A 111,987-nucleotide genomic window follows, 5' to 3' on the forward strand; every position below is an offset into this window, starting at 1 on the left:
CCCCCCCCCCCCCCCCCCCCCCCCCCCCCCCCCCCCCCCCCCCCCCCCCCCCCCCCCCCCCCCCGGCCAGGTGCGGGTGCGCGCGGGTGTCAGGACGCCCGGCGCTGCGGGTCCTCGTGTATCTCCACGCCGCCGGAGTCGCCGAAGGTCAGCCGGCAGGTGTCCGCGCGGTACGTGGCGACGGAGAGAGCCGCGGTGCGGCCCTCGGCGATGTAGCGGGTCGTCACGACGAGGACGGGCGCCCCGGGGAGCCGGTCCAGCGCCTTGGCGTCGTCCGCGCGGGCCGAGCCCAGCTCGACGGCGCTGTCCTGGCCCTCCAGCTCCAGCCGGTGCAGCTCGCGCAGCACGGCACGCGCGCGTGCCGCCCCGGACGGGGCGTCGATGCCGGAGAGGTCGGGCACCGACGTCTGGGGGATGTACAGCAGCTCGGCGGCGACGGGCTGACCGTGCGTCACGCGTGAGCGGCGCACGGTGTGCACGGGCTCGTCCCGGCCGCTCTCCAGGGCGTCGGCCACCGAAGCGGCCGGCACGGCAAGCTCGCAGTCCGTGGTCTGCCAGACGTCGCCGGCCGCGCCCGGCCAGGCGTGCTGCTCGGTGCCGACGGCCACGCCCACGCGCGGCGGCGCGACGGTCGTACCGACACCGCGGCGGCGCTGGAGCCTGCCTTCCAGTTCGAGCTGTTCGAGAGCCTGGCGGAGCGTGGCCCGGGCGACGCCGAAGCGGGCCGCCAGGTCGCGTTCGTTGGGCAGGATCTCGCCCACGGAGAACTCCGAGTCCAGTGCCTCGCTGAGCACGGTCCTCAGATGCCAGTACTTCGGTTCCGGCACCGATTCCAGTTGCGTGGTCCCCACCCTGTCCTCCGCAATCGCCGTTGCCCGGCGGCGTTTTAGCGCCCTTGTTTATTAAAGGTTGTTGCACTTATCTGCGACCATAGGGCGGGCCTCACCCTTGGTCAATACCAATCCTCCATCCCATGTCCGCCTGTGCGCGGGACGCCCGGGAACGTTCACGGCACGTTCGCGCAGCACGGCATTGGTTACATGTCGGCAAAGCCCCCGTGGTCTAACCGGCGGCCAGCCACCGCAGCTTGTCGGGGTTGCGCATGATGTAGACGGCCTGGACACGGCCGTCCACGACGTCCAGTTGAAAGACCGAGTCGGGCTTGCCGCCGGACAGGGCCAGCACCGCGATGCCGCCGTTGATCTCCAGGAAGCGCCAGGACAGTTCGTCGACGCCCTTGCGTGCGGCGCCCACGATGAAGCGGCCCACGTGGTCGGCCGTCTCCAGGACCCGCAGCGGCGCCTTGGCCTTGCCGCCGCTGTCGCCGACCAGCCGCACGTCCGGGGCCAGCAGCGCCATGAGCCCCTCCAGGTCGCCCTCCGCGGCGGCGGCGAGGAAACGCTCGGTCAGGTCGCGTCGCTGGGTGGGGTCGACGCGGTAGCGGGGGCGCCGTTCGTCGACGTGTTTGCGGGCACGTCCGGCCAGTTGACGTACCGCCGCCTCGCCGCGGTCGAGCATGACGGCGATCTCACCGTACGGGTAGCCGAAGGCCTCCCTGAGCACGAACACCGCACGCTCCAGCGGCGACAGCGACTCCAGGACGACCAGGACGGCGAGCGAGACGGAGTCGGCGAGGACGGCGCGCTCGGCGGTGTCCGGGACGGTGTCCCCGAAGTCGGTGACATACGGCTCCGGCAGCCAGGGGCCGGTGTAGGTCTCACCGCGCGCCTTGACCTGGCGCAGCCGGTCGATGGCCAGGCGGGTGGTGATGCGCACCAGATAGGCGCGCGGCTCGCGCACCTCGGACCGGTCGGCCGCCGACCAGCGCAGCCATGCCTCCTGCACGACGTCCTCGGCGTCGGCGACGCGGCCGAGCATGCGGTAGGCGACGCCCAGCAGGACGGGACGGTGCGCTTCGAAGACGTCGGTCTCGGTTCCGGTGGTCACGGCACCATCCCAGCCCACCCGCCGGGCCCTGTCCAGGCGAAATCGCCGTCGCGGGCCGGGCTCTCCGCCAGGGTCTACCCGTCGGTAGCAATTGCTGACAGGCTGTCTACACGACGCCCAGTCCGTTCGCCCCGACGAGGAGCAGCATGTCCGCCACCGTCTCCTTCAAAGTCCCGACCTCGCACGGCCCGCAGAGCATGACCGTCTCGTACGAGCGTGCGGGCACCGGCGAACCGCTGCTCCTGCTGCACGGCATCGGCCATCACCGTCAGGTGTGGGACCCGGTGATACCCGTCCTGGAGGGCGAGCGTGACGTGATTGCCGTGGATCTGCCGGGGTGCGGTGAGTCCCCGGCGCTGCCGGACGGGCTGGGGCACGACCTGGCGTCGATGAGCGTCGTGCTCGGAGCGCTGTGCGAGGCCCTGGAGCTGGAGCGGCCGCATGTCGCGGGCAACTCGCTGGGCGGACTGCTGGCCCTGGACCTGGGCCGCGCGAACCTCGCGCGCTCGGTGACGGCCCTGTCCCCGGCCGGGTTCTGGTCGCAGCTGGAGCGGCAGTACGCCTTCACCGTCCTGACCGGGATGCGGCGGACCGCCGAGCGCATGCCGCTGCCCCTCGTCGAGTGGCTGTCCCGCTCGGCGGCCGGCCGTGCCACCCTGACGAGCACCATCTACGCCCGCCCCGGCCGCCGCTCGCCCGAGTCCGTGGTCGCCGAGACGGTCGGACTGGCCCGCGCGGAGGGCTTCTTCGAGACCCTCCACTCCGGCCGGGAGGTGCAGTTCACCGATGACGTGTCGGGGATCCCGGTCACCGTGGCGTGGGGCAGCAAGGACCGACTGCTGATACCCCGGCAGGGCGTCCGGGCGAAGCGGATCATCCCCCGGGCCCGGCTGGTGCGCCTGCCCGGCTGCGGCCATGTGCCGATGAGCGACGATCCGGCACTGGTCGCCCGGGTGTTGCTGGACGGCAGCCGCTGAGCGAGCCGTACGGTCACTCGGCCAGGGCTTCGAGGACCGCCTTCAGCACGGTCGGGTTGTAGGGCATGGCGACGTGCGCGGTGCGGTCCTCGGGGTCGAGGTCCTGAAGGACGACGTTCCTGACGTGGCTGCCCTCGGCCCCGGCGAGCGCGCACGAGGTGTACGGCGTGACGACGTCGTCGTGGCTCGTCGCGATCACCGTGTGCCGGACGCCCTGCGCGGTCTCGCCCAGGTCGGCGAGTTCCTGCTGGAAGGGGTGGTCGTGCTGGAGCTGCGGCCAGGCCGGGACGACGGTGCCCACGGCACCCTGCTCGACGAGTTCCCTGGCGCCCGGGATCTGACGCGCGAGGTTCATCAGGCCCTGGGCGGTCACACCGTGGTTGCTCGGGGCGATGCCGACGAAGTGGTGCACCCTGGGGGCGCCGCCGAGGGCGTTGAGGTAATAGCGGGGCATCATGCCGCCCTGCGAGAACCCGACGAGGTCCACCTGCGCCGCGCCGGTGCGGCGCAGCACCTCCTCGACGTATTCGGCGAGTTGCCGTGCCGAGGCCCTGATGTCGCCGAGTCCGAAGAGCACCGGGTGCAGATGCCGGCCGTAGTCGAGGCGGAAGACACGGTGGCCCGCGCGCCGCAGCAGCGGGGTGGCGTCGGTCCAGGTGTAGCCGCGGTTGCCGAACGTGCCGTGCACGAGCACCACCGGGCGCGGATGCTCCTCGCTCAGCGGCAGGTCCCAGTCGTCCTCTCCCGCCTCCACGTCGACGGTGGCGACGACTCCGGCGACGGCGGCCCGGCCGAGACCGGCCGCCCGGTGCGGTGCCTCGGTGAGGTCGGTGGTGACGTCGTCCGTGTTGATGCCGGGGATCTTGGGCTGCGGGAGACTCACGGCGGTCCGTCCTTCCTGCGCGCGGCCATCGTTCTCCCGGTCTTACGGTCCCCGACCCGGCGCCCCTGATCCGCGTCGGCCGGCCGGCCGGGGCATCAGGCGGGCGCTCGCGGCGCGCAGCAGGCTGACGTACCGACCCCACTGCGCCGGGCACGCCACCTGGCCGGTCAGCGAGCGCTCGGCGCAGTCCAGGCTGTGCCGGAAGGCCGCGTCGTGCAGCGGCCGGAAGAACAGCAGCCAGCCAAGCCAGCGCAGGCCGCGCGGACGCACGACGAGAGTGTTGCGCAGCACCGTGCGCCCGTCGCCCAGTGGTTCGACGCTGAACTCGTGGAAGCCGTCGAAGCCGCGCGGTCCGGTGAACCGGAAGCGCACCCAGTGGCCCGGCACATAGTGGCTCACCACATAGCGCACCGGGCCGTGACCGCCGGCCACCCCGACGGCGAGCGGCCCGTCGAAGCGCACCGGTGGCCAGTCGGGCGGCCAGAGCCGGTCCTCCGCGCCGCCCAGGCGGTCGATCAGGGCGCCGACGGCCTCCGGCGGCGCGGGGAGGCAGCGCTCGTGAACGTTCAGAACCGTGATCACGGTGTCTGGCTGCCCGGTCCCCGCGCGCGGCAACTGCGCCGAACGGGGCACCGGAGAGCACGCCCGGCGCGCGGTCCCCCCGTCTCGCGCCGGGTCAGTCGTCCAGGAGCCGCAGCAGTGGTCCCGTCATGGCGGTGGTGGCGAGAGCCATGACGACGAGCATGACGAACAGGGCGGGCGAGAGCAGTCCGGCCGCGAGTCCCGTGTTGAGGATGATGAGTTCGGTCAGGCCCCGGCAGTTCATCATCGCGCCGAGCTGCGCCGACTCCCGCCAGGAGAAGCGCAGCAGGCGGGCGGGCACCACGGTGGCGACGAACTTGGACGCCGCCGCGGCAGCCAGAACGGCCAGGCAGACGATCCAGCCGAGCGCGCCGGGCACCGCGCCGAGCCGGGTGCTCAGGCCGACGGCCATGAAGAACGACGGCAGCAGCATCCAGCTGGTGAGCCCCTCCACCCGCCAGGCGATCTGCTCCACCGCCTCCGTACGCGGCATGGCGAGGCCGGCGGCCACGGCCCCGAACAGCGCGTGCACCCCGATCTGTTCGGTGGCCAGCGCGCACAGCAGGACGGTCACCAGGACGATGGCGGCCGTGCGGGCCGCGGCCATCGGGCCCTCGGGGCGCTGCGCAGCGAGCAGGCGCACGAGCAGCGGGCGTACCACGCACCACACGACGAGGCCGAACAGGACGACCCAGCCGACCGTCACGGCCGCGGCCGCCGGTGAGCCGCCGCTCGCGATCGCCAGGACGAGGGCCAGCAGGCACCAGGCCGTGACGTCGGCGACGCTCGCCGAGGCCATCGCAAGGGTGCCGAGCCTGGTGTTGAGCCTGCCCTCGTCGGCGAGCAGCCGGGCCAGTACGGGTACGGCCGTGATGCTCAGGGCCAGCCCGATGAAGAGCACGAACGGCACGGCGCCCACCCCGTCGGGCCGGTAGGTGTCCGGCAGGGCCAGGGCGACGAGCACACCGGTCAGAAACGGGAGGGCGATGCCGGAATGGCCGATAAGTGTCGATGCGGACAGACCGTCACGGCGCAGCGCGGTCATCGACAGTTCGCGTCCCACGGTGAACATGAAGAGGGTGACGCCGAGTTGGCCCAGCGTGTCGAGGAACGGGAACACCTCGGGAGGCAGCACCCGGCGCTGCACCTCCGGCAGGAGCGCGCCGAACACCGAGGGCCCCAGCAGCAGCGCGACGGCGATCTCCCCGACCACCCTCGGCTGCCCCAGCCGTCGGGCCGTCGCGCCGGCCCAGGCGGCGCAGCCGGTGACCAGGGCCAGGGCACCGAGGATCCGGTACAGGGGTACGGCGCCGGAGTCGGCGGGCGCGTGGCCTGCGGGGCCCGGGTAGCCGACCGAGGCGAGGATCAGCGCCGTCACGCCGACGGGAATCCCGACGAACGCGCCGTAGCCCAGGAGCATCCGGCGCGGGGCGAGGGTGGCTGCGGGTTCGAAGGGGTGGGCGGTACTGGCCTTCACGGGCGGCTCCCTGTCGAGCGCGGTGGCGGCTGGTCAGTGCGGGGATCTCTGCCCCCCGTTCGCCGGGTTCGCGCCCGCCGTATCCGCGTTCGAGGGCACGAGGGCGAAGATCGGCCAAGGTCCGGGCGATGGCGGGACCGGGGCAGGGGGATGCGGGATCCGGGCGTAAAGAGAGGAGACAGGCGCAACCGGCACATCGCACATGCGAGAGGAGTTCGTCATGTCCGCCGACCCGCACGGCATTTCCGGGCATCCGCACGACATGTCCGCGCGTCCGCACGACGTGCGGGGCACCGGTCCGGACGAGGGCGGTACGGCCGCCTCCGCGCCGCGGGCGTGGCGTCCGCTGCTCGCCGAGCCGTCGGTGTCGGGGCTGCTCGGCGACCGGCTCGTGGCGGCGGCGCTGCGCGAACTGGACCGCCTCGTACCACCGCGCACGGCGCTGCACTCGCTGCGTACGTTCCTGCTGGCCGACGCCTACGCGCGCACCCGTGGGATCCACTACGACCGGGCGGGGCTGTTCGTCGCCGCGGCGTTCCACGACTCCGGGCTGTCCCGCGGCGGCGCACCGCAGCGGGGCGGATTCCCGGGCCGTTCGGCCGCGCTGCTCGACGACTTCCTGGCTGGGTACGGGGTGGACGACGCGCGGCGTGCGGCGCTGACCCGGGCGGTCCGTGAGCACATGCGGCCCCGGCCGGCGCGGCAGGCGGGGCCGGAGGCGCGGCTGCTGCACTTCGGGGCCTGGCTCGACGTCACCGGGCGCGGCGACCGCCGACTGCCGGGCGAGCGGGGGCGGTTGGCCGCGCTCGCGCCCACTCCCTGGTTCGCCCTGTCGTTCTCCGCCCGGGTGGCCGCCTGCGGGCTGCGCCGGGCACTGCCGGGCCGGCCGGCGGTCTGACGGCCGTCGACCACCGGCCCGGCACAGCGCATTTCCCGTCGCGAAAGGACGAAGACGTGCAAGACGACCAGCGTGTTTTCGATGTCGCCATCGTCGGAGGCGGCATCGGAGGGACGATGCTGGCGGCGATCCTCGCCCGCCACGGCGTGCGGGTGCTGCTTCTGGAGGGAAGCGGTCACCCCCGGTTCGCCATCGGAGAGTCCACCGTCCCCGAGACCACCTTCGGCCTGCGGGTCCTGGCCCGCCGTTACGACGTCCCGGAGATCGAGCACCTCGCGACCAACGGGGCCCTGCGCCGCCACGTGTCGTCGAACTGCGGGGTCAAGCGCAACTTCAGCTTCGTCTACCACCGCGAGGGGGAGCCCACCCGGGCCGAGGAGTGCACCCAGTACCCCACCTGGGGGCCGCCGCTGGGACCCGACTCGCACTATCTGCGGCAGGACGTCGACGCGTACATGTTCCACGTCGCCGTCTCGTACGGCGCGACCGCCCACACCCACACCGTCGTGGACGACGTGAAGTTCGACGAGGACGGCGTCACGCTCGTCACCCGGGAGAAGGGCACCTTCCAGGCGTCGTACGTCGTCGACGCCGGCGGCATGCGCGCGCTGCTGCCGGAGCGGCTCGGGCTGCGGCAGGAGCCGCCGTACCGGACGCGCTCGCGCACCCTCTTCACGCACATGGTGAACGTGCGCCCCTTCGACACCGTCGCGCCGCCGCGCGAACAGCACGGGATGCCCAGCCCGTTCAGCCAGGGCACGCTGCACCACCTCTTCCGGGGCGGCTGGTTCTGGGTCATCCCGTTCGACAACCACAGCGCCGGCACGAGCGAGTTGTGCAGCGTCGGCGTCAATCTCGATCTGGACCGCCATCCGCGTCCCGAGGGGATGTCGGCGGAGGAGGAGTTCTGGCGCTATGTGCACAAGTTCCCCAGTGTGGCGCGGCAGTTCGAGGGGGCGCGGGCGGTGCGGCCGTATGTGTCGACCGACCGGACGCAGTTCTCGTCGCGGACGGTGGTCGGCGACCGGTGGTGTCTGCTGCCGCACGCCAGCGACTTCATCGACCCGCTGTTCTCCAGCGGGCTCGCGGTGACGGTGATGGCGCTCAACGCGCTGAGCCACCGGATCATCGACGCGGTGCGGGAGGACGATTTCGGCACCGCCCGGTTCGGGTATCTGGAGCAGTGGATCAAGCGCATGTTCCGGTTCTACGACGACCTGGTCTCGTGCAGTTATGTCTCGTTCGACGACTTCGAGTTGTGGAACGCGTGGAACCGGGTGTGGACCATCACGACGCTGTACGGGACGAACGCGCAGAACCAGGCGGCGGTGGCGTTCGAGAAGACGGGTGATCCGGCGTCTTTCACCGCATTGGAGACGGCGCCCTATCGAGGTCTTCAGGGCGTCGACAATCCCTGGGTCCGGCAGCTCTTCGAGGAGGCACGGGACGTCGTACTCGCTTACGGAACGGGCGATCTGACGAAAAATCAGACCGTGACGCGCATCTTCGACCTGCTGCGGGAGAGCGGGCTGTGCCCGGCGGTGTGGGGCACGCTCGACCCCGAGGACCGCTGCCCGTCCGGGGTGTTCACCCTGTGGCCGCTGATGCGGATCCTGCTGTGGGGCAGGTTCCGCTCACCCCGGCACGTGCGGGGGACGTACTTCACGGGAGGCGCGCGGCTCGTCGGCAAGGAGGCGGTCCAGGCCCTCACCACCGACGTGCGGCGCGGCTCCTCGCTGGTGCAGCAGACCGTGCGGGACATGTGGGTCAACTGGAACCGCGACTGGACGCGCCGGGAGATTCCCTCCCGAAAATAAGAGCGTATGCGCACGGAAAGCCATTCCCGCGTATTCCGCAAGAAAGATTTACGGTTTGCCGCCCCGACACCTCGGGTAGGAAAAAATTGGGGCCCACAAATCTGATTCGGGCCACCATTCCCCCTGCTCGAACGAGAGACTACGGGCTGCATTCCATATGGCACGAAATCCCTCCTGCCCTTCGCCCGCCCAATGCTCCTGGGACGACATATCCCAGCACCGGGACCGCCTGATGCGGCTGGTCCGACGACGACTCCCGAGCCATCAGGACGCCGAGGACTGCGTGCAGGAGACGCTGGCACGGGCGGCCGCCCACTCCGCCCTGGACGGCAGCCGGCTGGGCCCCTTCCTCACCTCCGTGGCGTTGCGCCTGTGCACGGATTTCTATCGTGACCTGGAACGCCGCAGACGTCTCTTACAACGGACGGCCTTCTTGGACGCCCCCGGGACGACCGAGGAGGACATCTGCGACGAGGAGTTCGGCAAGTGGCTGCTCAACCAGGTCCAGCAACTGAGGGGGCGTGAACAGGAAGTAATACTCGCCCGGTCCAAGGGAATTTCCACAGCGGAATTCGCCCGAATGCACAACATCTCCCTCAAGGCGGCGGAGGCCGCTTTCACCAGAGGGCGGGCACGCCTCAGAACGGCCTGCCTGAAGGCCATGGAAGACGCCACGGGATAACCAACCGGGATAACCAACCGAAGGGAAAACCGATCATGTCCAACAAAAACATGCAGGACATCCTCAAGGACCTCATGGGCAATATGGCGGACAGCGGAAAGGAGGCCTTCGACGACATTCTCAACCGGCCCGAGAAGTCATCGTCCGCCACCGGTTCCGTCGAGGCCCTGGCCGGCATCCCGGTGAACGCCCTGGCGGCTCTGGCCGGCGCCGCCAACCCCGCCGCACTGCTCGCGGGCGCCGCGAATCCGCTGGCGACGCTCGCGGGCTCGGCAGGCAACCCGCTGGCCGCGCTGACCGGAGCGGCGGGCGCGACCGGGGCCGGCAATCCGCTGGCCGCGCTCGCCGGCGCCGCCGGTGCGGGCGCCGCCAACCCGCTCGCCGCCCTCGCCGGCGCGGCGGGCGGCGGCGCGGGGGCCGCGAGTCCCCTCGCCGCGCTGAGCGGACTCGCGGGCGCCGCGGGCGCGGCCAACCCCCTGGCCGCGGTCGGCGGTGCCGCGAACGCGCTCGGCGGGATCGGGCAACTGGCGGGCGGCGTCGGCCAGTTGGCGGGCGGCGTCGGGCACGCCGCCGAGGGCGTGGGCGATCTGCTCGCGCTGCCGGCCCAGCTCGCCCAGCTCCTCGAACTGATCCCGAAGCTCATCCAGGCACTTCAGGCACCGGCGGGCAAGGCAGCCAACGCCTGACGGCGCCCACGTCCGCACGGCTCGCGGTGACCGGCTCGGCACGTACATCCGCTGGGCCGGTCACCGTACCGGTCCTGCGACCCGCTCTACCTGAGGAGATCACGCACGATGGCGTCTGTCGTCGGGGATCGGCTGCGGCTGGTGGTCAAGGTGCTGGGGAGCCTCGTCGCCGACGAGGTCGGGCAGGCCACGCGGCTGCGCAGACGTACGAGACAGGGGCAGGCGGGTGACGCGGCCGAGGCCGGCGCGGGCTCCGCGGGGGCCGACGAACGGCGGGCCAAGGCCGTGCGGCACGCCCTGGAGAGCCTCGGCCCGTTCTACGTGAAGCTCGGTCAGATCCTGTCCACCCGGCCCGACATGGTGCCGCAGTCCATCCGGGACGAGCTCCAGAACCTGCACGACCAGGTGGACGTCCAGCCCTTCTCGGTGTTCGAGCCCGTGCTGGCCGGCGATCTGGGCCCCGACTGGAAGCTGCGGTTCGACGACATCGACACCGTCACCCCGCTCGGCGCCGCCTCCCTCGCCCAGGTCTACCGGGTGACGCTGCCCGGCGGCCGCCCGGCCGTGGTCAAGGTCCAGCGCCCCGGGATCCGTGAGGGCGTGCTCGCGGACATGGCCCTGATGCGCCGGGCCTCCCGGATCGTGGCCCGTCTCGCGCCCCGCTTCAACGAGGTCATCGACGTCGAGGCGATGCTCGGCTCCGTCTTCGACGCGATGGAACCGGAGCTGGACTTCACCGGTGAGGCCCGCAACATGGACGAGGCCCGGCAGTACGTGCGGTCCTTCCGCACGCTGGAGGTGCCCAGGGTGCTGCACGCGAGTCCCCGGGTCCTGGTCCAGTCGCTGGCGCCGGGCAAGTCGGTGCGGCACATCGACCGCGCCCACTTCGGCGACGACGAGCGCATCGAGATCGGCAAGGACCTGCTGCGCTTCATGTACCACGGGTACTTCGTGCACCGCGTCTTCCACGCCGACCCGCACGCGGGCAACGTCTTCGCCGTGCCGGGGGGACCCGCGACGCTCATCGACTGGGGCATGGTCGGCCGCCTGGACCGCCGTACGAGTCTGCAACTGCTGCCGTTGTTCATGACGTTGGCGCAGAACGACGGCGCCGGGCTCGCGCGCCACTGGGCCGAGATGGGCCGGGTGACGTCGTGGTCCAACATGCCCGCGTTCACCGCCGACATGGCGGCCTTCGTGCCCAAGGTCTCCCATCTGTCCCTGGAGGACCTGAACTTCGGGGTGTCCCTGACGACCGTGCTCGCGAAGGCGACCAAGCGGGGCATCGGCTCACCGCCGGCGGTCTCGCTGCTCGGCAAGTCCTTCGCGAACCTCGACGGGTCGGTGCGCTGCCTCGCCCCCGAGATCACACTGCCGGAGGTGTTCCAGGGCGAGGTGGCGAAGATCCTCCTCGCGCTGGGCCGCGAGTTCCTGGGGCGGCACCAGTTCGCGCGCAACTCCATGGAACTGCTGCTCGCCGCCGTCACCAGCCCCGAGCAGATGCGCGGGGTGCTCGGCGACATCGCCAACCGTCAGTTCGCGTTGCAGGTCCACGAGCCGCGTACCACCGCCGCGATGGGCGGTCAGCGCCCGACGCGCCCCTCCGGCGGCCTCGTCGCCCTGGGCGCGCTGGCGTATCTGCTCGCCCGCCGCCGCTCCCGCTGACGACCCGTTCGAGCCCACAGCAGTCACCGAAACCCGCAGACCACACGGAGGTTCCCCTTGCCCGAGACCGCACGCCCGCAGCCCGGCCCGGCGCCGGACGGCACCCTTGCCGAGGACGTCTCACCGTCGTACGGCCTCTCGCGCGTGGCGCTCTGGACGGCCGCCGCGCATGCCGCCGAATGCGGCCGGGACTCGCCGTACGTCCTCGATCCCTGGGCCGCGGACTTCCTGCACGCGGCCCGGTTCGCCGGCGGGCCGCCCGGTGACGGGCCGCTGCAACGCCTGTTGCCCGACTGGGCCGTGGTGCGCACCCGCTACTTCGACGAGCACCTGGTCACCGCCTCCCTTTCGGGCTGCCGCCAGGTGGTGCTGCTCGGCGCCGGCCTGGACACCCGTGCCTTCCGGCTGCACTGGCCGGCCGGTGTGCACGTCTTCGAGATCGAGGCGCCCGCCGTACTGGAGTTCAAGGACCGCGTGCTGGACGGGACCCGCCCCACCTGCGGCCGGCGCAGCACGATCGGCGTCGACCCGAGCGGGCCCTGGGCCGAGGCCCTGCTCGCGGCGGACTTCGATCCGCGCCGGCCCACGGCGTGGCTGGCCGAGACGCTGCTGTACCACCTCCGGCCGGACGCCGTGCTGTCCGTGGTCGGCGCGATGACACAACTCTCCGCGCCCGGCAGCACGTTCGGCGCGGAGTGCGTGAACGCCGAGGCCGCCTCGACCGCGTTCGTGGCGCCCTTCCTGGAGGCCCTGTCCACGACCGGCGTCGCCTGGCACTGGCAGCTCGCCGACCCCGAGGGCTGGTGGGCGGAGCAGGGCTGGGAGGCCGGCGTCGCCGATCTCTTCACGCTGCCGTACGTCATCCAGCGGCTCGCCCCCTGTCTGCCGCTGCTCACCGAGGCCGCCGCCAAGTGCGCGTTCCTGACGACGGGCACGCTGACGAAGTGACCGGCACGAAGGAGGAGCCCCGGGTTGTGCGGCCCGGGGCTCCTGTGGCGTGCATCCGTACGGCGGCTACGCGCGCTCCAGTTCCAGCAGCGCCGCCAGCCACAGGTCCGGGAGTTCACCGGCGGTGGCCAGGGCGGCGTCGTGCACGACCGTGAGGCAGGAGGTGTCGTGCTGGCTCGTCAGGGTGGTCAGGCAGCGGATGCCGGCCGCGACGCCCGCGAAGACCGCGGCGCTGCGGGACGCGGCCCCCTGGTGGACGAGGGCGGTTCCGAAGTCGACGCTGCTGGCCGGTGCGGCGACGACGTCGCCGTTGACCATGCGTGTGCCGACGCGGGCACCCAGGGCCCGGGGGGTTGCGGCCAGCAGCAGGCGGACGGCGTCGCGGCGGCGGCTCGCACGCAGTACGGCCGTCGCCGCGATCACCCGGGCGAGGGCCTGCCGCGGTGACGGCTCGTCACAGGGCAGCAGGAGCCGGGCGGTGACCATCCGGTTGCCCGGAGCGCATTCCTCCCCCGGCGGCCGGACCGACATGGGGACCGCGACGGGCAGCGGCGGATGGGGGGTTCCGGTCGCCTTCATGTGCCAGGAGTGCACGGCGTGGGAGAGGGCGGCGAGGTAGACGTCGTTGACGGTGCCGCCGTGTGCGCGGCCGATGGCGCGCAGCCCGGCCAGCGGGGTCTGCGCCCGGCACAGCGTGGTGCGGCCGCTGCTCGGCCCGTCGAAGGCCGGTTTGGGGGTGGGTGCGCGCAGGCCGCCCACTGCGTCGCCGAGGGCGTCGGCCAGACCCCGGCGGGTCGGCCACGAGGCATGGTGGGCCGCGGGGCCGCCCTGGGGGTGGTCGTCGAGGAGGTCCCGGGCGGTGTGGGCGGCGCCGACGCCGTCCTGCGCGGCGTGGTCGGAGCGATAGCACAGGCTGTAACCGCCGCTCGGGCCGTGGACCAGCCACACGTCCCACGGCGGCCGGGTGCCCGTGTTCATGGGCCGGGTCAGCATCAGCCGCGCGGCCTCCGCCTCGTCGGCGTCCTCGGGCAGCCACACCTCGTGCACATGGCGCTCCACGGCGATCGCGTCGACGCGCCGGAACACGGGGCGGTGCCGTTCGATGCGGTAGCGCAACGACGGGATGCGGTGGGCACGTTCGGCCACCCGCGCGCGTACCGCGTCCAGGGTCGGTGCCCGGCCGCCGAAGCCGAACACGAAGGCCACAGGCAGCGGTCTGCCGCGCATGGCCAGGTGGTAGGCGACGTCCGCGGTGCCCATCCGGAGCGTCGGCGGCAGGCAGCCGTCGCTGCCGAGGGGGCGTCGGGTCATGGCGGGACCTCCGTGTCGGTGGAACGTGTCGGCGGGCGGGATGTCAGCAGGTGCGCCGCGTGGAGCGGCCGAGGGCGTCCAGGTAGGTCCGAAGGAGCGGGCGGGCGGGGCCGTGCACGGGCATGCGCGGGGCGGCGGAACGGTGCCAGGGCAGCGGGTACCCGGCGTCCCGCTCGCCCAGGAGGGCCGCGGCGACATGGGCTCCGTGGGCGACGGACATCGCCAGGCCGTGGCCGCAGCAGCCGCCGATGTACCAGACGCCGGGCAGACCGTGGACGGGGCCGACCACCGGCAGGCCGTCGCCGGTCATGCCGACGCGGCCGGACCAGCGGTGGGTGACCTGCAGCTGGGCCAGCTCGGGGTGCAGGGACCGCACCCAGCGGCCGAGCCACGCCCAGGCCCGCTCCCGGGCGGCGCGCAGCCGGGGGGCGCCGAGTCCGGCGGGCAGGGTGACCGTGCCGCCGCCGGCCACGAGACCGCCGTCGGGCAGGGGCCGGAAGTACGGGGCCATCGGCAGCGCGTCGACGACGGCGTACCCGTCGTACCCGCCGAGTTGTTCGTACGCCGCGTCGCTCACGGGCGCGGTGGCGACGGCGTACACCTCCAGCGGCAGGATCGTGCCGACCGGCAGACCGAGGGACGGCGCCGCGGAGTTGACGGCGAGGACCGCCCGACGGGCGCGGAGCCGGCCGTGCGGGAAGTCCAGCTCGCAGCCGCCGCGCTCCCCCGCGCGCACCGCCAGCAGCGGGCTGCGCCCGTGGAACCGTACGCCCTTGGCGGCGCAGGCACGGGCGAGGGCGCCGGTGAGGGCGGCCGGGTCGAGGGTCGCGGAGGTGCGGTGCAGCAGGCCCGCGGTGTAGGGGACGCCCACGCGCGCGCGTACCTGCGCGCCGGACAGCTCCGGGACGTCCAGGCCCAGCGCACGGTAGGCCCCGGCCTGCCGGCCGAGCGACGCCAGGCCGGCCGGGGCGCGCGTCGCCATGATCTGCGCGCCGGGGCGCAGCCCGCACGGCACGTCGAGCCGCCCGCACAGGTCGAGGACCTCCGTCACGGCCCGTACGCTCGCCAGATGCATCCGGCGTGCGGCCCAGGGCCCGTGACGGCGTACGGCACGGTCGATCGCGGGTCCCGCGCGCGGCCCCAGCAGACCCGTGCCCCGGCCGCTGGCACCGGCGGCGGGTCCCTCGGCGTCGATCACCACGATCTCGCGGTCCGGGGCGCGTTCGGCCAGGTGGTAGGCGCAGGCCAGGCCTGCCAGGCCGGCCCCCACCACCGCCACGTCCGCCGTGCAGGTGCCGTGCAGCGGGGGCTGGGCGGGCAGGTCCGGCGGCTCCCAGGCGGGGGTGCCGGACGCCGGTGGCGTCATCCGGTGCCCTCCGGCGCAAGGTCGCGCAGCGAGCGGAACCGGCGGTCGTGCCACAGCAGCGGGCGCCCGCCGCCCACGTGCACGGCGGCGGCCTGTCCGACGACCAGATGATGGTCGCCGTACCGGCGTACGTCCGCCACCAGGCACACCGACCAGGCCAGCGCGTCCGCGATCACCGGGACGCCGAGGACCTCCCGCAGGTCCGTGCCGGCGAACCGTTGCGCGGCGGGGGCCGTCGGATTCGCGAACCGGCCGGCCAGTTCGTGCTGTTCCTCGCGCAGCAGGTGCACCGCGAACACGCCGTGGGCCCGGACGGCGGCGAGGGTGCGGGAGCCGTCGCGCAGGCAGGCCAGGAGCAGCGGCGGCCGGGCCGACAGGGAGGTCACGGCGGACACCGTCATCCCGAGCGGCCCGTCCCCGCCGCGCGCGGTCACGACGGCGACGCCGGCGGCCAGCTTGGCGTAGAGACCGAGGCAGCGGGCGGCGCCGGGGCCGGGGTCGTCGTGCAGGGGGTCGCGGTACGTGGCGTACTCAGCCGTGAGCGGTGGCGGCGCACTCATCGATCACCTCCGCGCCCACCAGGCCCGCCAGGATGCGGGCGATGTTGGTCCGCAGGGTGGACTCGGCGACCGGGTCGAGGATCTCCGCGAGGGTCGGGATGCCGAGGTCGAAGGAGGCGGTGAACACGACGAGCGTGCCGCCGTCGCGGGGCTCGCAGCGCCAACTCCCCTCAAAGGTCTGGAAGTCGCCGCTGAGCTGCTCGAAGGTGAGTGTGAGCGTGTCCGGGGCGAAGGTGTCGCGTTCTCGCCAGCGCATCAGCCCGCCGCGGAAGGAGACGGTCCAGTCCGACACCACCGATCCGTCGGGCAGCGCGTCCACCCGGACCTCGCGCACGGTGTCGGTGAGTTCGGGGTAGCGGCGGAAGTCGGTGATGCGGTGGTAGACGGCGGCCGGTTCCGAGCCGTCGGCGATCGCGTGCAGGACCACTTGACGCATGGGGGGTTCGGTTCCTTTCCGGGTGAGGTTCCCTGATCAACCGGCCAGACGGGCAGCCGTGGTGTGCAGGGCCTCGGCGAGGGTCGTGAGGAACAGGTCGAGCGCGTCGTCCGCCACCACGGCGGGCGGCGTCAGGCGCAGCACGCGCGTGGAGTTGAGGGAGTGGTTGACGAGCACGCCGCGCATGATGAGTTCCAGCAGGAGTTCGCCGACGGCCCGTTCCTCGGCGAACTCGATCCCGATCAGCAGCCCGCGTCCGCGCACGTCCCGGACGAGGATCTCCCGGTACGGCGCGCAGGCGTCCCGTACCCCGGCGAGGATGCGCGCGCCGAGGGACGCCGCGCGGGCCACGGTGTCCTCGCGCTCCATGGTCTCGACGGCGGCGAGGGCGGCGGCGCAGGCGATCGGGGAGGCGCCGAAGGTGGAGGTGTGCAGATAGGGGTCGCGGCTGAAGGGGGCGTATGCCTCGGCGGTGGCGACCATCGCGGCGACCGGTACGACACCGCCGCTGAGCCCCTTGCCCGCCAGCAGCATGTCCGGGCGGACGCCCTCCGCGTCCACGCCCCACCAGGTGCCCAGCCGGCCCATGCCGGTCTGGATCTCGTCCACGACGAGCAGCGCCCCGAACTCCCGGCACAGCGCGGCGACTTCGGTGAGGTAGCCCGGCTCCGGGATGTGCACGCCGCCCTCGCCCTGCACCGGCTCGACGATGACGCACGCCCGGTCGCGGCGGGCGGCCAGCGCCTGCTTCAGCTCGGCGGCGTCCCCGTAGGGGACCTGGGTGGTGTCGGGCAGCAGCGGTTGGAACGGCGTCTGGTAGGTGGCGTTGGCGGTGACGCTGAGGGCGCCGAGCGTCTTGCCGTGGAAGCCCTTACGGGTGGTGACGACGGCGTTGCGGCCGTGCGCGCGGGCCAGTTTGAGGGCGGCTTCCGTGGCCTCGGCGCCGGAGTTGACGAAGTGGACGTAGTCCATGCCGGGCGGCGTGTGGGCGGCCAGCGCCTGCGCGGCGCGCGCGGCGACCGGTTCCAGGAAGACCCGGCTGGCCAGTGGGTGGGCGTCGATCTGCCGGTGCACCGCCGCCACGACGGCCGGGTGCCGGTGGCCGAGGATGAAGACCCCGTAGCCGCCGAAGTCGAGGAGCCTGCGGCCGTCGTCGGTGTGGATCCAGGGGCCTTCGGACCGCACCTCGGCCATGCCTCCGAGGACCCGGCCCATGACGGCGCGGCCGGAGCCGATGTGGCGGAGGTACAGGTCGAGGAGGTCGACGGGGTCGGACGGGTGGGTTGCCTGGGCCGGCACGGCCGCCGTCGGCGGCGTGCCCTCTCGTGTCGTTGCGGCCTCCTGCGCCCGTACGGCCGTGGTGTCCGGGGAGCGTGTCATGAGGCCACCTCGGTCGGGGTCGTGACGGTTCGGGCGGTGCGGTGGCGGGTGAGGACGGCGGGGTGGTCGTCGGCCCAGCTCTCCAGGTTGCGCACGAGCGCGGCGCGGATGTCGGCGCGGCTGAGGCGGGTGCCGCAGTGCGGTCGGCCGAGCGAGGTGTCGAAGGGGAGTTCGCGCTGGAACACCAGCAGCAACTCGGCGTAGTGCTGGAACCTGCGGCGCGTGGCCTCGGGCAGGGCGGTGCCCTCCAGCATGGGCAGCAGCAGCCGGTGCACCGCCTCCACGGGGATGAGCCGGGGCCGCTGCGGTGCGGGCAGTCCGCGGCGGACGGCGAACTCCGCGCAGATGTCGGCGATCTCGCCGAGCCGGGGCGCCTCCTTGCCCGCGGTGAGCCAGAACTCGCCGCTGCTCACCCCGCCGCGGACGAGGTCACCGACGGCTCGGGTGACGTAGTCCTGCGGCACCATGTCGACGCGGGCGTCCGGCGCGCCCGGCAGCACCGGCACCTGCCCCAGGACCATCGAGCCGAGCGTCTTGGTGAGTCCCTGCCGGCCGGCGATCCGACCGCTGGAGGAGTCGCCCATGACGACGGACGGGCGCACGATCGCGCCGGGCAGGTCGGCCTTGCGGACCAGTTGCTCGGCCAGGGTCTTGGAGGCGAGGTAGGCGGCGGCTCCCGGGAAGCGCCGCGCGTCCTCCTCGCTCGGGGCGCTGGCCACGAACGCGGTGCCGACCAGGTACAGGGGCGCGTCGGCGCGGGCGGCCAGGTCGAGCACGACCTCGGTGCCGTGGATGTTGGTCCGCTCGATGTCGGCGGGCCGCGTACGCCAGTTGGTCTCGGCGGCGGAGTGCAGAACGACGTCGACCTCAAGGGCGAGTTCGTGCCAGGCGAGCGGGTTCAGGCCGAGGCGGGGGGCGAGGAGGTCGCCCCGCAGCTCACGCACCCGCGGGTCGCCCAGGGGTCGGTTGCGGACCAGGCAGAGCAGGTCGTGATCGGCGGCCAGCTCGTCGATCAGGGCCCGCCCGAGTACGCCGCTGCCTCCGGTGAGCAGCAGGGTCGGGCGGTCGCGTGCGCTGGTCCTCGGGGATGGCAGGGCGGTGGGGCGCGGGAGGTGTCGCGGCATGGGTGGGCTCGGCATGGGTGGGCTCCCCCAACAGGTCTCGGCCGGCACTGGGTCGGTGGGTGGCGGTGCCGGGGTCAGGCGATCGTGAGCGGCCGGTCGGCCAGGTAGTCGGCGAACGGGCCGGTCATCGCGGCCCGGGACGGCGGGTGCAGGGAGAGGCCGTTGGAGCAGGCGGCGAGGTGGCCGACCTCGTCGGACGTCATGAAGCTGAGTCCGCCGAGCAGTTCGACCGCGCGCGGGGCGACGCGGGCGATGACGTCCTGGACCGCGTAACGGACGCAGAGTGCCTGGGCGAGCGCGGACTCGCCGAGGTCGCCGTCGTCGACGCTGCGGGCGAGGCCCTCGGCCGCGGCGGCCGCCGCCTCGGTCTCGACGAAGAGCCGTACTCGTTCGGGCTCGGGGATGCGGTCGTTCAGCAGAACCCGTTCGACCAGGGCGGAGGCCGCGCCGAGGTAGCTGCCCGTCATCAGCAGCTGGAACCAGATCAGCCCGGCTGTCTGGAGCTCGTCGATGCCGCCCTGGGCGGTGGCCGCGGTCCGTAGCAGCAACTCCGGTGGCACGACCACGTCGTCGAGCGTGACCTGGTCGCTCTCCGCGCCGGCCAGGAAGGCGCTGGACCAGAAGCCGCTGACGGTGATGCCCTCGCTCTCGGCGGGCACCAGGGCGACCGCGAGTTCCTCGCCCTGCCCGTCCTCGCGGGGCACCAGGACGCTCGCGGTGAGCACGTCCATGGAACGGGCCAGGCTGCACGGCCGTTTGACGCCGCTGATGCGTACGCCGTCCTCGGTGACCTCGGCGGTCATCGTCGGTTCCAGGATGCCCGCGCCGCGGCGGCCCTCGGCGAAACCGGAGGCGATGATGCGGTTGTCGGCCGCCACGCCCTCGATCAGCAGCCATTCCAGTCCCTGTCCCTCGCCCCGGTCGCCGAGACCGACGAGCGTGGCCATGGAGAAGTGGTGCATCGTCGTCGCCACGGCCAGCGACGGCGATCGGCTGCCGATGGCCCGCTGTACGCGCACCGCGTCCAACGCCGTGGCGCCCCGGCCCTGATGGCTCTCCGGGACCAGCAGCCCCGGCCCGCCGCTGTCCCGGAAGTACCGGATGCCGGGGCTGCCCGGTCGCTCCAGCTCCATGAGCGGCGTCTCGCGCAGGGCGGTGTCCAGGTCGGGCAGCAGCTTGGCCAGGATCGTGCGTTCACGCTCCAGGAATCTCATGCGGATGCGGTCCTCCGGGGTGGGGGTGTCGGGCTTGCGGAGACATGAATCGGTACTCGGGCTTGCGGCGACATGAATCGGTTCTCGCGCTTGCGGCGACATGAGTCGGTTCTCGCTTACGGCGACATGAGTCGGTTCTCGCTTACGGCGTCACGGGTGGGGCGAGCTGTCGGACGGGGTCCGTGCTCGCAGGCCCGGACGGCGTCAGACGGCGTTGGTGGCGCGCAGGAGTTGCCACACGGCGGGCAGGCGCGGTCTGCCCAGGAAGGCGATGTACTCCGGAAGGACCGCGTGCGGGGCCCACTTCTCCTTGTATTCGAGCTGGGACACAGCGGGATAGATCGCCTTGCCGCGCTCGGCGAGCAGTCGGGCGAACCGTGCGAACATCCGGCTGTGACCGGGCACTTCGTGCTCGTGATCCAGCCCGGTGAACGGGGTGAAGCCGAAGTGCAGCCAGGCCGCGCCGTCGGCGACGAGCTGTTCCATGACGGTGGCGTTGAGCGCCTCCATCACCCCGGGCGGGGCGTCGGGCCTGCGCCGGCTGAGGTCGTGCAGCCAGCCGGGGCGGCTGCCGTAGACGGGCGAGTAGTTGATGTAGCCGACCGCTTCACCGCCGACGCGACCGACGAAGAGCCGGCGGTGGCGTTGCAGCGGCCCGGTCCGCTGGCCGACGAGGAATTGCAGTTCCTTGACGTGCCGGCCCTTCTCCCGCAGCCAGGGTTCGTCCACCCGGTCCAGTTCAGCGCAGTCGTCGCCGGGGCGGACCTCGGCCACTTCGAGGCCCGCGCGCCTCGCCCGCGAGATCTTGTTCCGCAGCCGTACGAACCTTGAGCCGCGCAGGGTGAACCGGGCCAGGTCGACCGCGTACGACGCCCCGATCTGGTTCACCGTGAAGCCGTGTCCGGCGTACAGCTCGGCGTCCTCGCGCTGGAGCTGCACGGCTACCAGACGCGTGCCGGCGTGCGTCACGAAGGAGTCGAGCAGCCGCGCCCGGTGTTCCGGGGCGGTGAACGGGCCGCCGAATTGCAGGACATGGCGTCCGGAACGGCGGTAGGCACACACGCCGTCGATCGGCCCGTCCCGGAAGTATTCGTTGCCGCTGTTCAGGGCGAGAAAGGAACTGGGGTTGTCGCTGTGTTCGGTGAGGGTGTCAAGCACGGACGGCATGCGCGCCCTCCTCCTGACGCCGGGCCTCTTCGGCGGCGGCGGTCCGGTACTGCTGCTCGAAGAGGCGATAGGCGGGATGGATTTCCGGTTCGAAGGCGACACCGAAGGGTTTGAACGAGTTCCCGAACAGTGCCCGGTCCCCCAGGAGATGGATGGGCAGCGCGAGCAGGGCCCATTCCGGCCCGGCGAACAAGGTCCAGACACCGGCGATGACACCTGCCGTGACCAGGCTGTGCATCACGTTGTAGGCCATGTAGTAGCCGCGGGCGATGCGCTTGTCCGGGCTGCGCCGGTAGGCGATCGCGCCGGGAATGTATCCGATGACGTCGATCACCGCGAAGAGGGCCACGAACACGCCCCAGCGGATCTCCGAAAGGTGCCGGAAGGCGAGCACGAGGGAAACAAACAGAAAGGCCAGCCATTCCATTCGGGAGAATGCGAAGGTGGTCTTCGTCTCGAATCGGTTCTTGGCGTCCACGGGGCTCCAGGAATGCGCGTGCGATACGAGGTGCGGACTTCTTCCGGCTCCTTCCCTGCGGGCTTTCATACCTGTTTACGCACCGGCCGAGGCGACCCCTCGTATCGCGGAGGCAAGGGGCGCGTACGGCATCCCAGGGCGACTCCGGCGCCGACCAGCGCACTGCCCACCGCTTGCGGAACGCCGTAGGAGCCGGTGCCGACGAGGGGCGCGGTGCAGGCGGCGGCGACGGGGATGAGCCCGGAGAACAGCGTGGCCCGTTCGGCACCGATCCGCTGCATGCCCATGTACCAGCACACGAAGCCGACGACGGTGACGATCGCCGCCTGCCACAGCAGGGCCGCGGTCTCGGTGGCGTCCGGTCGGCGCAGCCAGGCGCCGCCGTCGAGCACCGCCCCGGCCACCGCGGACTCGACGGCCGCGACGCCGCACACGGTGGCGGACAGCAGACTCGGGCCCAGCGGCCGCAGCACGGGCACGGCGAGCACCGCGAAACCCACCTCGCCGGCCAGCGCGCACACCGAGAAGGCGATGCCGGCACCGTCCGTGCGTCCCCAGCCCTGGACCGTGCAGGCACCCGAGACGACGAGCAACGCGCCCCTCAGGACGACGCGTTGGGGCCTGCGTCCTTCCAGCAGGGGCACGAGCACGGCCACGACGACGGGTGCGCAGCCGACGAAGACGCCGGGCACGGCAGGTTCGGCGGTACGTTCGGCGGCGAGGACGGCGAGGTTGAACCCGACCATGCCGAGGGCCGCGAGAAGCGCGAGGCGGACCCACTGGCGGGGTGTGAGAGCGCGGACGCGGGCCCCGGCACCCGGTCCGACGACGGTCAGGAGCAGCAGGCACGCGAGCCCGTAGCGCAGGAACTGCCCGCCCGCGTAGGGGTAGTCGCCGAGCAGGCTGTTGGCGGTGAAGGACCCTCCGACGAGGACGCAGGCGAGCGCGGCGAGCAGGGCTCCGCGCGTGGTGGTGGCGTTCATGGCAGCGACGCTAGGAAGCGCCGCGGTCCGCATTAAGGTCCAGTTCCATGACGGCATCGGAGACCAATCCGGACCGGGACGCCAGGTCCCCCGCGAGCGCATCGGAGACCAACCAGGACCTTGACCTTGACGCCAGGCCCCCCGCGAACGCATCGGAGACCAACCAGGACCTTGACCTTGACGCCAGGCCCCCCGCGAACGCATCGGAGACCAACCAGGACCTTGACCTTGACGCCAGGCCCCCCGCGAACGCATCGGAGACCAATCCTGACCTGGAGGACGCCGGGTCCCCCGCCTGGGAGTTGCTGCTGCCGGCCGCCTCGGCGCCGGCACGCGCGCGTGGGCGTTCGCTCCAGGCGGCGCTGCGGGAGGCGGTGCGCTCGGGGCGGCTGGTGCCGGGGACGCGGCTGCCGTCGAGCCGGGATCTGGCCGCCGACCTCGGAGTGTCGCGCGGGCTGATCACCGAGGCGTACGAGCAGCTGGCGGCGGAGGGCTATCTGCGCAGCGGACGGGGTGCCGGGACGTGGGTGGGCGACGCGGTACGGGCCGCCCGGCCACGCGCGCGTGACCTCGCGCCGCGCTCCACGGGCTCCCGCGCGGACTTCGTCCCCGGGACGCCGGACGTGTCGCTGTTCCCGCGTGCCGCGTGGGCGGCGGCGCAGCGCGGGGTGCTGGCCGAACTGCCGCACCACGAGCTCGGCTATCCCGACCCGCGCGGGCTGCCCCGGCTGCGCACGGCGCTCGCCGAGCTGCTGGCCCGCCGCCGGGGCGTGGTCGCGGACCCCGAGCGCATCGTGATCGTCTCGGGGGTGTCGCAGGCGACGACGGTACTCGGTTTCGTGCTGCACGCGCGCGGGATGCGGGAGGTCGGTGTGGAGAACCCGGGCAGCCCGCAGCACGACGCCCTGTACGCCGCGGCGGGCGTCGCGACCGTGCCGTTGCCCATGGACGACGAGGGGCTGGCCGTCGGCCCGCTGCGGGAGTCGGGCGTACGGTCGGTCGTCACGACGCCGGCCCACCAGTTCCCCACCGGCATCGCCTACTCCGCCCGTCGCCGCACCGCACTCCTCGACTGGGCACGGTCCGTCGACGGGTTCGTCCTGGAGGACGACTACGACGGCGACTTCCGCTACGACCGCGCTCCCGTGGGCGCGCTCCAGGGACTCGACCCGGAGCGCGTGGCGTACGCGGGGTCGGTCAGCAAGTCCCTCGCGCCGGGGCTTCGGCTCGGCTGGCTGCTCGTACCGGAGGCGCTTGCCGAGGACGTCGTCGAGCGCAAGCGGACCATGGACCTCGGTCATCCCACCCTGGACCAGGCGCTGTTCGCCCGGTTCGTGGAGCGCGGCGACTACGACCGTCAGCTGCGCCGCTGCCAGCGCGCGTACCGGGAGCGCCGCGACACCCTCGTCGCCGCGCTGCAGGAGCACTTCCCGGGCTCGGAGGTCACCGGCATCGCCGCGGGGCTGCACGTCATCGCCGCGCTGCCGGAGCGGTACGGCCCCGAGGAGCGGTTCCTCACGCGCGCGGCGGCGGCCGGGGTGGCGGTGCGGCCGCTGACGGACTACGCACACGCGCGTGCCGGGCGCGGCGGCGAGCAGCCGGGCGTGCGGCTGGTGCTGGGGTACGCCCGGCTGTCGCCCGCGCGGATCCGGGACGGCGTACGGCTGATGGCCCGCGCGATCGCGGCGGGGCGGGACTGACGCGGCCGGTTCGCAGGGGCTGACAACGGCCGCCGGGTCGGTTCCCCTGCCCGTGCGGTCAGTTGTTCACTTGTGATTTCCGTGTGCGCTGCGGCGCACCAGTAGTTGTGGCTCTGCACACCGGCCGGATCCCGCCACTGGAGGCCTCCATGTCACACCGTCCGTTCCCGGGCCGCCGCAGCGTCCTGCGCGGCTCGCTCGCCGCGTCGGCGGCCCTGACCCTGCCCACGGCACTCGGCTCGGCACCGGTGTTCGCCCTCTCGGGCCGCCCCAAGGCGGGCTGGGGCGTACAGACGGGCGACGTGACCTGCGACTCGGGTCTGGTGTGGGTGCGCTCGGACCGCCCCGCGCGGATGATCGTCGAGACGTCCGCGACCGAGTCCTTCCGTAAAACGCGCAGATGGCACGGCCCGCTGCTCGGCGCGGACACCGACTTCACCGGCACGACCCGGCTGCGCGGCCTGCCGTCCGGCGAGCAGATCCACTACCGCGTGCTGCTGGCCGACCCGGACGACCCGCGCCGCACCGGCGAGCCGGTCACCGGCACGTTCCGCACCGCCTCGGCACGGCGCCGCGACGGCATCAGGTTCGTCTGGTCGGGCGATCTGGCCGGCCAGGGCTGGGGCATCAACCCCGACTTCGGCGGCTACACCATCTACAACGCGATGGGCGCGCTGGATCCGGACTTCTTCCTGTGCAGCGGGGACAACATCTACGCAGACGGGCCGATCACTTCCTCCGTCGCGCTGCCCGACGGCAGCACCTGGCGCAACATCACCACCCAGGAGAAGTCCAAGGTCGCCGAGACCCTGGCCGAGTTCCGCGGCAACTTCCGCTACAACCTGCTCGACGACAACCTGAAGCGGTTCAACGCCCAGGTCCCCTCGATCGTCCAGTGGGACGACCACGAGGTGACCAACAACTGGTACCCCGGCGAGATCCTCGGCGACGCCCGCTACACGGAGAAGAGCGCCGACGTCCTCGCCTCGCGCGCCCGGCAGGCGTTCTCGGAGTACTTCCCCATCTCGACGCTGCGCCGCCCCGACGGCCGGGTCTACCGCACGGTCCGCCACGGCCCGCTGCTGGACGTGTTCGTGCTGGACATGCGGACGTACCGCAACGCCAACTCCACGGACGACCAGACCAGCGACGCGCAGGGCATCCTCGGCGCCGAGCAGCTGAAGTGGCTCAAGGGCGAGCTGTCCCGGTCCCGGGCGGTGTGGAAGGTGATCGCCGCGGACATGCCGCTGGGCCTGGTCGTGCCGGACACCGGCGACGGCAGGCCGAACATCGAGGCCGTCGCGCAGGGCGACCCGGGCGCCCCGCTCGGCCGTGAACTCCAGATCGCCGAGCTGCTGCGGTTCATCAAGCACCGGCGGATCACCGGCACGGTGTGGCTGACGGCGGACGTCCACCACACGTCCGCCCAGCACTACCAGCCGTCGCGGGCGGCCTTCACGGACTTCGAGCCGTTCTGGGAGTTCGTTTCGGGCCCGCTCAACGCGGGTGCGTTCCCGGCCAGCGCCCTCGACGACACCTTCGGCCCGGAGCGGGTGTTCGTGAAGGCGCCGACCGCCGCGAACGTCTCCCCCGCCGGTGGCTACCAGTTCTTCGGCGAGGTCGACATCGACGGACACAGCGGCGAGCTGACGGTGCGGCTGCGTGAGCAGGACGGCACGGTGCTGTTCACCCAGGTGCTCCAGCCGGGGCGCGTCGGCCAGTAGCTCCCGTACGCTCGTGACAGTGCCGCGCACCTGTGTCATCCCCTGGTGCGCGGCATTCGCATGTCGGGAACCGGGTGCCCCAACCGGCCCGCCGGACAGGCGTTTTCGCAGGTCAAGGCCGATTGTCAGTGGCCGCCTCTACGGTTTTTCCATGACGCGATCTTTGCAGGCCGTGGCCTATCGGCGACCTTCCGTGCTGGAGTCCGCAGCGGGCGGACAACTGCTCGGTCTTGAGACCTCCCGGGGTGCGACACCCACGGGAGTGAAGGACCATCCGCAGTTCTTCGCAGGCTTTCTGACATCCCCTCAGGTGGCTTCGGCGGCGCTGCTGGCGGTGGCCGACGTGGCGGCGGCCCGGTACTACCAGCAGCAGCTGCGGGCCTCCCTCGACCCGGTGGTGACGGGCAACGGCGACCGGCTGCGCTTCGAGTCGTTCTCCGGGTGCTGCGGGGTGTATGCCCGTCTGGACGTGCTGGAGCCGGGCCTGGACGGCGGCGCGGTGGGGCACGGCACGACGAACGTCGACGTCAACAACCCGCTGCGCGAGGCCCTGTCCAGGATCGGCTCGGACGATCCGCTGCATCTGCGGGTGGGCCCCGAGGAGCTGGCGGTGACCACACTGGACGGGCCCGTCGTGGAGAAGAAGGTGCCGCTCCCGGACCGCTGGCTGCGGGGCTTCGCCGAGGCGCAGGTGACATCGGCCGGCTTCGATCTGCGGGCCGAGCTGCCGGCGGCCGACGCGGTGCGGTTCCTGCGGGCGCTGCCGCGGGGCGGGGCGCGCGCCGCCTCGGCCGGCCCGCGGTGGGTGGTGCCGTCGGGGAAGGCGCTGCGGCCGACGACGCGGGCGGTGCCCGGCGCGGTGTGCCTGCCGGGCCCGGAGCGGCTGGTCGCGCTCCAGCGGGTGCTGCGGCATGCCACGGCCCTGCGGGTGTACGGTCCCGCGGTCGCCGGCGGCGCGGCCGCCACCGCGAGTGCGTGGGAGGTGGTCCTGCCCGGCATGCGGCTGACGCTGACGCTGTCCCCCGACGCCTCGCGCGGCTTCTCCGGTGAGGGCGGCGTCCTCGACGCGCTCGCCACCGACGAGGCCGCCGAGGACGCGGAGCTGATCTCGGTGCTCCTCGCGTGGGAGCCCCGCGTCGACGTCGCCGACCTGGCGTCGGCCTCGGGGCTCACGCCCGAGCGGGTCCGGGCGGCGCTGGTCCGTCTCGGCACGTCGGGCCGGGTCGGGTACGACACGGCGGAGGCGGCCTACTTCCACCGGGAGCTGCCGTACGACGCCGAGCGGGTGGAGCGCCACAACCCCCGGCTGCGCTCGGCGCGGGCGCTGGTGGCGGCGGGCGCGGTCGCGCTGGACGGCGCGCTGGGGACGGTGACGGCCGAGGACGGTCATGTGCACCGGGTGCGTGACGAGGCGGGGGTGCTCAGCTGCAGCTGTCTGTGGTGGGCGAAGTACCGGGGCGGGCGCGGGCCGTGCAAGCACGCGCTGGCGGTACGGATGGTGCGGCGGGGCGACGTCGCGACGGAGCGGGACCTGGCACGAGTCGAGGCGGATGCACGATGACTTCACTGATGGACGCGGTGCGGGCGGGGCGTACAGCCGAGGTGGTGAGCCTCCTGGACGGGATGACGGACGCCGAACGGCGGGCGTTCTTCCCGGAGTTGAGGGCTCTGCGCAAGGAGCTGAGGGCGGACCAGTGGACCTCCGAGGCCCGCCGCGCCTACCCCGCGCTGCATGCCGCGGGGGCCGCCTGCCAGACCGGCGCGGCCGGTGTGGCGAGCTGGCTGGCCGCGGCCGACATGAGCTGGTGGCCGGCGTCGCCGGGTGTGCTGATCGACGTCCTGGGCGACCGGGCGCCGGCCTGGCTCGGCGACGTGGCGCACCGGATCGCGCAGCGCCCGCCGACCGCGCGGGTGCCGTACGAGCTGATGGCGGGGCTGGTCCGGCTCTCCGGCTGCCCGGTTCCGACGACGGAGGCCTACGTCCACGGCTGGGTGGAGTACATCGGCCATGTCCGGCAGCGCGGCGACACGGTCCTGGCCAGGCTGCGCAAGGACCCGCACCTCACCCGGCTCGCGGCGGCGCTCTTCGAGACGAACGACATCGGCGGCCGTCTGGCCTGGACCGCCGGCGAGGGCCCGAACAGCTGGAACGAGGCGATCGCCCGGCTCACCGCCGAGGGCGTGCTGGACCGGAAGGCGACCGTGGACGCGTGTCTGGCCCGGCTGCTGCGAGGCGGTCCGGCCGCCGACCACCGGGTGTTCCTGCGCATGCTCCAGGCACTCGACCTGACCCGCGAGGAGCAGCGTGAGCACATCGCCGACTGGCTGGCGCTGGCCGCCGACGCCGCCTCCGTCGTGGCGGCGCACGCGCAGTCGGTGCTCGCGTCGCTGGCCTTGGACGGTGAGGTGGCGGCGCGTCCGCTGGCCGAGGTGTCGGGCGCCGTGCTGTTCCGCACCGAGAAGAAGCTCGTGCGCGCCCAGCTGGTTCTGCTCGGCAAGGTGATCACCCGCGATCCGGGCACCGCCGGGGAACTGCTGCCCGCCGTGGCCCAGGCCTTCGGGCACCAGGACTCGGAGGTGCAGGAGCGGGCGCTCAAGCTCGTGGAGCGGCACGTCAAGAAGGCCGGCACCGCCGAGGTGCGGGAGGAACTCGCGCTCGCCGCACACCAGTTGATCCCCACGCTCCGCAAGCGGGCGGCCCAGAGCCTGGGTGGCTCCCCCATGCTCCTGGAGCCGGTGGCCTACGAGGAGGTGCTGCCGCCCGCGCCGGAGCCGGTGTGGCTGGCGCCCGCGCCCGAGTCGGCGGCGGAAGTCGCAGAGGAGGTCGGGGCGTTGCTGGTCTCCGGTGGCGACGTCGCGGCGTTCGAGCGGGCGCTGGACGGGCTGGTGCGTCATGCGTACGGCGCCCCGGACGCGCTGCTGGAGGCCCTGGAGCCCGTCATCGCACAGCGCTGGTGGGCGGAGCCGGAACCGCGGAACGCGTCGACGGCGGACGACTACTTCACCCGGTACCACGGTCTGGTCAACCCGGGCCAGGGCCTTGAGCTCCTGCTGGCGACCCTGCGGGGGAAGGTGCGCACCGACACCCTCCAGCACGCCCTCCAGCACGGGACCGCCACCGGCGAGTGCGGTCACAGCCCGCTCACCCGCGCCTTCGAGACCCGCCTCTGGGAGGTGGCGTACCGGATCCGCACCGAGCCGTTGCCTTTCCTGCTGTCCACGCCCACGTGGGGCACGGGACTGCTGGCGCCGGACGAGCTGGTGGCACGTCTCGCCGAGTACCGGCGGCTCGGGGCGCGGGTGTCGGCGGCCGACTTCGCGCAGTCGCTGCTGCGGGTGCGGTGCGCCGAGCGTGTGGAGGCCGAGGCGGCGGCGGAGCGTGCCGCGGCGCTCGGCACGGCCGAGGGGACGCGTCTCGCCGAGTGGCTGCGCGCCGGGGGTTGCGGGGCGCCGGTGTTCCGGCGGCGGACATCGGGCAACCGCATACTCGTCGAGGCCGGCGAGATCGCCGGGCTCCAGGCGGACCTCCCGCCCGGGATGCGCCCGTTGGGGCAGGCCGTGAGCGTCTTCGCGAACCGCTGGCACTGCTACCACTGGAGCGAGGGCATGCGGCCGCACTGGCTCGCCGTGCTGCCGGAACAGCGCGAGCTGGTGGCGGTCAGGATGGTGGACGATCTCTCGACGGTCGCCATCGACGACTCACGGGGCGAGGCGGCGATACTTCCCCAGCTCGCCGAGTCGGACGGCGCCGCGGGTGAGGCGGTGCACCTGTGCGTGGCGTACGGGCTCGGCGCCCGGCATCCGGAGGACCGGCTGGCCGCCGTGGACGCGCTGTTGGTGCTGGCGGCGCGGGGGCAGCTCGACGCGGACCGGCTGGGCGCGGATCTGGGGCAGTTGGTGCGGCGGGGCGCGGTGAAGCCGTCGCGGCTGGTGGAGTCGGTGCGGACGGCGGCTGCCACGGGCGCGAGCGCCACCGTGTGGTCGGTGCTCCGGCACACGCTGCCGATCCTGCTCGCGGACCTCGCGACCGCTGAGACGGCCGCTCCGGCACGCGGGCTGGCGGATCTCCTGTCCGTTGCCGCTGAATGCGCGGAGCGGACAGGGGCACGCGAAGAACTCCCGCATCTGGCGGGGACGGCGGAGCGCCGTGGTTCGTCGCGGCTCGTGGCTCAGGCCCGGCGGCTGCACAGCGCGCTGGCCGAGGGCATGGCCGCCTGACAGGGCGGGCCGTCGTGGGGACCGTCGCATCCCGCACAGTTGAATAAGCCACAAAACCGTCATAGCGGCTCTTTACCGCCCGGTCACAATACGTTCGTGATCACGCAACACCGTTCCTTCACAGTGGGTGTATGAGTCGAGACATATCTGATGTGACACGTGCGAAACACGGACGTCCGGTGCACCACTGGCGGCGGAACGCCGTCGAACTCGCCGCCGTCCTGACGGCGGTGGCGGTGGCCGAGGCAGCCGCGAACCGCGACGGTTTCGGACCCGACGGACCGGTGCTGCTCGCCGCGGCGGCCCTGCTGGTCGCCGGCGCGGGCCTGCGCGCATGGCGGTCACACCGCCACGGTCACGCACCCCCGCCGAGCGATACCGATGCCCGGCCGAGCTCCGAGGAGCGGGCCGGGCCGCCGGAACAGGCGCGGGAGACGGCCGCGCCGGTGGCCCGGGAAGGGGCGCTGTGGCGGATGCGGACCACGGTGAAGGACGAACCGGGTTCGCTGGCCGCACTGTGCGCGGCGCTCGCCGGACTGCGGGTCGACATCCTCAGCCTCCAGACGCATCCGCTGGCCGAGGGCACGGTGGACGAGTTCCTGCTCCGCGCGCCCGGCCCCCTCGCCGCGGACGAGATCAGCGACGCGGTCTCGACGGCCGGCGGTACCGGCACGTGGATCGAGCGGGCCGACGCCCACGACCTGGTGGACGCGCCGACCCGGGTGCTGGGCCTGGCCACGCGCACCGCCCTGGACGCGGCGGAACTGCCGCTGGCGTTGCGGCAGCTGCTGGGCCGGTGCACGATCCGGTCGCTGCCCGCGGTGCCCGCCGTGGGCAGTCGGCGACCGGAGCCGGTACCGGTGGAAGGGGCTCTGGAGGACACCGTGATGCGCCTGCGGGCGCCGGAAGGCGGAGTGATCACTGTGGAGCGGCCGTATCTGCCGTTCACGCCGACCGAGTTCGCGCGGGCGCGGGCACTGGTGGAACTGGACGCCCGGCTCGGTCCGCGCGTGCCGCGCAGCCAGGACGTGCTGACGCTGCCCAAGGGCAGCGACATCACCGTGCGCCGGGCGGACACCGGTGATCTGGAGGCCGCGAAGGAGATGCACGAGCGGTGCTCGGCGCGCACGCTCGGGATGCGGTACCACGGCCCCATAGGGAATGCGGACCGCTATCTGAACCACCTGCTGAGCCCCCGCTTCGGCCGCACCCTTGCCGTGGGGACGGTGTCGGGGCGCATCGTCGGCCTCGGCCACCTGCTGTGGGACGGTGACGAGACGGAGGTCGCGCTGCTCGTCGAGGACGCGTGGCAGCGGTGCGGCATCGGCACGGAGCTGCTCCGCAGGTTGGTCTCGATGGCGATCGAGGCCGGGTGCGCGAGCATGTACGCGGTGACGCAGGCCTCCAACACCGGGATGGTCGCCGCGATGCGCGGCCTGGGCCTCCCCCTCGACTATCAGATCGAGGAGGGGACCCTGGTCATCACGGCTCGGCTGGACGGCCCCCGGGAGGAGCCGGTCGCGGAGCGGCTCACGAGCGGGGGTGAGTGGGGGAAGGCCTGAGCCCCTTGAGGGTCAGTGTCCGACGGCGGCTGCGGGCGCGCCGTGGCCGGCCGTGGCCCCGTGGGCCCGCTCCAGCGCGGCGTCCAGGTCCGCCCACAGGTCCTCCACGTCCTCCAGGCCCACCGACATCCGCAGCAACCGGTCGCTGACCCCGGCGCCACGGCGGTCGTCGGCGTCCACGATGCGGTGACTGATGGACGCCGGGTGCTGGATGAGGGTGTCGACGCTGCCGAGGCTGACGGCGGGGGTGATCAGACCGACGCCGGCGATGACCTCGTGCGGGTCGCCGTGCACCTCGAAGGCGATCATGGCGCCGCCGATGCGCGGATAGTGGACCCTGGCCACCCGCGGGTCGGCGGCGAGGCGGCCGGCGAGTTCGGCGGCGGTCGCCGACGCGGCCCGCACCCGGACGGGGAGCGTCGACAGGCCGCGCAGCAGCAGATAGCCGGCCAGCGGATGCAGGACGCCGCCCGTGGCGAACCGCACCTGCCGCAGCCGGCCTGCGAACTCCTCGTCGCAGGCCACCACGCCCGCCATCACGTCGCCGTGCCCGCCGAGGTACTTGGTGGCGCTGTGCAGCACGAGCCGGGCGCCCTGTTCGGCGGGGCGCTGGAGCACAGGAGTGGCGAAGGTGTTGTCCGCGAGCAGCGGCACGGAGCCACAGGCGTGGGCCACGGCCCGCAGGTCCAGCTCGGCGAGCGTCGGGTTCGCCGGCGACTCCACCATCACCAGGCCGGTGTCCGGGCGCAGCGCCTCCTCGATGCCGGCCGGGTCGGTCCAGGTCACCTCGGAGCCCAGCAGCCCGGCGGTGAGCAGATGGTCGCTGCACCCGTACAGCGGGCGTACGGCGACGACATGGCGCAGGCCCATCGAGGCCCGTACGAGAAGCACCGCGCTCAGCGCCGCCATCCCGCTGGCGAAGGCGACCGCGGCCTCGGTGCCCTCCAGCCGGGCCAGGGCGGTCTCGAAGCGGGCGACGGTCGGGTTGCCCAGGCGGCCGTAGACGGGCGGTCCGTCCGGTTCGGCGCCGGTGGTGGCGAAGGCGTCGATGCGGGCGGCCTCGCCACGGCTGTCGTACGAGGGGTAGGTGGTCGACAGGTCGATCGGCGGGGCGTGCAGGCCCTGCCGGGCGAGGTCGTCACGGCCGGCGTGCACGGCCTCGGTGGCGAGTGCTCTCGGTGCGATGCGTGCTTCGTCGTACCCGGGCATGCGGTCGTACGCCTCCCTGATCGCTGGGTCCATGGCCGGAAGAGTGAACACTGACCGGGATCAGGTGTGCGAATCCCGTGTTACGTTCGGCCAATGGCCGAATCTGTCGTACTGGATCCGGTCGATCTGCACCTGTTGCGGCTGTTGCAGAACGACGCCCGGACCACCTATCGCGATCTCGCCGCCCAGGTCGGGGTCGCGCCGTCGACGTGTCTGGACCGGGTGACGCGGCTGCGCCGCTCCGGCGTGATTCTCGGCCACCGGCTCAGGCTGGACCCGGCCAAGCTGGGCCGGGGGCTTCAGGCGCTGCTGTCGGTGCAGGTCAGACCGCATCGGCGGGAGCTGGTGGGGCCGTTCGTGGAGAGGATCCGGGCACTGCCGGAGTCGTTGACCGTCTTCCATCTCACCGGGCCGGACGACTATCTGGTCCACGTCGCGGTGGCGGACATGGCCGATCTTCAGCGGTTGGTGCTGGACGAGTTCACCTCCCGGCGGGAGGTGGCGCGCGTCGAGACGCGGCTGATCTTCCAGGAGTGGGACTGCGGGCCCCTGCTGCCGACCGACGCGCCGGGAAACACGCCCTCAGCGAAATCGGGCTGACTCGGTGCAAGGGCCGGTGAAACCGGGCTGACGCGGCAGCGGTCGCCGTATGAGGATGGACCGCATGTCTGAGACCAGCAGCCCGCTTCCCCGCGAGGTCGCCGACGCGTATGTCGACGAACTCATCGCCCTCGACCCGGTCACCGGTACGTATCTCGGCGTGAAGGAGAGCTCGGGAAAGCTCCCCGATCTCTCACCCGCGGGCCAGGAGGCGCTCGCGCAGCTCGGGCGGGACACGCTCGCCCGGCTCGACGAGGCCGAACGCCGGCCCGGGGCGGACAGTGACATCGAGCGCCGGTGCGCACGCCTGCTGCGCGAGCGGCTGACCGCCGAACTGGCCGTGCACGACGCCGAGGAGGGCCTGCGCGCGGTCGGCAACATGGCGACGCCCGCGCACTCGGTGCGGGAGATCTTCACGGTCACGCCCACCGGGACCGACGAGGACTGGGCGGCGATCGCCGAGCGGCTGCGCGCGGTGCCGACCGCGTACGCGGGCTACCGCGAGGCCCTCGAACTGGGCCTGGAGCGCAAGCTGTACGCGGCTCCGCGCCCGACCGCCACCTTCGTCGAGCAGCTCGCCGAGTGGTCGGACACGGGTGAGGGGCGCGGCTGGTTCGAGGACTTCGCCTCGGCCGGTCCCGAGGCCCTGCGCGCCGAGCTGGACGAGGCCGCCCGCACCGCCACGGCGGCCGTGGTGGAGCTGCGCGACTGGATGCGCGACGTGTACACGCCGGCGATCGAGGGTGCCGCGAACACGGTGGGCCGGGAGCGCTACGCCCGCTGGGCGCGCTACTTCAACGGCATCGACCTGGACCTGGACGAGGCGTACGCGTACGGCTGGGCCGAGTACCACCGTCTGCTCGGCGAGATGAAGAAGGAGGCCGAGAAGGTTCTCCCGGGTGCCGCGACGCCGTGGGTGGCACTGGCGCACCTCGACGAGCACGGCAAGCACATCGAGGGTGTCGACGAGGTCCGTGACTGGCTCCAGGGCCTGATGGACGAGGCGATCGAGAAGCTGGACGGCACGCACTTCGAGCTCGCCGAGCCGGTGCGGAAGGTGGAGTCGTGCATCGCGCCGCCCGGCGGCGCGGCGGCCCCGTACTACACCGCCCCCTCGGAGGACTTCTCGCGCCCCGGCCGCACCTGGCTGCCGACGATGGGCCAGACCCGGTTCCCGGTCTACGACCTGGTCTCGACCTGGTACCACGAGGGTGTGCCGGGCCATCACCTCCAGCTCGCGCAGTGGACGTACGTCGCCAGGAACCTCTCCCGCTACCAGGCCACCATCGGCGGGGTCAGCGCCAACGCCGAGGGCTGGGCCCTGTACGCGGAGCGGCTCATGGACGAGCTCGGCTTCCTGACCGACCCGGAGCACCGGCTCGGTTACCTCGACGCGCAGATGATGCGGGCGGCCCGGGTCATCGTCGACATCGGCATGCACCTGGAGCTGGAGATCCCGGCGGACTCCCCCTTCCACCCGGGCGAGCGCTGGACTCCGGAGCTGGCGCAGGAGTTCTTCGGGTCGCACAGCAGCCGTCCGGCGGACTTCGTGGAGAGCGAGCTGACCCGCTATCTGACGATCCCGGGCCAGGCCATCGGCTACAAGCTCGGCGAGCGGGCCTGGCTGCTGGGCCGGGAGAAGGCGCGCGAGCGGCACGGCGACGCCTTCGACCTCAAGGCGTGGCACATGGCGGCCCTGTCGCAGGGGTCGCTGGGTCTGGACGACCTGGTGGACGAGCTGTCCGCGCTCTGAGGGACCGACGGGGCGCGGTCCGGCTCGTCGTGCTCCGCGCTCCGGTCAGCGCCGGAATCCGCCTTCGGAGTCGATGACCTGACCGGTGATCCAGCCCGCCTCGTCCGTCGTCAGCCAGGCGATGAGGCGGGCGGGGTCGTCGGGCATGCCCCAGCGGCCGGAGGGGAACCGCGCCGCCACGGCCTCGTACGCCTCGCCGGTCAGGTAGTCCGTGTCCACGGGCCCGGGGTTGACGGTGTTCACGGTGATGCCCTGCTCGACGAGCGTGCTCGAGAAGGAACGCGTGACGGAGGCGAGGGCGCCCTTCTGGAGGGCGTAGGCGATCTCGCCGGGCATACCGCCGGCGATGTCCTGGCCGGAGGTCATCATCACCACGCGGCCGCCGGGCCCGGCCGGCCTCAGCCGGGCATGGGCCTGCACCAGCAGCAGCACGGCCCGTGTGTCGACCGCCCAGTGCGTGTCGAGCATGGCGGCGTCGATCTCGTCGAGGGTGCCGTCGGAGCCGCTGACCGCGTGGTTGGCGATCAGGATGTCGAGCCGTCCGCCCAGCGCCGCGGTCGCCGTGGCGATCAGCGCGGCGGGCGCGGCCGGGTCGGAGAGGTCACCGGGCCCTGCGAGGACCTGCGCCTCGGGGTCGCCGAGCGCCTCGCGCACGGAGGCGACGACCTCCCCGGGCCGGTCGGCTCCCCACGGCATGGCGTCGTCGTGCGGCACGTGGTGATGCAGATAGACGCTCGCGCCGTACGCGGCGAGCCGCCGGGCCACGGCATGGCCGATGCCGGCGCGTCTGCTTGCCCCCGTGACCAGAGCGGTCCGGCCACGCAGGGGCAGGGGGGCGCGGCGCAGGGCTTCGGGTGCGGGGTGCGGCAATCGCGGCATGGCAGATCATGATGGTGAACGGCCGGTTCCGGCGCACCCGGTTATCGCGACCGCGCCGCCGCCCCGCGGGTCAGTTCGGCAGCCGGCGGAGCTGGACGAGCCCGAGCCAGGTCTCGGGGCCGGGCTGCACCTGGGCGGCACGGACCGCGTACGCGCCCGGCTCCAGGGCCACCCGCAGATGCTCGGTGCGTTCCGTGTCCCGTCCCGGCCAGGCCGAGTCGAACAGCACCACCGTCCCGGGGACCTTCCAGCGCACCTCGTGGCCCCAGTCGGCGATGGCCAGCGCTGCCGGGACCCGGGCGAGCAGCTCCGCCTCCGAGTCGGCCGCGCACCACCGTACGAAGGTGCCGTGGTCGGGCAGATAGGAGGTCGAGGCGGGCTCGTCACCGAAGACCAGCGCCGCGCTGTCGCCCACGGGCAGCAGTCCGACGAACCCGTCGACCTCGCAGGCCCGGTCGTAGTCCGAGGCCGTCTCGTCGCCGTCGGCACCCGCCCAGAACGGCAGCACCGTCTCCGGTACGGCTATCAGGGGGCCGCCGCCCGACTCGATCCACTCCACCGTGCCCGGCTCCGCGTATCTCACCATGGCAGCAGAACCTACACGCACAGCGGCCCCACCAGTCCACAGTATCCAACTGGCGTCTCAGCAGCCGCAGTTGTCCGCGTCGACCGGCGCCGTCAACGGGTCGGGCACACGGCTCTCGCATCCCTGCCACGTCTCGAACTCGAAGCCCTCACGCGCCCAGTACTCGAACCCGCCGAGCATCTCCTTGACCCGGTAGCCGAGTTCCGCGAGGGCGAGGGCGGCCCGGGTCGCGCCGTTGCAGCCGGGGCCCCAGCAGTACGTCACCACGGGCACGGACTTGTCGAGGAGCTGTTCGGCCCGCTCCGGGATGAGGGCGGTCGGCAGGTGGATCGCGCCCGGGATGTGGCCCTGGTCCCACGACTCGGTGGACCGTGAGTCCACGACGACGAACCCGGGATCACCGGCCGCGAGCGCGGCGGCGACGTCGGACACGTCGGTGTGGAAGGCGAGGCTCGCCCGGAAGTGAGCGGCGGCCTCGGCGGGCGAGGCGGGCGCGACACGCAGGACGGGGTCGGCGGCAGTGGCGGTGGGGTTCGTCATGCCCACAAAACTATGGCCGATGGCCGCGCCCCTGAAGTGGAAATCCCCCGCCCTCCCCTTGATCCGCCGGTGATTCCCCTGCAGTCTCTCACCCATGACCGCGTTTACCCCGGACGCCACCGACTGGCGCATCCTCGACGTCCTCCAGCGCGAGGGCCGCGCCAGCTTCGCCGAGCTGGCCCGTGCCGTGTCCATGTCCCCGAGTGCGGTGACGGAGCGAGTACGGCGGCTGGAGGAGGCGGGCGTCATCCAGGGCTACGCCGCCGTGGTCGACCCCGACCGGCTCGGCCTGCCGATCCTGGCCTTCGTGCGCCTGCGCTACCCGAACGGCAACTACAAGCCCTTTCACGACCTGGTCGCCACCACGCCCGAGATCCTCGAGGCCCACCATGTCACGGGCGACGACTGCTTCGTCATCAAGGTCGCGGCCCGCTCGATGCGCCACCTGGAGGAGATCTCCGGCAAGATCGGCACCCTGGGCTCGGTCACGACGAGCGTCGTGTACTCCTCACCACTGCCCCGCCGCCCGCTCGGTCAGTGACCTCGCTGCCGCAGCACCGACCCCGATCTCCCCTTCACGACCTCCAGCTGCGCGTGGATCCGCCGCCGCAGATCGGCGACATGGCTGACGATCCCGACGCTGCGGTCGCGCTCGCGCAGTGAGTCGAGGACGTCGAGGACCTCGTCGAGGGTCTGGTCGTCGAGGCTGCCGAAGCCCTCGTCGATGAAGAGGGTGTCGAGGCGGACGCCGCCGGCCTCGTCGGTGACGACATCCGCGAGGCCGAGGGCGAGGGCGAGGGAGGCGAAGAAGGTCTCGCCGCCGGACAGGGTCGCCGTGTCGCGCTCGCGGCCGGTCCAGGAGTCGACGACGTGCAGCCCGAGGCCGCTGCGGCCGCGGCCGGTGCGGCCGTCGGAGTGGACGAGGGTGTAGCGGCCGGACGACATGCGTTGCAACCGTACGCTCGCGGCGGCGGCGACCTGCTCCAGGCGGGCCGCCAGCACGTACGACTCCAGGCGCATCTTGCGTTCGTTGTCCGCCGAGGTGCCCGCGGTGAGCGCGGAGAGTCGGGCCACCCGGTCGTACTCCGTGCGCAGCGGGGCGAGTTGGCGTACGGCGGTGGCCGCGCGGGCGGAGAGCCGGTCGAGGTCGGCGCAGCGGCGGGCGGCCTCGTCGCGCCGGGAGGCGGCGTCGCGGGTGCGCCGGACGCCGGCCGAGGCGGCGTTCTCGGCGGTCATGAGGTCGGCGGGCGGCTGCCGGGCGGCGTTCGCCGTGTCGGCCTCGGCGAGCACCGCGCGTACGGCTGCGTCCTCGGACTGCCAGGCGTCCAGGCGTCGTTGCAGGTCGCGGTGAGCGGCGTCGTCGAGGAGCGCGGCGGCCGCGGCCTGCGGGGTGTCGAAGCCCGCGCGGAAGGCGGCGTCGGCGAGGCGGGCGTCGGCGGCCTTGAGGCGCTGGGCGGTGTCCTCGGCGGCGCGCGCGGTGTCGGCAGCCTCGGTGAGCAGGGCGACCTGGCGCTCCAGTTGCGTGGCGCGCGCGGCGACGCTGTCGGCGCTACCGCGCGCTTCGGCCAACTCCGTTTCCAGGGCGGCCTTCTCGCGGTCCAGCCGCTCGCGGTGGCCGACCCGGGCGGCGGCCCGGACCTCCGCCTGCCGGTGGGCTGCGGTGCGCCGCTCGTGTTCCGCCTCGGCCCGCCGCAGCTCCTCGTGGGCGGAGTGCAGCACGGAGGCGTCCCTGCGGGCCTTCGTGTACTGCTGCTCCAACGCGTCGGCCTCTTGAGCGAGTCGACTTGTCGGCATGTCGCCGGCCTCCGCGGTGGCCGCGGCCAGGGCTTCCCGTACGACGCCCAGGCGCCGTTCGGCCTCCGCGTGCCGTTCCTCCGCCTGCTGGTGGGCGGCCTGTGCGCGCTCCTCCGCCTCCCGGTCGACGTGGCCGGCGTCCTTGCGGGCCGGTGCGGGGTGGTCGACGGCCCCGCAGACGGCGCAGGGTTCGCCGTCCTGGAGCTGCGCGGCGAGTTCGGCGGCGATGCCGTTCAGGCGCTGTTCCTTGATGTCCAGCCAGTGCGCCTTGGCCGTGAGCGCCTGCTCCTGGGTGTCGGCCGCGTCCCGGGCGGCCGTGTCCGTGTCCGCGGCCAGCTGGTCGCGCATCCGCGCGGCGGCGAGCCGCTGCCGCGCGGGCTCGCGCCGGACGGCCAGCTGGTCGGCGCGGTTCGCGGCGTCCTGCGCGGACTCGATGCGCGTCTGAAGCCCGCCCCGGGTCTCCTCCCACCCGGCGAGCCAGGACTCCGCGTCCAGCCGTACGTCGTCGTCGGCCCGCTCCTGGCGGTCCAACTGCGTGCGCTCGTCGATGAGTTCGCCCAGCCGGCGTTCGCCGCGGCGGGCCGATTCGAGTCCGCCCAGCTCCTCGGCGACTCGGCGCGCGGCGGCGGCGAGCCCGGCGGCACCGGCTTCGGCCGGCGAGCCTGCCTCTGCGCCACCGCCCGGCAGAACGTCTCCGAAGGTTCCCGGCAGCAGCGCCCGCGCGCGTGAGTGTGCCGTGGCCGCCTGACGGTGCTCAGCGTCGGCCGCCTCCCGCAGCTCCAGTGCGGGTGCCACCGTCTCGGCCTTGCGGGACCGCTCCATGCGCGCCTGCGCCTCGTGGTACGCGTCGGCCCGCTCGTCGAGCAGCCGGGCCCGCTCCCGCGCCTCGGCGAACCTGCGCTGCAACCGGGCCACTTCGCGTGCGTCACCCAGGGCGCGGTCGGCGGCGGCCTGGGCGGACTCGGCGGCCAGGAGACCGCAGTGGGCGACGGTGAGCTGCTCACGGGCGGTGCTGCGGGCGACGGCGGCCGCTGCCAGCACGGCCTCGGCGAGGCCCGGTTCGCCGGGCGTGAGGTCGGGCAGCCGCATCGCGTCTCCGGCCGCCTGCTGCATGCGGTGCGCGTCGGCCAGCAGTGCCGCGTCGCCCTCGCGGACCTGCGCCTCGGCGGCCCGCCGGCGCTCGGCGAGGCGCTTTTCGACCTCGGCGAAGCGGTGCGTGTCGAAGAGGCGGCCGAGCAGCTTGCCGCGGGCCTCGGCGTCGGCGCGCAGGAAGCGGGCGAAGTCGCCCTGGGGCAGCAGCACGACCTGGCAGAACTGCTCGCGGCTCATGCCGAGCAGCTGGGTGATCTCCTCGCCGATCTCCTGGTGCGAGCGGCTGAGGTCCTTCCAGGTCCCGGCCTGTGCGTCGTACTCGCGCAGCCAGGTCTGGGCCTTGTCGAGCGTGGTGCCCGAGCCGCGCTTCTTCGGGCGCTCCCAGGGCGGCTGCCGGGTGACCTCCAACCGGCGTCCGGCGACGGTCAGTTCGAGGCGGACCTCGGTGCGGGTGCCGGCCGCGGCGTGGTCGCTGCGCAGGGTCGTGCCCTGGCCGCTCTGCCGGGCGCCCGGCACGGAGCCGTAGAGCGCGTAGCAGACGGCGTCCAGGACGGAGGTCTTGCCGGCGCCGGTGGGGCCGTGGAGCAGGAACAGGCCGGCCAGCGACAGCGCGTCGAAGTCGACGGTCTGGGAGCCGCCGAAGGGGCCGAACGCCGTCATGTCGAGGCGGTGCAGCCTCATCGCGCCACCTCCCGTACGGTCTCGTCGGCCCGCACCGCGTCGAACGCGTCACGCAGGACACCCTGTTCGTGCTCGTCGGGTCCGGCACCGCGCACATGGGCCACGAAGTCCTCCGCGATCTCCTGGTCGCTGCGGTCCGCGAGCCGCTGGGCGTAGGACACGTCGGGGTCCTCCGGCGCCCGCTCGGGGGCGAAGGCGAGGCTGAGCGTGTGCGGGAAGCGTTCCGCGAGGCGGGCCATGGGGTCCGCCGGGCGCACCGCGTCCGTGAGCGTCGCCTCGACCCACGCCTCCTCGTGCCGGGCGAGCCCGGGATCGGCGAGCAGTACCTCCAGCGTCCCGCGGATCCTGGCCAGCGAGCGCGGCACCGGGCAGTCGACGCGCTCGGCCGTGACCGCACCGTCGGCGTCCAGGTCGACGAGCCACATGCTCTTGCGGTGGTCGGCCTCCGAGAAGGAGTACGGCAGCGGCGAGCCGGAGTAGCGGACGCGTTCGGTGATGGTCTGGCAGCCGTGCAGATGGCCCAGCGCCGCGTAGTCGACGCCGTCGAAGACTCCGGCGGGTACCGCCGCGACTCCACCCACGGTGATGTCGCGCTCGCTGTCGCTGGCCTCGCCTCCGGTGACGAAGGCATGCGCGAGAACGACCGACCGGGTACCCCGCCCGCGCGAGGCGAGGTCGGCGCGCACACGGTCCATGGCGGCGGCGAGGACCGCCTCGTGTCCGGGCTTCTCGACGCCGAACTCGTCCTTCACCAGGGCGGGTTCGAGATAGGGCAGGCCGTAGAAGGCCACGTCGCCGAAGTCGTCCCGGAGCACGACCGGTGTGCCGCACGCCGACGCGTCGGTCCGCAGATGGATGCCCGCGCGCCCGATCAGCCCGGCGCCCACGCCGAGCCGGCGGGCCGAGTCGTGGTTGCCGGAGATCATCACCGTCGGCACACCGAGGTCGGCGAGCCGGTGCAGGGCGTCGTCGAACAGCTCGACCGCGGCGAGCGGCGGCACCGCCCGGTCGTACACGTCTCCCGACACGACCACCGCGTCGACGCCGCGCTCACGCACGGTCGTGACGAGGTGGCCGATGAATCCGGCCTGGGCGCCGAGCATGTTGACCCGGTGGAACGCCCTGCCGAGATGCCAGTCGGAAGTGTGCAGCAGTCTCATGATCCCCGAGACTAACGGCCGGGTCTGACAGCACGGACGGTTACTCCCGTATCGCCCCGTCATGAACGTTCCTGCACCCACCTGCCCAGGGCGCGGACTTGACCAACTATGCCCTGCTTGCCCGATACGTCACGCGTCCCCGTACGCCTCTCCCCCGAGCTCGAACCCGGCCGACCCCGCCGTCACGTCCGCGAGCCAGGCCCGGAACGCCTCCACGTCGGCGTCCGGCAGGCCGATCTCGATGGTGACCTCCTCCGCGTAGCGCACCTCCCGCACCTCGCGCCCGGTCGACCGCAGATCGTTCTCCACCTTGCCGGCGCGCTGGTGGTCGACGGTGACGGTGGCCAGCCGGAAGCGGCGCCGGGTGATCGTGCCGAGCGCGTCCAGCGCCTCACCGACCGCTCCGCCGTAGGCCCGGATCAGTCCGCCCGCGCCGAGCTTGACGCCGCCGTAGTAGCGGGTGACGACGGCGACGACGTACCGCATGTCGCGGCGCAGCAGCATCTGCAGCATGGGGACGCCGGCCGTGCCGCCCGGTTCGCCGTCGTCGCTCGCCTTCTGGACGGCGGCGTCGGCGCCGATGACGTAGGCCCAGCAGTTGTGGGTGGCGTCCGCGTGCTCCTTGCGGACGGCGGCGAGGAAGTCCTGGGCCTCCTGTTCGGTGGCCGCCGGGGCGAGCGCACAGAGGAAGCGTGAGCGGTTGACCTCGGTCTCGTGCACGCCCGCGTGGGCGACTGTGCGGTACTCGTCCTCCATCCGGCCAGCCTATGCGCAGGGTCCCCGGCCGCCCGCGCGGGAGGTGCGGGCACACGCGCGTGCCCGCCGCCGGCTCACTCCTTCTTGCCGCGCGGCACCATCACGCCCGTCAGCAGCGCCGTGCCGGGGGCGAGGGCCTGCCAGGTGGTGCCGTGCCAGGCGAGGACGGCGATCGCCGATGTGGGGAACTTCGTGCGGACCTCGTCGAGGGTGTCGTCGAGGCCGTCCCCGGCGAGTTCGAGGACGAGGTCCTCCAGGCCGGGGTTGTGCCCGATCAGGAGCAGGGTCCCGACCTCGGGCGGCGCCTCGTGCACGACCTCCAGGAGTTCGGAGACGTCGGCGGCGTACACGCGCGGGTCGTGGCGCACCGGTGGCGGTGTGCCCCATTGGGCGGAGGCCAGTTCCCAGGTCTGCCGGGTGCGCAGGGCGGTGGAGCACACGGCGAGGTCCGGCAGGCAGTCGGCGTCGGCGATCGTCCGGCCCGCGACGGGAGCGTCCCTTCGGCCGCGCGGGCCGAGGGGCCGTTCGTGGTCGGCGACACCGTCCGGCCAGGCCGACTTCGCGTGCCGCAGGACGACCAGGCGGCGCAACGGGCCCGCTCCGAAGTGTGCGGTCACGACGGGGCTCCCAGGTCGTGGGTGAGGTCGAGGCCGAGCAGGCGGTCGGCGTAGGCGTAGGTCTCGAACCGGGCACCGTCCGGCAGGTCGGGCGCGCTCTCCACCCAGCGCAGCACCCCGAGCACACCGGGCAGGTCGAGGTCGTCCTCCCACGCGGTGCGCAGCTCCGCGCGCACCTCGTCCGGGATGGGCCGCGACGGCTGCCGCGCCCAGCCCGCGACGGCCTGGCGCCAGCGCACCAGGGTGTCCTGGGCGTCGGCGAGAGCGGCCGCGTCGAGCTGTACGGGCACGCTTCTGCGCCGGGCGAGCAGCGCGAGACGCAGCGCGGCGGGCTCGGCGTCCCCGGAGGGCGCCTCCGAGTGCGCCGACGCGACGGCGACCCGTACGCCGTCCGGTTCCGCGCCGCCCTCCCGCACGACATGGATGACCTGAGCCTCGCCCAGGCCCGAGGCGGCGTCCCGGCCGTCCTCGAAGGGGCGGATGCCGAGCGCCGCGGCTCCGGTCCTGAGCTCCGCCTGCTCCTGCTCGGCGTCGAGCAGCGCCCAGACCGGGGTGCCGCCGAGCTCCAGGGCACGCACGAGGAGGTCCGCGGCCAGCAGTACCCGCAATGCGGTGATGTCGAAGCCTCCAGGGTGCGCCTCGATGCGGGTCAGGCCCCGGCGGGCGGGCGCGGCGTCGACGGGTTCGCCGGTTCGGGCGTCGATGATGCGCAGCACGGAGCGAGCGTAGGCGCACGCGCGGTCGAACGCAGCCACCCGGACCGCTTTGCGTGCAGCGTGGCGGGAGTCGGTCCGGTCGGGACTCCGCTGGTCGTCCCTGTCGTGCCCCGGCATCGCCACCCCCTGCGGTGCGCACTGCCGGAACGGTACTGCGCACCGGTCCGACCGGACAGCCGTCCCGCGAAGGCGCCCGCGATCACCGGTGCGTCGCGGGTGCCGGGAATCCTCGTGCCCCGTCGTCCGTTGTGGCTCACGAGAACGGACGGCCGCAAGCGGACGACCGGCAACAGACGACGACGCTTCGACGAAGCAGGAGGAGGCCCGTGGTGTACGGCGACGAGGCGGCGGTTCGCAAGATCCTCACCGGGCTGGGCGACACCTGGGCCATCGTGGGCCTGTCGTCGAACCAGCGACGTGCGGCCCACGGGGTCGCGGACGTACTCCAGCGGTACGGCAAACGCATCGTGCCGGTTCATCCGAAGGCGGAGACGGTCCACGGCGAGCAGGGCTACGCCACGCTTGCGGACATCCCGTTCGACGTGGACGTCGTCGACGTCTTCGTGAACAGCGATCTGGCGGGCGCGGTCGCCGACGAGGCGGTCGCCAAGGGCGCGAAGGCCGTGTGGTTCCAGCTGGACGTCATCGACGAGGCGGCCTACGACCGCACGCGCGCGGCGGGCCTGGAGATGGTCATGGACCGCTGCCCGGCGATCGAGATACCGCGCCTGGGCTAGCCGAGCCCGGCGCTCCACCCGCGCGGCGCCGCAACCCACCGCCACTGACGCGACACCGAACCTCCCGCCGCTCGCCCGGCTCCGGAGCCCTCCCCCGCCGGGTCGGCCGCCCGCATAATGCTCGGGTGACTTCCACCTCCCCCCACCACAACTCCAGCCCCGCGCAGCGCTTTCCGGTAGTCGTCGTGGGCGCCGGCCCGGCCGGTCTCACCATCGGCAGCATCCTGCGGGCGGCGTCGGTCGACTGTCTGGTCCTGGAGATCGAGACGCGCGAGTTCATCGAGCAGCGGCCGCGCGCCGGAGTGCTGGAGGAGGGGGCGGTGTGCGGACTCCAGCGGCGCGGCCTCGCCGACAACCTGCTGGCGCGTGCGCAGCGGCACACGGAGTGCGAGTTCCGGTTCGACGGGGAGCGCTACCGGCTCGGGTACGCCGAGCTGACGGGGGTTCACCACTGGGTCTATCCACAGCAGTTGCTGGTGACGGACCTGGTGCGCGAGTACGCGGACGTGCGGGGCGGCGCCATACGCTTCGGTGTCCGGGACGTGGAGCTGCACGACCTCGACACCGACCACCCTTCGGTGTCGTACATCTGCCCCGACACGGGTCAACGGCAGGTCGTGCACTGCGACTTCGTCGCCGGCTGCGACGGTGCGCGCGGCGTCACGCGAGCGGCGCTGCCCGCCGGTCGTGCCCACATCGCCCGCAGTGACTACGGCATCGGCTGGCTGGCGCTGCTCGCTCAGGCGCCGCCGTCCTCCGACTGCGTCCTGTTCGGCATGCACCCGCGCGGGTTCGCCGGCCATATGCCGCGCAGCGCCGATGTGACCCGCTACTACCTGGAGTGCCCGCCCGGCGACGACCCGGAGAACTGGTCGCAGGAACGGGTGTGGACGGAGCTGCAGCAGCGGCTCGGCGCGAACGGCGTACCGCCGCTGACCGAGGGGCGGCTGATCGAGAAGCGCGTCCTCGACATGCACAACTACGTCGTCGAGCCCATGGTGTTCGGCCGTCTCTTCCTGGCCGGAGACGCCGCCCATCTGACCGCGCCCATCGCCGCCAAGGGCATGAACCTCGCCCTGCACGACGCCTTCCTGCTCGGCGACGGCCTCGTCGCCCACCTCACGAAGGGCGACGGCACCGGCCTCGACGGCTATTCGACGGCCTGTCTGAACCGGGTGTGGGACTACCAGGAGTTCTCCCACTGGCTCTCCGAGGTCTACCACGGCACGTCGTCGGGCGACCCGTACCGCGCGGGCACCACGCTCGCCCGCCTCCGCCGCATCTTCGACTCCCCCACGGCCGCCAGGGCCTTCGCGGAGCAGTACCTGGGCAGGCACACGGAGGGCTGAGCACCGAAGAGAGCGGCAGTCCCGGGCGCCGCCCCGGTCAGTCGTGCAGCGGCCGGTCGCTGAGCCGGTGGTCGGCCACGTTCAGCGCCTCGTCGACCAGGCGGCGCAGATGGCCGTCGCCGAGGGAGTAGATCACCCGGCGCCCCTCCTTGCGCGTGTTCACCAGACCGGCGAGCCGTAGCCGCGCCAGGTGCTGGCTGACGGCCGGGCGCGCGGCGCCGCACGCCTCCGTGAGCGTCGTGACGTCGGCCTCGCCGGCCGTCAGGGCGTGCAGCAGCGCGAGGCGGGTGCGGTCGCCGAGCAGGGCGAGGAGTTCGGCGGCGAGCGCGAACTGTTCCTCGCCCGGAGTGCGCGGATGCGCATCGTGCGCAGATGATAGGTGCATGCGTGCGCTCATACGCACATAATGGCGTGGTGGGCGGTCCGCGTCCACTCCCGCGCACCGGAAGGGCACCCCCGTGAGCGACCGGCACGAGCACGAGCACCACCATGGGCACGCGCACGACGGGGAACACCTGCACGACCACCCTCACCAGACCCATCAGGCTCACCCCCCGCACGCCTCCCACACCCACCCCCATTCCCCCACCGGCGCCGGACTCCGCCACCGCCTGGCCCATCTCCTCAAGCCGCACTCCCACGAGACGGCCGACAAGCTCGACTCCGCCCTGGAGTCCTCGGCCCGTGGCATGCGGGCCCTGTGGGTGTCGCTGGCGGTGCTCGGTGCGACGGCGCTCGTGCAGGCGGTCGTGGTCGTCGCCTCCGGGTCGGTGGCGCTGCTCGGCGACACGGTGCACAACACGGCCGACGCGCTCACCGCCGTGCCACTGGGCATCGCCTTCGTATTGGGCCGGCGCGCGGCGACGCGCCGCTTCACCTACGGCTACGGGCGGGCCGAGGACCTCGCGGGCATCGCCATCGTCCTGACGATCGCCGCGTCCGCGGCCTTCGCGGCGTGGACGGCCCTCGACCGGCTGCTCGATCCGCGGCCCATGGCGCAGATCCCGGCGGTGGCCGTGGCGGCGCTCGTCGGGTTCGCGGGCAACGAATGGGTCGCTCGGTACCGGATCAGGGTGGGCCGGTCCATCGGCTCGGCGGCCCTGGTCGCGGACGGTCTGCACGCCCGTACGGACGGATTCACCTCACTGGCCGTCCTGTTGAGCGCCGCGGGGGCGGCACTGGGCTGGCAACTCGCGGACCCGATCGTGGGGTTGGCGATCACGGCCGGCATCGCGCTGGTGCTGAGGGACGCGGCGCGCGAGGTGTTCCGGCGCGTGATGGACGCCGTGGACCCGGCGTTGGTGGACACGGCCGAGCGGGCGCTGCGGGAGGTCGCGGGTGTGCGCGACGTGGGCGAGCTGCGGCTGCGCTGGATCGGGCACCGGCTGCGCGCCGAGGTGGCGGTCGTCGTGGACGGCGAGGCGACGGTGCGGGAGGCGCACGCCATCGCCGTCGAGGCCGAACACGCCCTGCTGCACGCCGTGCCGCGGCTCACGGCGGCCCTGGTGCACGCGGACCCGGCGCCGGTGCCGGGCGCGGCGGATCCGCATCTGGCCCTCGCGCACCACACGGCCGCCTGAGGCGATCAGACCGCGACGCCGAGCCCTTCCAGGACGACGGCACCGGGAATCTCGGCGAACGCCTTCCCCGGCACCAGCAGCTTGCCGCGCCGGCGCCCGCTGCCGACCAGGACGTAGGGCAGGTCGACGACGGCCGAGTCCACCAGCACGGGCCAGTCGCCGGGCAGTCCGAGCGGGGTGATGCCGCCGTACTCCATGCCGGTCTCGCCGGTCGCCGTGTCCATGGCGGCGAAGGACGCCTTGCGGGCGCCGAGTTGGCGGCGTACGACGCCGTTCACGTCGACCCGGGTGGTGGACAGCACGACGCAGGCGGCCAGCGTCGTCTCGCCACCGCGCTTGCCGGCGACGACCACGCAGTTCGCGGACTGTTCGAGCAGGTCCCGGCCGTAGTGCTCGACGAAGACGGCGGTGTCGGCCCACTGCGGATCGGTCTCGACGTAGACGATCTGGTCGGCGGGGACGCTGCCGGGCCACCGGCGTACGGCGTCGGCGACCGGACCGATCAGCTCGTCGAGGCAGTCCGGGGCGGGGGTGGCTTCGTCGAAGTGTCCGATGGGTGCGTCCATGCGCGCACGCTAACAGGACCGCCGAGGCCGTCGGGGCGATGTCTCAGCGGGCGGGCGGCACCGAGACGGCGAGCATCCATTCCGTGGGGACGTCGCCCTGATTGCCGTACGTGTGCGGGGCGTCGGCCTCGAAGGTGGCGCTCGCGCCGGCCGGTACGAGGTAGTCCGTGCCGTCGACGGTGAGCGTCAGTTCGCCCGCCGTGACGTGGACGATCTCGACGGTGCCGACGGGGTGCGGATCCGAGGTGCTGCTCTCGCCCGGCATCACCCGCCAGTGCCACATCTCCAGCGGGCCGGGCGCCTCGGTCCCGGCGAGGAGTCGGCTGTGGCTGCCCGCGTCGGTGTGCCACAGCCGTACCACCTGGTCGGCCGGGACGATCCGCACCTTGGGCCCCTGCTCGTAGTCGAGCAGGGTGGTGATGCTGACCCCGAGCGCGTCACCGATCTTGATCACGGTGCCGAGACTGGGGTTGGTGCGGGCCTGCTCGATCTGGATGAGCATGCCGCGGCTGACACCCGCCCGGGCGGCGAGCACGTCCAGCGTGAAGCCGCGCACCGCGCGCCAGTGTTTGACGTTGCGCGCCAGGGACTGGGTCAGCAGGTCGAGGTCCGACACATTCCGTCCAAGTTGCGGAGTCCAATATTCTGGATGACAGAGTTCACCCGACTGCACTACGGTGGGGTGCACCCGATCGTGCACCGAACTGTACTGCGAGGCCTCCGTGACAGCACTCTTCGCCCTGGCCACCAGCCTGCTGTGGGGCCTGGCCGACTTCGGCGGCGGACTGCTGACCCGGCGTACCCCGGCCCTGACGGTGGTGGTCGTCTCGCAGGCGATCGCGGCGGTGGTGCTCGGCGTGATCGTGGTGTTCACGGGCGCGTGGAGCGAGGCCGGCGACCGGCTGTGGTTCGCGGCCGCCGCCGGCGTGGTGGGCCCGATCGCCCTGATCTGCTTCTACAAGGCGCTCGCGCTCGGCCCGATGGGCGTGGTCTCCCCGCTCGGCACCGTGGGTGTGGCCGTCCCGGTCGGGGTCGGTCTCCTTCTCGGCGAGCGGCCGGGTCTCCTACAGGTCGCCGGCATCGCGGTCGCCGTGCTCGGGGTGGTGCTGGCGGGCGGCCCGCAGCTGCGGGGCGCGCCCGTGCAGCGGCAGGCGATCCTGCTCACGCTGGTCGCGGCCTTCGGCTTCGGCACGGTGTTCGCGCTGATCGCGGAGGCGTCGACCACCATCACCGGCCTGTTCCTGGCGCTCTTCGTCCAGCGCGTGGTGAACGTGGGCGCGGGCGGCCTGGCCCTGTACGCCTCCTCGCGGCGGGGCGTCGCCACCCTCCCCGAAGGGGGCTTCCCCTGGCGGTCGCTGCCGTCGCTGGGCTTCGTCGGTCTCGCCGACGTCGCGGCGAACGGCACCTATGTGGTCGCCGCACATCACGGCCCGGTGACCGTGGCCGCCGTACTCGCCTCGCTCTACCCGGTCGTGACCGCCCTGGCCGCACGCGGCATCCTGCGGGAGCGGCTGCGTGCGGTCCAGGCGGCGGGCGCCGGGCTCGCACTGGTCGGCACGCTGCTGCTGGCCACCGGCTGACTAGGACTCCGCGTCCACCTCGGCGAACCGGCCGGTCGCGCTCCCGCTCTGCCCCGCGACCTTCTCGTCAAGCTCCGCCAGCTTCGCCACCGTCTCCTCGTCCAGCTCGGCCAGCGCCTGGAGCTGCTCCGGGGTGACCCCGTCGGGTATCGGCTGCGGCGCCGGGGTGCGCAGCGGCGGCTGCCAGCCGTCGTCGGGCGTCCAGCGTCGTACGACCCGGGCGGGCGCCCCCGCGACGACGGCGTGGTCGGGGACGCTGCCCCGGACCACCGCGCCGGCCGCCACGACGACGTTCCGTCCGATCCTGGCACCCGGCAGGATCACGGCCCCGGTGCCGATCCAGCACCCGGGGCCGATCTCGACGGGCTCCATGCGCGGCCACTGCCTGCCGATGGGCTCGTGGGGATCGTCGTAGGAGTGGTTCGTGGAGGTGACGTAGACGTACGGCCCGAAGTAGCAGTCGCTGCCGATGGTGACCGTGGTGTCGGCGATGACATGGCTGCCGCGGCCCAGCACGACGCCGTTCCCGATGCGCAGGATCGGCTCGGGGCCGAGGTCGAGGTCGGGCATCAGCCCGGCCGTCAGGGTCACCTGTTCGCCGACGATGCAGTGGGAGCCGAGGTGGATCCAGGCTTCGCCGAAGACCGTCCCCAGCGGGAAGGCCAGTCGGGTGGCCTCGCCGATCGAGCCGAAGCGGAAGCGGCCGGGGTGCTCGGCCGTCACTGAGCCCGTGCGCTGCGCCCAGGCCCAGCCCGCGTGGACGGCGCGCTGCGCCAGCCGGCGTCGCCAGGATGAGAACGTGTTCTTGCGCTTGGGCACCGCCTCACCGTACTGAGCGCGCGGCGCCCTTATGACCTCCTGGGGCTGTGATCTTCGCCCCAACGGGTGGCGTACGGTTCGTCTACGACGTCGGTGACAGGAGAGGGCGATGACGCAGAGCGCGCTGGTCATGGGTATCGGGGGCCGGGAACCGAAGATCGACGAGGCCGCGTTCGTGGCGCCCACCTCGTCGGTGATCGGGGACGTGACGCTGGAGGCGGGGGCGAGCGTCTGGTACGGCGCGGTGGTGCGCGGTGACGTGGAGCGGATCTCCGTCGGGGCGCAGTCGAACATCCAGGACAACTGCACGCTCCACGCCGACCCCGGCTTTCCCGTGAACATCGGGGAGCGGGTGTCGGTCGGTCACAACGCCGTGGTGCACGGGGCGACCGTCGGGGACGACTGCCTGATCGGGATGGGGGCGACCGTGCTGAACGGTGCGGTGATCGGGGCCGGTTCCCTGGTCGCCGCTCAGGCTCTGGTGCCGCAGGGCATGGAGGTGCCGCCCGGGTCGCTGGTCGCGGGGGTGCCGGCGAAGGTGAAGCGGGAGCTGAGCGAGGAGGAACGTCAGGGTGTGACGCTCAACGGCACCTTGTACGCGGATCTGGCGAAGGCTCACCGGGAAGAGCACGGGGCGTAGGCGCACGCGGTCTGCGGATTCGTCGCGGTTGATCGCGCCCGCGCGGCGGAGCCCCCCGTGTCAGAAGCAGCCCCGCGCTCCTATGGGCCGCTTCAGTCTCCGGCGGCCACCGGTTCCGGTTCCTGGTGGGCGAGCTGCGTCTGCTTCGCCTTGCGCTTGATGATCAGCATCGACGTCAGGCCGACCAGGACCGCCGCCACCAGGCCCAGCCACGAGAAGCGCTTCAGCCAGGACTCGGCCACCACTCCGACGTAGTAGATGACGGCCGTGGTGCCGCCCGCCCAGACGATGCCGCCGAGGACGTTGGCGGTCAGGAACTTCCAGTACGGCATCCGCAGCACGCCGGCGAGCGGGCCGGCGAAGATGCGCAGCAGGGCGACGAAGCGGCCGAAGAAGACGGCCCACATGCCCCACTTCTCGAAGGAGCGCTCGGCCGTCGCGATATGGGCCTCGCTGAAGTGCCTGGGGAACTTGGAGCCCAGCCAGGCCAGCAGGGGGCGGCCGCCCTTGCGGCCGATGGCGTACCCGATGGAGTCGCCGATGATCGCACCCGCGGTGGCGCAGGCGCCGAGCACGAAGGGGTCGATCTCACCGTGCTGTGAGGCGAGCAGCGCCGAGGAGACCAGGATGATCTCGCCGGGCAGCGGGATGCCCAGGCTCTCCAGGCCGATGACCAGGCCGACCAGCAGATAGATCGCCAGCGGGGGCACCGTTTCGAGCCATTCCTGGACGTGCAACGCCGCTTCCTCTCGTGTGCTGGACCCTGTGTTCCCGGCGCACGCTCGACCGTGAGCGTGCGCCGGGGAAGCCTACCTGTTCTGTGTGACGGTCTCGGCGTCCCACAGGTTGCACCGATGCGCACTGTGCACAGTGGCGCTCGGCACGTTCCCGCCGGCGGGCCAGGCGCGCGGCGCCGGCACGCTGCCGGGCCGGTCTCCGCTGCTCGGCGTTCGGCGGGGTCCGCAGGCCGAAGTGCTTGCAGAGGTACTGCACCTCGTTGGCATGGGTCACGCCGAAGTCGAAGTCGGTGCCGAGGTTGTGCAGCGGGGCGAAGGGCGGGGAGGTGCGGTCGGCGAACTCCTGCGCGCAGATCTTGCCGCGTCCGGCGAGCGTGCCGTCGAGGCGGAGCGCCGGGCAGCCCCCTACGAACGCCTACGGCAGAAAGCCCAAGACCCACTGTCATAGGCGTCCGTCAGCCGCACACCCAGGGGAGGGCGGAGCCGAGCGTCGTCATCGCGGTTCCGACGACCGGGGTCACCGTGTCCGTCACCTGGGCGGGAAGGGGCACGGCGGGGGCGTCGGCCATCGCCCCGTCTCCGGAGTCGGCCTGGACGTACCGCGTCTCGTACGGCGGCGGCGCGGGCTCGGCCGGCCGGTGCGGCCCGTCCTGCTCCGGCTCGGTGCCGGGCGGTTCGGGGATGGGGCCGTGCGGGGACCCGCGGTCGGGCTCGGCCGGCGCGATGTCCTGTTCCTTCTTGTCGCCGCGCTCCTCTACGCCTCCCTTCTTGCCGCCCGGCCCCTCCTCGTCGCCCTTCTGGAGACCGTTGTCCCGCCTCTCCGTTCCGCCGGCATCGGCGAGGCCGCCGTCGAGCATCCAGCGCTGGGGCATGGAGCCGTCCCGTTCGGCGACGACCACGCTGCCGCCCTTTCCGCGGGCGACCGCCAGCCGCTCGGTCCGGCGCAGCAGGAGCTCGCCGTGGACCGTGAGGTCGTAGCGCGTCTCGCCGGCGTGGGCGAGGCAGTCGGCCAGGACGACCGTGCCCTCGTCCGAGTCGGAGTCCGAGTCGGAGTCCGAGTCCGAGTCGGAGTCCGAGTCCGAGTCGGCGTCGGCGTCGGCGCCGGCGTCGGCGTCCGCGTCGGAGGAGTCGAGGCAGAGGGTGGGGTCGACGGCGCTGCGCAGCACGCCGTTGTCCCGGTACGACCACTGCTGGGACGCGGCGTTCGAGCACTCCGTCAGTTCGGCCGGCGCTCCCGCGCGGACCCGGCCGGCGCGGAGGTCGAGGCAGAGCCCGCCGTCGAGGTTGCGGAGCCTGCCCTGGGCGATCTCGACGGGGTCCTCGGCCGAGGCGGCGGACGGGGTGCCGCCGGACGAGGGCTCGGACCGCGTGCCGGGGTCGACGGTCCTGCCACTGGCCACGCCCCAGGTGGCGTGTGCGTCGGGGATGCCGTTCTCGTCGGACCAGCCCTTGGCGGTGAGCACGGTCACCAGCAGGACGAGGGAGGTCAGACCGACACCCACGGCGACGGCCCTGCCACGGGTGCGCGGCGGGGCGAGGCGTGCCGGGCGGTGGCGTCCGCCCCGTCGGCGGCGGTCGCCCTCGGTGGGTGAGGAGCCCCCGCGCCCGGGCCGGGAGCCGAGATAGCGACGGGCGCCCCAGCCGAGCACCGTCTCGGCGAGCAGCACCTCCAGGCCGCCCTCGAAATGACTGAGCTGTTCGGCGGCGTGCCGGCAGTAGCGGCACTCCATCAGATGCCGCTGGACATCGGGCAGCAGTGCGCCGCCGCGGCGAATGGGGACGTCGAGGAGGCGGTTGTAGTAGCGGCATTCCCGACCGGGTGCGAGTTCGCCGTGGGCGCGGACGCAACCCCTGCGGAATTGCTCGCGCACGCCCTCCAGCGCGGCCGAGGCGGTGGATGTGTCGACCCCCAGCAGACCGGCGGGTATGGTTATCGGTTCCGCTTCGACCTCGGTATGCCAGAGGAGGCATTGCGAAGCGCCCGGAAGGGCCCGGAACGCCCGCTCGGCGATTTGCCGCCTTTCGGGCGTCGTGGGCCTCGCGGCCCGCAGCCCGCGCCCACCGGTCGGTTTGCCGAGTTCCGGCAGCAGGGCGGAAATTGCGTCATCGGCCGCCCACTCCTTCACCATGTCCCGTACGGCGACCAGCAGTTGGGGGCGCAGCGCGCCGGGAGCCGGCCGGTGCAGCACGCGCCGGAACGCGGCGGCGGCCACCATGGCGGCCGAACTCTCCGTGGCGGCCAGGCAGATGGCCGCATAGTCGTGGGTCGCACGCCAGTGTCGCGCCATCAGCAGCGCGACGGTGCGGGGGTTCGCGCCGTCCTCGCCCAGGCTCGCGACGAGATCGCGGTCGGACTCACCGGGGCTCGCCCCGGGCCGTGGGGGGTACGGCGGTCGTGGGGGGTAGGGGGATTGCACTGAACCATTTCCTTCCCAGCCGCAGGACGGCACGGGGAATGCACGTCCTTCGGAAAAGCAGGCGCCTGATTGGTGCATACCTGGGCCGGCCATCAGGTGACCGGCTATCGGGCCGCTCACTTTCGCACAAGCGACGCACAGGAAACAAGAAGTTCGGTGACCGACGTTCAAGAAGCGAGAAATTCAAAAGGAGTTACCGCCGGTATCCGTACCGGCTTTCGAAATCGCAACCGGAGCGACCGCCAGGTTGTGTGCACGCAAGGAACATCGATTCACGGAATCTTCAACTCCGCATACCGCACAGCAAGCTCCGAGCATTCTCTCGGCCCGCTCTCATCCGGGTGCCGCAGCATGGGCCGCATGATCGCCCCCCACACGACACCCGCCCCCGCTTCAACCCGCAAGGACCGCACGGACCGCAAGGACCGCACGGTCCGCAAGGCCGTGGTCCCCGCCGCGGGCCTCGGAACCCGGTTCCTGCCCGCGACGAAGGCGACGCCCAAGGAGATGCTGCCGGTCGTCGACAAGCCGGCCATCCAGTACGTCGTCGAGGAGGCCGCGGCGGCCGGTCTCGACGACGTACTGATGATCACCGGCCGGCACAAGCGGGCCATCGAGGACCACTTCGACAACGCCTTCGAGCTGGAGCAGGCCCTCGCGGCCAAAGGCGACACCGTACGACTGGACGCGGTGCGCGACCCCGCCCGGCTCGCCGACATCCACCACATCCGCCAGGGCGACCCGCTCGGCCTCGGCCACGCGGTGCTGTGCGCCCGCCGGCACGTCGGCGACCAGCCCTTCGCCGTACTGCTCGGCGACGACCTCATCGACCCGCGCGAGACCCTGCTGAGCCGGATGCTGCAGGTGCGCGACCGCCGCGAGGGCAGCGTGATCGCCCTGATGGAGGTCCCGCCGGAGCAGATCCACCGCTACGGCTGCGCGGCCGTGGAGCCGTCCGGCGAGGACGGGGTGGTCCGTGTCACGGGCCTGGTGGAGAAGCCGTCGCGCGAGGACGCGCCGAGCCACTACGCCGTCATCGGCCGCTATGTCCTCGACCCGGCCGTGTTCGGCGTCCTGGAGCGCACCCCTTCCGGCCGCGGCGGCGAGATCCAGCTCACCGACGCGCTTCAGGAACTGGCGGCGGGCGGCACGGTCCACGGCGTCGCGTTCGACGGCCTGCGCTACGACACCGGCGACAAGGCCGACTACCTGCGCACGGTGGTACGGCTGGCGTGCGAACGGCCGGATCTGGGAGCGGAGTTCACAGCCTGGCTGAAGGAGTTCGTGGCAGGTCTGACGGAGGGCGGAGCCGGACGAGAGCGGCTCGCCGCCTGAGGGAGCGGTCCCGGACGAAAAGCGCAGGGGCCCGCGCGGGGCCCCTGCTCACCGACGTGCCGCCGGAACTCAGCCGTTCGGCCGCAGGGTCCACACCACGGTCATGACGCCGGTGACGGCACCGTCGCCACGCTGGATCTCGATCGTCACCGGGAACTCGGGGCGCTCCCCCGCGTCCAGCTCCGCGACGACCTCGGCCGCCGGGCGGCCCAGGGTCGCGGTGGCGGTGACGGCACCCATGGCGAGCTTCTTGTAGGCGATCTCGGCGCTGACGGCGAGCGGCACGGCCCGCGAGAGCTGGTCGCCGAACGCGGCCAGCACGATCGCGCCGCTGGCGGACTCGCCGAGCGTGAACATCGCGCCGGCGTGCGGACCGCCCACGTGGTTGTGGTACTCGCTCTGGTCCGGCAGAGCCACCACGGCCTTGTCCGGCGTGGTCTCCAGGAACTGGAGGTTCAGGGTCCGGGCCATGGGCACGGTGGCGGCGAGCATCTCGCCGATGGACATCTGGTCTGCGCTCATGACGGTCATGTTACCCATGAGTAGGAATTTGGGAACAGGCTGCGCAGGATGTGACGAGCGTCGTATGCGCGAGCTGCCCGGCCGCCCTCGCCAGAGCGACACGGAGGCGGCCCGAGCGGCCCTCGACGAGCCCCTGACCTGCAATCCGTTTGGCAAATCGGCGCCGGGGCGGGGATAGTCTGCCGGTGACCTCCCCCGTCGACCTCCGCCGTCGCTCCGGCCGCCCCGCCTGGGCGGGCCGCAACTACAGCCTGCTGACCGCCGCCGCGTTCGTCACGAACCTCGGCAGCCACGGCGCGCTGATCGCCGCGGCGTTCGCGGTGCTGGAGGCCGGCGGCGACGGTGGCGACGTGGGCCTGGTGGCCGCCGCCCGCACCCTGCCGCTGGTGCTGTTCCTGCTGATCGGCGGCGCCGTCGCGGACCGCCTCCCCCGGCACCGGGTGATGGTCGCGGCCAACACCCTGAACTGCCTCTCGCAGGCGGCTTTCGCCGTGCTGGTCCTGTCCGGGGAGGCCGAGCTGTGGCAGATGATGCTGCTCACCGCCCTCGGCGGCACCGGTCAGGCGTTCTTCAGCCCGGCGGCCGAGGGCATGCTGCTGTCGTCGGTCGAGGGCGAGCAGGCGAGCCGGGCGTTCGCCGTCTTCCGGATGGCGATGCAGGGCGCGGCGGTCGGCGGTGCCGCGCTGGGCGGTGCCATGGTGGCCGCGATCGGGCCCGGCTGGGTACTGGCGGCGGACGCCGCGGCCTTCGCGGTCGCCGGGTCGATGCGGGCGTTCCTCGACGTCGGTCACATACCGCAGCGGGTGCGCGGCGGCGGCATGCTCGCCGATCTGCGCGAGGGCTGGCGGGAGTTCGCCGGACGGCCGTGGCTGTGGGGCATCGTCGTCCAGTTCTCCATCGCGAACGCGGTCGTGGGCGCGGCCGACGCCGTCTACGGCCCCCTGGTCGCCCGGGACCATCTGGGCGGGGCCGGTCCCTGGGGCCTGGCGCTCGGCTTCTTCGGGGCGGGCACCGTCGCGGGCGCCCTGCTGATGACCCGCTGGAAGCCGCGCCGCCTCCTGCTCGCCGGCACCCTGTGCGTCTTCCCGCTCGCCCTGCCCTCCGCCGCGCTGGCCGTACCGGTGCCGATCGCCGTGCTCTGTGCGGTGATGTTCCTGACCGGCGTGACGCTGGAGGTGTTCGGCGTCTCCTGGATGACCGTGCAACACCTCAGCGAATGTACCTTTTGCTCTCCGCGAACATGTGAGGCCCTCCTGTTGAGGAGGGCCTCGGCGGTGTCGGGTCAGAAGGGAAGCTCGGGCCTGGCGGCGCCTCGCTTGATGGTCGTGATCTGTTCGTGGAAGTCGCGCGTCCGGGCTTCGCGCGGGTACCTAGCACGTAGCTCCTTGTCCAGCTCGTCAGCGACTAAAAGCAGGGACGGGAGGGACTTGCGATCAGCTTCCAGGGCAGTGGTGCCCATGCCGATGGCTTCTTCGATCTCGCCCATGCGGGCGGCGGTGACTCCGAGCGTCAGGCGGGCTTCTGCGGCGCGCATGGGCGAGACCTCGGTCCCATCGGGGCCGGTGCTGATGCGGATCACTGACCGGGCGTGGGCGGCGGCGCGCTCGTCGTCTCCGAGGAGACGGTATGCGTCCATCTCGTAGAAGTCCCACTTGTCCGGGTCGATGATGAAGTGATGTTCTGGGTGGTCGGGCTTGGGAAGTCGGTCCAACCTCGCGCGCCCGGCATCGAGAGAGTCACGGACCAGGCGGGCGTCTCCCATGCGCGCGGCGGCGCGGGCCTTGTGGGCATAGAGCTGGACGCCTACGGAGTGTGTCTGGTCGGCCATGTGTCCGGCCTCGACCGCGTTGAGCATGTCTTGCCAGCGGCTCTGGGTGAGGGCGAACCATGCCTCGATCTCCCACGCCCATGCCTTGATCTCGCCGTGCCCGGCCTCCTCACCGATCCGGAGTGCTGCGGCCTTGCTCAGATTGGCAGCCTCGCGCTGGCCTCGGTCGTACTGGACGCACGCGTTGAGCAGGAAAAGCCATCCGGCGTCGACGAGTAGTTCCCGGTGCTGGCGCAGGGTCACGCGGCCTTCGAGCTGCTTGGTGACGTAGTTCAGGCCGTTTCGGGTGCGCTCGTGCAGGTAGTCGGCATTGGCGTACGGGTAGGCGCGGGCCAGTTGGTCGATGCCCTCTTCGATCGACTCCAGGGCGGCGCTGTTGATGCTCGACATCTCGGTGCGGCGCAGCATCTCGGCGATGTCCCATATTCCTGCACCGCCCTGCGCGATCAGTGTGCTCGGGTCCTCCGGCTGGGTGGTCTTGGCCGACTGCTCCAGCTCCCACGGACGTGGGGAGAGTCCTGCGAGATGGCCGGGGATGCGTAGGCCGTCCACGACTTCCAGGATCTTGTGGAACTGCGTGATACGTGGGCGGACGCCCATGCCGTCGGTCTCGGGGCGGGCCATCTTGCCGATGTGCTCGCGCTTGTAGCCGACGGCTTCGGAGATCTTGGCGTAGCTGACGTTTCCGTGGATCTTGGCGAGTCGGAAGACTTCGCCGAAGTCGTGGTTGGCGATTGCCGACCGCACGTCTGCGCGTTCCAGAACGTGAGGCGGCAGAGCGGCCGGTGTCGGTGCGGCTACGGTCATCTCACTTCCCCATCGTGATTGACCAGACGTCTCTACTGGTTCGTTCTACTCTTTCGATCTTCGTGCCCCGTCTTTCGGGCGAGTCTACCCAGGGGCTTTCCCCAGTGGAGGGGCCCAAGTGGTCTCAGGAAGTGCCCGATTGGCCTGGGGGTCCCCAAGAGGGGGGTCCCCAAGTGGGGGGAGCGACGGCAGAGGCATCGCGTGCAGCCTCGGGTCACCCTGCCGGGAGAGCCTCGGCGGGCGTGATCAGGGTCGGTGATCTGTGTCATGGGTGCGAGGAGAGTGCGGCGGCCGGAAGACCTGGCCAGCGAGTTAGACGCATACGCCCACTGGTTTGTGGTGCCGGATCCGTCCTCCGGGCACTTCCTGACGCTGACGCTCTTCGCCGAGTGCAGCAGCACGGGGCGCGTTGCGCGTGACACGACGTCCGTGTTCCTTCGCGGTGCAGTTCCGGACGATGTCATGTACGACGCGCGGCTGGCCGTGTCGGAACTGGTCGGGAACGTCGTGAATCACGTGGTGCCGGACCGTGGCCTGGCCCATGCTGGCGGCGCTCGGCGCATCGACGTGACCTTCAAGCTCTACCCGAAGTGGCTGTTCATCGGGGTTGCGGATGAGGACTCAACGCCCCCGCTGCTGCCCATGGGTGACTTCTACTCGCCGGAGTTGGTGACGGAATTCTCAGAGGCGGTCCTGGCTGACAGTGGCCGTGGGCTGATGCTCACTCAGCGGATGGCGGCGGCGGTGTGGTGGACACCGAAGCAAGGCGGAGGCAAGACGGTTTGGTGCCGCTTCGATCTTGATGACGGAGCCGGACGCGTCCCGTCCTGATGATCTCCAGGCTGCCGCTCCAGTGCCCCACCCGTGTTGAGGGAGCGGCGGTCAGGGGCCGGAGGTAGATCCTCCGGTGATCGGGGCGTGGCTCCTCGGGACTGTCCGCCGGGATCCCCACCCGGCCCCAGGGGCCACGCCTCACAACCTCATACCGAGACCGGACCACCCCCGCGCCTGGCAGCAACCGGGGTGGTCCGGGAGGGGACACAGCGATCCCCGGTGCCTGATGGTACCGGGGTCGTTGTGCTGTGCATCCGCCCTGGGCCAAAGAGAGTTGACGATCTGTTACCAGAGCGGGAGTGACGCGGTGACTGGCGCTAATGATGAGTGGATCGGTGACGGGCTCGACGCGACGGGCGCGGACTTCGGGCTCTGGGTGTCTGGTGTCGACTACATCGCCGGTTGGCGGGACGCGAGGGAGAGTGCCGACCGGCTCAACCGCGCGTTTCTGGCTGCGGGCTTCGAGCTGTCGGAGTTACGGGCCGTCGGCTCGACGTACGACGACGGGCGCGGGGTTGTCCGCTTCGTGGGCTGGCCTGGTGCGGTGGAGCGGCTCGCCCGGCTCCTGGAGGCGCGTGCGAATGGCGGCGGTGGTGCGGCGTGAGGGGCTTTTCCGCTGGTGAGCGGTGCGCGTGGGCACGTCGCCGGCCGCAGAGACTTTGGGCGGTAGCTGCCATGGGGCGAGTGAACAGGGGGCCTTACGCTCGCCAGCGGATCGGGCAGTCCTTGGACCTGCCCGCAATAGCCCGATCGGCCCCCTGTTCTTCGAGGCTCGCCCCATGGGAGCTGCCTAAAGTCTCGGAGGCCGTCGACCCCCAGCCCACCACGCCCCGGCCTGCGACGGCCGGTCGACGCCTCGACTCCTTGAGCGTGCTGCGGGTGGGGGCGTCGGGCGTCCGGACGGGATCGGCGGCCACGCCGCACGCCCGGCCGGGGCGGCCAGGCGCCCCGGCGCGCCGCAGGCGCGCCCTTGAGGAAGTGAAGGCTGTTTCGACCGATGCCGGTTGCTGGTCAGGCGCGGGCGCGTCGCGCGGACTGCTTGTCGGCGGTGATCCGGTAGGCGAGTTCGGCACGGTCCGCGCCGAAGCGAAGTTCTTCGAGGAACAGCGGGCGGTCGTCGGTGTCGTGGGTGACGCGGGCGATGTGCAGGATCGGTGTCGCGTCCGGGAGTTTGAGGGCGGTCCGCTCGTCGGGCAGGGGCATGTGGGCGCGTACCGTCTCGGTCCATGTCAGCTTGCGGCCGTCCTGGGTCAGCAAGCGGTAGATGGCTGCTGGGCGCGTGCGGGGCTCCTCGGCAAGCATCCGGATGCCGCCCGCGGCCTCGAAGGGGATCAGCGTGCGGTGCATCGCACGCGTGCCGGTGCCTGGATCGATGAGCAATCGGTCGCATCCGAACAGGGCTTCTTCCTCGTCGAGTTGGAGGAGTCGGCCGGTGGCCTTCGTGGTGTGGGTGCGGTAGGTGCTCGGCTCTTCGGCCTCCTGCCAGATGTCGCCGTTGGGCATGACGAACTTGCCCTCGGCGGTGCGGCTGATGCGGCGCTCGATGGTGAGTACGGGCTGCCCGCTGGAGCGTACGAAGCTTCCCTTGCCGTGGCGGACGTCGATCAGGCCTTCCGCACGCAGTGCCGCGATGGCGTTGCGGACCGTGGGGCGGGAGACGCCGTAGCGGGCCATGAGCTGGGCTTCGGATGGCAAAAGGGAGTCGGGCTCGAACTCGCCGGACAGGATCGCTTCTCGGATCGCGGCGGCCACCTGCTGGTAGAGGGCTCCGGGGCGCTGGATCTCTGACATCTCGGCATCTCCGGGTTGAGGTCGTAGTCACGTCGCACGCGCGACATCACTCGTCAGCATAAGTAGTTGCGCTCTCGCCGTACAGGACTTCATAGTCGTAACTCGTAAGGACAAGTGACGTCAGCATCAGAGCTGGTGTCCCTACTGGCCAAGGAGGCCAAAGCAATGCAGTCCATTCCCGTGGACACGGCGCGGCTCGGCGTACTGCGGTGCGCCAACGCGCCTGAGGTGAAGTTCAGCAACTCCGAGACACAGGAGGTGAAGAAGGACCGTGACGGCAATCCGGTCTACACCGTGGCCGTCACAGTGCGGCCGGACGGGCGCCGTATCTCCGTCATCGAGATCGCCGTCAGTGGCGAACCGAAGGGCATCGAGCCGGGCCAGGTCGTCAAGGTCACCGGACTGACGGCGTTCGTCTGGTCGATGGGCGACCGCAACGGCGTCAGCTTCCGCGCCGACACGATCACGCCCGCTCACGGAACCCCGGTGCAGGGGAAGGGCGGTGACGCGTGATGGGGCCGATCCTGCTCGCCCTCGGCTTGGCCGCGCTGGCCTGGGCGTTCGTCGTCGGTGACCTGGTGCGTCGGCATCGGCCGGTCTGGCACTGGTACCTCGTCGGCTACCCGGTCACCGCGTGCCGGGTCATGGCGACCTGGCGCAAGGTTGCCATGCTCAACGACCTCGCCGTATCCCGTCGTCCGCCGCGCGGCCTGCTCGGCGATGTGGTGGTCAAGGGCGATCCGCTGCGGCCGCTGGCTCCCCGCTTCTCGTTCCCCCGCGCCACCCGGATGGGCCTGACCGTGACGGTGCGGCTCCACGCGGGGCAGACCCCGGCGACGTATATGAAGGCGGCTGACGCCCTGGTGCACGCGTGGAAGGTCCACGCGGTCCGGGTCACCTCCCCGGAACGCGGGCTCGTGCTGCTGACAGCAACGGCCACGGACCCGCTTCAGCGGCCCGGCCTCGCCACGGCCCCGGCCGAACTCCTCTCCGCGCTCATCGGCGTCCTGGAGAGCGGCGGTGCCTGGGTCATGAACCTGCGGCTCGTGCCGCACTGGCTGATCGCCGGGGCCACCCGCTCCGGCAAGTCCACCCTGCTGGCCCGGCTCATCACCCAACTCGCCGGGCAGCCCGTCGCCCTCGTCGGCATCGACTGCAAGGGCGGCATGGAACTCGGCCTGTTCGCCGGACGGTTAAGCGCGCTGGCGACCTGCCGACGCGAAGCGGTCGCCGTGCTCTCCGCCCTGGTGGTCGACATGCAGGACCGGATGAGCGCGTGCAGGTCGGCCGGAGTCCGCTCTGTTTGGGAACTGCCCGACAAGCTTCGGCCGGTGCCAGTCGTCGTGATCGTCGACGAGATCGCGGAACTGTACCTCTCGGACGGCACCCGCGAGAGCAAGGCGGAAGCCGAACAGTGCTCCACCCTGCTGTTGCGGCTGGCCCAGCTCGGAGCGGCGCTCGGCCTGCACCTGGTCGTAGCCGGACAGCGGGTCGGCTCCGACCTCGGCCCCGGCGTCACCGCCCTGCGGGCCCAGCTCGGCGGCCGCATCTGCCACCGCGTCAATGACCCCGGAACGGCAGAGATGACCCTGGGCGACCTGAACAAGGACGCCGTAGCCGTCGCTCAGTCGATCACCTCGGAAGAACGCGGCGTGGCCGTCTGCACCGGCCCCGACGGCGGATGGAACCGTGCCCGCTCCCACCTCACACCGACCGAGGAAGCCGTCTCGACGGCTCGGAAACACGCCGCCATGACCCCGGAACTGCCCGCCATAACCCACGCCCTCGCGGCACTGGAAGGAGACGACAAGTGATCAGCGAAGGCACGGCGTTCACGTTCGCGGTGATCTTCGGAATCATCACCGTCCTCCTCGTCCGCTCCCGCGACGTCCGCGCCTGGGAAGCGGTCTGCGTCGGCCTCTTCGGCCTCTACCTCGGCCAGACCCCCGTGGGCCTCACCGCCCACGAACTCGTCACCTGGATGATCAACGGCTTCTCCCACACCTGAGCAGAGAAAGGGACCTGAGCCATGCCCATGCCTCGCGTGAGGTGCCCCCACTGCAAGGGCGACGGCGCCCGCAGGACCTGGACCGGACGGCTGCGGCGCTGCCGCGTCTGCCGGGGCACCGGCACCATCCGCTGAACCCCACCCCGCCGACCACGCAAGGGAGCGATCCCCATGACCGACAACGCGCCACCACCCAATCACCGTGCCGCCTCGGCGGCCCACCCCGGAAGGTCACCACCATCACCCCGGAGCTCACCCCGGCTGACAGGCGCGCCGCCCTCGACCGCGCGGCGCGCCTGCGTCAGCTCTCAGAAGCAGATCGCGACGCCATCCGCCTCGCCCAAGATCCGAAGTTTGCCCGCTGGCTGGAGCAGATCACCGCTACGGGCGGCTGCTCCCATCCCGTCCACCTCTCCGGCTCGACCACCACCCTGGACGCGGAAACCGGCGAGATCCTGAGCCACTACGACACCCGCAACGAACCTGGCGAACGCCTCCTCGTCCGCTGCCGCAACCGCCGCGCCACCGTCTGCCCGGCCTGCTCCCGCCTCCACGCCGGAGACACCTTCCACCTCGTCCGCGCGGGCCTGCTCGGGGGCAAGAACGTCCCCGCGACTGTCCGGCACCGGCCCCGGCTCTTCGTCACCCTGACTGCCCCGTCCTTCGGCCCGGTCCACCGTGCCGGGGAGCTATGCCGTCCCCGCCGCGACGGCGGCACTTGCGAACACGGACGGTCCCTCGGCTGCGGCACCGTCCACGCCCCGGACGCTGCCGTCGTTGGCCAACCGCTGTGCGCCGACTGCTACGACTACACCGCCCACGTGCTCTGGCACGCACACGCATCCAAGCTGTGGGACCGATTCGTCATCGACGTACGGCGGCGCCTCGCCTCCTCGGTCGGCCTCGTACAGTCCTGCTTCGCCCAGCATGCCCGGCTGTCCTTCGCCCGCGTCGCCGAGTACCAGAAGCGCGCTGCTGTCCACGTGCACGTCATCGTCCGCCTCGACGGCCCGGACGGGCCCGACGACGAACCCCCGGCCTGGGACAGCGTCGACCGACTGACCGATGCCGTTCGTGCCTCGGCCGGACGGGTCCTGGTCTGCACGCCCTATAGCCCGGCCGTTGGTGAGCTGGAGCTGTGCTGGGGCGCCCAACTCGATGTTCGAACGCTGCGCGCTGACAGTGACGGGCCAGATGATGACGCGGTGGCCGCGTACGTGGCCAAGTACGTCACCAAGGGAGCGAGCGAGACAGGCGCCGGCACTGACCACCCGCTCACGACCTGGGCAGACATCGAGTCGGCACCCGTGAGCGAGCACGTCCGCGCTCTCATGCGGGCCTGCTGGCGCCTCGGAGGCCTCCCCGAGTACGCGCCCCTGAACCTTCGCGCCTGGGCTCACACGCTCGGCTTCCGGGGCCACATCCTCACCAAGTCGCGCGCCTACTCCACGACGTACGCGGCACTGCGCGCCGACCGGGCCCACCACATGGGCCACGCCGACATCCCGAACGCCGCCACCGAACGGAATTGGCGGTACGTCGGCTCCGGCCACACCCCCGGCGCTGCGCTCCTGGCGGCGGGGGTTGCGGAGGACCTCGCCGCGAATCGCGAGATGGCCCGGGAAGTGTGGGCCGCTGAGAGGGGGCGGCTGAGTGGGGCACCCGAGCGGCGCTGATGAAGATCAGGACATGGCTTGGGCACGAGCACACGCGCGCAAGTCCCCTGGCTGGTCTGATGCTCAGTGGCGCCGGATGAACGCCGCGTTGGGCGTGGACGTCTGCACACGCGATGGAGCCCGCCACCATCGCCGTACGAGGTGACGGGCTCTCGTTCCTCCCGGTGCTACTCCTCGGCCCACACAGGAACCAGACGCTCACGCAAGGGCACTCGGCGCCCACTCCCCACAGACAGCACGACCAAGGCTGTCAGCGTTCGCGCGACGTACGAGCGACGCTCGGCAAGGGTGATCCCGTCCCGGTGCCACTCCTTGGCCATGTCCACGGGCTCGCCTTGGTCCGCGAGCGTCCGGCGCTGCCACGCGTTACGTTCCCTCTTCAGCCGCTGTTCCTCGGCCTCGTACTCGGCAAGATCCGAGTAGTAGCGCTCGGCGCTGATCTTCCGCGCACGACGGGCCTGCTTGAGATCGGCAATGTCCTCTCGGACGATCTCCAGTTCGGCTTCCTTGGACCACTCTTGCGGCGCCTTGACCGCCTGCCGTTTGCTGGCCTCTTCCTCGTACTTCGCGACGACGAGCATCCTGATCAGGTCGTCCGTCTCCGGCCCAGGGATCTTCACCCCACCGCACCCCTTGCCCGTCGTCTTTGCCGGGCAGACGTAGTAGAAGTACCCCTTGGGTTTGCCTCGGCTCGGCGCTGCTTTCATCGCTCGCAGCGGTGAGCCACAGTCCTCCTTGCCACAGCGGAGGGTGCCGGAGCCTAGATAGACACGGGTGTTGTGGCCACCTCCGCGCATCGGCCCATCTCCGATGATCTCTTGGATTGCCTCCCACTCAGAGACCTTCAAGATCGGCGTCCACTGCCCTTTTACAGGCTTGCCCTCGTCGTCGTGAGCGATCGTGAGGTGCCTGATCTCTCGGCCCGACGCCGGGGCGAACTCGATCACGACATGGGATCGGTACCCGCACAGTCGCGGATTCCGCATCATGTCCCTGAGAGCGATCCACGTCCAAGGGTTGCCCTTCGACGTGGTGATCCCCTCGCGGTTCCAGTCGGCAACGATCGCGTGCCACTCAGTACCGAGGATGATGCGCTTGGCGGCCTTGCGGATGTGCTCGGCCTCGGCCGGGTTGAGGGTGCGCTTGTCGTCCTGCCACCCGAAGGGGCGTGTCCCGCCCACGGGTATGCCCCGGTCTCGGCGTGCCTTGTGGTTGCGGCGTACCCGGCGGGCTGTGTCGGCGGACTGCTTGTTGGCCATGGCGACGACCACGCGGGCCATGGCGCGCCCGTTGTCGGTCAACAGGTCCAAGGTGCCCGTGATGTCGATGATCGGCCGGTGCTGGTGCTCCACGGTTTCGATCGCGTCTTCAAGGTGGCGGGGGTCGCGAGTTAGACGGTCGATGTCGTAGACGATCAGTCCGTCAATGCGTTCGCCGTTCGGGGCCTTGCCCTGCTTCAGGTCCTCCAACGCGCCCTCGTACACGGGCCGGACCACGCGGTAGCCGATGGTTCCGTCGGGCAGACGTACGCGCCTGCGCTTCCACGCTGACGTATCCGGCTCCATGTACGTGTACACGTACTGTCCGCCTCGGCTCTCGACGAACTGGCGGCCGTCCCTCTCCTGCTCCTCGGTGCTCTTGATGTCCCTGCCGGTCATGAACCGGGGCCGGGCGGTGCCATCTAACCTGTCGTCAGAAGACAGTTCACCCTCGGCCTCCTCGGTCGACAAGCGGGCCAGTCCAGCCCAGTTCTGCCCTTCGAGGTTCCCCCAGTGCGCTCGCTGTACCAAGTCGTCAGCCATACCAAGAGGTTACGTTCGCGAGGGTGCTGCGTGCTGCATCAGGAGATACCGGAGGACAAACTGTCCCGGGTCGCCGCCTACGACTGGTTCGGCTCGGTCGCCCTGGTGCCGCTGGCGACTGCCCTGGCCGGCCCGGCGGAGACGGTGTTCGGGCGCACCTCGGCACTGTGGGGCTGCGCCGCGCTGGTGGTCGTCGTCACGGCGGCGGTGCTGTGCGTGCCGGACGTGCGCAACCTCCGCCGCCGTACCAAGCACGTGTCCGCGGGCGAACGGGTCGGCTCAGCCGATACTGAAAGCGCCGTCGGGGGGCTCGGGTGAGGGCACCGCGTCCTCGTCCTGCACCGGCCCCGCCCCACCGGTGAACTCCCGCAGGGCGGCGCCGTGTTCGACCCGGGCCGGGAAGGCGTCGCCGGCCATGAGCCGGGCGAGGGCAGCCGTGTCGAGCGGCCGGTGCGCGGCCACCAGCACCGCGTTCCCGAACCGCCGCCCGCGCAGCACGCCCGGTTCCGCGATCAGCGCGAGTTCCTCGAACACCGTCGCGCAGGTGGCGAGTTGCGAACGCAGGAAGGCGAAGGGAGCGGCGTCGGCGAGGTTGGCGAGATAGACACCGCTCCCGCGCAGCACCCGCTCCGCCTCACGGATGTAGGCGACCGACGTGAGATGCGCCGGTACCCGTGACCCGCCGAAGACGTCGGCGACGACCACGTCGGCCGAGTCGTCCGGTGCCGCCTCCAGCCAGGCGCGTGCGTCGCCGCCGTGCAGCCGGATGCCGGCCGACTCCGGAACCGGCAGATGCTCGACGACCAGCTCCAGCAGCCCGCGGTCGGCCTCGACGACGTCCTGCCGCGAGCCGGGCCGGGTCGCGGCCACGTACCGGGGCAGCATGAGCGCCCCGCCCCCGAGATGCAGCACGTCCAGCGGGCGGCCTGCCTCGGCGACGGTGTCCAGCACGTGCCCGAGCCGCCGGGCGTACTCGAACTCCAGGTACTCCGGCTCGTCGAGATCGACGTACGACTGAGGCGCCCCGTCGACGGTCAGCAACCAGGCCCGCTTCCGGTCGACGTCGGGCATCAGCTTCGCGATGCCGTGGTCGACGGGCCGGGTGACGGGTATGGGCTCGTTCACCTTCCCATTGTGCCCGGGGGAGGCGCCACGAAGGGGCGTGGGGAACTGCGCGACCAGCCACGACGGCCCCGCAGTCCCCCACGCACCCGGCACCCCCCTACGAGACGGCGCTCACGGTCCCCGCCCCCACCGTCCGGCCACCCTCACGAATGGCGAACCCGAGCCCCGGCTCCAGGGGAACCTCCCGCCCCAGTTCCACGGTCATCGTGACCGTCTCCCCGGGCCGCGCGACCCCCACCTCACCGAGGTCGATGTCCCCCACCACGTCCGCCGTACGGATGTAGAACTGCGGCCGGTACCCGGTGACGACAGGCGTCGTACGTCCGCCCTCACGGGCCGAGAGCACATACACCTGCGCGGTGAACCGGCTGCGTGGCATCACGCTGCCCGGCGCCGCGACCACGTGCCCGCGCCGGACGGCGTCCCGCGGGACGCCGCGCAGCAGCAGCGCCACGTTGTCCCCGGCCTGCGCGTCGTCCATCGGCTTGCCGAACGTCTCCAGGCCGGTGACCACGGTCTCCAGCCCGGCGCCGAGCACTTCGACCCGGTCGCCCACCCGCACGGTGCCCCGCTCGACGGCCCCGGTGACCACGGTCCCCCGGCCGGTGATGGTGAGCACGTTCTCGACGGACAGCAGGAACGGCGCGTCCACGTACCGCTCCGGCATCGGGACGTAGGTGTCCACCGCGTCGAGCAGTGCCTCGATGGACGCCGTCCACTGGGGGTCGCCCTGCAGCGCCTTCAGTCCCGAGACCCGTACGACGGGCGCGGTGTCACCGCCGTAGCCGTGCCGCGAGAGCAGGTCGCGGACCTCCAGCTCGACGAGGTCGATGAGCTCCTCGTCCCCCGCGTCGGCCTTGTTGAGGGCGACGACGATGTGGTCGACGCCCACCTGCCGGGCGAGCAGGACGTGTTCGGCGGTCTGCGGCATGATCCCGTCGAGCGCGGACACGACGAGGATCGCCCCGTCCAGCTGCGCTGCGCCGGTGACCATGTTCTTGACGTAGTCGGCGTGGCCCGGCATGTCGACATGCGCGTAATGACGGGTGTCGGTCTCGTACTCGACGTGCGCGATGTTGATGGTGATGCCGCGGGCGGCCTCCTCCGGCGCCCGGTCGATGCGGTCGAAGGGCACGAAGGTGCCGGAACCGCGCTCGGCGAGGACCTTGGTGATGGCGGCGGTCAGGGTGGTCTTGCCGTGGTCGACATGGCCCATGGTGCCGATGTTGAGATGCGGCTTGGTGCGCACGTATGCCGTCTTGGACATGGCTGTACCTCGAAGTCTCTGCAGATGTCTCCGCCAGGGAGAGGGGGACCCCAAGGACTTGCCGACCCTCCCCCTGCGGGGTCCGCCGGACTTTCCGGAGAGGGTCAGCTTCGGGCGCCGTCGGCTGCGGCCAGGAGGACCGGAACGGCAGCCTTCGGAGCATCCGCGACTGCGGATGCTGCGAGGACGAAGGCGTGCCGGAACATGAGGTCGATCATCGTCGACGCGTTGACCGACGTCGAATGGTTTTCCGCGGACGGTGAGTTCGGGCCCTACACCCCCATGTTCTTCAGTGCCTCCCGCACCGACAGCGGCGCGAACCGGCCGCGTTCGCGTGCCAGGAAGTCCCGTACGGCCGCCGGGTCGGTCTTGGCGTACTCGCGCAGGCACCAGCCGATCGCCTTGCGGACGAAGAAGTCGGGGTGGCCGGACTGGCGCAGGCAGTAGGCGAAGAGGCGGTCGGTGTCGGTGCGCTCCTTGTGGCGCAGCTGGTGGAGCAGGGCCGCACGGGCGACCCACAGGTCGTCGTCCGCGATCCAGGCGTCCATGTCGGCCGTGAGCTTCGGATCGGCGGTGACGAGTCCGCCGACGACGTGGGCGGCGAGCAGGTCGACGGTGTCCCACCAGGAGACGGTCGCGATCAGGTGCCGGGCCACCGGCAGGAGACCGGAGGAGCAGCGCGTCACGTGCCGGCGCAGATAGTCGACGGCGAAATAGTGGTACTCACGCTCGGGCAGCCCCCAGCACCGCAGGGCGACCGCGACGCAGTCGGCCTCGTCGGGACGGGGTGTGCCCTGCAGAACGGTGCGGGTGAGGGCGCGGCGCACCGGCGTAGTGAGGCCCAGGAAGGGGGCGATGTCCTTCATGTACGCCCGCATGGCCACGGCACGTTCCGGGTCGGCCGCTTCGGCGTAGGCCTGGACGAGCCGCGCCAGCACCGTGTCGGCCAGGGCACTGCGCGGAGCTTCCAGTGTTCCCGTACCTGTGACGCCCATGAGACGAACCATACGGCGATCAATCATCTTCGTCGGTTACTGTCGCCGAATGCTCGACGATGCCACCACCCGCTCTGGGGGCACCGCCACGGCCTCGCCGCCGGCCGCCGTGGGCGAACTCGCCGTCACCGCGCCCGTACCGGCGCCCGTGGCCGCGGGTTTCTCCGCGCGCTGCGGGAGAGCGCTGCTCTCGCCCTGGTCGCGGCTGTCTCTGCTCCTGATGCTGCTCGCGGCCGCCGCCACCTCCGTGCTGCTCTTCGAGCCGCACAAGCTCCTGGCCGACGGCTGGCCGCCCCAGGTCGGCGGGCCGGTCGCGGTGGTGCTGTTCGCCGTGGGGTACGGCCTGATCACCGTGGCGTTCGTGCCGCGGCCGCTGCTGAACCTCGCGGCGGGCGCGCTCTTCGGCTCGGCTCTGGGCATGGGCGCCGCCATGGCCGGCACCGTGATCGGCGCCGCGATCTCCTTCACGCTCGGCCGGACGCTCGGCCAGGACGCGCTGCGCCCGCTGCTGCGCGGACGGCTGCTGAAGGCGGCGGACAAGCAGTTCAGCGGGCACGGCTTCCGCTCGATGCTGGCGGTGCGGCTCTTCCCCGGCGTGCCGTTCTGGGCCGCGAACTACGCCGCCGCCGTCTCCCGCATGGGTTACCTGCCCTTCCTGCTGGCCACGGCGCTCGGTTCGATCCCCAACATCGGCGCGTACGTCGTCGCCGGCGCCCGGGCCTCGCAGCCCACGTCCCCGGTCTTCCTGATCGCGGTGGCCGCCATCACGCTGCCGGCGCTCGCGGGTGCAGTGGTGGCCTGGCGCAAGCGCCACCACCTGCGCCGCCGCTGAGCGGTCTCCCGGCCGGTAGGCGGCCCGGCCGTCAGACCGACTCGACGATCATCGCGTTGGCGAGCCCGCCCGCCTCGCACATCGTCTGGAGCGCGTAGTGGGCGCCGCGCTCGCGCATCGCGTGGACCAGGGTCGTCGTCAGCCGGGTGCCGCTCGCGCCGAGCGGGTGGCCGAGGGCGATCGCGCCGCCGTGCACATTGACCTTGGCGAGGTCGGCGCCGGTCTCCTGCTGCCAGGCCAGCACGACGCTGGAGAAGGCCTCGTTGACCTCGAACAGGTCGATATCGCCGAGCGACAGCGACGCCCTGCGCAGCACCTTCTCGGTCGCCGGGATGACTCCCGTGAGCATCAGCAGGGGGTCGGAACCGGTGACGGCGAAGCTGTGCAGCCGGGCGAGGGGGCGCAGGCCGAGGCGGGCCGCCGTCTCACCGGAGGTGATGAGGACGGCGGAGGCGCCGTCGTTGACGGGGCTGGCGTTGCCCGCGGTGACGTTCCACTCGATCTGCGGGAAGCGCTCGGCGAACGCCGGGTCGTGGTAGGCGGGCCTCAGGCCGCCGAGGATCTCGGTGGTGCTGCCCGGCCGTACGCACTCGTCGCGCGAGACGCCGTCCAGGGGCGCCACCTCGGCGTCGAACAGTCCCTGCTCCCAGGCGGCGGCCGCCTTCCGGTGCGAGGAGACGGCGAACTCGTCCATCTGCTCGCGGGTGATCGACCACTTCGCGGAGATCAGTTCGGCGCTGATGCCCTGCGGGACGAGGCCCTCGGGGTAGCGCTCGGCGATGCCGGGGCCGAAGGGGTCCTTGCCGGGCGGCACGTTCGACCACATCGGCACCCGGCTCATCGACTCGACGCCGCACGCGACGACGATGTCGTACGCCCCCGAGATGACGCCCTGCGCGGCGAAGTGCACGGCCTGCTGCGAGGAGCCGCACTGGCGGTCCACGGTGGTCGCCGGGACGGTCTCCGGGAAGCCCGCGGACAGGGCGGCGTAGCGGGTGGTGTTCATGGCCTGCTCGCCGACCTGGTCGACGGTGCCGCCGATGACGTCGTCGATCAGCGCCGGGTCGACGCCCGAGCGCTCGACGAGGGTGCGCAGGGTGTGGGCGAGGAGCTGGACGGGGTGGACGTGCGCGAGGGAGCCGTTCGGCTTGCCCTTGCCCAGGGGAGTGCGTACGGCTTCGACGATGACTGCGTCACGCATGGTGCGGGCCTCCTTGGCCGCCGGGCGGTGATCAGCGCGTGGGCCGGTGTGGTGACCGGCGCGATTACCAGTGAGTAGGAAATCCGAACTCACCATAACCTGGAGGGTTGGAAAATCAAACCCATACGGTTGGAAAGTCGAACCCGCCCCTTAGACTGAGCGGCATGGCCGCCACCAAAGATCCGCGCCCCTGCTCCATCGCAGACGCCCTGGCCCTCGTCGGCGAGAAGTACTCCCTGCTCGTGCTGCGCGAGGTGTGCCTGGGCAACGGCCGCTTCGACCAGCTCGTACGCAACATCGGCGCCCCGCGCGACATCCTGGCCACCCGGCTGCGCCGCCTCGTGGACGCCGGGATCCTCACGAAGCGGGCCTACAGCGAGCGCCCGCAGCGGTTCGAGTACCGGCCCACACAGGCCGGCCTGGAGCTGGAGCCGGTCCTGATGACCCTCATGGCATGGGGCGACCGCCATCTGCGGCACGACGACGACCGCCCCATGGTGATCGAGCACGTCTGCGGCAACGAACTGGTCCCGGTCGTCACCTGCCGGGCCTGCGGCGACCCGGTCCGCCACGAGGACCTCACGGCCCATCCGCAGGTTCCTGGATGGACGGTGGCGGGGCCTTCGGCGGCATGAATCGGACTTCGGCGGCATGAGTCGGACCAGCCACCCCGACGCTCACCAGGGATGCGTCTCCAGGTACTTGGTGATCTCCTCGCGCTCCCACTCCCCGTCGGCCACGACGACCCGATAGCGACGGGTGAGGGTGGCGCCGGGCGCGAGTTCCAGCTCGTCGTGGAAGGCCCAGGACGGGGCCACACCGGCGAAGGGCTCGTCGCGCACGAACCAGTGGGCGGGGTGGGCGCCCCGCTCGCCGGCGTGGTCGTTCTCGGGGGCGTGCGCGAAGAGGAGGGTCGCGTGACCGTCGCTGCCGTCGTGCTCGCCCGAGTACGCGAGCCAGGGCGCCTGTGCGCCCATCAGGCCGGGGCCCTCGCCGTCCGGGGCGACGATCCGGCCGCCGCGGAACGCACGCGGACCGCGCCAGAACAGGCCCGTGTAACCGGCCATCTCCCGCCCGGCGGTCGTGGGGCTGCCGAACCGCAGCGGCTCCGCACGGCGGTTCGTCACGGCGCTCGTCCAGGTCAGGGCCCACGAGCCGGACTCCGGCTCGACGTCGTGCACCTCGATCCGGCGCCGCTCGTCGGCCCACAGTTCACCGCTGTGCGGATGCCAGGTCAGCCGCTCGGCGATGACGACCCGGCCGTCCGCCGAGGAGACCTCGTCGAAGCCGGCGTGCGCCATCGACCCGACGCGCTCGGGGAGTTCGAGGTACCCCTGCCCGTGGACGTAGCTGTTGCCGCCCCACAGGTTCGCCCCCGACAGGTGCGACGCGGTCAGCGACAGGCCCTTGTGCCAACGGTGGTCGTTGGGCCGGTGATCGGTGACGACGTCACCGGCGAGCGTCCGCAGCGGGTGCACGTACGGCTTCGGCGCCTCCCAGGCCGCCTCCGCGCGGTAGACGTAGGCCAGCAGTTCGACGCCGGTGACCGGGTCGGTCACGGTGATGCGGTCGCCGTAGGAGTGGACGATGCGCAGCCCGGTCACGCGAGGGCCTCCTCGTCGGCCGCGCTCCGGTCGTCCGGGACGGGCGCCCAGCCCGGCGCGCCGCCGTGCATCGCCGAGTGAAAGGGGTCGCCGGGGCCGATCTCCCCCGCGCGCACCGTCGCGTCCGTGAACGCCGACTTGTACAGGGCGGCGATCAGCTCCAGGCTCGTCCGCCCGTCCGCGCCGCTGCTGCGCGGCCGCTGTCCGGCGCGCATGCTCGCGACCAGTTCCCGCAACTGCTCCAGATGCGAACTGGGCACGTCCGTGCCGAAGTCCTGCCAGGTGGCGGATTCGGCGGCCGGCACGTCGCGGGCCGGCGTGATGCGCCAGTCGGCGTTGCGATGACCGTAGAGGTGAGTCAGTTCGACGGTGGCGCGTTCGCAGTCGATGCGGATGCGGCTGACCTCGTCGGGGCTCAGCACGCTGTTCACGACGGTCGCCATCGCACCGTTCGCGAAGCGCACGAGGGCGGTCGAGACGTCCTCCGTCTCCACGTCGTGCACCAGCCGGCCGGCCATGGCCCGTACCTCGCTCCAGGGTCCGAGCAGGTCGAGCAGCAGATCCATCTGGTGGATGCCGTGTCCCATCGCGGGGCCCCCGCCCTCGGTCCCCCAGCGACCACGCCAGGGCACGGCGTAGTACGCGGCGTCGCGGTACCAGGTCGTCTGGCAGTGGGCGACCAGCGGGCGGCCCACGGCCCGCTCGGCCAGCAGCCGCCGTACGTGCCGGGCGCCGGATCCGAAGCGGTGCTGGAAGACGATCGAGGCGTAGGGGCCGCCGTCCCGGCCCTCCTCGGCCTCGACGGCGTCGAAGTCGGCGAGGCTCGGCACCGGAGGCTTCTCGCACCACACCCAGGCGCCGGCGCGCAGGGCGGCGACGGTCTGGTCGCGGTGGAGCGTCGGCGGGGTGCAGATGACGACCAGGTCGGGCAGCTGCTCCTGGAGCATCCGGTCGAGGTCGGTGTAGCCGTGGAGATCTCCGCCCGCGACGGCACTGAAGGACTCGACCGAGGCCGCGTCGATGTCGACGGCGGCGACGAGCTCCGTCTCACCCTCCTCGGCGAGCACGGCCAGCGCGGGAACGTGCGAGTCGCGCGCGATGGCGCCGGTGCCGATCACGGCGACCCTGACACGGCGGCCGGCGAGCGGAGCGGGGTGGGGCCGGTGCGAGCCGGAACCGGAAGGGGCCTCGGATGTTGCCATGGGCGTGATCGGACTCCTCCGGAACGACGAACGACGAACGACGGGTGACCGGCTTCGCGTGCTGCAGGAACGCAACAGGCATTCGTGCTGCAGGAACGCAGCAGGCATGCAGCAAGCGCTTTCCGCTGGCTGCAACGTAAGCGGCCGCCCCGCAGCAGGTCAACACCGGTTTACGCGCGGGTCGCGAGCGCCCGCCCCGGCCCCTGTGCCGGAGCTGTCATCGCGGGACGCTACGCTGCCCCTCGACGCTCGCGATCACTGCGCCGCCGACGCGTGTCCTTCATCGCCCCTTGCCACCATCAGCACTTGGACTCCCTACTTTCATGTCTTGGTTCGAATCACTCATCCTCGGACTCGTCCAGGGGCTGACCGAGTTCCTCCCCGTGTCCTCCAGCGCGCACCTGAGGCTGACCGCGGCGTTCTCGGGCTGGGAGGACCCCGGTGCGGCCTTCACCGCGATCACTCAGATCGGCACGGAGGCCGCGGTGCTGATCTACTTCCGCAAGGACATCGGGCGGATCATCTCGGCGTGGCTGCGGTCGCTGACCGACAAGGAGATGCGCCAGGACCACGACGCCCAGATGGGCTGGCTGGTGATCGTCGGCTCGATCCCGATCGGTGTGCTCGGCCTGACGCTCAAGGACCAGATCGAGGGACCCTTCCGCGATCTGCGGATCACCGCGACGATGCTGATCGTCGTCGGCATCGTCATCGGCATCGCCGACCGGCTGGCGGCACGCGACGAGACGGGCGGGCGGCACCGCGCGGCCAAGCAGCGCAAGTCGCTGGAGAGCCTGAACGTCAAGGACGGCCTGATCTTCGGCCTCTGTCAGTCCGCGGCCCTCATCCCCGGCGTCTCCCGCTCCGGCGCGACCATCAGCGGCGGCCTCTTCATGGGCTACCAGCGCGAGGCCGCGGCCCGCTACTCCTTCCTCCTCGCGATCCCGGCGGTCCTCGCCTCGGGCCTCTTCGAGCTCAAGGACGCGATGGAGAGCGACCACGTCTCCTGGGGCCCGACGATCTTCGCCACGGTCATCGCCTTCGCGACCGGTTACGCGGTCATCGCCTGGTTCATGAAGTACATCTCGACCAAGAGCTTCATGCCGTTCGTGTGGTACCGCGTAGCGCTCGGTGTGGTGATTATTGTGCTGGTCAGCGTGGGTGTGCTGAGTCCTCACGCGGCCGAGTCGGGGGGCTGAACCCGGGCCGCACAGGTAGCTCCATCTAGCATTTCCTAGCGCCTGATTGCAGCACCACGCCATGATCATCTCCCACTTGTCTCCCACCCATCTCCCACCGGGGAGGCGGGACGCACTCCCCTAGGGCGTGTGCGTCCGCAAAAGCAAGGGATGACAGAGAAGGGCCCGCACGGCAAGCCTTGCGGGCCCTTCCGTACAGAGCTCCGGGGAGGCGGGCCGTGCTCCCTCTCGGTGTCCGCGTGCTCACCACGGTCGGTCGCCTCATTCAAGCCGTTCAGGACGTATGCGCGTCGAGGCACCGCTCACCCCCGGCAGAGGGCAACGCGCCTCACTGGTCCGCCGGCCCGATGCGGCCAGTGAGCCGAGTGGACCCGCAAGGCTCTCAGTAAGTCGCCCGCCCTCCGCTGATGTCGTAGACCGCCCCGGTGCAGAAGCTGACCCGGTCTGAGGCGAGGAACGCCACCAGCTCCGCCACCTCTTCCGGGCGTCCGATCCGCCGCATGGGAATGAGAAGACATACGGCAGCGTGGTGAGCACCAGGTCGGCGTACCAGTCGCTGAGCGGGGGCCTGTCAGAGACGGCTCAGGTCCGTCGACTCGCCGAGCAGTACGCGGCCAGTCGTCTCCCAGATGGACACGTTCACCTGGATGTTCGCGGTGACGGCGTCGGCGTCCCGGAAGCGGCGCTGCAACGGCGAGGCGTCGTAGGGCGCCATCGCACCGCCGGGGTGGTACATGGCACGCACCACCTCCGTAGAGGTGTGCGCCGCGCATCTGTCAGCCAGCCGCAGGGCGGTGCGCACAGCGGCCGGTGTTGCGCTGCCCATCGCGCGACGCGAAGCGATGACTCATTATCAGGAAACCTGTTAATTCAATCTTACAGAAACGCGGGTGGGGTCATGATCATCAGCCCAGGCATCCAGGCCAGAGGTGTCCAGTTGCTGCTCAGCGGCGTGATGACCCGTGTACACAAGGAGCTGCGCTTCCCTGACATCCCCAAGCGCACCGAATCCCTCCAGGTGCCGACAAGTGCCGAACCGGTGACCTGCACCGTGTACCGCCCTCCGACAGGTACGGCAACCCCCGCCCCGGTGTACGTCAACTTCCACGGCGGCGGCTTCGTCGTGGGCCGTCCTGAGCAGGACGATCACATCTGCCGCTACATAGCCGCCACGGCCGGCTGCGTCGTGATCAATGTGGACTACGCCGTCGCCCCACAGAGGCCGTTCCCCGTCCCGGCTGTGCAGGCGTACGACGTCTGCGCATGGGTCGCCGAGAACGGCTCGGCGGGCGACTGGGACGGTTCGCGACTCGCCGTGGGCGGGCACAGCGCCGGGGCCAACCTCACCGCCGCGGTGTGCCGCACGGCACGGGAGCGTGGCACCTTCTCGCCCCGGCTGCAGATCATCGACTCCGCACCGCTCGACCAAGCCGCCGACCCATCCACCAAGCTGTCGCCGATCGCCAAGCCGCTGCTCAACCCCCACCTCATAGGGATCTTCACCGCCGCCTACGTCCCGGGCCCGGCCGACCGCCTGCATCCCCTCGTCTCGCCGGCCCTGGCAGACGACCTCGCCGGTCTGCCGCCGGCCCTGGTCATCACCGCAGAGTACGACCGCCTGCGGGCCGAGGGCGACGCCTACGCCAAGGCCCTGGAAGCCGCGGGCGTTCCGGTCACCCACCGCGTCTTCGAAGGCGTCGACCACTACTTCACGCACACAGGCCCGGTACCCGCCGCCAAGGAGGCCATCGAGCTGATGGCCTCCGCCTTGCAAACCGCCCTCAGCGCCTGACATCACCGGCGGCACACCAGGCGTCCGAAAAACACGTCGCTGACCTGCAGCCCGCCCAGGAGGGGCAAGGGGAGACGAACCCGGCTCCCGAACCGAGAGTGACACCGCACTCAGCCCTGGTCACCGCCTGCCACCCCTTCATGCAGCGGCCGGCCGGGGCGTGCCGGGCCTGCGTGACCGCGACTGTCGCAGGACGAGCGCGGAACCGGGCACGAAGACGTGGCACGGGTGAGGGCGACGCTCGACCGGGTGGGGCAGGCCGTGGACACCGGCAAGGTCGACATGGACGAGAAACTGGCCCGGATGCTGACGAGCAAGTAGGCCATGCCCCGCGCCTCATGGCGACGGGGTGACGCCGTCCGGCGGCGTGCGGACACCGTCCGGTTCGTGCTGTTCGAGGCCAGACCCGCGGATGTGGAGTTCCATCAGCGGGTGAGGGTCAGCGGCTTGTCTCCCAGTCGGGCCCGCTCCGGCTCGCCGCCCTGCGTGCTTGGCCCCGGAGCAGGGCTGGCCGCCGCTGATCTGGACCCCGGCGACCGGCTACCAGCTCGGCGCCGACCAGTAACGCTGGAGCATACGAACGGGCGGTCACGGCAGAGAAGCTGACCGGGTCGCGCCTGTACCTCGTTGCGTTGAACCGCAGACGCCGGTAAGGCCAAGCGCCGCGGCGGGAACAGCCGGTCCCGTCGGCACGGTTGCATCGACCGAGGGACCGGCGCCACACGGGCGGGGAACACGGAGACCACACGGTCGTCAACCCCACCGGGCCCCGGGCCCCGGGATCGCGGTATGCCCGCCGCGCACTCGTACAGAGATGTATTTCTGCAGGAGGACTGTTTCATGGCTGACCGGCCCTTGACGCTCATGGCCGTGCACGCTCACCCCGACGACGAGGCCACCGGAACCGGAGGTGTCCTTGCTCGGTATGCGGCGGAAGGCATCCGCACGGTTCTCGTGACGTGTACCGACGGCGGTTGCGGTGACGGGCCGGGAGGTGTCAAGCCCGGCGATCCCGGGCACGATCCGGCGGCGGTCGCCGTAATGCGGCGTCGCGAACTTGAGGCGAGCTGTGGCGTCCTGAAGGTCAGCGATCTGGAGACGCTGGACTACGCCGACTCCGGGATGATGGGCTGGCCGGGCAACGACGCCCCCGGATCCTTCTGGCGGACCCCTGTGGAGGACGGCGCGGCCCGCCTTGCGGAACTGATGCGGCGATACCGGCCGGATGTGGTCGTCACCTATGACGAGAACGGTTTCTACGGCCATCCCGACCACATCCAGGCCCACCGCATCACGATGGCGGCGCTGGAGATGACCGAGCTGACGCCGAAGGTGTACTGGACGACGATGCCCCGCTCGGGGATGCGGCGGTTCGGCGAGATCATGCGCGAGTTCGGTGAGGACATGCCGGAGCCGGACCCTGCCGAGGCCGCCGCGCTGGCCGAGATCGGCCTTCCCGACGACGAGATCACCACATGGGTGGACACGACCGCGTTCAGCGGCCAGAAGTTCGACGCGCTGGCCGCGCACGCCAGTCAGGGCGAGAACATCTTCTTCCTCAAGATGGGCAAGGAGAGGTTCGGCGAACTGATGGGCATGGAGACCTTCCTCCGTGTCCAGGACGCCACCGGCGCGGCCGTTCCCGAGAACGATCTCTTCGCCGGACTGCGCTGATCCGCCGCCACCCGGGCGACCGGCCAGGAAGGCGCATCGACCACACGGCGCGATCGAGCGAGCCACATCCGAAGACCTGTCCACGCGAGTTGCGCCCCGGCAGCCCGCGCTCAATCCCTCGTCGGCGGCGCCGACACGTGCCCTCCGACCCACCGCTGCGCTCGCCCCCGAACCACCTGGCAACCGCGCAGGGGGGAGATCTGCGGGCTACTGACCCGGGGGCTCTCAGGGCGGTACGGAGCGCCGACGCGGCCGTAACCCTCGCCGTCTCGCTTAGCGGTCCCGCTGGGGCGGCTCCGCCCCCGCGTGTCCAGGCCAACAGGAGGCGATCAATGTCATAGAAGAGTCGCCAGTTTCTGGATGCGCGGGTGGTTCTCGAGCGCCCAGCGCACGGTCTTCGGCGGGCGTCCGAGCAGGGTTTGCAGCTGATCGGTGGTGCCGCGATACCCGCCGCCGCCCATCAGCCGGGTCAGGGTTTTCAGGTGTTCGGCGGTGTGCGGGAGCGCGGCCAGGGCGGGGTCGACGTAGGTGGTGTTCCAGGTTTCCACGTCTTCGGGGACGTAGGTGACCGGGCGTCCCAGCACGGCCGCGTAGTCCTCGGCGAAGCCGTGCATGTCCTTCAGCTCCGGGCCGTTGAGGTCGTAGGACTGGGAGATGTGCGGCTCGGGATCGGTGAGGATCTTCACGCACAGTTCCGCCACGTCGTAGCCCGCGATGGGCGCGAGCCGGTGGTCGCCGAAGGGCAGGCGTAGTTCGCCCCGGCTCAGCGGTTCCAGTGCCAGCCAGGTCATCAGCGGGTTCTCGACGAACATGGCGCCACGGATGTTGACGGTCGGCAGGCCGGACCACTCCAGCACGCGCTCGGCGACCCAGTGGGCGCGCTGCTGCGGCGACCAGTCGGCGATGAGCCCGCCGAGCCACGCGCGCCGTTCCTCCTCCGGCGCGGTCATCTTCTCGAACGTCATGAACGACTGCTCGTACTCGGAGATGTTGACGAACACCTCGATGTCGCCCTGGGCCCGAGCCGCCGCGGCCATCAGGCTGACGGCGTCGGTGTAGTACGGCGAGAGGCTCATGCTGAAGTAGATGCGCCGCACCCCCTTCAGTGCGGCGGTCACGTCGGCGATGGTGAGGAGGTCACCGACGAAGACATCGGCGCCGGCCTGGCGGAGTGCGTGCGCGCGTTCGTCGTCGGTGCGCACGAACGCCCGTACCGGGTGCCCTTCTTCGAGCAGCATGTCGACCATCGTGCGGCTCACACCGCCGATCTCGCCGGCGGCACCGGTGATCAGGATGGGATGGCGCTCTGGCATCAAGGTGTCCTCTGTCTGGTGGGGGTGGGTCAGCTGTTCGGAATCCACGGGGGTGTGGCTGTCGTGTGTCAGCCGGCCAGCTTGTTCATCTTGCGGATCTGCTGGTCGAAGACCCCGGCGGGGGCGAGTCGGCGCAGGAGGCGTGCGCGTCCGGCCAGGGGGCCGGCGGTGTAGCGCGGCTTCGGCTTCCTGTCGGTCGCGGCCGCGACGATCGCCTTGGCGACGACGGCCGGGGCGTCGCCGCCCCTGACCGCCTCCGCCATCACACGGTCGACGGCCTGCCGCTGCTTCGCGTACGCGTGCAGGGGGATGTCGGGCTTCGCACTGTTGGCCTCGAACCCGGTCCTGGTGTAGGCGGGTTCGACGATGAGAGCCCGGACCCCGTGGTCGCGGACCTCGTGGTCCAGGGACTCGGTGTAGCCCTCGATCGCGTGCTTGGAGGCGGCGTAGGCGGCCATGTAGGGCTGCGGCAGGAACCCGAGTACGGACGAGATGTTGATGATGCGTCCGCGTCGCTGAGCGCGCATGTGCGGCAGGACCTCGTTCACCATGCGCATGACCCCGAAGACGTTGGTGTCGAAGACGGACCGGGCCTGTGCGACGGAGGTTTCCTCCGCCGCACCCATCGAGCCGACGCCGGCGTTGTTGACCAGGACGTCGATCCGCCCGAACCGCTCGCTCACTTCCTGGACCGCTGCGGCGACCGAAGTGTCACGGGCGACATCGAGGTCGAGGAACGTCACTCCGCCGAGCGGGGTGACGCGTGAGGTGTCGCGGCCTGTGCCGACCACGTTGAATCCGGCTGCGACCAGGGCGAGCGCGGTTTCCTTCCCGATGCCGGATGACGCACCCGTCACGAGTGCCACCGGCAGATCTGTCGTCATCATGGACTCCCGCACTCATTCGAAACCGATCGGTTTCCACTACAGTAAACCGATCGGTTTTACCGTGCAACCTCAAGCGGAAGGATGACGTCATGGGCAGGACCAGTGCGCTGGAGCGGCGTGAGAACGTCATTCGCGCGGCGATCGCCGAGTTCGCGCGCACGGGCTACCACGGCACCGCCACCGCGTCGATCGCCAAGCGGGTCGGGGTCACGCAGCCGTATCTCTTCCGGCTCTTCCCGGACAAGAAGGCGATCTTCGTCGCAGCTCTGGTGCGGAGTGTGGAAGACACCCGCCAGGCCTTCGAGACGGCGGCCGACGGGGTGGACGACGGTGAACAGGCCTTTCAGGCGATGGCCGACACTCACGCACATCTGATGTCGACCCGCCCCGAAGTTCTCCTGATGCAGATGCAGGGATACGCCGCCGCGGCGCAAGGTGATGACCTGATCGGTAAGGTCGTACGGGCCGGCTGGACGAGCATCTGGGAAACCGTGCACCAGCAGCTGGGCGCTGATGCCGACAAGACCGCGAGCTTCTTCGCCTGCGGCATGCTGGGAAACACCCTGACGGCCATCGGGCTTCCCATGAACGCCGGGAGGTGAGGGGCGCTCCGAAAAGGCGATGCGTCAGCGCACGCCTGCCGCGCCGAGCAGGGTTGCCACGGTGGGTGCGACCAGCCCCGTCAGTTTGTCGGCTCCGATGCCTGCGCGGGCGCTGGCGCCGTCGAAGACGAGGATCAGTTGCCGGGCCAGCAGGTCGGGATCGCTCGCCCCACCCCGCTCGGCCTCGGCGCGGAAGAAGCCGGTCAGGTTCTCCTTGACCTGATGGGCGACCTGGCTCGCGGGGTGACTCTGATCCTTGAGTTCGATCTGCACGGCCAGGTACCGGCAGCCCCGGAACTCAGGCGCCCCTGCCTGCGATTCCACCCGCTCGAACACGTGCAGGATCCGCTCCCGGGGAGAGCGGCCGTCGTCCGCCGCGGGCAGGAGAGTCGCCGCGTAGGCGGCGGCGCGCTCCTTCAGGCTGGCCGCCAGGAGTTCGTCCTTACTCTCGAACAGCTGGTACATGGAGCGCTTCGACACCCCCGCCGCCTTGCACAGCGCCTCGACGCCGATGTTGACGCCTTCTTGGTAGGTGAGCTCGGCCGCCGCCTCCAGCAGTCGCTCCCTGGGGCTCAGTTTCACTTCGGTGGTCATAGGGCGAGGTTAACCCGAAGTGGACGAAATGAAAACCGATCGGTTTCCGGGAGGTTCCGGGGAGAGGCTCGGCAACGGCCTGGGGAAGGGCCGTCGCCGAGCCATGATGGTGTGCGCGCCCTGTCGTCCCCAACAGGTCGACACACCGGGACCACTCCGAGTAGTGGCCCGTCTCGGGGTGACCTGCCGTTACGCAGGTGCGGCGGTCTTCTCGGGCTCCGGCTCCGCCGGGATGCGGTGCAGTCCCTTGCGGTCGTACCACCCCAGTACGCCGAACCCGAACAGTGCGGCGGCGAGCAGTCCGGCGGCCATCATGACCCAGCCCCGCGTCAGACCCGCGTCGCCCTGGGCGTCGTAGTAGAGGATCGAGCGGACGCCGGCGGTGATCTGCCGCAGTGGCTCGAACTCCGCGAGGAAGCGGTAGAAGCCGGGCAGTGCCTCGATCGGGGTGGTGGCACCGGCCGTGGGTACCGCCATGCCGATGAAGACCAGCGTGACCACCAGCATGCCGGGCGTGCCGAAGACCGCCAGGAGAGTGAGCGCGCCGATCCCGGCGACCGCGACGGCGCACACCGAGTACAGCCATAGCAGCGGCAGGTGGGAGGCGTCCATGCCCATGATGCCGACCGCGCCGGCCATGACCAGGGTGCCCATCAGCAGGGACAGTCCGGCCATGAGGGTGCTGCTGATGACGAGGGTCTGGACCCGGGTCGCCCGGATCAGCGGGCGGTGCCGGCGGACCGGGCCCATGTCGTTGTGGGTGTAGCCGAGGGCGTGGTCGACCTGGCCGCTGATGACGTTGGCGGAGAGCATGCCGACGACCACGAGGGTGAGCGCGTAGTAGAACGCTGTCATGCCCAGGCCGCTGTGGGAATCGAGGGGATGGCCGTCCTCGACCGTGACGGCAGCCGGGTCGGCGAGCAGGACGCGTGCCGCGGCAGGCAGTTTTGCCTGCCGGGCTCCGGTCTGCGCGGTGAGGTCCTTGCCCACCTGGAAGGAGGCGTTCTCGGCCGCCCGGGTCGTCGCGGTCCTGGCGAGGCCGGAGCCTACGCTGCCGGCGGACTGGTTGGTCAGCACCGTCAGCGTCGGGCGGGCCGGGGTCGTGGTGTCCGCGGTGTCGGTAAGACCGAGGACGGAGGAGGTGAAGTCGGCCGGGACGACGAGCGCGCCGAACAGCTTGCCCTTGCCGAACTCCTCCTTCATCTCCTTCTCGTCCAGCATCTTCCAGTCGATCTTGTCCCCGTTCGCAGTCGACTTCTCGATCGACTCGGCGATCCGGGCCCCGAGGTCGACCCGCTCGCCGCCGACAGCGGCTCCCTTGTCGGCGTCAACCAGGCCGACGGGCAGCTTGGTCAGGTGATCGGCCGGGTCGATGTTGGCGCCGACGTAGAACACGGCGAACAGCAGCGCGAGTACGCCCGTGATGACGCCGTTGGCGATCCACAGAGGTTTGGCGCGCAGAACGCGGAAGGGGTGAATGCCAGTCATGACGTACGGGTCTCCCGGTCGGTGGACGTGGAGCGTTTCGCCGGGGGCCGCCAGCCGCCGGTGACTTCCTTGACGGGCTTGTGAGGGAAGCGCCGACGGGCGTACTCCTGCGCGTGCGAGCCCGGCAGCACGTACAGGGTTTCCTTCTTGTCCTGGAGCGGCCGCAGCACGGTGTCCATGAACGTCCTGCGGTCGTCCAGGTACGGGCCCAGGACGTCCTCGCCGGCCGGGCAGACGGCGACGCAGTAGCCGGACTTGTACCCGGGCGGATAGCTCAGGCTCTGCCACATGGAAGCGCTCTCGGAATCGCTGACCCGGGAGCGGTAGTCGGCCGCGTCCTCGCTGTCGGCCACCGTCTGCGCCCAGTCGGTGAACCCGCTCATGAACTCCCGGTAGTTGTGCGTGGTGCAGGCCAGCCCGTCGAACGCGCCGTCCTTGGCGATAGCACCGACCGGGCAGGCGGCGACGCACAACTTGCAGTCGATACACGGGTTGTAGTCCAGCGCCCGTCCGTACTCGCTCACGTCCGCGTCCACCAGGACGGTGACCAGCAGGATGAAACTGCCGAACTTCGGGTGGATGACATTGCGGTGCAGGCCCATCACACCGAGCCCTGCGGCCACCGCGACCGTCTTGTGCGCCACCACCCAGATCCGCTCGCTGGGGAAGCGGTCCATCTCCTGCGGGAAGCCGACGGAGGGATTGAGTGCGCGGTAGCCGGCGTCCTGGAGCGCCTGGGTGACGCTGCGGGCGGCGTGGTTGGCCTGTTCGTCGGTCTGGTGGAACTCCTGGTTGGCCACGCTGCGGGCGGGGGAGCGGCAGTTGTCGCGGTTCATCCGGACCGCCATCGAGATGAGGGTGCGGGTGCCGGGCAGGGCGGACTGTACGTACTCGCGCTCACCGGCCAGGTCGGGATGGTCCAGGCTGACCGCGGCGACATCGTCCGCCCCGGCCGCCAGGCACAGCTCACGCAGCCAGGCCGCGTCGATCACCGCCGGCGGAGCGACCGCGTCACCGGTCCCGCGCCGGGCGAGTACGGCCTGCACCGACGGGTGGGCGGCCAGCTTCGCCGGAAGCCTGAGAGCCGGGGCCGCCGGTGGCTCCTCGGCGTCGCGCGCGGCAGTCATCCGTACTCCTGGGATCCGGGTTCGCGACTCGCCTCCGCGGCGAGAAACCGATCAGTGTCACACCGTAAACTGATCGGTTTTTCCACGCAAGCCCGAACTGCGGGCCGACTCCCGCCTGCCCATTACTCTCCGAGGTGCGCCCCACACCCGGTGCTCCCGTCAGCCGGCACTCCCGTCGTCCGTGCCGACCAGCGACAGGGCGCCCAACCCCGACGTCCACCAGAGGGGCGCTTCAGCGGGGCGCCGATCCCCCGTGCCGCGCCTTGCCGCACCAGGGCATCGCACCGCGCACTTTCCGACCCGGGATCACGTCACCCCGCGAGCCCCTCAACCAGCGCCCGCTCACAGCAGGCGGCGATCACCAGCCCCGGTGGCTCGTTCCCGGCACCACGAGGGACACCAAGCGGTGAGCCGTTCCCCACACCGACAGCGCGATGCCCTCGGGGTGTGACGCGGGAACGAACTGCCCGACAAGCTGCCCAGAGCGTACGGCGTCGAAGACGGGCCGGCTGCGAGCAGTGTGCCGGTGGCCTGTCGGCACCTCACCGGGAACTCACTTCGCCGGCCGCTCCCCCCGCCCGCACGCACGGCGATCGTGGCGACGATGGTTCGCGTCCTCCTGGGCCAGCCGCCGCAGCAGCCTGACGACCGGCTCGAACAGCACACTGAGGACCACCGCCCGTTCGGCGAGGGCGATCTGGTCCTCGATCCCTTCGAGCTGCGCGAAGTCCAGGTCCGCGGTAGAGGTGGCGAGCCGCGCGTACGGAATGAGGTCGTCGGCCGTGTAGTCGGTGCCGAGCCGGCTCAGCGCCGCGAGACTCTCGGCGAGAGCCGGGCGGTGCGGTGACACGTCGGAGATCTGCCAGCCCATGCTCTCGATGAGAGCCTCGACCCGCTCGACGGCTCCGCCGGATGCCGCCTCCTCGGCGCCGTCCTCGTGATCCTCGCCGCCCTTCCCACTCGCCTCCGCGCAAGGAACGGGCAGGGCGTGGTAGACGACAGCCAGGGTCTCGAACGCGTCCAGCGGCTGCTCGACAGCGTCGAGCACTTCCCGGGTGCGGGCGACGGACAGCCCGCCGAGCTGGATGAGGGAACGGATCAGACGCAGCCGCTGGAGGTGCTCCTCGTCGTACTCGACCGTGGTCGGGTTCAGTGCGCGGCCTTCGGGGAGCAGCCCCTCCCGTCGGTAGTACTTGATGGTCGCCACCGGCACCCCGGACCGTCGGCTGAGCTCCGAAATCCTCATGCGCTCCCTCACGCTCAACTGTCGCTCCAGTATCGCGTTACCGGGGTTGCCCCGCCGAGCTCGATAGTGCCACTATCAGGCCCTCGCTCGATAGTGGGCCTATCGAGTGCTCTCCGGTGTGCCCTCTTCTGCGCAACGGTCTCAACTCACCTCGTACGGCTTGACGTACGCCTCGACAATGGAGGACGCCTCGATGTCCCAGCGCATCGGCAAGACCCACTGGAAGCGATTCGCCGTCGGTGCGGTACCGACGGTGGCCGCCACGGCGGCTGTCGCCGTCTCCATGGCCCAGGGCGCGCTGGCCGCTTCGTTCAGCATCTCCGGTTCCGACTTCAAGGTCTCGGCCGGGAAGTTGAGCGGCACCGGATTCGGCAACTACGCCACGGTCGACATCGCCAAGAACGGTAAGCACATACCCGTCGCCGTCTCGTCCATCAAGGACGCGAGGGTCACAGACATGTGCCAGTCCGTGCCGGTGGACATCCCGGTGCTCGGGACCTACACGATGACGCTGAAGGCCGGCGGGTCGGGCACGCCGGTCAAGGCCAAGGACCTGTACATCGACATGACCGGCCTCAAGGCCAAGAAGGGCACCTTCACCAACGTCGACATCGGCGTCGCCACCGGTTCCATGACCAAGGGTCAGGTCAACCCGAAGGACAAGGTCGATCCCAACGGCTACGCCCAGGAGGCGGACAAGGTGGAGATCATCGACGCCCATCAGACGGTCTGGGCCACAAGCGCGGGCACGTTCGAACTGTCGGGCCTGCACATGAACATCGCGGCCGGCCGCCACGACTGCTTCTGACCTCGCTCCGCCCTCCCCCACAGCCACCCTCCCCCCTCGATATCTGGGAGCTGCCACATGACGAGCGCCGACGCGCCCGCGCACCCCCACAGTGACAGCGGCTTCGCCCGCGCTCGCCACAACTTCCGGACCTGGCGACGCACCCGCCCCTTCTGGGCGGGCCTGCTGGTACTCCTCGCCGCCGCGCCGATCATCTACTTCCCGTACTTCAACCTCTCCCTGGGCGCCCTGTCCGTGGCGATGTCCACCACCGCGGGGGCGGGGTCCCTGGCCATCGGCCTGACACTGATCGTCCTCGGCGGACTTCTGTGGTTCCAGCCGATCATCAGGTTCTTCGCCGGATGCGTGGCCGTCTTCCTCGGCGTGCTGTCGCTGCCCATCTCCAACTTCGGCGGATTCTTCGCCGGCACGCTGTTCGCGGCGACGGGCGGACTGCTCGCCCTGGCCTGGGGTCCGGTGGACGAGGGCATACCCGGCGGCATCATCGGCTCTGAGGGCGAGCCTGGCAATGGTTGACCAGTCACCTGAGATCCGCGACGAGGCCGTGGTGCCCCGCTTCGTCCGGTCTCCGAAAGGCCACCATGCCGTCCCTCGTACGTCCGCGCTGACCCGACTGCGCCTGCCGCTCGGGAAGGCACTCGCACTCACCGCGCTGCCGACCGCCCTGGTCCTGGGGAGTCAGCGTCTGTCCGCCGTCGACACAAGTGCCACTGTGGCTCATTCCGTTCCCGAGGAAGGGGCCGGAGGCAGTATCGACTGCGCCCGTCCCGACGTCACAGCATCCCCTGCCGCGGCGCCCACTCCGTCCACTGCTCCCAGCGCGCCCGGCGCCCCCACCGGAGACGCTTCCGGCAAGCCGCTGGATCACGTGGCCGACGAGGGGGCGACGCCCGTCCCGGCTCCGACGCCCACTCCGGCGCTTTCGCCGAGCGCGAGTGCCGCCTCCAGTGGCCTCGCGGACCTCCTCGGCTCCCTCTTGGGCGGCGACAGCGGGCAGCAGGGTCCGGCACCGAACATGAGCCCCTCGCCCAGCCTGGCCGTTCCGACGCCCAAGGCCACGGAACCATCCGACCCGCCACCGGCGATGCCTCACGCATCACCCACCGCAAGCCACCGGGCCATCGCCCCGTCGCCCCCATCAGGGCCCAAGGAGTCAACCCGCTCAGGAGCCCCCACCTGCGACACCAGCGACCTCAAGGCTCCCGAGGACACGAGCGCCGGCCGATTCGCCGCCGAGTCCTGGAACATGAAGGGCAGTCACCTCGAACTGCGTGATCTCGTCTTCGGCGGCGTGGTGACCGTGGACACAGCCGCCGGGCCCAAGCGGGTGCTCAAGTTCTCCGCGTCGGCCGTCACGATCCGCGACCTGAAGATGGCCGTACCCGTCGGCCCGCAGACCCAGCACATCGACGGAGCTCCCGGCTCGACGTCCACGCTGCATGGCGACCACATCACCATGTACGTCGAGAGCCTGACCGGCACCCTCTCCGGAGTCGAAGGCATCCCCCTGCCCCCAGCCCTCCGCCTCCACCTCACCCCCGACACCGTCCCGGAGTGGCTCTACGACACGCTCGGGAAACTAGACCTCAAGCTCCAGCTCGACCTGGGCGACGCCGACATCGACCAGGCCGGACAGACAGGCGGAGAACTCGTCATCCCAGGGATCCACGGATACGGCACGCCCCGCTGAAGCTGAGGCTCTGACGGACTTGCGCTCGGAAACTGATCGGTTTACCGTAATGGAAACCGATCGGTTTCTCATGTGTGGAGGCACAGTCATGACCGCACTCAAGGGCGCGAACGTCTTCGTCACCGGCGGCAGCCGGGGCATCGGCAAGGCGCTGGTGGAAGAGCTGTACGTGCGCGGTGCCGGCAAGGTGTACGCCACCGCCCGCGACCCGCGCACGGTGACGCACCCGGATGCGGTCCCGGTGGCGCTGGAGGTCACCGACCCCGCTTCCGTGGCGGCCGCCGCCGCGCAGGCGCAGGATGTGACCGTGCTGATCAACAACGCCGGTGCCTCGGTCGGCGCGTCCTTCCTCGACTCACCCGTCGACGACGTACGCCGGGAGTTCGAGACCAACTTCTACGGCCCCCTCCTCCTCGCCCGCGCCTTCGTACCGGTCATCGAGGCCAACGGCGGCGGCCACCTCCTCAACGTGCACTCCGCGCTCTCCTGGATCGCGCTCGGCGGCTCCTACAGCGCCTCCAAGGCCGCCCTGTGGTCACAGACCAACTCCCTGCGCCTGGAACTCCAGCCGCGCGGCATCGCGGTGACCGGGCTGCACGTCGGCTACGTCGACACCGACCTCGCGGCAGGCGTCGACGCACCCAAGTCCGACCCGCGTGCCGTCGCCGCCCTCGCCCTCGACGGCATCGAGACCGGCGCCCACGAAGTCCTCGCCGACGACATCTCCCGACAAGTCAAGGCAGGCCTCGCCGGCGACCCGGCCGGCCTGTACCCCCAACTCGCCAAGTAACCCCTTCGCACCCAAGGAGCCCGACGCGATGCCCGCCCACGAGCCACGCCCCACCATTAACATTCCTGGGACCACCAGCCACACCCTCGCCCCGCGCACAGGACGCCGCAGCCGCGAGGGAACCCTGCGCTACCTCAAGGCGGGCACCGGCGCCCCCCCTGGTCCTGCTGCACACTCTGCGCACGCAGGCCGAGCACTTCCGCTTCCTCATTCCGATGCTTTCGCAGCAGTACACCGTGTATGCCCTCGACCTGCCCGGCATGGGTTATTCCGAGATCGTGCCCGGAGCGTCGTACGAAGAGCCGGCGCTGCGCGCGGGCGTCGAGCGGCTTCTCGCCGAACTCGACCTCTACGACGTGACATTGGTCAGGGAGTCGCTGGGCGGGGTGCTCGCCCTGACCACTGCGGCCGACCTGCCCGAGCGGGTACGGCGCGTCGTCGCGGTGAACGCGTACGACTACCGCGACGGCATCGCCCGCTCCAGTGTCCTCGCTCGTGTGGTGATCGGCGGGATCATCGCTCCTGGGGTGGGCCCGGTGATCGCCCAGCAGGAGCCCAGGCCCGTCCTGCGCAGAATCCTGCAGGGCGGCGTGGGCGACAAGACCGCCTTTCGGGAGGACTACCTGGACGAGCTCCTCCAGTCAGGCAGGCGTCCCGGCTTCCCGACCGTCGCCCGCGCTCTGTACCGGAACATGCCCAGCCTCATCGCGGCGCGCTCCCGCTACCCCGAGGTCAAGGCCCCCGTCCACCTTGTCTACGGCGAGAACGACTGGTCCCGGCCCTCGGACCGCGAGGCCAACAAGAGGCTGCTGCCCGCTGCCGACTTCACACAGGTGCCGGGAGCGCACCACTTCATCGCACTGGAGAGGCCGGAGGTGGTGGCCGACCTGTTGAACGCGGTGGCGTGACCGCCGCGCAGTGCCGTGGCCCACCCCCGTTCCGTTCGGGGGTGGAGCGGTGTGAAGTTTGACTCCACGATGTCGCGCGGCGGCGTCGTGGTGGGCGACGGATCGGTACTTGGCGGTGATGTCGATCGAGTGGCCGATGTTCCGGCTCAGTCGCGTGACGTACCGAATCCGGAGGAAGCGGCGCTGGTGCCCCGACGCGGGCGCTGACCTTCCGCGGAATCGTCGGTCACAGGCCGAGCCGCTGTGCTCGCCGCCTGCCCCGGGGCGGGCGACCTCACCCCTCGAAGCTGTCAGTTGCTTGACGCAACGTGCTAAATTCACAGCATGTTGGGCAGAACGTACGACAGTCAACTGTGCTCCATCGCCCGGACTCTGGAGATCGTGGGCGAGCGCTGGACCTTGCTGATCATTCGCGACGCGCTGCTTGGCCTGCGCCGGTTCGAGGAATTTCAGGACAGTCTCGGTATCGCCCGCAACGTACTCACCAACCGCCTCTCCAAGCTGGTCGACGACGGGCTGCTGGATCGGGTCTGTTACCAGGAGCGGCCCGCTCGCTATGAGTATCAGCCGACGAGCAGGGCCAAGGACTTGCTTACCGCGTTGCTTTCTTTGATGCACTGGGGCGATGAGCACGCCGCGGATCCGGCCGGCCTTCCGCGGATCGCGAACCATGCGGGATGCGGAGGCAGCGTTCGGGACCAGCTCGTGTGCAGCCAATGCGGACAAGCGGTGGGCCCGGACGCCGTTCACCTGCTTCCCGGTCCGGCACTCACTGACTCGTAGGCCTCACATCCGAAACGTTCCTCGACGGGATCGCCAACCCCCCTCCTTGTTGTTCCAGATCATCGAGGCGCGCGGGTGGCAGCGAGGAAGGTGGACACCGGCTGCTACTTCGGCGGCACCGAGCAGCGCCGGTGTCTGCGCCGCGGAGATCACCGACATGCCCGACCTCTCCTCCTGGCCCACGGGATTGCGGCTGATCGTCGGAAGGGAACGGCCTCCCCCGGCGCCCAGTTGCGCCTCACGGAACTCGACGGACTGCGGCTGGCCTGCTTCGCGACCTCCGCCTGACGCTCTTCACCACGACCACCGCCGCTAAGGTCGGATCACTGGGCGCCGTCGCTGGCTCGGCTTCACCGCCCGGCGGCCGTGGACCGACGACATCGCCCATGCCAGCGACAGGCTCCGAGTACCTCCGGCCCCCGGCTGACCAACTACACCAACAGACAACAGGGTCCCCGTCAGCAAGCTGACGGGGACTTGTGAACGATCGAGGCCAGAACACCATGAGCGGTGCGTTCGGTCAGGGGTCCCGGTCAAATCGGAAGTTGAACCGCGCCTCGCCCTTGTTGCAGCTCATGGTGGTGACCAGTTCGGTTCCCCAGCCGAAGTCAGTGTCGTCTCCGATACAGGTGGTCCGGTTCAGCGGTTTGAGCCTGAGCGGCCCGGTGTCGCTCCAGTACTGGATGTCGAAGCGTTGCGAGGAAGCGCGGCAGGCCTTCGGCTTCCGTGGGCAGGATGACGGACTGGGCGACCAGCCTGTCGAGGAGGTCCAGCACCTCGTGCGGAGGGGCGCCCTCATCGGCGCAGACCTCCTCGGCCGCGTCGAGGCCGAAGCCCCCGGTGAAGACCGACAGCCGGTTCCACAGCAGCCACTCGGCGGGGTCGCACGGCTCGTAACTCCAGTCGATCAGCGCGCGCAGCGTGCGCCGGTGCGGCCGCGCGGTCCGGCTGCCGCCGGTGAGCGTACGTAACCGTGAGGCGACCAGTTCGACTGCCGGCGGCAGCCCGTCGAGGTCGTCGCACAGCCGGGTGACCGCGGTCCAGTTCGCATCGGTGATCCGGAACTCCGGCCGGACAGCGGTGGCGCGGTCCCGCAGGAGTTCGACTGCTTCGTCCGGCACCGGCAGGGGTGGCACCGTGAGGACGTGCTCGCCGGTGATGCCGAGTGTCTGGCGGCTCGTCGCCAGCACGCGCAACTCGGGGCCGGCCCTCAGCAGGCTGCCCGCGAGTTCGGCGCAGGCGTCGACGAGGTGCTCGCAGTTGTCCAGCACGATCAGCGCGCGGCGGCCGGCGCCCGGCCAGACGGCCGGCGATCTGGTCGAGGGCGGGCTGAGTTCCCAGGTCCGCGATCCCCACCGCGGTCGGTTCCAGTCGTTCTTGGCACGTACCGCGTCCGCAGCCGCACGGCCGGACGGAGAGCCTGTGTCATATCCGCTGATCTTTGACGCTGGTTGACAATACTCATGCGCTCAGTCGGAAGCAGCCACCGTATGCCATCGCGACGCACCGACCGTGAGCCGGGGGCGGGGTCATGTCCCGCCGGCTTCGTGGCATGCGATCGAACGACGGAGAGATGCTCTGCCCGAGATGTGCTCACCACCAGATCTGCTCCCCGCAGGTTGACGCTGCGGTGGCGCGTCCGTCTGTCGGGAACCCTGCGGGCTGCGCTGCCCGCTGCCTCAACCGGCGGCCGACACCCGATGCATAGGGGTTAGACCGTGATCAGCTCCGGTGGTACCGGCAGCGACATGAGGCGGAGCAGTTCAGCAAGTTTGGCGTCGAGTTGTTCTCCGACCTCGGCGATGCGGGGATCACCGAAGCTGGCGAATTTGCTCGACGGCTGGTCGATGCTGATCTGCACGTGGCCGCGGGCGGTTTCGTAGATCGCGGTGCGCAGTGGGGCGTACAGAATGATGCCGGGGTCGTGTCGGAACATGGTTTCCGCGATGACGTTGTTTCCCATCATGTAGGTGACGGCGCGGTGTTGGTGTCCGGACAGTCGCATCACCGGCATGGGGTCCAGTGTCCAGAAGTTGGCGAACGAATTGGGTGTGTGTTCGGTGGTGTATGCCTGCACCCGCGTGAGGTCACCTGTTTCGATCACTTCGACGAGTTCGGCGAAATCGATGGTGGGTACCAGCGATTCGTAGCGCTGCCGGACGTCGTCGAAGGTGTCGTGGGTGTCGATGACAAGGCGGTTGACGACGTGGGGGATGGCCTGGGTCATGTCGTTTCCTCAACGGGGTGGGCGGTGGGGTCGGCGATGGTTGACGGGTCAGTCCGAGGCCGCCTCCAGCAGGATCCGTGCCATGTCGTCGGGGCGCTCCAGGGCGGAGAAGTGGCCGGTGTGGGGCAGGGTGATGCGGTGGACGTCTGTCAGTGCGTTGGCCACGCGATCGCGTTCGGCGGGCCGGGACCAGTCGTTTTCGCTGTAGACGAGGGTGACGGGCGCTGAGACGCGCGGGTAGCGCTCCCGGGCCCGGTCGAATCCCTTGAGGCTGCGGAAGATTCCTCGGGACACCTTGTCGTAGCCCGTGCGCCGGCCGCTCCTCAACAACTCGGTGAGGAAGTCCTCGGGCAGCCTGGTTTTGTCGACGTAGCCACCCTGCAGAATTGCCCGAATGATGGGCCGCGGCTCAAGGGGGGCGAAGACGGGGCCCAGCACGGGCATCCGCACGCTGGACATGATGACGCGGGCGATCCAGTTTCCGCGTTCGCCTCCCTGGGGGTAGTCGTAGCTGTTGAAGGCCACGACCCGTCTGACCCGGTCCTTGAGGTCGATGGATGCCTGCAGGGACAGGGCGCCGCCGAGCGATTCGCCGGACAGGGTGACGTCGTGCAGGTCCAGTCCGCGGACGAACTCGACGACCGCGGCGCGCAGCTGCGGCTCCTCGTACTGGGCGCCGGGGACGATGTCGGACCATCCCATTCCGGGCAGGTCCAGTGCGTAGACGGTGTAGTGGTCCCACAGCTGCGGGATCACGCGCTGGAAGTAGTCCAGCTGGCCGCGCACGGTGTGCATCAGCACGAGGGCAGGGCCGGTGCCCACGGTGTAGTAGCGCAGCCGTGAGCCGTCGGATCGAGTGAAGAACCGCACCTCGCCGCGGCCGTTGCTCCATGTGCTCGTGTACGTCGCGTCGGGGAACTCGGTGCGTGGCATTTTGGTGTCCTTCCAGGTGAGTCGTGCGTCGTTGATGGTCGGACCCCCGCAGAACGCCGGGGAAACCGATCGGTTTCCTCAACTGTAGACCGATCGGTTTCCGCCCGCAAGGCGGTCGGCCGACATTCGGGGTCGGCCGACCCGCGAGGTGCGGCACTGCATGGTCGCCTGTGCGGCGCCGCGAGGGCTGCGGCGGGGGGCGAAGCGGTCTTTGTGCAAGCTGTTCGACAGCGAGGACGAACTGCTGGCGGCGAGCCTGGAGCGGGGCTTTTTCGCTTACGTGGCGGCGCTCCTGCCTGCGGCGGACGACGGGCGTTCGCCTCGGGAGCGGACTCTGCACGTCTTTGAGCGGGTCGAGTTGCGGGCGGGCGGGCCCGAGTCCCAGGGCTGCCAGTACCTTGCGGTGCAAATCGAGCTCAAGGATCGGAGCCATCCCGCGGGCCGGGCGGCACATCGGGTCAAAGAGGATTTGACGGGCTTCTTCCGCGCCGAGGCCGCCAAGGGCGGCGCGGGCGATCCCGGCCTGCTGGCCCAGCAGCTCAGCCTCGTTTTCGATGGGGCCGACGCCCGCGCTCGCGAGTCTTCGACGCGCCGACCGCCAGGTCCGTGACGTCGAGGCCCAGATGCGTGACACCCTGGCGGCCGCCCGCACCGCGCTGACCGCACTGCCCGGACTGGGACCGTGATCGCCGCCAATCTGCCCGGGCACGTGGGCGAGGTCGCCCGCTTTCCTGCCGAACGCCACTTCGCCAGCTATACCGATACGGCCCCACTGGACGCCTCCAGCGGGAAGAACACCCGCCACCGACTCAACACCGGGGGAAACGGGGCCCTCAACTCGGGGCTGCACATGGTCGCTGCCTGTCAGATCCGCTACGGAGCGTGAGGATCTCGCTCGCACGGGCGGCGCAGCTGAGATCCAGCGCCAGGATCGCGCGGTCGCGGTTGGACTGAAGGGCCCGAACGGTTCCTTCCAGCAGTCGTCCGGAATCTCTCGGAGCCTGGGTCTGGGCACCTTGGGGCCGTAGTGGATCTGACCTCCGGCGCGGAGCGGCTCATGCGGGTTGTGGTGTGCGTGGTCGAGCGGCACGGGGTCGGCCAGGGGGCCCTCGCCGATCTCGATCCAGACTCGTAGAAGCTGCGGACGACGGCGTGGCTGTGACGGAGGGCCCGGGGGCCGATCCGCGGAGACGGCCCGATGCTCCCCTCTGCGTCGGGCAGTTCCACTCGCGTCACTGCAGAAGATTCAACGGCCCAGGTGTCAGAGCGAGTTCGACAGATGGATCGCATCTCGACGCCTATCCAAGTTGCTTCACGAAACTCATGGCAGCTAGGGTCGAGTTGCTTCATGAAACTAACTCGCATCCCGCCCCCCCCCGTGAGGTGACGCTCGATGGCCAGGAACAAGCTCGAAGACCATCCCACCGTCGTCCAAGTCCGTCAGCGCGACCGCACCGCCGATCGCCCCGTAGAGCCGTTGGATGCGGCGTGGCTGCGGCAGTTGTGTCTCGACGCGGGTGCGGACGACGTCGGCTTCGTCGAGATCGACCGGCCGGACATCGCCGATCAGCGGGAGGATCTGAACGCCGCGCTACCGGGCGTCCGGACGTTGATCAGCATCGTGTCCCGGATGAACCGGGAGAACATCCGCACTCCCGCCCGCTCGGTCGCCAACCTGGAGTTCCACCACACCGGCGACCACACGAACGAGGTCGGCCGGCACGTGGTGGGCGAGCTGGAAGCGGTGGGCGTGCGGGCCATCAACCCCGCGATGGGTTTTCCGATGGAGATGGACAAGTTCCCCAGGAAGGCGTGGGTCGTCTCGCACAAGCCGGTCGCCGTGGCGGCGGGGCTCGGCAAGATGGGGATCCACCGCAACGTCATCCACCCCAAATTCGGCAACTTCATCCTGCTGGGCACGATCCTCATCGACGCCGAGGTCAGCGAATACACCCGGCCGATCGAGTACAACCCCTGCCTGGAATGCAAGCTGTGCGTGACGGCCTGCCCGACCGGGGCGATCGCCTCCGACGGCCACTTCAACTTCTCCGCCTGCTACACACACAACTACCGCGAGTTCATGGGTGGCTTCGGCGACTGGGCCGAACAGGTCGCCGAAAGCCGTAACGCCCATGACTACCGGGAGCGAGTGAGTGACGCCGAGAGCGCCTCGATGTGGCAGAGCCTGTCCTTCGGTGCCAACTACAAAGCGGCCTACTGCATGTCGGTCTGCCCGGCCGGTGAGGACGTCATCGGCCCCTGGCTGGACGATCGCAAGGCGCATCTGACGCAGGTTGTACGTCCACTGGTGGACAAGGAAGAGACCGTCTACGTCGTCGAGGGTTCCGACGCCGAGCAGCACGTGGCCGACCGGTTCCCCAACAAGCGCACGAAGCACGTGGCGATGAGCCTGCGAGCGAACAGCATCGACGGCCTGGTGGAAGGCCTGCCGCTGATCTTCCAGCGCGAACAGGCCAAGGACATGTCCGCGACCTACCACTTCACCTTCACTGGCGAGGAGTCCCGACAGATCACCGTGACCATCCGCGACCGCGAACTCGATGTCGCCGACGGACATCACGGTGAACCGGATCTCAGGATCACCGCCGATACGCGGACCTGGCTGCGATTCCTCAGCAAGCCCACGCTGTTGGCGTGGGCACTGGTACGGCGCCAGATCAAGCTGCAGGGCTCCCCCCGGCTGCTGGGCGACTTCGGCCGTTGCTTCCCGTCCTGACCGGCCGTGGAAGAACGCATCACCGATTCATCACTGTGAGAAATGAAAGGCGGATCATGAGCACTCTCGGCACCGAAGTCGAGCTCGACCTCGTGTTGGAGCGTAAGGAAACGATGGCCGAAGGCGTCGTGCTGCTGACGCTGCGCGACCCGGGAGGCCGTCCACTGCCGGAATGGCAGCCGGGAGCGCACATCGATCTGGTGCTACGAGCCGACCTGGTCCGGCAGTACTCACTGTGCGGGGACCCGGGGGACCGGTCCCGGTTCCAGGTCGCGGTCCTGCGTGAACCGGAGAGCCGCGGCGGGTCGAGCTATGTGCACGACGCGCTCGCGGAAGGTGAGTCCGTGCGCATCCGCGGGCCGCGCAACCACTTTCCGCTAGTGAAGGCCAAGAAGTACCTGTTCATCGCGGGGGGAATCGGGATCACTCCGATCCTGCCGATGGTGGCAGCCGTCAACGCGACCCGCGCCGACTGGCGCCTCGTCTACGGGGGCCGCACTCGAGCGTCGATGGCGTTCGGCGAGACTTTGCAGCGGGCCTACGGAGAGCGGGTGAGCCTGCGGCCCCAGGACGAGTACGGGCTGCTGGACCTGGCTTCGCTGCTCGGCAAGCCGCAGCGGAAGACAGCCGTCTACACCTGCGGCCCGGAACCGCTGCTCGCGGCGGTCGAGGCCGGCTGCGAGAAGTGGCCGAGCGGATCTCTGCACCTGGAGCGCTTCGCCCCGAAGAAGGACGCCAATGCCGGGCCGCAGAGCAGCTTCGAGGTCGAGCTGGCCCAGTCCGGCAAGAAGCTGCTGATCTCCGAGGACATGTCCATCCTTGAGGCCGTCGAAGGTGCCGGTGTACCGGTGATGACGTCGTGCGAGGAGGGAATCTGCGGAACCTGCGAGACTAAGGTGCTGTCCGGGGCGATCGATCACCGTGACTCGGTCCTGAGCGACCAGGAGCGTGCCGCGGGTGACACCATGATGATCTGTGTCTCTCGCGCCAAGGGCGGCCGCCTGGTCCTCGACCTCTGACCGCTTCGGGAGCAGATGACCGGGCGGCGCAGCCTGCCCCGTGGGTGGTCGGGCGGTGGCGGTTCGCCTCAGGTCGCATCGCGCGAGCACATCGAAGTGCGCCATGATCGCGAGGAAGACGTGGGCGGGCGCTCTTGCCGTCCACGGCCACCGGCTCCGCCCGGCTCGGGCCTTCGACCGCCCGGTCGGCGAGACCGACCGGGCAGGCCGCGCAGATGATGAGTCGGATCGTCGCTGCGGACGGCGCGATGCGCACATTTCAAGGAGGGCAGCAGGCGTGCGCCGAGGCGGGTCGGAGCCTCATGCCGAGCATTGCGCACGCGTGCCCACCCCGTAATCGGCCACCTCTCCCGGCGTGCCCAGGGCCTGCCACGCGTCCTTCGCGAGGCCACGAGTGCGACGGGGGCGGCGACAGCTGGGTCGAGCGCTTTCGCCAACACAGTCGGTACTCGGCCGGGAGCCACAGCCTCGGAATCCCGGCCCTCTGGCGCCGCGAGGTTGGCGTCGGCCGTGCCGGTGGTCGGGTCCGCCCCGCCATGACGTCCCTCCGGTTCCCAAATGCCGCAAACCAGATAATTGCCACATGTAAGAGCAGGGCGGCATCAAAGCGGCTCTCCGAGGGCTGCGGCAGGCGGCCAGGGTGGGGTGGCGGCGCGGCCGGATTTCGCCGTAGCGCCCCATCGCAAACCGGGTGCGAATCACCAGCCCCTTCATGCATCGCCGCCGCCCGGACTTGCGCGCGGAAACCGATCGTTTTACGATGATGGAACCGATCGGTTTCCCGTTGTGGAGGCAGGTGAGTCCCGAACCCCCTCATCAGGAGTGCGGATGGCTTTCCTGCGCGACACTTAACCGTGCGGGTACTCCAGCGTGGTTTCGTGATGTATTCAGCAGTTTTCTGGGCGGTTCGTCGCCAGTAGTGGCTGCGGCGTGGCGTTGGTCGACGAGGCTGTGCGTTGCGCGAGGGTGAAAAGGTGTACCAAGCGGCACGGGAATTGTGCTCAGATTACCGCGACCTCGGTCTTCACTCGAGCGCCCGTAATGCCGATGTCCGACTGTAGGAGTCAGCGCCCGCCTGGAGTGGCGAACACCAGTTTCCTGAGACCGGAAAGGGTATTGACAATGAGTGCGAATTCGCAGAATAAGAAGTTCTACGCCCTGAATATGTTCGATGTGGCCGACGTGGAGAAGTACCTTGCGCATTTCAGCCGCTTGCCCGAGGCGGCTCCAAAATATGGTGGTCGAATGGTGGCGTTTGGCCGTTTCCGGGACAACGTGGCCGGCGACCTCGCCCCACGGCAGGTTCTGTTTCTCGTTGAATGGGAGTCCGAAGAGGCGTTCAACAGCTTCCGGGACGATCCGGACTTGGCCGACTTGCATCCGCTGCGCGAGGACGGGACAGCGTCCTATGTCTGGCAGACGTTCGATGGCCCCGATATGAGTGACCCCGTCAACGTTTCGCTCGACGATGTATTGGCGGTTCTCAAGCCTTAAGGCCTGCATCGCCACGGAGCCGGATGAGCCGGCTGACGAGTCGTCGGCTGGCGAAGGGCGGGCCTGGTAAGCGCGGACTCCAATGCGGCTCGGCGGTCCAGTTGCCGATAGTACTCCAGTCCGGTTTCGCAATCTTGCGTCGGGTGCAGCTGGGCAGAGGTACGGCCACCGCGTGATCATCGGGGGATGTGTGGACCCGTGAAGATCGTGCGGTGGTCGTAGGCCATGGCGTATACCCAGCCCGCTGGCGCAAGATGTCCGGCCAGGCCACGGCCTGGATCGCGGGACGGTTCAAGCAAGTTGACCTTCGGGTTGCAGCGCGCGCCCACCTGCTCGTGCTCTTGTGGAGTGTTGAGCGGTAGAACTGAACGGCTCTGTCAGGAATCTTGAAATCCGAAGCGGCCGCCTCACGCTCCACCATGAAGCAGGAGATCGCCGCTCAACACCCTGCTCCTCGTGCAGCAGCCGGGCGCCTATGCCAACCCCGACGTGAGCCGGGTGCGTGACGTCCACCGAAGCGCCGCCCGCGACTGGTAGGTGAGCCGGGCCCGGATTCCCGCGGGGCAACAGTGTGCATTCTTGACTTGCGGCTCACGGCGCCGTCATGCAACTCACCGATCACTGGCCTCAGGCGACCGACCGATCCACTTCATGCCAATCCGTTCCCTGCCCCAGGTGGCGCGGTGTCCGAACAGTGCGATCCAGGACAGCGGTTCGTGTTCGTCCACTTGCCTGCCTCCTTGGCTCGCGCGTCCGCCTGGATGCATGCGGATCCCTCGGTGGAGAGCCGCAGGTGGTCCTTGGGGGCGCGGGAGAACTTCGACCAGAACGAGCCGGGACTGGAGCAGCGCGGGTCAGGAGCGGCAAGGTGCCCTGGTGGTGCTTCGTATGACGAGGTGTGGAGTGACGACGACTTCTCGTTCGTCGTCCGTCGCCCCGCCCTCCAGCCGGGCGACGACCCGGCTCACGGCCCGGCGCGCCAGCTGGCGGGCTTCTTGCCCGACCGTGGTGAGTTGGACGTGGGCCAGGCGGGCGAGGTGGCTGTCGTCGAAGCCGACGACCGAGATCTCCTCCGGCACCGGGATCCGGGCGCGCAGGAAGGTGTCGAGGACGCCGATGGCGCAGTGGTCGTTGAAGGCGAGGACAGCGGTGGGGCGGGTGGCCTCGGCGAGGAGTGCTCGTGCGGCTGCCGCGCCGTGGTCCTCGGTCAGCCCGCCCGGCACGAGGCGGATGCGGTCGGTGAGGCCGTGGTGCTTCATGGCCGCCTTGTAGCCGCGGCGCCGGTCGGCCGCGCCGGGCGCCCTGCCCCCGTCGATGTGGACGATGTCGCGGTGGCCCAGTGCCACGAGATGGTCGACCGCCTGGCGGGCGCCCTCGTCGTCGGCCGCGCGGACGACGTCGACGCCGTCGGCAAGCGGGCGCAGTCTCCGGGCTACGGAGACGACGGGCAGCTGGGCCGCGAGTTCCGTGAGCCGGCGCACCGGGGCATGGGGGCTGAGCAGGATCAGTGCCTCGCAGCGGTCGGCGAGCAGGGACTCCACCGCGTGCTGCCCGCTGCGGCTCGGGGCGACGGCGCTGAGGGCGAGCTGATAGCCGGCCGATTCCGCCGCGATATAGAGGGCCTCGACCATGTCGGCGTGGAAAGGCTGCTGGAGATCGAACTGCACCCCCAGCAGGTGCGAGCGGCTGCTCCGCAGCAGTCGCGCCCTGCTGTCGGGCCGGTAGCCGATCTCCCGGGCCGCTTGGAGGACCCGCTCGCGGGTTGCCGCACCGGCCCCTTTGGCGCCGCGCATGACGATGGAGGCGAGGGCGACGGAGACGCCCGCCCGTGCCGCGAGGTCGGTCAGCGTCGGCCGCTTTCCGTCCGGGACCGCAGGGGTGGGTGCCACCGTGGGCCTTCCTGATCGAGGGACTGCTCCAGGCCGATCGTAAACGCAGCCGCGTGGGCAACGCACTGGTCAGCATGACTGCAACGTTCTAGCTCAAATGTCCGCACAAAGTCTTGACAGGTTGCTCGACGGCTGGCGTACTGCTCGTGTTCGCCTAGAACGTTCTAGTCTTGGAGTGGCGATGTACACGTTGGCGGTATGTGCCGAGATGGTCTTCCGTGACCTGCCGATTGACGAGCGGGCCCGGCGCATCCACGCGGCCGGCTTCCAGGTGGAGATCTGGGACTGGACTCGCCACGACCTGGACGCCCTGGCGCGCACGCCCGCCGAGTTCTCTTCCATGACCGGCTATATCCGCGGCACTCTCACTGACCCGGAGGGGTCGGCCGAACTCCTACGCACCGCCGAGGAGTCGGTCAAGGCCGCCGAGCATCTGGGCTGTCCCCGGCTCAACCTGCACGGCACCGGTCTCGATGGTGAGGGCCTGCCTGTGGTGCCGGTGCAGGGCGAGCCCGCCGGGGAGATGTGGATCGCCGCCCACCGCACCCTCACCCGCCTCGCCGAGCTGGGTGAGGGTGCAGGTGTCACGTTCACGCTGGAGAACCTCAACACCGCGGTTGACCATCCGGGCGTCCCGTTCGCCACAGCCGCCGACACCCTCGCCCTGGTCGCCGCGGTCGACCGGCCCGGACTGCGGATGAACCTGGACCTGTACCACGCCCAGATCGGTGAGGGGAACCTCATCGATCTGGTTCGCCGGGCGCATGGTGCGGGCCTCATCGGCGAGATCCAGGTCGCCGACGTGCCCGGCCGCTGCGAGCCCGGCACCGGAGAGATCAACTATCCGGCCGTCGCCCGCGTTCTCGCGGAACTCGGCTACGACGGCACGGTCGCCCTGGAGGCATGGCCCTCCGGCGACAGCCACACCGCCCTGGAGCGGTTCCGCGCCGCGTTCACCCTCTGATTTTCCCGCTCGCCCGGAGCCACACGGCTCCCCCCGTTCACGGCACGAGGCCCGCTGTGGCCCTTCAGCCGTGCGCGTCACCCCTTCTCCGCAAGTCAGCACAGTGAGGTGCCGAATGACCCGCTCACTCTCCTCCCCTTCCCACAGACTCACCCTCGCCGTGGCGGTGGCCACGAGTACGGCACTGATACTCGCCGGCTGCTCCAGCGGTTCGGGCGGCAAGAAGTCCGAGGAGAGCGCCGAAGGCGTCTCGGCGGGCAAGGCCACCACGCCCCGTATGACGGTCGCGATGATCACTCACGCGGTCCCCGGTGACACGTTCTGGGACACCATCCGCAAGGGCGCCCAGGCGGCGGCCGCCAAGGACAACGTCAAGCTGATCTATACGTCCGACCCGAGCGGCGGCAATCAGGCGAACCTGGTGCAGAACGCGATCGACCAGAAGGTCGACGGCATCGCGGTCACGCTCGCCAAGCCCGATGCCATGAAGGACGTCGTGGCCAAGGCGAAGCAGGCCGGCATCCCCGTGGTCGGCTTCAACTCCGGTGTGGACGACTGGAAGGAGCAGGGCCTGCTGGAGTACTTCGGCCAGGACGAGACCGTCGCGGGTGAGGCGATCGGGAAGAGGCTGAGCTCTCTCGGCGCCAAAAGGGTCGCCTGTGTCATTCAGGAGCAGGGCCAGGTCGCCCTGGAGGCACGCTGCGCGGGCGTGAAGAAGGGTTTCTCGGGCACGACGGAGAACCTGTTCGTCAACGGCGCCGACATGCCGTCCGTGAAGTCGACCATCACCGCCAAGCTCAAGCAGGACCCCTCCCTCGACTACGTCGTCACCCTCGCCGCCCCGGTCGCGCTGACCGCGGCGCAGGCCGTGTCCGAGGGCGGCAGCAAGGCCAAGGTCGCCACCTTCGACCTCAACAAGGAGCTGGTGAAGGCGATCCAGGGCGGCAGCATCCAGTTCGCCGTCGACCAGCAGCCTTATCTGCAGGGCTACCTGGCGGTCGACTCGCTCTGGCTCTACAAGAACAACGGCAACTACAGCGGCGGTGGCGTGGCGCCCGTGCTGACCGGCCCGGCCTTCGTCGACGAGTCCAACGTCGCCGCCGTCGCCACGTTCGCAGCCAAGGGAACGCGCTGACACGTACGCCCCGGGTAACGGCCGGACCCGTGCGGCTCCGGCCGGCCTCCCGCTGACCGTCCCCGCCATCGCCCACCCTCAAGGCAAGGAACCACATGACCTACCACGCCTCCATCGGAGTCGCCGTGATCGGCGCCGGCCGTATGGGAGCCGACCACGTACGCCGGATCAGCGAGGTGACCAGCGGCGCCCATGTGGCCGCCGTCGTCGACGTCGACATCGATCGCGCCAAGACGGTCGCCGCCGACGTCGAAGGATGCGCGGCCTACGGCGACGTCGCCGAAGCGCTCGCCTCACCCGACGTCGATGCGGTGCTGCTCGCCTCCCCGGGCATCGCCCACGAGGCGGCACTGCTCACCGCGTTCGAGCACGACCTGCCCGTCCTGTGCGAAAAGCCGCTCACTCCCGACGCCGTCTCCGCGCTGCGCGTGCTGGAGGCCGAGCAGCGGCTCGGACATCGCCGGGTGCAGGTGGGCTTCATGCGCCGCTACGACAGCGAGTACCTCGAGCTCAAGGCGCTGCTGGACAGCGGGGATCTCGGCCTGCCGTTGATGCTGCACAACCGGCACCGCAACCCCTCCTGCCCGCCGGACTTCACCAGCGCCATGCTCATCAACGACTCCGTCACTCACGAGATGGACATCACCCGCTGGCTGCTCGGCCAGGAGATCACCTCCGTGACGGTGATGCGGCCGCGGTCCTCCGTCAACGCGCCCGAAGGTCTGGCCGATCCGCAGTTCGTCGTCTTCGAGACGGACGGTGGCGCCCTCGTCGACGTGGAGATCTACGTCAACGCCCGCTACGGCTACCAGGTTCAGGCCGAGGCGGTGTGCGAGCACGGCACCGCCCGCATCGGAGACCGGCACGACATGCTCGTCACCTCTGCCGGACGCTGGGGCGGTACGGTCACCCCCGGCTTCGTCGAGCGGTTCGCCGAGGCGTACGACCGTGAAGTCCAGGAATGGGTCGACGCCACCCGCCGCGGCGAGGTCACCGGCCCCAGCGCCTGGGACGGCTACGCCGTGGCCGCGGTCTGCGAGGCAGGCGTCCGCTCCCTGACCGAGGGCCACCGCGTCGACGTGGAGCTTGTCGACCGCCCAGACCTCTACCGCTGACCCCATCGCCGGTACACCCCACGCCGGACGACCGCATCCTTGCCGGCGGCACCGCAGACAGGACACCCCCATGAAGATCGGTCTGAACACCGACAGCGTCGGACAGCTCACCCTCGACGAGACCCTCGACCTGGCCGCCGAACTCCAGCTGGACTACGTGGAGTTCGCCACCGGTGCCTGGTCCACCGCCCCGCACGTCGACACCGACCGGCTCCTCGAAAGCGACAGCGCGCGCCGCGAACTGCTCGCCAAAGTCGCCGACCGGGGTCTCGAGATCAGCGCCCTCACCTGCTCGGGAAACCCCCTCCACCCCGGGCTCAGCGGCCGCGAGCACGACAAGGTCACCCGCGACACGATCGCCCTCGCCCCGCTCCTCGGCGTCGACCGGGTGGTGCTGATGTCCGGGCTGCCGGGCGGGCCGGGCGACGCCAACCCCAACTGGATCACGGTCTCCTGGCCGCCGGAGACCACACAGATCCTCGACTGGCAATGGACCGAAGTGGTACTCCCGTACTGGCGAGACCTCGTCGCCCACGCCCGTGACCGGGGGGTACCCAAGCTCGCTCTGGAGATGCACGCCCACCAGGCGGTCTACAACGTGCCCACCCTGCTGCGTCTGCGCGAGGAAGTCGGACCGGAGGTCGGGGCCAACTTCGACCCCAGCCACCTGATGTGGATGGGTGCGGACCCGCTGGCCGCCATCGAGGCTCTGGGTGAGGCGATCTACCACGTGCACGCCAAGGACACCCGGCTGGAACCCTCCCGCCAGGCGTTGACCAGCAGGTTGGAGACGCTGCCGGTCATGGCCGCCAAAGAACGCTCCTGGAACTACGTAACCCTCGGCTACGGCCACGACGACGCGTTCTGGCTCGCTTTCTGCCTTGCCCTGCGCCGAGCCGGCTACGACGACGTGCTGAGTATCGAGCACGAGGATGTGCTTGTGGCCCCCGTCGAGGGCGTCACCAAGACCGTCGACCTTCTGCGCCGCGTCATCCTGCGCGACCCCAGCTCCTACAAGCCCCAGGAGATCTGAGCCGTCCTAAGCCGCACGGACACGAGTTCCACGCGGCTGGGTCCGCCAGGCAGAGGTCGACCGCGACGATCGGGACGACCGGCTGTCGACCGCCGTACACGAGGAACTGAAGCAACTCCTCAAAGAAGCGCCGAGATCAGTTCGCGGTCGATTCCGTCAGCGTCCAGCGCTCAAAGAGAGCGGTAAACCGGACCGAATCCGACCAGCCGAGGCAAGAACGGACCGAAAATCCCCTTTGCCGTTGACCGCGCTGGTGCCCGTGTCCGCTGCCATCTCGGCAGCGGACACGCACGACAGCCTGGCCCTGCAGCCGCTGATCATGGGGATCCCACCGACCCGCGGCCCCCGAGGTCCTCGGCGGCGCCGGCCAGCCAAGCCCCACGGCGACAAGGGCTGGGGCTGCTCCTACCTGTGCCGTCGGCTCCGCGAGCGGAACATCACGCCTTGTATCGCCCGACGCGGCGTCGAAAACTCACAACGCCTGGGCCCGTGTCGTTGGGTGGTCGAACGCAGCGTCCTGGCTCGCCGGATGCCGCCGACTCCGCCGACGCTACGAACGCCCGAGCACTTCCGTGGCTTCACCGTCATCGCCGCCAGCCTCATCAACCACCGACGATTCACCAAGTGCGAGAACCCTTGGTCCCTAGAACAGGTGGTGTACAGCGTCTGGGAACGCAGGGGCGACGCTGGCTTGCCAGGTGGTGCCCACCGGTGATCATCAGAGGAATAGGCTCACGGCGTGACCGATGAGACGCTGTTCACGGATGTGTGCCAAACACTGGAGCGTGCTGGCTTCGACATCACCTCGGCCCAGTCAGGAGAGGGGACGGGGCTGCGAATCCGGCAGGAAGGGGACTTTGTCGTGGTGAGCTGGGTGCCCTCCAGTGAACTAGATCCTGCCAACCGTCAGGATGCGGAATATGAGGGCATCCGTGCTGCCCTCAGGCAGGCCCTGACGGAGATCCTCACGCAGGCCGGGTATGTGGCACGGCCGAACGAGGACAGCAGCGAAGGATGGGTGAGCCGGGCTTGATCCGTCAGTGAGGCGAAATCGGGGTAGCGATGGTCCCGGCGACCGTCGTGCCTGCTGTCGAACCTCGGGCCGGGTTCGGCCCCGCGCCGCGCCGCCCGTGCGAGGCGGCGGCACTACGGCCGACGCCTCCCGGCGAGTGGCCGCCGAGCTCGCCATCCGTGATGAGATGGACCACCGTCTGCGCCTTCTGGACGCGGCACAGGGCAACACCGTCGACGGGCAGCGGGGCATTCCACGGGAGGAACTCCGCCAGGTTTACGCCGAATTGCGGCGCATTGCACAGCAGGTGCTCGATGAGGACCTATGCGGACGGCTGCTCGACGCGGCCGAGCGGCTGGCCCGGCCGTCCGCCGCGCACTCGGCGCCTGGCTCGCGGTTGTCCCCCCTGCAACAACGCCGAAGTGGGGCGCAGGCTGTCGTTGCTACCCGAAACCGTCAAGTCGTATCTGCGCAGCGCGATGCGCAAGTTGGGAGCCGGCACTCGCTTCGAGGCGGTGGTTGCCGCCCGTCGACAGGGTCTGCTGCCTTAGCCATCCCGTTCGGTTCGGAGTCTCGCAGGTCAGACGGTTTCTGCGCGCATCGCGAGAGGCGGAGCGAGGCGTCCCTGCTGCGGGCCGGGCTGATCCCGAACCCTGGAGTTAATCCGTCCGGTCAGCCCTCAACAGCGGGAAGCGGCGCCAGACGCCGCACTGACTGCCGCCGAAGAGCGCCGTCCCCTCTACTGCGCCACAGTGGCGCGCATGCGATGCTCAGGCGGCGAGACAACCCCACCGACGTGGTCCCCAACCTGGCGCTACCCGCCCGCCTGGTAATCGGCCCCTGGAATGGGAGCGCCCGGTGAGGAACCTCCTGGACAGGAGCGATCATCGGAGCAGCAGCCGGTGCGGGCCGCCGAGGGGCCGCGCACGCAGATCGCCGCTCCAGCGAGCAACTCCCGGCCACGGAACACCGTCACGATCTGTTGGGGTCCTCGTCAGGAACTCACCGGCCGGCTCCCGCGTGATCACCAGCCGCGACAGCCGTTTCGTCAGGGGCACTCAGTGCGGATGTCAGGGCCGCGGTCACGGCGTCCCGCACTTGAGCCTCGGTGGGCGCGGGCTGCCCGCTTTCTTCGGCGAGTTCCGCCAGCGACGTCATGCGGACGTCCGGCAGCGCGCAGGACATGAATGTTGTGTAGACGTCGAGATCAGGGGCGATGTTGAGAGCGAAGCCGTGGCTGGTCACACTGCCGCTGATGCGCATGCCGATGGAGGCGAGTTTGCGGTGATCGGGCGTCCATACACCGACCAGGCTCTCGGACCCTCGTGGTGTGTCCCGTCGTACCGCCTCGAAGCCGAGCGATCCCACTGCGTCGATCAAAGCCTGCTCGACCCGGCGTACCAGGCCGCGGGGCCCCAGGTCGCGGACGTTCACCACGAGGTAGCCGATGAGCTGTCCAGGGCCGTGATACGTGGCATGACCGCCCCTGTCGACTTCGACAAGGGGTATCGGTGAACCCGGATCCGGGAGCTGGCTGACCGGAGTCCGCGCGGTGTAGGTGATCACGGGCGGGTGCGTCAACAGGAACAGCCGGTTCCCCGCACACCCTTCCTTCCGCTCAATGACCCACCGGGCCATATCGGCCTGTGCCACCTCGTACGGCACTTCACCCAGATCGATTGCTTCCAGACCTGCCGATCGCATGATGTCCCTTCTTGTCGCCGGATGCCATAGCCGCCTGCGGACGGCGTCGCTTCAGCGTGACGTGGAGAGCTCCCGTCCCTTCAGGCGGGCCCGGCAGGCGCGTACCTCTCGGGTGTTGTCGCAGGTGGTGACAGGGTGCGAGAGACGCGAACAGTTTTGGAGCGGGCGTAGAACGCGCCGCGACGATGGGGGCTGGCGCACACCTTCAGCCGACGCCTCGTGTCGGCACAGATGGCTTCGGCCAGCTGGATCAGCACGTAGGAGCGGAGGAGTTCGACACCCGTACCGCGTGGATGCAGCCACGCGCCTGAGGCGTCCAGAGTGACCGTCGCCGTTGTCTGGATCGACGTGACACCCCGTCCGCGGAGACTCCCCCCGACGACGGGGCGCGTCAGCGCATGCCTGCCGCGTCGAGCAGGGTGGCCACCGTGGGCGTGATGAGCCCGGTCAGTCTGTCGGCTCCGATCCCCGCGCGGGCGCTGGCGCCGTCGAAGAGCAGGATCAGCTGCCGGGCCAGCAGGTCGGGATCGCCCGCCCTGCCCCGTTCGGCCTCGGCGCGGAAGAAGGCTGTCAACTGCGCCTTGACCCGGTGGGCCACCCGGCTCGCGGGGTGGTTCTGGTCTTTGAGCTCGATCTGAGCAGCCAGGTACCGGCAGCCTTGGAAGTCGGGAGCACCCGCCTGCTCCTCCAACTGGTCGAAGACGTGCAGGATCCGCTCGCGGGGCGACCGGCCGTCGTCCGCCGTGGGCAGGAGGGTCGCCACGAAGGTGGCGGAGCGCTCCTCCAGGCTCGCCGCCAGCAGTTCGTCCTTGCTCTCGAACAGCTGGTACAGGGAGCGCTTCGACACTCCTGCCGCCTTGCACAGCGTGTCGACGCCGATGACGACGCCGTCTCGGTAGGTGAGCGTGGCCGCCGCATCCAGCAGCCGCTCTCTGGGGCTCAGTTTCACTTCGGTGGTCATACCGTGAGGTTAACTCGCTTGCGACGAAATGAAAACCGATCGGTTTACGACGCCTTTCCGGGGCGATCTTCACGCCGCCCACGGTCGAGCAGGAGGTGAGTACGGTTCCGCTGTGCCGGGGCGGCGGTCTTATCGGGCTTCGTCTGGGCAGGCACGCGTTGTGCCCCTTGGCGACTGAGGCAGCCCGTCACTCCGAAGGTGCAGTGTGCGGCGCGATGAGACCGACGGCCATGCTCGCGCAGCCCCGGCCAGGGCCCGCGTCCCCTGGCGCCGTTGCAGAGGATTGAGTGGGTATCGCGAAGTGGAACAACGTGACCACCAGCAGGCGTGCCGAACACGGTAAGGCGGGGGAGCGCGCCGGTCCCGGAGGCCGCGATGACGCACACCGACTGCAGCCACAGCGGCGGCGGGCGGGAGGCGTCCCATCCCCATGAGGCCGGCGGCGCCCGGCATGACCAGCGTGACTGTCAGCCTCGGAAATTCAGCCCACATCGTGGATCGGACGCCGTGGTAACGGAGAACGCCTGCTACCTGCGGTGATTTGTGCCTTGAGGACACCAGACCATCGCAGGTAGCGGCGCATTTCCCACGATCCACGCTTGCGACAAGCGTGCATTCCGGTGGATTCAGGCTCAGTGGGCGATCACAGGCTCGCCCTCCGACGGCGCCAGAGCCCGATTCGGCATCAGGAAGGCCGTGAGCACCGCGCCGACCACGAAGATCCCGGCGCCCCATGCCAGGGTGGCCGTGTAGCTCTCGACCCCGGCCTGAGCCGCCGTCAGTGCGCTCGGCTTGTGCGAGGACAGGTAGTCGGTCGCGGCCGACGAGGCGACGGTGGTCAGCAGCGCCGTGCTGATCGAGCCGCCCACCTGCTGGCTGGTGTTGATCAGTGCCGAGGCGACGCCCGCGTCCTCGTGGTGTATGCCCGAGGTCGCGCCCTGGAACGCGGTGGTCATCACCGCACCGATGCCGAGGCCCAGCAGGATCATGCCCGGCATGATGTCGGCGACATAGGCACTGTTCAGCGTGAGCTGGGTCAGCAGGGCCATACCGGACGCGGAGACCAGGAAGCCTGCAGTGATCACGATCTTCGGGCCGACTCGGGGCAGCAGCAGCGAAGGAACCGTGGTCGACGAGGCGACGATGCCGCCGACCATCGGCAGGAAGGACAGGCCGGCCTCGATCGGTGAGTAGCCGATGCTGGCCTCCAGGTAGTAGGTCAGGAACAGGAAGATCGAGAACATCCCCATGCCCAGGACGAACACGGCCAGGAACGAACCGCCCCGGGTCCGGTCCAGCACGACTCGCAGCGGCAGCAGCGGATGCGCGACCCTGAGCTCCAGCCAGGCGAACACCGCGAGCAGCACCACGCCGCTGATCATGGAGCCGAGGGCGACCGGGTCGGTCCAGCTGGTGGATTCCACGTGCGCGAGCCCGTAGA

Annotated in this window: 104 protein-coding genes and 5 pseudogenes (1 of these 109 only partly in view); 54 read left to right on the top strand and 55 right to left on the bottom strand. The window is 70.9% G+C overall.

Annotated features, from left to right (window positions below; genetic code table 11):
* Positions 1-89 precede the first annotated feature (89 nt).
* Positions 90-851 carry a GntR family transcriptional regulator gene (locus AC3ETA_RS30260; RefSeq protein ID WP_432196064.1) on the bottom strand — a complete coding sequence of 254 codons (762 nt, stop codon included), beginning with the start codon at positions 849-851 and terminating at the stop codon, positions 90-92.
* A 211-nt stretch (positions 852-1,062) separates the two neighbouring features.
* Complete coding sequence (locus tag AC3ETA_RS30265) at positions 1,063-1,947, bottom strand: RNA polymerase sigma-70 factor (protein ID WP_432196065.1); 885 nt, start codon at positions 1,945-1,947, stop codon at positions 1,063-1,065.
* Between the two features lie 146 nt (positions 1,948-2,093).
* On the opposite strand from AC3ETA_RS30265, the gene AC3ETA_RS30270 reads away from it, so the two are divergent.
* Positions 2,094-2,924, top strand: coding sequence for an alpha/beta fold hydrolase (locus AC3ETA_RS30270; protein ID WP_432196066.1), 831 nt, complete (start codon positions 2,094-2,096; stop codon positions 2,922-2,924).
* A 13-nt stretch (positions 2,925-2,937) separates the two neighbouring features.
* Here AC3ETA_RS30270 and AC3ETA_RS30275 read toward each other — a convergent pair whose 3' ends face one another.
* The 3 genes from AC3ETA_RS30275 to AC3ETA_RS30285 form a co-directional block, all read right to left on the bottom strand.
* Complete coding sequence (locus AC3ETA_RS30275) at positions 2,938-3,807, bottom strand: alpha/beta fold hydrolase (RefSeq protein ID WP_432196067.1); 870 nt, start codon at positions 3,805-3,807, stop codon at positions 2,938-2,940.
* Positions 3,808-3,849: 42 nt separating this feature from the next.
* Entirely contained in the window at positions 3,850-4,389 is a 540-nt protein-coding gene (locus AC3ETA_RS30280; protein WP_432196068.1) for an SRPBCC family protein, read from the bottom strand.
* Positions 4,390-4,483: 94 nt separating this feature from the next.
* Positions 4,484-5,866: a cation:proton antiporter domain-containing protein gene (locus tag AC3ETA_RS30285; protein ID WP_432196069.1), complete on the bottom strand. Its 1,383-nt coding sequence runs from the start codon at positions 5,864-5,866 to the stop codon at positions 4,484-4,486.
* A gap of 220 nt (positions 5,867-6,086) precedes the next feature.
* Here AC3ETA_RS30285 and AC3ETA_RS30290 point away from each other — a divergent pair, with 220 nt between their 5' ends.
* From AC3ETA_RS30290 to AC3ETA_RS30315, 6 genes are all read left to right on the top strand, one after another.
* On the top strand, positions 6,087-6,764 hold the full coding sequence (locus tag AC3ETA_RS30290) for a hypothetical protein (RefSeq protein ID WP_432196070.1): 678 nt from the start codon (positions 6,087-6,089) through the stop codon (positions 6,762-6,764).
* 56 nt (positions 6,765-6,820) lie between these two features.
* Positions 6,821-8,581, top strand: coding sequence for an NAD(P)/FAD-dependent oxidoreductase (locus AC3ETA_RS30295; RefSeq protein ID WP_432196071.1), 1,761 nt, complete (start codon positions 6,821-6,823; stop codon positions 8,579-8,581).
* A 232-nt stretch (positions 8,582-8,813) separates the two neighbouring features.
* Positions 8,814-9,263 carry an RNA polymerase sigma factor gene (locus AC3ETA_RS30300; protein WP_432196072.1) on the top strand — a complete coding sequence of 150 codons (450 nt, stop codon included), beginning with the start codon at positions 8,814-8,816 and terminating at the stop codon, positions 9,261-9,263.
* Between the two features lie 35 nt (positions 9,264-9,298).
* Entirely contained in the window at positions 9,299-9,949 is a 651-nt protein-coding gene (locus tag AC3ETA_RS30305; protein ID WP_432196073.1) for a hypothetical protein, read from the top strand.
* 108 nt (positions 9,950-10,057) lie between these two features.
* The gene (locus AC3ETA_RS30310) at positions 10,058-11,614 is read left to right on the top strand and encodes an ABC1 kinase family protein (protein WP_432196074.1); all 1,557 of its coding nucleotides are present in this window, start codon (positions 10,058-10,060) and stop codon (positions 11,612-11,614) included.
* A gap of 57 nt (positions 11,615-11,671) precedes the next feature.
* Positions 11,672-12,562: an SAM-dependent methyltransferase gene (locus tag AC3ETA_RS30315; RefSeq protein WP_432196075.1), complete on the top strand. Its 891-nt coding sequence runs from the start codon at positions 11,672-11,674 to the stop codon at positions 12,560-12,562.
* A 66-nt stretch (positions 12,563-12,628) separates the two neighbouring features.
* Here the strand turns inward: AC3ETA_RS30315 and AC3ETA_RS30320 are convergent, their stop codons facing one another.
* The 10 genes from AC3ETA_RS30320 to AC3ETA_RS30365 form a co-directional block, all read right to left on the bottom strand.
* On the bottom strand, positions 12,629-13,873 hold the full coding sequence (locus tag AC3ETA_RS30320) for a wax ester/triacylglycerol synthase domain-containing protein (RefSeq protein ID WP_432196076.1): 1,245 nt from the start codon (positions 13,871-13,873) through the stop codon (positions 12,629-12,631).
* Between the two features lie 43 nt (positions 13,874-13,916).
* Positions 13,917-15,239 (bottom strand): NAD(P)/FAD-dependent oxidoreductase, encoded by a 1,323-nt coding sequence (locus AC3ETA_RS30325; RefSeq protein WP_432196077.1) that lies wholly within the window; start codon positions 15,237-15,239, stop codon positions 13,917-13,919.
* On the bottom strand, positions 15,236-15,799 hold the full coding sequence (locus AC3ETA_RS30330) for a flavin reductase family protein (RefSeq protein ID WP_432196078.1): 564 nt from the start codon (positions 15,797-15,799) through the stop codon (positions 15,236-15,238). Before AC3ETA_RS30330 ends, AC3ETA_RS30325 begins: the two co-directional genes overlap by 4 nt.
* On the bottom strand, positions 15,771-16,235 hold the full coding sequence (locus AC3ETA_RS30335) for a type II toxin-antitoxin system RatA family toxin (RefSeq protein ID WP_432196079.1): 465 nt from the start codon (positions 16,233-16,235) through the stop codon (positions 15,771-15,773). The genes AC3ETA_RS30330 and AC3ETA_RS30335 overlap by 29 nt, the downstream gene beginning before the upstream one ends.
* Before the next feature lie 36 nt (positions 16,236-16,271).
* The gene (locus AC3ETA_RS30340; protein WP_432196080.1) at positions 16,272-17,615 is read right to left on the bottom strand and encodes an aspartate aminotransferase family protein; all 1,344 of its coding nucleotides are present in this window, start codon (positions 17,613-17,615) and stop codon (positions 16,272-16,274) included.
* Positions 17,612-18,739, bottom strand: a complete 1,128-nt coding sequence (locus AC3ETA_RS30345; RefSeq protein WP_432196159.1) for an SDR family oxidoreductase — start codon at positions 18,737-18,739, stop codon at positions 17,612-17,614. The genes AC3ETA_RS30340 and AC3ETA_RS30345 overlap by 4 nt, the downstream gene beginning before the upstream one ends.
* A 74-nt stretch (positions 18,740-18,813) precedes the next feature.
* Positions 18,814-19,953: an acyl-CoA dehydrogenase gene (locus tag AC3ETA_RS30350; protein WP_432196081.1), complete on the bottom strand. Its 1,140-nt coding sequence runs from the start codon at positions 19,951-19,953 to the stop codon at positions 18,814-18,816.
* Between the two features lie 204 nt (positions 19,954-20,157).
* Positions 20,158-21,120 (bottom strand): bifunctional lysylphosphatidylglycerol flippase/synthetase MprF, encoded by a 963-nt coding sequence (locus AC3ETA_RS30355; RefSeq protein ID WP_432196082.1) that lies wholly within the window; start codon positions 21,118-21,120, stop codon positions 20,158-20,160.
* A complete protein-coding gene (locus AC3ETA_RS30360) occupies positions 21,104-21,598 on the bottom strand; it encodes a hypothetical protein (RefSeq protein WP_432196083.1) in 495 nt (164 codons plus the stop codon). The genes AC3ETA_RS30355 and AC3ETA_RS30360 overlap by 17 nt, the downstream gene beginning before the upstream one ends.
* 65 nt (positions 21,599-21,663) lie before the next feature.
* Positions 21,664-22,581 (bottom strand): DMT family transporter, encoded by a 918-nt coding sequence (locus AC3ETA_RS30365; protein WP_432196084.1) that lies wholly within the window; start codon positions 22,579-22,581, stop codon positions 21,664-21,666.
* 47 nt (positions 22,582-22,628) lie between these two features.
* On the opposite strand from AC3ETA_RS30365, the gene pdxR reads away from it, so the two are divergent.
* The 5 genes from pdxR (at position 22,629) to AC3ETA_RS30390 (ending at position 31,785) form a co-directional block, all read left to right on the top strand.
* Entirely contained in the window at positions 22,629-24,281 is a 1,653-nt protein-coding gene (pdxR, locus tag AC3ETA_RS30370) for a MocR-like pyridoxine biosynthesis transcription factor PdxR (protein WP_432196085.1), read from the top strand.
* A gap of 149 nt (positions 24,282-24,430) precedes the next feature.
* Complete coding sequence (locus tag AC3ETA_RS30375) at positions 24,431-26,005, top strand: alkaline phosphatase D family protein (protein ID WP_432196086.1); 1,575 nt, start codon at positions 24,431-24,433, stop codon at positions 26,003-26,005.
* Between the two features lie 151 nt (positions 26,006-26,156).
* Positions 26,157-27,566: an SWIM zinc finger family protein gene (locus tag AC3ETA_RS30380; protein ID WP_432196087.1), complete on the top strand. Its 1,410-nt coding sequence runs from the start codon at positions 26,157-26,159 to the stop codon at positions 27,564-27,566.
* Positions 27,563-30,223, top strand: coding sequence for a DUF7824 domain-containing protein (locus AC3ETA_RS30385; RefSeq protein ID WP_432196088.1), 2,661 nt, complete (start codon positions 27,563-27,565; stop codon positions 30,221-30,223). The genes AC3ETA_RS30380 and AC3ETA_RS30385 overlap by 4 nt, the downstream gene beginning before the upstream one ends.
* Before the next feature lie 179 nt (positions 30,224-30,402).
* Positions 30,403-31,785, top strand: coding sequence for a GNAT family N-acetyltransferase (locus AC3ETA_RS30390; RefSeq protein ID WP_432196160.1), 1,383 nt, complete (start codon positions 30,403-30,405; stop codon positions 31,783-31,785).
* Between the two features lie 12 nt (positions 31,786-31,797).
* On the opposite strand, the gene AC3ETA_RS30395 is transcribed toward AC3ETA_RS30390, so the two are convergent.
* On the bottom strand, positions 31,798-33,027 hold the full coding sequence (locus AC3ETA_RS30395; RefSeq protein ID WP_432196089.1) for a trans-sulfuration enzyme family protein: 1,230 nt from the start codon (positions 33,025-33,027) through the stop codon (positions 31,798-31,800).
* Positions 33,028-33,087: 60 nt separating this feature from the next.
* On the opposite strand from AC3ETA_RS30395, the gene AC3ETA_RS30400 reads away from it, so the two are divergent.
* Together AC3ETA_RS30400 and AC3ETA_RS30405 are read left to right on the top strand one after the other, a co-directional pair.
* Positions 33,088-33,594, top strand: coding sequence for an Lrp/AsnC family transcriptional regulator (locus AC3ETA_RS30400; protein WP_107912126.1), 507 nt, complete (start codon positions 33,088-33,090; stop codon positions 33,592-33,594).
* Between the two features lie 64 nt (positions 33,595-33,658).
* Positions 33,659-35,347: a DUF885 domain-containing protein gene (locus tag AC3ETA_RS30405; protein WP_432196090.1), complete on the top strand. Its 1,689-nt coding sequence runs from the start codon at positions 33,659-33,661 to the stop codon at positions 35,345-35,347.
* A 45-nt stretch (positions 35,348-35,392) separates the two neighbouring features.
* Here AC3ETA_RS30405 and AC3ETA_RS30410 read toward each other — a convergent pair whose 3' ends face one another.
* From AC3ETA_RS30410 to AC3ETA_RS30420, 3 genes are all read right to left on the bottom strand, one after another.
* Positions 35,393-36,226: an SDR family oxidoreductase gene (locus tag AC3ETA_RS30410; protein WP_432196091.1), complete on the bottom strand. Its 834-nt coding sequence runs from the start codon at positions 36,224-36,226 to the stop codon at positions 35,393-35,395.
* Between the two features lie 70 nt (positions 36,227-36,296).
* Positions 36,297-36,812: an immunity 21 family protein gene (locus AC3ETA_RS30415; protein ID WP_107912129.1), complete on the bottom strand. Its 516-nt coding sequence runs from the start codon at positions 36,810-36,812 to the stop codon at positions 36,297-36,299.
* 57 nt (positions 36,813-36,869) lie between these two features.
* A complete protein-coding gene (locus tag AC3ETA_RS30420) occupies positions 36,870-37,352 on the bottom strand; it encodes a rhodanese-like domain-containing protein (protein ID WP_432196092.1) in 483 nt (160 codons plus the stop codon).
* Between the two features lie 94 nt (positions 37,353-37,446).
* Here AC3ETA_RS30420 and AC3ETA_RS30425 point away from each other — a divergent pair, with 94 nt between their 5' ends.
* On the top strand, positions 37,447-37,893 hold the full coding sequence (locus tag AC3ETA_RS30425; RefSeq protein ID WP_432196093.1) for an Lrp/AsnC family transcriptional regulator: 447 nt from the start codon (positions 37,447-37,449) through the stop codon (positions 37,891-37,893).
* On the opposite strand, the gene AC3ETA_RS30430 is transcribed toward AC3ETA_RS30425, so the two are convergent.
* From AC3ETA_RS30430 to AC3ETA_RS30450, 5 genes are all read right to left on the bottom strand, one after another.
* Positions 37,887-40,919 carry an AAA family ATPase gene (locus AC3ETA_RS30430; RefSeq protein ID WP_432196094.1) on the bottom strand — a complete coding sequence of 1,011 codons (3,033 nt, stop codon included), beginning with the start codon at positions 40,917-40,919 and terminating at the stop codon, positions 37,887-37,889. The two genes, AC3ETA_RS30425 and AC3ETA_RS30430, sit on opposite strands and share 7 nt — an antisense overlap.
* The gene (locus tag AC3ETA_RS30435; protein ID WP_432196095.1) at positions 40,916-42,079 is read right to left on the bottom strand and encodes an exonuclease SbcCD subunit D; all 1,164 of its coding nucleotides are present in this window, start codon (positions 42,077-42,079) and stop codon (positions 40,916-40,918) included. Before AC3ETA_RS30435 ends, AC3ETA_RS30430 begins: the two co-directional genes overlap by 4 nt.
* A 129-nt stretch (positions 42,080-42,208) precedes the next feature.
* Positions 42,209-42,835 (bottom strand): YigZ family protein, encoded by a 627-nt coding sequence (locus tag AC3ETA_RS30440; protein WP_432196096.1) that lies wholly within the window; start codon positions 42,833-42,835, stop codon positions 42,209-42,211.
* 74 nt (positions 42,836-42,909) lie between these two features.
* On the bottom strand, positions 42,910-43,452 hold the full coding sequence (locus AC3ETA_RS30445) for a SixA phosphatase family protein (RefSeq protein WP_432196097.1): 543 nt from the start codon (positions 43,450-43,452) through the stop codon (positions 42,910-42,912).
* Positions 43,449-44,168: a hypothetical protein gene (locus tag AC3ETA_RS30450; RefSeq protein WP_432196098.1), complete on the bottom strand. Its 720-nt coding sequence runs from the start codon at positions 44,166-44,168 to the stop codon at positions 43,449-43,451. Before AC3ETA_RS30450 ends, AC3ETA_RS30445 begins: the two co-directional genes overlap by 4 nt.
* Positions 44,169-44,497: 329 nt before the next feature.
* On the opposite strand from AC3ETA_RS30450, the gene AC3ETA_RS30455 reads away from it, so the two are divergent.
* Positions 44,498-44,905 (top strand): CoA-binding protein, encoded by a 408-nt coding sequence (locus tag AC3ETA_RS30455; RefSeq protein WP_432196161.1) that lies wholly within the window; start codon positions 44,498-44,500, stop codon positions 44,903-44,905.
* A 125-nt stretch (positions 44,906-45,030) separates the two neighbouring features.
* Complete coding sequence (locus tag AC3ETA_RS30460) at positions 45,031-46,254, top strand: 4-hydroxybenzoate 3-monooxygenase (protein ID WP_432196099.1); 1,224 nt, start codon at positions 45,031-45,033, stop codon at positions 46,252-46,254.
* 37 nt (positions 46,255-46,291) lie between these two features.
* Here AC3ETA_RS30460 and AC3ETA_RS30465 read toward each other — a convergent pair whose 3' ends face one another.
* Positions 46,292-46,651, bottom strand: a complete 360-nt coding sequence (locus AC3ETA_RS30465) for an ArsR/SmtB family transcription factor (protein WP_432196100.1) — start codon at positions 46,649-46,651, stop codon at positions 46,292-46,294.
* A gap of 61 nt (positions 46,652-46,712) precedes the next feature.
* On the opposite strand from AC3ETA_RS30465, the gene AC3ETA_RS30470 reads away from it, so the two are divergent.
* Positions 46,713-47,834, top strand: coding sequence for a cation diffusion facilitator family transporter (locus AC3ETA_RS30470; protein ID WP_432196101.1), 1,122 nt, complete (start codon positions 46,713-46,715; stop codon positions 47,832-47,834).
* Between the two features lie 5 nt (positions 47,835-47,839).
* On the opposite strand, the gene AC3ETA_RS30475 is transcribed toward AC3ETA_RS30470, so the two are convergent.
* Complete coding sequence (locus tag AC3ETA_RS30475; RefSeq protein WP_432196102.1) at positions 47,840-48,400, bottom strand: YbaK/EbsC family protein; 561 nt, start codon at positions 48,398-48,400, stop codon at positions 47,840-47,842.
* A gap of 43 nt (positions 48,401-48,443) precedes the next feature.
* The gene (locus tag AC3ETA_RS30480) at positions 48,444-49,016 is read right to left on the bottom strand and encodes a helix-turn-helix domain-containing protein (protein ID WP_126904063.1); all 573 of its coding nucleotides are present in this window, start codon (positions 49,014-49,016) and stop codon (positions 48,444-48,446) included.
* Between the two features lie 106 nt (positions 49,017-49,122).
* On the opposite strand from AC3ETA_RS30480, the gene AC3ETA_RS30485 reads away from it, so the two are divergent.
* Complete coding sequence (locus AC3ETA_RS30485) at positions 49,123-49,980, top strand: EamA family transporter (protein WP_432196103.1); 858 nt, start codon at positions 49,123-49,125, stop codon at positions 49,978-49,980.
* On the opposite strand, the gene AC3ETA_RS30490 is transcribed toward AC3ETA_RS30485, so the two are convergent.
* Positions 49,981-50,799 (bottom strand): acyltransferase, encoded by an 819-nt coding sequence (locus tag AC3ETA_RS30490; RefSeq protein ID WP_432196104.1) that lies wholly within the window; start codon positions 50,797-50,799, stop codon positions 49,981-49,983.
* 109 nt (positions 50,800-50,908) lie between these two features.
* On the opposite strand from AC3ETA_RS30490, the gene AC3ETA_RS30495 reads away from it, so the two are divergent.
* A complete protein-coding gene (locus AC3ETA_RS30495) occupies positions 50,909-51,439 on the top strand; it encodes a gamma carbonic anhydrase family protein (RefSeq protein ID WP_432196105.1) in 531 nt (176 codons plus the stop codon).
* Between the two features lie 92 nt (positions 51,440-51,531).
* Here the strand turns inward: AC3ETA_RS30495 and AC3ETA_RS30500 are convergent, their stop codons facing one another.
* Both AC3ETA_RS30500 and AC3ETA_RS30505 read right to left on the bottom strand, forming a co-directional pair.
* On the bottom strand, positions 51,532-52,176 hold the full coding sequence (locus AC3ETA_RS30500; RefSeq protein ID WP_432196106.1) for a DedA family protein: 645 nt from the start codon (positions 52,174-52,176) through the stop codon (positions 51,532-51,534).
* A 455-nt stretch (positions 52,177-52,631) separates the two neighbouring features.
* Positions 52,632-54,593, bottom strand: coding sequence for an RICIN domain-containing protein (locus tag AC3ETA_RS30505; RefSeq protein WP_432196107.1), 1,962 nt, complete (start codon positions 54,591-54,593; stop codon positions 52,632-52,634).
* A gap of 360 nt (positions 54,594-54,953) precedes the next feature.
* Between AC3ETA_RS30505 and galU the strand changes: the two genes are divergently transcribed.
* On the top strand, positions 54,954-55,928 hold the full coding sequence (gene galU / locus AC3ETA_RS30510; RefSeq protein ID WP_432196108.1) for a UTP--glucose-1-phosphate uridylyltransferase GalU: 975 nt from the start codon (positions 54,954-54,956) through the stop codon (positions 55,926-55,928).
* A gap of 69 nt (positions 55,929-55,997) precedes the next feature.
* Here galU and AC3ETA_RS30515 read toward each other — a convergent pair whose 3' ends face one another.
* Positions 55,998-56,435: a DUF4442 domain-containing protein gene (locus tag AC3ETA_RS30515; protein ID WP_432196162.1), complete on the bottom strand. Its 438-nt coding sequence runs from the start codon at positions 56,433-56,435 to the stop codon at positions 55,998-56,000.
* 200 nt (positions 56,436-56,635) lie between these two features.
* On the opposite strand from AC3ETA_RS30515, the pseudogene AC3ETA_RS30520 reads away from it, so the two are divergent.
* Positions 56,636-57,658, top strand: a pseudogene (locus tag AC3ETA_RS30520) (MFS transporter); the annotation flags it as partial.
* 74 nt (positions 57,659-57,732) lie between these two features.
* Here AC3ETA_RS30520 and AC3ETA_RS30525 read toward each other — a convergent pair.
* Complete coding sequence (locus AC3ETA_RS30525) at positions 57,733-59,085, bottom strand: NsdA family TPR-like regulatory protein (RefSeq protein ID WP_488187650.1); 1,353 nt, start codon at positions 59,083-59,085, stop codon at positions 57,733-57,735.
* A gap of 267 nt (positions 59,086-59,352) precedes the next feature.
* On the opposite strand from AC3ETA_RS30525, the gene AC3ETA_RS30530 reads away from it, so the two are divergent.
* Together AC3ETA_RS30530 and AC3ETA_RS30535 are read left to right on the top strand one after the other, a co-directional pair.
* Positions 59,353-59,916, top strand: coding sequence for an ATP-binding protein (locus AC3ETA_RS30530; protein WP_432196110.1), 564 nt, complete (start codon positions 59,353-59,355; stop codon positions 59,914-59,916).
* Between the two features lie 310 nt (positions 59,917-60,226).
* Positions 60,227-60,523: a hypothetical protein gene (locus tag AC3ETA_RS30535; protein ID WP_432196111.1), complete on the top strand. Its 297-nt coding sequence runs from the start codon at positions 60,227-60,229 to the stop codon at positions 60,521-60,523.
* Positions 60,524-60,930: 407 nt separating this feature from the next.
* On the opposite strand, the gene AC3ETA_RS30540 is transcribed toward AC3ETA_RS30535, so the two are convergent.
* Positions 60,931-61,710 carry a GntR family transcriptional regulator gene (locus tag AC3ETA_RS30540; RefSeq protein ID WP_432196112.1) on the bottom strand — a complete coding sequence of 260 codons (780 nt, stop codon included), beginning with the start codon at positions 61,708-61,710 and terminating at the stop codon, positions 60,931-60,933.
* A 165-nt stretch (positions 61,711-61,875) separates the two neighbouring features.
* Between AC3ETA_RS30540 and AC3ETA_RS30545 the strand changes: the two genes are divergently transcribed.
* The 4 genes from AC3ETA_RS30545 to AC3ETA_RS30560 all read left to right on the top strand — a co-directional run bounded on the left by AC3ETA_RS30545 (position 61,876) and on the right by AC3ETA_RS30560 (position 65,394).
* Complete coding sequence (locus tag AC3ETA_RS30545) at positions 61,876-62,223, top strand: SCO3933 family regulatory protein (protein ID WP_432196113.1); 348 nt, start codon at positions 61,876-61,878, stop codon at positions 62,221-62,223.
* Positions 62,223-63,524: an FtsK/SpoIIIE domain-containing protein gene (locus AC3ETA_RS30550; RefSeq protein ID WP_432196163.1), complete on the top strand. Its 1,302-nt coding sequence runs from the start codon at positions 62,223-62,225 to the stop codon at positions 63,522-63,524. Before AC3ETA_RS30545 ends, AC3ETA_RS30550 begins: the two co-directional genes overlap by 1 nt.
* A complete protein-coding gene (locus AC3ETA_RS30555; protein ID WP_031486518.1) occupies positions 63,521-63,718 on the top strand; it encodes a hypothetical protein in 198 nt (65 codons plus the stop codon). Before AC3ETA_RS30550 ends, AC3ETA_RS30555 begins: the two co-directional genes overlap by 4 nt.
* A gap of 296 nt (positions 63,719-64,014) precedes the next feature.
* On the top strand, positions 64,015-65,394 hold the full coding sequence (locus AC3ETA_RS30560) for a replication initiator (RefSeq protein WP_432196164.1): 1,380 nt from the start codon (positions 64,015-64,017) through the stop codon (positions 65,392-65,394).
* A gap of 167 nt (positions 65,395-65,561) precedes the next feature.
* On the opposite strand, the gene AC3ETA_RS30565 is transcribed toward AC3ETA_RS30560, so the two are convergent.
* The gene (locus tag AC3ETA_RS30565; protein WP_432196114.1) at positions 65,562-67,196 is read right to left on the bottom strand and encodes a recombinase family protein; all 1,635 of its coding nucleotides are present in this window, start codon (positions 67,194-67,196) and stop codon (positions 65,562-65,564) included.
* A 33-nt stretch (positions 67,197-67,229) separates the two neighbouring features.
* Between AC3ETA_RS30565 and AC3ETA_RS30570 the strand changes: the two are divergent.
* Positions 67,230-67,514, top strand: a pseudogene (locus tag AC3ETA_RS30570) (MFS transporter); the annotation flags it as partial.
* On the opposite strand, the gene AC3ETA_RS30575 reads toward AC3ETA_RS30570, so the two are convergent.
* The 3 genes from AC3ETA_RS30575 to AC3ETA_RS30585 form a co-directional block, all read right to left on the bottom strand.
* Positions 67,476-68,321: a spermidine synthase gene (locus AC3ETA_RS30575; RefSeq protein ID WP_432196115.1), complete on the bottom strand. Its 846-nt coding sequence runs from the start codon at positions 68,319-68,321 to the stop codon at positions 67,476-67,478. The pseudogene AC3ETA_RS30570 and the gene AC3ETA_RS30575 sit on opposite strands and share 39 nt — an antisense overlap.
* A 97-nt stretch (positions 68,322-68,418) precedes the next feature.
* The gene (gene tuf, locus AC3ETA_RS30580) at positions 68,419-69,588 is read right to left on the bottom strand and encodes an elongation factor Tu (RefSeq protein ID WP_432196116.1); all 1,170 of its coding nucleotides are present in this window, start codon (positions 69,586-69,588) and stop codon (positions 68,419-68,421) included.
* Between the two features lie 272 nt (positions 69,589-69,860).
* On the bottom strand, positions 69,861-70,583 hold the full coding sequence (locus tag AC3ETA_RS30585) for a DNA alkylation repair protein (RefSeq protein ID WP_432196117.1): 723 nt from the start codon (positions 70,581-70,583) through the stop codon (positions 69,861-69,863).
* A gap of 49 nt (positions 70,584-70,632) precedes the next feature.
* On the opposite strand from AC3ETA_RS30585, the gene AC3ETA_RS30590 reads away from it, so the two are divergent.
* Positions 70,633-71,415: a TVP38/TMEM64 family protein gene (locus tag AC3ETA_RS30590; protein WP_432196118.1), complete on the top strand. Its 783-nt coding sequence runs from the start codon at positions 70,633-70,635 to the stop codon at positions 71,413-71,415.
* Between the two features lie 31 nt (positions 71,416-71,446).
* Here the strand turns inward: AC3ETA_RS30590 and AC3ETA_RS30595 are convergent, their stop codons facing one another.
* Entirely contained in the window at positions 71,447-72,616 is a 1,170-nt protein-coding gene (locus AC3ETA_RS30595) for a thiolase family protein (RefSeq protein WP_432196119.1), read from the bottom strand.
* A 164-nt stretch (positions 72,617-72,780) separates the two neighbouring features.
* On the opposite strand from AC3ETA_RS30595, the gene AC3ETA_RS30600 reads away from it, so the two are divergent.
* Entirely contained in the window at positions 72,781-73,251 is a 471-nt protein-coding gene (locus tag AC3ETA_RS30600; protein ID WP_432196120.1) for a winged helix-turn-helix transcriptional regulator, read from the top strand.
* 42 nt (positions 73,252-73,293) lie between these two features.
* Here AC3ETA_RS30600 and AC3ETA_RS30605 read toward each other — a convergent pair whose 3' ends face one another.
* Together AC3ETA_RS30605 and AC3ETA_RS30610 are read right to left on the bottom strand one after the other, a co-directional pair.
* Positions 73,294-74,220 carry a DUF6807 domain-containing protein gene (locus AC3ETA_RS30605; RefSeq protein WP_432196121.1) on the bottom strand — a complete coding sequence of 309 codons (927 nt, stop codon included), beginning with the start codon at positions 74,218-74,220 and terminating at the stop codon, positions 73,294-73,296.
* The gene (locus tag AC3ETA_RS30610; RefSeq protein ID WP_432196122.1) at positions 74,217-75,422 is read right to left on the bottom strand and encodes a Gfo/Idh/MocA family protein; all 1,206 of its coding nucleotides are present in this window, start codon (positions 75,420-75,422) and stop codon (positions 74,217-74,219) included. The genes AC3ETA_RS30605 and AC3ETA_RS30610 overlap by 4 nt, the downstream gene beginning before the upstream one ends.
* Positions 75,423-75,745: 323 nt before the next feature.
* Between AC3ETA_RS30610 and AC3ETA_RS30615 the strand changes: the two genes are divergently transcribed.
* The gene (locus AC3ETA_RS30615; RefSeq protein ID WP_432196123.1) at positions 75,746-76,621 is read left to right on the top strand and encodes an undecaprenyl-diphosphate phosphatase; all 876 of its coding nucleotides are present in this window, start codon (positions 75,746-75,748) and stop codon (positions 76,619-76,621) included.
* A 382-nt stretch (positions 76,622-77,003) separates the two neighbouring features.
* On the opposite strand, the gene AC3ETA_RS30620 is transcribed toward AC3ETA_RS30615, so the two are convergent.
* Entirely contained in the window at positions 77,004-77,174 is a 171-nt protein-coding gene (locus AC3ETA_RS30620; RefSeq protein ID WP_432196165.1) for an SDR family oxidoreductase, read from the bottom strand.
* Positions 77,175-77,192: 18 nt separating this feature from the next.
* Positions 77,193-77,447 carry a hypothetical protein gene (locus AC3ETA_RS30625; protein ID WP_432196124.1) on the bottom strand — a complete coding sequence of 85 codons (255 nt, stop codon included), beginning with the start codon at positions 77,445-77,447 and terminating at the stop codon, positions 77,193-77,195.
* Positions 77,448-77,519: 72 nt separating this feature from the next.
* Between AC3ETA_RS30625 and AC3ETA_RS30630 the strand changes: the two genes are divergently transcribed.
* From AC3ETA_RS30630 to AC3ETA_RS30640, 3 genes are all read left to right on the top strand, one after another.
* On the top strand, positions 77,520-78,413 hold the full coding sequence (locus tag AC3ETA_RS30630) for an alpha/beta hydrolase (RefSeq protein ID WP_432196125.1): 894 nt from the start codon (positions 77,520-77,522) through the stop codon (positions 78,411-78,413).
* A 228-nt stretch (positions 78,414-78,641) separates the two neighbouring features.
* Positions 78,642-78,734 carry a DUF6192 family protein gene (locus AC3ETA_RS30635; RefSeq protein ID WP_432196126.1) on the top strand — a complete coding sequence of 31 codons (93 nt, stop codon included), beginning with the start codon at positions 78,642-78,644 and terminating at the stop codon, positions 78,732-78,734.
* 519 nt (positions 78,735-79,253) lie between these two features.
* Positions 79,254-80,087, top strand: a complete 834-nt coding sequence (locus tag AC3ETA_RS30640) for a PIG-L family deacetylase (protein ID WP_432196127.1) — start codon at positions 79,254-79,256, stop codon at positions 80,085-80,087.
* A 335-nt stretch (positions 80,088-80,422) separates the two neighbouring features.
* Here the strand turns inward: AC3ETA_RS30640 and AC3ETA_RS30645 are convergent, their stop codons facing one another.
* Positions 80,423-81,400, bottom strand: a complete 978-nt coding sequence (locus AC3ETA_RS30645; protein ID WP_432196128.1) for an NmrA family NAD(P)-binding protein — start codon at positions 81,398-81,400, stop codon at positions 80,423-80,425.
* A 68-nt stretch (positions 81,401-81,468) separates the two neighbouring features.
* The gene (locus tag AC3ETA_RS30650; RefSeq protein WP_432196166.1) at positions 81,469-82,284 is read right to left on the bottom strand and encodes an oxidoreductase; all 816 of its coding nucleotides are present in this window, start codon (positions 82,282-82,284) and stop codon (positions 81,469-81,471) included.
* 92 nt (positions 82,285-82,376) lie between these two features.
* Between AC3ETA_RS30650 and AC3ETA_RS30655 the strand changes: the two genes are divergently transcribed.
* A complete protein-coding gene (locus AC3ETA_RS30655; protein WP_432196129.1) occupies positions 82,377-82,889 on the top strand; it encodes a TetR/AcrR family transcriptional regulator in 513 nt (170 codons plus the stop codon).
* Positions 82,890-82,913: 24 nt separating this feature from the next.
* Here the strand turns inward: AC3ETA_RS30655 and AC3ETA_RS30660 are convergent, their stop codons facing one another.
* The 4 genes from AC3ETA_RS30660 to AC3ETA_RS30675 all read right to left on the bottom strand — a co-directional run bounded on the left by AC3ETA_RS30660 (position 82,914) and on the right by AC3ETA_RS30675 (position 87,344).
* Positions 82,914-83,483 (bottom strand): TetR/AcrR family transcriptional regulator, encoded by a 570-nt coding sequence (locus AC3ETA_RS30660; RefSeq protein ID WP_432196130.1) that lies wholly within the window; start codon positions 83,481-83,483, stop codon positions 82,914-82,916.
* Positions 83,484-83,672: 189 nt separating this feature from the next.
* Positions 83,673-84,971, bottom strand: coding sequence for a DUF3533 domain-containing protein (locus AC3ETA_RS30665; protein WP_432196131.1), 1,299 nt, complete (start codon positions 84,969-84,971; stop codon positions 83,673-83,675).
* On the bottom strand, positions 84,968-86,098 hold the full coding sequence (locus AC3ETA_RS30670; protein WP_432196132.1) for a 4Fe-4S binding protein: 1,131 nt from the start codon (positions 86,096-86,098) through the stop codon (positions 84,968-84,970). Before AC3ETA_RS30670 ends, AC3ETA_RS30665 begins: the two co-directional genes overlap by 4 nt.
* A gap of 553 nt (positions 86,099-86,651) precedes the next feature.
* A complete protein-coding gene (locus tag AC3ETA_RS30675; protein ID WP_432196133.1) occupies positions 86,652-87,344 on the bottom strand; it encodes a MerR family transcriptional regulator in 693 nt (230 codons plus the stop codon).
* A 193-nt stretch (positions 87,345-87,537) separates the two neighbouring features.
* Here AC3ETA_RS30675 and AC3ETA_RS30680 point away from each other — a divergent pair, with 193 nt between their 5' ends.
* The 6 genes and pseudogenes from AC3ETA_RS30680 to AC3ETA_RS30705 all read left to right on the top strand — a co-directional run bounded on the left by AC3ETA_RS30680 (position 87,538) and on the right by AC3ETA_RS30705 (position 92,323).
* Entirely contained in the window at positions 87,538-88,152 is a 615-nt protein-coding gene (locus AC3ETA_RS30680; RefSeq protein WP_432196134.1) for a DUF6230 family protein, read from the top strand.
* 57 nt (positions 88,153-88,209) lie between these two features.
* Positions 88,210-88,668: a DUF6114 domain-containing protein gene (locus AC3ETA_RS30685; protein ID WP_432196135.1), complete on the top strand. Its 459-nt coding sequence runs from the start codon at positions 88,210-88,212 to the stop codon at positions 88,666-88,668.
* Between the two features lie 568 nt (positions 88,669-89,236).
* Positions 89,237-89,842 carry a hypothetical protein gene (locus AC3ETA_RS30690; protein ID WP_432196136.1) on the top strand — a complete coding sequence of 202 codons (606 nt, stop codon included), beginning with the start codon at positions 89,237-89,239 and terminating at the stop codon, positions 89,840-89,842.
* An 88-nt stretch (positions 89,843-89,930) separates the two neighbouring features.
* Entirely contained in the window at positions 89,931-90,632 is a 702-nt protein-coding gene (locus tag AC3ETA_RS30695; protein WP_432196137.1) for an SDR family oxidoreductase, read from the top strand.
* A 28-nt stretch (positions 90,633-90,660) separates the two neighbouring features.
* Positions 90,661-91,540, top strand: a pseudogene (locus AC3ETA_RS30700) (alpha/beta fold hydrolase).
* Between the two features lie 324 nt (positions 91,541-91,864).
* Complete coding sequence (locus AC3ETA_RS30705; RefSeq protein ID WP_432196138.1) at positions 91,865-92,323, top strand: winged helix-turn-helix transcriptional regulator; 459 nt, start codon at positions 91,865-91,867, stop codon at positions 92,321-92,323.
* Positions 92,324-92,931: 608 nt separating this feature from the next.
* Here AC3ETA_RS30705 and AC3ETA_RS30710 read toward each other — a convergent pair.
* The 3 genes from AC3ETA_RS30710 to AC3ETA_RS30720 all read right to left on the bottom strand — a co-directional run bounded on the left by AC3ETA_RS30710 (position 92,932) and on the right by AC3ETA_RS30720 (position 95,483).
* Positions 92,932-93,594, bottom strand: coding sequence for an ATP-binding protein (locus tag AC3ETA_RS30710; RefSeq protein WP_432196139.1), 663 nt, complete (start codon positions 93,592-93,594; stop codon positions 92,932-92,934).
* A 440-nt stretch (positions 93,595-94,034) separates the two neighbouring features.
* Positions 94,035-94,550: a DUF302 domain-containing protein gene (locus AC3ETA_RS30715; RefSeq protein WP_432196140.1), complete on the bottom strand. Its 516-nt coding sequence runs from the start codon at positions 94,548-94,550 to the stop codon at positions 94,035-94,037.
* Between the two features lie 48 nt (positions 94,551-94,598).
* Complete coding sequence (locus AC3ETA_RS30720; protein WP_432196141.1) at positions 94,599-95,483, bottom strand: alpha/beta fold hydrolase; 885 nt, start codon at positions 95,481-95,483, stop codon at positions 94,599-94,601.
* 199 nt (positions 95,484-95,682) lie between these two features.
* Here AC3ETA_RS30720 and AC3ETA_RS30725 point away from each other — a divergent pair.
* The 5 genes and pseudogenes from AC3ETA_RS30725 to AC3ETA_RS30745 all read left to right on the top strand — a co-directional run.
* Positions 95,683-96,057, top strand: a pseudogene (locus tag AC3ETA_RS30725) (TetR/AcrR family transcriptional regulator); the annotation flags it as partial.
* Positions 96,058-96,165: 108 nt separating this feature from the next.
* A complete protein-coding gene (locus AC3ETA_RS30730; protein ID WP_432196142.1) occupies positions 96,166-96,369 on the top strand; it encodes a transposase in 204 nt (67 codons plus the stop codon).
* Positions 96,370-96,876: 507 nt separating this feature from the next.
* Complete coding sequence (locus AC3ETA_RS30735) at positions 96,877-98,220, top strand: SCP2 sterol-binding domain-containing protein (protein WP_432196143.1); 1,344 nt, start codon at positions 96,877-96,879, stop codon at positions 98,218-98,220.
* 56 nt (positions 98,221-98,276) lie between these two features.
* Complete coding sequence (locus tag AC3ETA_RS30740) at positions 98,277-99,239, top strand: PDR/VanB family oxidoreductase (RefSeq protein WP_432196144.1); 963 nt, start codon at positions 98,277-98,279, stop codon at positions 99,237-99,239.
* 1,122 nt (positions 99,240-100,361) lie between these two features.
* Positions 100,362-100,733 carry a DUF1330 domain-containing protein gene (locus AC3ETA_RS30745; protein ID WP_432196145.1) on the top strand — a complete coding sequence of 124 codons (372 nt, stop codon included), beginning with the start codon at positions 100,362-100,364 and terminating at the stop codon, positions 100,731-100,733.
* An 854-nt stretch (positions 100,734-101,587) separates the two neighbouring features.
* Here AC3ETA_RS30745 and AC3ETA_RS30750 read toward each other — a convergent pair.
* Positions 101,588-102,622 (bottom strand): LacI family DNA-binding transcriptional regulator, encoded by a 1,035-nt coding sequence (locus tag AC3ETA_RS30750; protein ID WP_432196146.1) that lies wholly within the window; start codon positions 102,620-102,622, stop codon positions 101,588-101,590.
* Between the two features lie 181 nt (positions 102,623-102,803).
* On the opposite strand from AC3ETA_RS30750, the gene AC3ETA_RS30755 reads away from it, so the two are divergent.
* The 7 genes and pseudogenes from AC3ETA_RS30755 to AC3ETA_RS30785 all read left to right on the top strand — a co-directional run bounded on the left by AC3ETA_RS30755 (position 102,804) and on the right by AC3ETA_RS30785 (position 108,432).
* On the top strand, positions 102,804-103,586 hold the full coding sequence (locus AC3ETA_RS30755; protein ID WP_432196147.1) for a TIM barrel protein: 783 nt from the start codon (positions 102,804-102,806) through the stop codon (positions 103,584-103,586).
* 115 nt (positions 103,587-103,701) lie between these two features.
* Complete coding sequence (locus tag AC3ETA_RS30760) at positions 103,702-104,721, top strand: sugar ABC transporter substrate-binding protein (RefSeq protein WP_432196148.1); 1,020 nt, start codon at positions 103,702-103,704, stop codon at positions 104,719-104,721.
* Between the two features lie 95 nt (positions 104,722-104,816).
* Entirely contained in the window at positions 104,817-105,836 is a 1,020-nt protein-coding gene (locus AC3ETA_RS30765) for a Gfo/Idh/MocA family protein (protein WP_432196149.1), read from the top strand.
* A gap of 70 nt (positions 105,837-105,906) precedes the next feature.
* Positions 105,907-106,869, top strand: coding sequence for a sugar phosphate isomerase/epimerase family protein (locus AC3ETA_RS30770; RefSeq protein ID WP_432196150.1), 963 nt, complete (start codon positions 105,907-105,909; stop codon positions 106,867-106,869).
* A 143-nt stretch (positions 106,870-107,012) separates the two neighbouring features.
* A pseudogene (locus AC3ETA_RS30775) lies at positions 107,013-107,491 on the top strand (transposase); the annotation flags it as partial.
* 117 nt (positions 107,492-107,608) lie between these two features.
* Positions 107,609-107,902 carry a hypothetical protein gene (locus AC3ETA_RS30780; RefSeq protein ID WP_432196151.1) on the top strand — a complete coding sequence of 98 codons (294 nt, stop codon included), beginning with the start codon at positions 107,609-107,611 and terminating at the stop codon, positions 107,900-107,902.
* A 293-nt stretch (positions 107,903-108,195) separates the two neighbouring features.
* Complete coding sequence (locus AC3ETA_RS30785; RefSeq protein WP_432196152.1) at positions 108,196-108,432, top strand: response regulator transcription factor; 237 nt, start codon at positions 108,196-108,198, stop codon at positions 108,430-108,432.
* A 451-nt stretch (positions 108,433-108,883) separates the two neighbouring features.
* Here the strand turns inward: AC3ETA_RS30785 and lipB are convergent, their stop codons facing one another.
* From lipB to AC3ETA_RS30800, 3 genes are all read right to left on the bottom strand, one after another.
* Complete coding sequence (gene lipB, locus AC3ETA_RS30790; RefSeq protein ID WP_432196153.1) at positions 108,884-109,585, bottom strand: lipoyl(octanoyl) transferase LipB; 702 nt, start codon at positions 109,583-109,585, stop codon at positions 108,884-108,886.
* Between the two features lie 391 nt (positions 109,586-109,976).
* A complete protein-coding gene (locus AC3ETA_RS30795) occupies positions 109,977-110,546 on the bottom strand; it encodes a TetR/AcrR family transcriptional regulator (RefSeq protein WP_432196154.1) in 570 nt (189 codons plus the stop codon).
* A 632-nt stretch (positions 110,547-111,178) separates the two neighbouring features.
* Positions 111,179-111,987 carry the 3' portion of an MFS transporter gene (locus AC3ETA_RS30800; RefSeq protein WP_432196155.1) on the bottom strand. It continues 691 nt past the right edge of the window, so only the last 809 of its 1,500 coding nucleotides appear in the window; its start codon lies off the right edge, out of view — the gene reads right to left on this strand; it ends in the stop codon at positions 111,179-111,181.

The organism is Streptomyces sp. bgisy027 (assembly GCF_057710365.1).

What these genes read in the sequence shown, in the direction of transcription:
- AC3ETA_RS30270 (WP_432196066.1), top strand. Translation starts at nt 2,094, where the DNA reads ATGTCCGCCACCGTCTCCTTCAAAGTCCCGACCTCGCACGGCCCGCAG.
- AC3ETA_RS30290 (WP_432196070.1), top strand. Translation starts at nt 6,087, where the DNA reads ATGTCCGCCGACCCGCACGGCATTTCCGGGCATCCGCACGACATGTCC.
- AC3ETA_RS30300 (WP_432196072.1), top strand. Translation starts at nt 8,814, where the DNA reads ATGCGGCTGGTCCGACGACGACTCCCGAGCCATCAGGACGCCGAGGAC.
- AC3ETA_RS30305 (WP_432196073.1), top strand. Translation starts at nt 9,299, where the DNA reads ATGTCCAACAAAAACATGCAGGACATCCTCAAGGACCTCATGGGCAAT.
- AC3ETA_RS30310 (WP_432196074.1), top strand. Translation starts at nt 10,058, where the DNA reads ATGGCGTCTGTCGTCGGGGATCGGCTGCGGCTGGTGGTCAAGGTGCTG.
- AC3ETA_RS30320 (WP_432196076.1), bottom strand. Translation starts at nt 13,873, where the DNA reads ATGACCCGACGCCCCCTCGGCAGCGACGGCTGCCTGCCGCCGACGCTC.
- AC3ETA_RS30325 (WP_432196077.1), bottom strand. Translation starts at nt 15,239, where the DNA reads ATGACGCCACCGGCGTCCGGCACCCCCGCCTGGGAGCCGCCGGACCTG.
- AC3ETA_RS30330 (WP_432196078.1), bottom strand. Translation starts at nt 15,799, where the DNA reads ATGAGTGCGCCGCCACCGCTCACGGCTGAGTACGCCACGTACCGCGAC.
- AC3ETA_RS30335 (WP_432196079.1), bottom strand. Translation starts at nt 16,235, where the DNA reads ATGCGTCAAGTGGTCCTGCACGCGATCGCCGACGGCTCGGAACCGGCC.
- AC3ETA_RS30340 (WP_432196080.1), bottom strand. Translation starts at nt 17,615, where the DNA reads ATGACACGCTCCCCGGACACCACGGCCGTACGGGCGCAGGAGGCCGCA.
- AC3ETA_RS30345 (WP_432196159.1), bottom strand. Translation starts at nt 18,739, where the DNA reads ATGCCGCGACACCTCCCGCGCCCCACCGCCCTGCCATCCCCGAGGACC.
- AC3ETA_RS30350 (WP_432196081.1), bottom strand. Translation starts at nt 19,953, where the DNA reads ATGAGATTCCTGGAGCGTGAACGCACGATCCTGGCCAAGCTGCTGCCC.
- AC3ETA_RS30355 (WP_432196082.1), bottom strand. Translation starts at nt 21,120, where the DNA reads ATGCCGTCCGTGCTTGACACCCTCACCGAACACAGCGACAACCCCAGT.
- AC3ETA_RS30365 (WP_432196084.1), bottom strand. Translation starts at nt 22,581, where the DNA reads ATGAACGCCACCACCACGCGCGGAGCCCTGCTCGCCGCGCTCGCCTGC.
- pdxR (WP_432196085.1), top strand. Translation starts at nt 22,629, where the DNA reads ATGACGGCATCGGAGACCAATCCGGACCGGGACGCCAGGTCCCCCGCG.
- AC3ETA_RS30375 (WP_432196086.1), top strand. Translation starts at nt 24,431, where the DNA reads ATGTCACACCGTCCGTTCCCGGGCCGCCGCAGCGTCCTGCGCGGCTCG.
- AC3ETA_RS30380 (WP_432196087.1), top strand. Translation starts at nt 26,157, where the DNA reads ATGACGCGATCTTTGCAGGCCGTGGCCTATCGGCGACCTTCCGTGCTG.
- AC3ETA_RS30385 (WP_432196088.1), top strand. Translation starts at nt 27,563, where the DNA reads ATGACTTCACTGATGGACGCGGTGCGGGCGGGGCGTACAGCCGAGGTG.
- AC3ETA_RS30395 (WP_432196089.1), bottom strand. Translation starts at nt 33,027, where the DNA reads ATGGACCCAGCGATCAGGGAGGCGTACGACCGCATGCCCGGGTACGAC.
- AC3ETA_RS30400 (WP_107912126.1), top strand. Translation starts at nt 33,088, where the DNA reads ATGGCCGAATCTGTCGTACTGGATCCGGTCGATCTGCACCTGTTGCGG.
- AC3ETA_RS30405 (WP_432196090.1), top strand. Translation starts at nt 33,659, where the DNA reads ATGTCTGAGACCAGCAGCCCGCTTCCCCGCGAGGTCGCCGACGCGTAT.
- AC3ETA_RS30410 (WP_432196091.1), bottom strand. Translation starts at nt 36,226, where the DNA reads ATGCCGCGATTGCCGCACCCCGCACCCGAAGCCCTGCGCCGCGCCCCC.
- AC3ETA_RS30415 (WP_107912129.1), bottom strand. Translation starts at nt 36,812, where the DNA reads ATGGTGAGATACGCGGAGCCGGGCACGGTGGAGTGGATCGAGTCGGGC.
- AC3ETA_RS30420 (WP_432196092.1), bottom strand. Translation starts at nt 37,352, where the DNA reads ATGACGAACCCCACCGCCACTGCCGCCGACCCCGTCCTGCGTGTCGCG.
- AC3ETA_RS30425 (WP_432196093.1), top strand. Translation starts at nt 37,447, where the DNA reads ATGACCGCGTTTACCCCGGACGCCACCGACTGGCGCATCCTCGACGTC.
- AC3ETA_RS30430 (WP_432196094.1), bottom strand. Translation starts at nt 40,919, where the DNA reads ATGAGGCTGCACCGCCTCGACATGACGGCGTTCGGCCCCTTCGGCGGC.
- AC3ETA_RS30435 (WP_432196095.1), bottom strand. Translation starts at nt 42,079, where the DNA reads ATGAGACTGCTGCACACTTCCGACTGGCATCTCGGCAGGGCGTTCCAC.
- AC3ETA_RS30440 (WP_432196096.1), bottom strand. Translation starts at nt 42,835, where the DNA reads ATGGAGGACGAGTACCGCACAGTCGCCCACGCGGGCGTGCACGAGACC.
- AC3ETA_RS30465 (WP_432196100.1), bottom strand. Translation starts at nt 46,651, where the DNA reads ATGAGCGCACGCATGCACCTATCATCTGCGCACGATGCGCATCCGCGC.
- AC3ETA_RS30475 (WP_432196102.1), bottom strand. Translation starts at nt 48,400, where the DNA reads ATGGACGCACCCATCGGACACTTCGACGAAGCCACCCCCGCCCCGGAC.
- AC3ETA_RS30495 (WP_432196105.1), top strand. Translation starts at nt 50,909, where the DNA reads ATGACGCAGAGCGCGCTGGTCATGGGTATCGGGGGCCGGGAACCGAAG.
- galU (WP_432196108.1), top strand. Translation starts at nt 54,954, where the DNA reads ATGATCGCCCCCCACACGACACCCGCCCCCGCTTCAACCCGCAAGGAC.
- AC3ETA_RS30515 (WP_432196162.1), bottom strand. Translation starts at nt 56,435, where the DNA reads ATGTCCATCGGCGAGATGCTCGCCGCCACCGTGCCCATGGCCCGGACC.
- AC3ETA_RS30525 (WP_488187650.1), bottom strand. Translation starts at nt 59,085, where the DNA reads ATGACCGTAGCCGCACCGACACCGGCCGCTCTGCCGCCTCACGTTCTG.
- AC3ETA_RS30530 (WP_432196110.1), top strand. Translation starts at nt 59,353, where the DNA reads ATGGGTGCGAGGAGAGTGCGGCGGCCGGAAGACCTGGCCAGCGAGTTA.
- AC3ETA_RS30540 (WP_432196112.1), bottom strand. Translation starts at nt 61,710, where the DNA reads ATGTCAGAGATCCAGCGCCCCGGAGCCCTCTACCAGCAGGTGGCCGCC.
- AC3ETA_RS30545 (WP_432196113.1), top strand. Translation starts at nt 61,876, where the DNA reads ATGCAGTCCATTCCCGTGGACACGGCGCGGCTCGGCGTACTGCGGTGC.
- AC3ETA_RS30550 (WP_432196163.1), top strand. Translation starts at nt 62,223, where the DNA reads ATGGGGCCGATCCTGCTCGCCCTCGGCTTGGCCGCGCTGGCCTGGGCG.
- AC3ETA_RS30565 (WP_432196114.1), bottom strand. Translation starts at nt 67,196, where the DNA reads ATGGCTGACGACTTGGTACAGCGAGCGCACTGGGGGAACCTCGAAGGG.
- tuf (WP_432196116.1), bottom strand. Translation starts at nt 69,588, where the DNA reads ATGTCCAAGACGGCATACGTGCGCACCAAGCCGCATCTCAACATCGGC.
- AC3ETA_RS30585 (WP_432196117.1), bottom strand. Translation starts at nt 70,583, where the DNA reads ATGGGCGTCACAGGTACGGGAACACTGGAAGCTCCGCGCAGTGCCCTG.
- AC3ETA_RS30590 (WP_432196118.1), top strand. Translation starts at nt 70,633, where the DNA reads ATGCTCGACGATGCCACCACCCGCTCTGGGGGCACCGCCACGGCCTCG.
- AC3ETA_RS30595 (WP_432196119.1), bottom strand. Translation starts at nt 72,616, where the DNA reads ATGCGTGACGCAGTCATCGTCGAAGCCGTACGCACTCCCCTGGGCAAG.
- AC3ETA_RS30600 (WP_432196120.1), top strand. Translation starts at nt 72,781, where the DNA reads ATGGCCGCCACCAAAGATCCGCGCCCCTGCTCCATCGCAGACGCCCTG.
- AC3ETA_RS30610 (WP_432196122.1), bottom strand. Translation starts at nt 75,422, where the DNA reads ATGGCAACATCCGAGGCCCCTTCCGGTTCCGGCTCGCACCGGCCCCAC.
- AC3ETA_RS30615 (WP_432196123.1), top strand. Translation starts at nt 75,746, where the DNA reads ATGTCTTGGTTCGAATCACTCATCCTCGGACTCGTCCAGGGGCTGACC.
- AC3ETA_RS30625 (WP_432196124.1), bottom strand. Translation starts at nt 77,447, where the DNA reads ATGGGCAGCGCAACACCGGCCGCTGTGCGCACCGCCCTGCGGCTGGCT.
- AC3ETA_RS30630 (WP_432196125.1), top strand. Translation starts at nt 77,520, where the DNA reads ATGATCATCAGCCCAGGCATCCAGGCCAGAGGTGTCCAGTTGCTGCTC.
- AC3ETA_RS30640 (WP_432196127.1), top strand. Translation starts at nt 79,254, where the DNA reads ATGGCTGACCGGCCCTTGACGCTCATGGCCGTGCACGCTCACCCCGAC.
- AC3ETA_RS30645 (WP_432196128.1), bottom strand. Translation starts at nt 81,400, where the DNA reads ATGCCAGAGCGCCATCCCATCCTGATCACCGGTGCCGCCGGCGAGATC.
- AC3ETA_RS30650 (WP_432196166.1), bottom strand. Translation starts at nt 82,284, where the DNA reads ATGACGACAGATCTGCCGGTGGCACTCGTGACGGGTGCGTCATCCGGC.
- AC3ETA_RS30655 (WP_432196129.1), top strand. Translation starts at nt 82,377, where the DNA reads ATGGGCAGGACCAGTGCGCTGGAGCGGCGTGAGAACGTCATTCGCGCG.
- AC3ETA_RS30660 (WP_432196130.1), bottom strand. Translation starts at nt 83,483, where the DNA reads ATGACCACCGAAGTGAAACTGAGCCCCAGGGAGCGACTGCTGGAGGCG.
- AC3ETA_RS30665 (WP_432196131.1), bottom strand. Translation starts at nt 84,971, where the DNA reads ATGACTGGCATTCACCCCTTCCGCGTTCTGCGCGCCAAACCTCTGTGG.
- AC3ETA_RS30670 (WP_432196132.1), bottom strand. Translation starts at nt 86,098, where the DNA reads ATGACTGCCGCGCGCGACGCCGAGGAGCCACCGGCGGCCCCGGCTCTC.
- AC3ETA_RS30675 (WP_432196133.1), bottom strand. Translation starts at nt 87,344, where the DNA reads ATGAGGATTTCGGAGCTCAGCCGACGGTCCGGGGTGCCGGTGGCGACC.
- AC3ETA_RS30680 (WP_432196134.1), top strand. Translation starts at nt 87,538, where the DNA reads ATGTCCCAGCGCATCGGCAAGACCCACTGGAAGCGATTCGCCGTCGGT.
- AC3ETA_RS30685 (WP_432196135.1), top strand. Translation starts at nt 88,210, where the DNA reads ATGACGAGCGCCGACGCGCCCGCGCACCCCCACAGTGACAGCGGCTTC.
- AC3ETA_RS30690 (WP_432196136.1), top strand. Translation starts at nt 89,237, where the DNA reads ATGCCTCACGCATCACCCACCGCAAGCCACCGGGCCATCGCCCCGTCG.
- AC3ETA_RS30695 (WP_432196137.1), top strand. Translation starts at nt 89,931, where the DNA reads ATGACCGCACTCAAGGGCGCGAACGTCTTCGTCACCGGCGGCAGCCGG.
- AC3ETA_RS30705 (WP_432196138.1), top strand. Translation starts at nt 91,865, where the DNA reads ATGTTGGGCAGAACGTACGACAGTCAACTGTGCTCCATCGCCCGGACT.
- AC3ETA_RS30715 (WP_432196140.1), bottom strand. Translation starts at nt 94,550, where the DNA reads ATGACCCAGGCCATCCCCCACGTCGTCAACCGCCTTGTCATCGACACC.
- AC3ETA_RS30720 (WP_432196141.1), bottom strand. Translation starts at nt 95,483, where the DNA reads ATGCCACGCACCGAGTTCCCCGACGCGACGTACACGAGCACATGGAGC.
- AC3ETA_RS30735 (WP_432196143.1), top strand. Translation starts at nt 96,877, where the DNA reads ATGGCCAGGAACAAGCTCGAAGACCATCCCACCGTCGTCCAAGTCCGT.
- AC3ETA_RS30740 (WP_432196144.1), top strand. Translation starts at nt 98,277, where the DNA reads ATGAGCACTCTCGGCACCGAAGTCGAGCTCGACCTCGTGTTGGAGCGT.
- AC3ETA_RS30745 (WP_432196145.1), top strand. Translation starts at nt 100,362, where the DNA reads ATGAGTGCGAATTCGCAGAATAAGAAGTTCTACGCCCTGAATATGTTC.
- AC3ETA_RS30755 (WP_432196147.1), top strand. Translation starts at nt 102,804, where the DNA reads ATGTACACGTTGGCGGTATGTGCCGAGATGGTCTTCCGTGACCTGCCG.
- AC3ETA_RS30760 (WP_432196148.1), top strand. Translation starts at nt 103,702, where the DNA reads ATGACCCGCTCACTCTCCTCCCCTTCCCACAGACTCACCCTCGCCGTG.
- AC3ETA_RS30765 (WP_432196149.1), top strand. Translation starts at nt 104,817, where the DNA reads ATGACCTACCACGCCTCCATCGGAGTCGCCGTGATCGGCGCCGGCCGT.
- AC3ETA_RS30770 (WP_432196150.1), top strand. Translation starts at nt 105,907, where the DNA reads ATGAAGATCGGTCTGAACACCGACAGCGTCGGACAGCTCACCCTCGAC.
- AC3ETA_RS30785 (WP_432196152.1), top strand. Translation starts at nt 108,196, where the DNA reads ATGAGGACCTATGCGGACGGCTGCTCGACGCGGCCGAGCGGCTGGCCC.
- lipB (WP_432196153.1), bottom strand. Translation starts at nt 109,585, where the DNA reads ATGCGATCGGCAGGTCTGGAAGCAATCGATCTGGGTGAAGTGCCGTAC.
- AC3ETA_RS30795 (WP_432196154.1), bottom strand. Translation starts at nt 110,546, where the DNA reads ATGACCACCGAAGTGAAACTGAGCCCCAGAGAGCGGCTGCTGGATGCG.